The organism is Pseudomonas yamanorum (genome assembly GCF_013386765.1).
Taxonomy (GTDB): domain Bacteria; phylum Pseudomonadota; class Gammaproteobacteria; order Pseudomonadales; family Pseudomonadaceae; genus Aquipseudomonas; species Aquipseudomonas yamanorum_A.
The window spans coordinates 304767-399338 of the sequence record NZ_JACARE010000018.1; the positions used below are offsets into that span (position 1 = coordinate 304767).

96 protein-coding genes, 3 pseudogenes and 1 riboswitch are annotated in these 94572 nt (G+C 57.6%); of the genes and pseudogenes, 52 read left to right on the top strand and 47 right to left on the bottom strand.

Going from position 1 to position 94572, the window contains the following annotated elements; translation table 11 throughout:
- Positions 1-163: 163 nt before the first annotated feature.
- Both dut and coaBC read right to left on the bottom strand, forming a co-directional pair.
- On the bottom strand, positions 164-619 hold the full coding sequence (gene dut, locus HX875_RS14715; RefSeq protein ID WP_003213270.1) for a dUTP diphosphatase: 456 nt from the start codon (positions 617-619) through the stop codon (positions 164-166).
- Positions 620-624: 5 nt separating this feature from the next.
- Positions 625-1833, bottom strand: coding sequence for a bifunctional phosphopantothenoylcysteine decarboxylase/phosphopantothenate--cysteine ligase CoaBC (gene coaBC / locus HX875_RS14720; RefSeq protein ID WP_010168193.1), 1209 nt, complete (start codon positions 1831-1833; stop codon positions 625-627).
- Positions 1834-1963: 130 nt separating this feature from the next.
- Between coaBC and radC the strand changes: the two genes are divergently transcribed.
- Positions 1964-2638: a RadC family protein gene (radC, locus tag HX875_RS14725; RefSeq protein WP_177043718.1), complete on the top strand. Its 675-nt coding sequence runs from the start codon at positions 1964-1966 to the stop codon at positions 2636-2638.
- Positions 2639-2665: 27 nt separating this feature from the next.
- On the opposite strand, the gene HX875_RS14730 is transcribed toward radC, so the two are convergent.
- A complete protein-coding gene (locus HX875_RS14730) occupies positions 2666-4258 on the bottom strand; it encodes an ABC transporter substrate-binding protein (RefSeq protein ID WP_177043719.1) in 1593 nt (530 codons plus the stop codon).
- A gap of 458 nt (positions 4259-4716) precedes the next feature.
- Here HX875_RS14730 and rpmB point away from each other — a divergent pair, with 458 nt between their 5' ends.
- Positions 4717-4950 (top strand): 50S ribosomal protein L28, encoded by a 234-nt coding sequence (rpmB, locus tag HX875_RS14735; RefSeq protein ID WP_003213263.1) that lies wholly within the window; start codon positions 4717-4719, stop codon positions 4948-4950.
- A gap of 11 nt (positions 4951-4961) precedes the next feature.
- Positions 4962-5117, top strand: a complete 156-nt coding sequence (rpmG, locus tag HX875_RS14740) for a 50S ribosomal protein L33 (protein ID WP_003176906.1) — start codon at positions 4962-4964, stop codon at positions 5115-5117.
- A 71-nt stretch (positions 5118-5188) separates the two neighbouring features.
- On the opposite strand, the gene HX875_RS14745 is transcribed toward rpmG, so the two are convergent.
- Complete coding sequence (locus HX875_RS14745; protein WP_177043720.1) at positions 5189-5551, bottom strand: cupin domain-containing protein; 363 nt, start codon at positions 5549-5551, stop codon at positions 5189-5191.
- A gap of 230 nt (positions 5552-5781) precedes the next feature.
- Between HX875_RS14745 and HX875_RS14750 the strand changes: the two genes are divergently transcribed.
- Together HX875_RS14750 and HX875_RS14755 are read left to right on the top strand one after the other, a co-directional pair.
- Positions 5782-7275, top strand: a complete 1494-nt coding sequence (locus tag HX875_RS14750) for an aldehyde dehydrogenase (protein ID WP_177043721.1) — start codon at positions 5782-5784, stop codon at positions 7273-7275.
- Between the two features lie 182 nt (positions 7276-7457).
- The gene (locus HX875_RS14755) at positions 7458-8600 is read left to right on the top strand and encodes an MFS transporter (protein WP_177043722.1); all 1143 of its coding nucleotides are present in this window, start codon (positions 7458-7460) and stop codon (positions 8598-8600) included.
- 124 nt (positions 8601-8724) lie between these two features.
- On the opposite strand, the gene HX875_RS14760 is transcribed toward HX875_RS14755, so the two are convergent.
- Complete coding sequence (locus tag HX875_RS14760) at positions 8725-10287, bottom strand: phospholipase D family protein (protein ID WP_177043723.1); 1563 nt, start codon at positions 10285-10287, stop codon at positions 8725-8727.
- A gap of 62 nt (positions 10288-10349) precedes the next feature.
- A complete protein-coding gene (locus HX875_RS14765) occupies positions 10350-11774 on the bottom strand; it encodes an aminotransferase-like domain-containing protein (RefSeq protein ID WP_177043724.1) in 1425 nt (474 codons plus the stop codon).
- A gap of 165 nt (positions 11775-11939) precedes the next feature.
- On the opposite strand from HX875_RS14765, the gene HX875_RS14770 reads away from it, so the two are divergent.
- Positions 11940-12176 carry a DUF1127 domain-containing protein gene (locus tag HX875_RS14770; protein ID WP_177043725.1) on the top strand — a complete coding sequence of 79 codons (237 nt, stop codon included), beginning with the start codon at positions 11940-11942 and terminating at the stop codon, positions 12174-12176.
- A 1-nt stretch (position 12177) separates the two neighbouring features.
- Here the strand turns inward: HX875_RS14770 and HX875_RS14775 are convergent, their stop codons facing one another.
- Positions 12178-13470 (bottom strand): NAD(P)/FAD-dependent oxidoreductase, encoded by a 1293-nt coding sequence (locus tag HX875_RS14775; RefSeq protein ID WP_177043726.1) that lies wholly within the window; start codon positions 13468-13470, stop codon positions 12178-12180.
- Between the two features lie 115 nt (positions 13471-13585).
- Here HX875_RS14775 and HX875_RS14780 point away from each other — a divergent pair, with 115 nt between their 5' ends.
- A complete protein-coding gene (locus HX875_RS14780) occupies positions 13586-13939 on the top strand; it encodes a YkgJ family cysteine cluster protein (protein ID WP_177043727.1) in 354 nt (117 codons plus the stop codon).
- 3 nt (positions 13940-13942) lie between these two features.
- Here HX875_RS14780 and HX875_RS14785 read toward each other — a convergent pair whose 3' ends face one another.
- Positions 13943-14431: an Lrp/AsnC ligand binding domain-containing protein gene (locus HX875_RS14785; protein ID WP_003206849.1), complete on the bottom strand. Its 489-nt coding sequence runs from the start codon at positions 14429-14431 to the stop codon at positions 13943-13945.
- Between the two features lie 156 nt (positions 14432-14587).
- On the opposite strand from HX875_RS14785, the gene dadA reads away from it, so the two are divergent.
- From dadA to HX875_RS14815, 6 genes are all read left to right on the top strand, one after another.
- On the top strand, positions 14588-15889 hold the full coding sequence (gene dadA, locus HX875_RS14790; RefSeq protein WP_063033857.1) for a D-amino acid dehydrogenase: 1302 nt from the start codon (positions 14588-14590) through the stop codon (positions 15887-15889).
- Positions 15861-16214, top strand: coding sequence for a RidA family protein (locus tag HX875_RS14795; RefSeq protein WP_046034864.1), 354 nt, complete (start codon positions 15861-15863; stop codon positions 16212-16214). The genes dadA and HX875_RS14795 overlap by 29 nt, the downstream gene beginning before the upstream one ends.
- Before the next feature lie 80 nt (positions 16215-16294).
- Positions 16295-17371 carry an alanine racemase gene (gene alr, locus HX875_RS14800; protein ID WP_177043728.1) on the top strand — a complete coding sequence of 359 codons (1077 nt, stop codon included), beginning with the start codon at positions 16295-16297 and terminating at the stop codon, positions 17369-17371.
- 116 nt (positions 17372-17487) lie between these two features.
- Positions 17488-18036 (top strand): cupin domain-containing protein, encoded by a 549-nt coding sequence (locus HX875_RS14805; protein ID WP_003208755.1) that lies wholly within the window; start codon positions 17488-17490, stop codon positions 18034-18036.
- 182 nt (positions 18037-18218) lie between these two features.
- The gene (locus HX875_RS14810) at positions 18219-18635 is read left to right on the top strand and encodes a c-type cytochrome (RefSeq protein WP_003208757.1); all 417 of its coding nucleotides are present in this window, start codon (positions 18219-18221) and stop codon (positions 18633-18635) included.
- Positions 18636-18770: 135 nt separating this feature from the next.
- On the top strand, positions 18771-20693 hold the full coding sequence (locus tag HX875_RS14815; protein WP_177043729.1) for an acetyl-CoA hydrolase/transferase family protein: 1923 nt from the start codon (positions 18771-18773) through the stop codon (positions 20691-20693).
- A gap of 161 nt (positions 20694-20854) precedes the next feature.
- Here the strand turns inward: HX875_RS14815 and HX875_RS14820 are convergent, their stop codons facing one another.
- Together HX875_RS14820 and rep are read right to left on the bottom strand one after the other, a co-directional pair.
- Positions 20855-21427, bottom strand: a complete 573-nt coding sequence (locus HX875_RS14820) for a xanthine phosphoribosyltransferase (protein WP_177043730.1) — start codon at positions 21425-21427, stop codon at positions 20855-20857.
- A gap of 58 nt (positions 21428-21485) precedes the next feature.
- Complete coding sequence (rep, locus tag HX875_RS14825; RefSeq protein WP_008439414.1) at positions 21486-23495, bottom strand: DNA helicase Rep; 2010 nt, start codon at positions 23493-23495, stop codon at positions 21486-21488.
- Between the two features lie 267 nt (positions 23496-23762).
- On the opposite strand from rep, the gene HX875_RS14830 reads away from it, so the two are divergent.
- Positions 23763-25433 (top strand): putative bifunctional diguanylate cyclase/phosphodiesterase, encoded by a 1671-nt coding sequence (locus HX875_RS14830; RefSeq protein ID WP_177043731.1) that lies wholly within the window; start codon positions 23763-23765, stop codon positions 25431-25433.
- Positions 25434-25590: 157 nt separating this feature from the next.
- Here HX875_RS14830 and HX875_RS14835 read toward each other — a convergent pair whose 3' ends face one another.
- Positions 25591-26994 carry a NorM family multidrug efflux MATE transporter gene (locus tag HX875_RS14835; RefSeq protein ID WP_177043732.1) on the bottom strand — a complete coding sequence of 468 codons (1404 nt, stop codon included), beginning with the start codon at positions 26992-26994 and terminating at the stop codon, positions 25591-25593.
- 152 nt (positions 26995-27146) lie between these two features.
- On the opposite strand from HX875_RS14835, the gene HX875_RS14840 reads away from it, so the two are divergent.
- Positions 27147-28067: a LysR substrate-binding domain-containing protein gene (locus HX875_RS14840; protein WP_177043733.1), complete on the top strand. Its 921-nt coding sequence runs from the start codon at positions 27147-27149 to the stop codon at positions 28065-28067.
- A gap of 178 nt (positions 28068-28245) precedes the next feature.
- Positions 28246-30222, top strand: coding sequence for a methyl-accepting chemotaxis protein (locus tag HX875_RS14845; protein WP_177043734.1), 1977 nt, complete (start codon positions 28246-28248; stop codon positions 30220-30222).
- 176 nt (positions 30223-30398) lie between these two features.
- Here the strand turns inward: HX875_RS14845 and HX875_RS14850 are convergent.
- A pseudogene (locus tag HX875_RS14850) lies at positions 30399-30998 on the bottom strand (ATP-binding protein); the annotation flags it as partial.
- Between the two features lie 310 nt (positions 30999-31308).
- Between HX875_RS14850 and HX875_RS14855 the strand changes: the two are divergent.
- The gene (locus tag HX875_RS14855) at positions 31309-32970 is read left to right on the top strand and encodes an ATP-dependent nuclease (protein ID WP_177015413.1); all 1662 of its coding nucleotides are present in this window, start codon (positions 31309-31311) and stop codon (positions 32968-32970) included.
- Complete coding sequence (locus HX875_RS14860; protein ID WP_317451555.1) at positions 32909-34150, top strand: UvrD-helicase domain-containing protein; 1242 nt, start codon at positions 32909-32911, stop codon at positions 34148-34150. The genes HX875_RS14855 and HX875_RS14860 overlap by 62 nt, the downstream gene beginning before the upstream one ends.
- A 43-nt stretch (positions 34151-34193) precedes the next feature.
- Here the strand turns inward: HX875_RS14860 and HX875_RS32765 are convergent, their stop codons facing one another.
- The 4 genes from HX875_RS32765 to arsN2 form a co-directional block, all read right to left on the bottom strand.
- On the bottom strand, positions 34194-34550 hold the full coding sequence (locus HX875_RS32765) for a hypothetical protein (RefSeq protein WP_226298247.1): 357 nt from the start codon (positions 34548-34550) through the stop codon (positions 34194-34196).
- A gap of 75 nt (positions 34551-34625) precedes the next feature.
- A complete protein-coding gene (locus HX875_RS14870) occupies positions 34626-35795 on the bottom strand; it encodes a DUF3800 domain-containing protein (protein WP_177015387.1) in 1170 nt (389 codons plus the stop codon).
- Positions 35796-35856: 61 nt separating this feature from the next.
- Positions 35857-36225, bottom strand: coding sequence for a hypothetical protein (locus tag HX875_RS14875; RefSeq protein WP_177015388.1), 369 nt, complete (start codon positions 36223-36225; stop codon positions 35857-35859).
- Between the two features lie 72 nt (positions 36226-36297).
- Complete coding sequence (gene arsN2 / locus HX875_RS14880; protein ID WP_226298246.1) at positions 36298-36750, bottom strand: arsenic resistance N-acetyltransferase ArsN2; 453 nt, start codon at positions 36748-36750, stop codon at positions 36298-36300.
- 141 nt (positions 36751-36891) lie between these two features.
- Between arsN2 and HX875_RS14885 the strand changes: the two genes are divergently transcribed.
- From HX875_RS14885 to HX875_RS14915, 7 genes and pseudogenes are all read left to right on the top strand, one after another.
- Positions 36892-37314: an arsenate reductase ArsC gene (locus tag HX875_RS14885; protein ID WP_177015390.1), complete on the top strand. Its 423-nt coding sequence runs from the start codon at positions 36892-36894 to the stop codon at positions 37312-37314.
- Entirely contained in the window at positions 37311-37667 is a 357-nt protein-coding gene (locus tag HX875_RS14890; RefSeq protein WP_175385216.1) for a metalloregulator ArsR/SmtB family transcription factor, read from the top strand. Before HX875_RS14885 ends, HX875_RS14890 begins: the two co-directional genes overlap by 4 nt.
- A 24-nt stretch (positions 37668-37691) precedes the next feature.
- The gene (locus tag HX875_RS14895; protein WP_177015391.1) at positions 37692-38975 is read left to right on the top strand and encodes an arsenic transporter; all 1284 of its coding nucleotides are present in this window, start codon (positions 37692-37694) and stop codon (positions 38973-38975) included.
- A gap of 16 nt (positions 38976-38991) precedes the next feature.
- The gene (locus HX875_RS14900; protein WP_177015392.1) at positions 38992-39462 is read left to right on the top strand and encodes an arsenate reductase ArsC; all 471 of its coding nucleotides are present in this window, start codon (positions 38992-38994) and stop codon (positions 39460-39462) included.
- 47 nt (positions 39463-39509) lie between these two features.
- Positions 39510-40223, top strand: coding sequence for an arsenical resistance protein ArsH (arsH, locus tag HX875_RS14905; protein ID WP_038443860.1), 714 nt, complete (start codon positions 39510-39512; stop codon positions 40221-40223).
- Positions 40224-40243: 20 nt separating this feature from the next.
- Positions 40244-40666, top strand: a complete 423-nt coding sequence (gene arsC, locus HX875_RS14910) for an arsenate reductase (glutaredoxin) (protein ID WP_007247287.1) — start codon at positions 40244-40246, stop codon at positions 40664-40666.
- Between the two features lie 37 nt (positions 40667-40703).
- A pseudogene (locus tag HX875_RS14915) lies at positions 40704-41777 on the top strand (ArsO family NAD(P)H-dependent flavin-containing monooxygenase).
- A gap of 33 nt (positions 41778-41810) precedes the next feature.
- Here HX875_RS14915 and HX875_RS14920 read toward each other — a convergent pair.
- The 7 genes from HX875_RS14920 to HX875_RS14950 all read right to left on the bottom strand — a co-directional run bounded on the left by HX875_RS14920 (position 41811) and on the right by HX875_RS14950 (position 47455).
- Positions 41811-42356 carry an arsinothricin resistance N-acetyltransferase ArsN1 family B gene (locus HX875_RS14920; protein ID WP_055135313.1) on the bottom strand — a complete coding sequence of 182 codons (546 nt, stop codon included), beginning with the start codon at positions 42354-42356 and terminating at the stop codon, positions 41811-41813.
- 223 nt (positions 42357-42579) lie between these two features.
- The gene (chrA, locus tag HX875_RS14925; protein ID WP_159936671.1) at positions 42580-43749 is read right to left on the bottom strand and encodes a chromate efflux transporter; all 1170 of its coding nucleotides are present in this window, start codon (positions 43747-43749) and stop codon (positions 42580-42582) included.
- A gap of 241 nt (positions 43750-43990) precedes the next feature.
- Positions 43991-45193, bottom strand: coding sequence for a Na+/H+ antiporter NhaA (gene nhaA, locus HX875_RS14930; RefSeq protein WP_055135311.1), 1203 nt, complete (start codon positions 45191-45193; stop codon positions 43991-43993).
- A gap of 310 nt (positions 45194-45503) precedes the next feature.
- Positions 45504-46034, bottom strand: coding sequence for an inorganic diphosphatase (gene ppa / locus HX875_RS14935; RefSeq protein WP_055135310.1), 531 nt, complete (start codon positions 46032-46034; stop codon positions 45504-45506).
- Between the two features lie 2 nt (positions 46035-46036).
- Entirely contained in the window at positions 46037-46390 is a 354-nt protein-coding gene (locus tag HX875_RS14940) for a DUF190 domain-containing protein (protein WP_008438039.1), read from the bottom strand.
- 10 nt (positions 46391-46400) lie between these two features.
- Entirely contained in the window at positions 46401-46784 is a 384-nt protein-coding gene (gene crcB, locus HX875_RS14945) for a fluoride efflux transporter CrcB (protein ID WP_055135309.1), read from the bottom strand.
- A 138-nt stretch (positions 46785-46922) separates the two neighbouring features.
- Positions 46923-46984: riboswitch (Fluoride riboswitch) on the bottom strand.
- A gap of 135 nt (positions 46985-47119) precedes the next feature.
- Complete coding sequence (locus tag HX875_RS14950; RefSeq protein ID WP_055135308.1) at positions 47120-47455, bottom strand: hypothetical protein; 336 nt, start codon at positions 47453-47455, stop codon at positions 47120-47122.
- Positions 47456-47920: 465 nt separating this feature from the next.
- On the opposite strand from HX875_RS14950, the gene HX875_RS14955 reads away from it, so the two are divergent.
- The 3 genes from HX875_RS14955 (at position 47921) to HX875_RS14965 (ending at position 51003) form a co-directional block, all read left to right on the top strand.
- Complete coding sequence (locus HX875_RS14955; protein WP_177015394.1) at positions 47921-48388, top strand: 3'-5' exoribonuclease; 468 nt, start codon at positions 47921-47923, stop codon at positions 48386-48388.
- 49 nt (positions 48389-48437) lie between these two features.
- Positions 48438-49424, top strand: coding sequence for a hypothetical protein (locus HX875_RS14960; RefSeq protein ID WP_177015395.1), 987 nt, complete (start codon positions 48438-48440; stop codon positions 49422-49424).
- 88 nt (positions 49425-49512) lie between these two features.
- Positions 49513-51003, top strand: a complete 1491-nt coding sequence (locus HX875_RS14965) for a Shedu immune nuclease family protein (protein WP_177015396.1) — start codon at positions 49513-49515, stop codon at positions 51001-51003.
- 55 nt (positions 51004-51058) lie between these two features.
- On the opposite strand, the gene HX875_RS14970 is transcribed toward HX875_RS14965, so the two are convergent.
- Both HX875_RS14970 and HX875_RS14975 read right to left on the bottom strand, forming a co-directional pair.
- Positions 51059-52246, bottom strand: a complete 1188-nt coding sequence (locus HX875_RS14970; protein WP_177015397.1) for a hypothetical protein — start codon at positions 52244-52246, stop codon at positions 51059-51061.
- Positions 52247-52449: 203 nt separating this feature from the next.
- Entirely contained in the window at positions 52450-52941 is a 492-nt protein-coding gene (locus tag HX875_RS14975; RefSeq protein ID WP_169907394.1) for a helix-turn-helix domain-containing protein, read from the bottom strand.
- 253 nt (positions 52942-53194) lie between these two features.
- Between HX875_RS14975 and HX875_RS33150 the strand changes: the two genes are divergently transcribed.
- The 3 genes from HX875_RS33150 (at position 53195) to HX875_RS14985 (ending at position 54523) form a co-directional block, all read left to right on the top strand.
- Positions 53195-53560, top strand: coding sequence for a DUF6957 family protein (locus HX875_RS33150; protein WP_371318517.1), 366 nt, complete (start codon positions 53195-53197; stop codon positions 53558-53560).
- A 42-nt stretch (positions 53561-53602) separates the two neighbouring features.
- On the top strand, positions 53603-54049 hold the full coding sequence (locus tag HX875_RS14980) for a hypothetical protein (protein ID WP_177015398.1): 447 nt from the start codon (positions 53603-53605) through the stop codon (positions 54047-54049).
- Positions 54050-54139: 90 nt separating this feature from the next.
- On the top strand, positions 54140-54523 hold the full coding sequence (locus tag HX875_RS14985; RefSeq protein WP_169907392.1) for a hypothetical protein: 384 nt from the start codon (positions 54140-54142) through the stop codon (positions 54521-54523).
- A 42-nt stretch (positions 54524-54565) separates the two neighbouring features.
- On the opposite strand, the gene HX875_RS14990 is transcribed toward HX875_RS14985, so the two are convergent.
- On the bottom strand, positions 54566-55384 hold the full coding sequence (locus HX875_RS14990; RefSeq protein WP_177015399.1) for an AbiJ-NTD4 domain-containing protein: 819 nt from the start codon (positions 55382-55384) through the stop codon (positions 54566-54568).
- Positions 55385-55722: 338 nt separating this feature from the next.
- Here HX875_RS14990 and HX875_RS14995 point away from each other — a divergent pair, with 338 nt between their 5' ends.
- The gene (locus HX875_RS14995; protein WP_177043736.1) at positions 55723-56493 is read left to right on the top strand and encodes a hypothetical protein; all 771 of its coding nucleotides are present in this window, start codon (positions 55723-55725) and stop codon (positions 56491-56493) included.
- Entirely contained in the window at positions 56490-57263 is a 774-nt protein-coding gene (locus tag HX875_RS15000; RefSeq protein ID WP_177015401.1) for a class I SAM-dependent methyltransferase, read from the top strand. Before HX875_RS14995 ends, HX875_RS15000 begins: the two co-directional genes overlap by 4 nt.
- Positions 57264-57431: 168 nt before the next feature.
- On the opposite strand, the gene HX875_RS15005 is transcribed toward HX875_RS15000, so the two are convergent.
- Positions 57432-57641: a hypothetical protein gene (locus tag HX875_RS15005; protein ID WP_177015402.1), complete on the bottom strand. Its 210-nt coding sequence runs from the start codon at positions 57639-57641 to the stop codon at positions 57432-57434.
- Positions 57642-57832: 191 nt separating this feature from the next.
- Positions 57833-58513, bottom strand: coding sequence for a competence protein CoiA (locus tag HX875_RS15010; RefSeq protein ID WP_177015403.1), 681 nt, complete (start codon positions 58511-58513; stop codon positions 57833-57835).
- 548 nt (positions 58514-59061) lie between these two features.
- Between HX875_RS15010 and HX875_RS15015 the strand changes: the two genes are divergently transcribed.
- Both HX875_RS15015 and HX875_RS33155 read left to right on the top strand, forming a co-directional pair.
- Positions 59062-59469, top strand: a complete 408-nt coding sequence (locus tag HX875_RS15015; RefSeq protein WP_177015404.1) for a hypothetical protein — start codon at positions 59062-59064, stop codon at positions 59467-59469.
- 18 nt (positions 59470-59487) lie between these two features.
- Positions 59488-59694 carry a hypothetical protein gene (locus tag HX875_RS33155; protein WP_226298243.1) on the top strand — a complete coding sequence of 69 codons (207 nt, stop codon included), beginning with the start codon at positions 59488-59490 and terminating at the stop codon, positions 59692-59694.
- Between the two features lie 16 nt (positions 59695-59710).
- Here the strand turns inward: HX875_RS33155 and HX875_RS15020 are convergent, their stop codons facing one another.
- From HX875_RS15020 to HX875_RS15050, 7 genes and pseudogenes are all read right to left on the bottom strand, one after another.
- Complete coding sequence (locus HX875_RS15020; protein ID WP_177015405.1) at positions 59711-60262, bottom strand: hypothetical protein; 552 nt, start codon at positions 60260-60262, stop codon at positions 59711-59713.
- A gap of 79 nt (positions 60263-60341) precedes the next feature.
- Complete coding sequence (locus HX875_RS15025) at positions 60342-61715, bottom strand: tyrosine-type recombinase/integrase (RefSeq protein ID WP_169904816.1); 1374 nt, start codon at positions 61713-61715, stop codon at positions 60342-60344.
- A complete protein-coding gene (locus HX875_RS15030) occupies positions 61705-62238 on the bottom strand; it encodes a hypothetical protein (RefSeq protein WP_152980086.1) in 534 nt (177 codons plus the stop codon). The genes HX875_RS15025 and HX875_RS15030 overlap by 11 nt, the downstream gene beginning before the upstream one ends.
- The gene (locus HX875_RS15035) at positions 62228-64297 is read right to left on the bottom strand and encodes a hypothetical protein (protein WP_177015406.1); all 2070 of its coding nucleotides are present in this window, start codon (positions 64295-64297) and stop codon (positions 62228-62230) included. The genes HX875_RS15030 and HX875_RS15035 overlap by 11 nt, the downstream gene beginning before the upstream one ends.
- On the bottom strand, positions 64290-66617 hold the full coding sequence (locus HX875_RS15040) for a hypothetical protein (RefSeq protein WP_177015407.1): 2328 nt from the start codon (positions 66615-66617) through the stop codon (positions 64290-64292). Before HX875_RS15040 ends, HX875_RS15035 begins: the two co-directional genes overlap by 8 nt.
- 517 nt (positions 66618-67134) lie before the next feature.
- Positions 67135-68040 (bottom strand): annotated as a pseudogene (locus tag HX875_RS15045) (YifB family Mg chelatase-like AAA ATPase); the annotation flags it as partial.
- Positions 68041-68137: 97 nt separating this feature from the next.
- Entirely contained in the window at positions 68138-69046 is a 909-nt protein-coding gene (locus HX875_RS15050) for a LysR family transcriptional regulator (RefSeq protein WP_177043737.1), read from the bottom strand.
- A gap of 234 nt (positions 69047-69280) precedes the next feature.
- On the opposite strand from HX875_RS15050, the gene cfa reads away from it, so the two are divergent.
- Positions 69281-70393 carry a cyclopropane fatty acyl phospholipid synthase gene (gene cfa, locus HX875_RS15055; RefSeq protein ID WP_177043738.1) on the top strand — a complete coding sequence of 371 codons (1113 nt, stop codon included), beginning with the start codon at positions 69281-69283 and terminating at the stop codon, positions 70391-70393.
- Positions 70394-70444: 51 nt separating this feature from the next.
- Here the strand turns inward: cfa and HX875_RS15060 are convergent, their stop codons facing one another.
- Entirely contained in the window at positions 70445-70705 is a 261-nt protein-coding gene (locus tag HX875_RS15060) for an accessory factor UbiK family protein (RefSeq protein ID WP_003208783.1), read from the bottom strand.
- Between the two features lie 422 nt (positions 70706-71127).
- Here HX875_RS15060 and glnK point away from each other — a divergent pair, with 422 nt between their 5' ends.
- The 4 genes from glnK (at position 71128) to sutA (ending at position 73906) form a co-directional block, all read left to right on the top strand.
- Positions 71128-71466 (top strand): P-II family nitrogen regulator, encoded by a 339-nt coding sequence (gene glnK / locus HX875_RS15065; protein WP_002555808.1) that lies wholly within the window; start codon positions 71128-71130, stop codon positions 71464-71466.
- Positions 71467-71500: 34 nt separating this feature from the next.
- Positions 71501-72841, top strand: a complete 1341-nt coding sequence (locus tag HX875_RS15070; RefSeq protein WP_177043739.1) for an ammonium transporter — start codon at positions 71501-71503, stop codon at positions 72839-72841.
- Positions 72842-73050: 209 nt separating this feature from the next.
- A complete protein-coding gene (locus tag HX875_RS15075) occupies positions 73051-73476 on the top strand; it encodes a secondary thiamine-phosphate synthase enzyme YjbQ (protein ID WP_017476675.1) in 426 nt (141 codons plus the stop codon).
- 103 nt (positions 73477-73579) lie between these two features.
- Entirely contained in the window at positions 73580-73906 is a 327-nt protein-coding gene (gene sutA / locus HX875_RS15080; RefSeq protein ID WP_003208791.1) for a transcriptional regulator SutA, read from the top strand.
- A gap of 255 nt (positions 73907-74161) precedes the next feature.
- Here the strand turns inward: sutA and HX875_RS15085 are convergent, their stop codons facing one another.
- Genes HX875_RS15085 through lptM form a run of 6 tightly spaced genes read right to left on the bottom strand, consistent with a single transcriptional unit; the run spans position 74162 to position 78742 of the window.
- On the bottom strand, positions 74162-74860 hold the full coding sequence (locus HX875_RS15085) for an HAD family hydrolase (protein WP_177043740.1): 699 nt from the start codon (positions 74858-74860) through the stop codon (positions 74162-74164).
- Positions 74857-75756: a tyrosine recombinase XerC gene (gene xerC / locus HX875_RS15090; RefSeq protein WP_177043741.1), complete on the bottom strand. Its 900-nt coding sequence runs from the start codon at positions 75754-75756 to the stop codon at positions 74857-74859. Before xerC ends, HX875_RS15085 begins: the two co-directional genes overlap by 4 nt.
- Before the next feature lie 2 nt (positions 75757-75758).
- Positions 75759-76475 (bottom strand): DUF484 family protein, encoded by a 717-nt coding sequence (locus HX875_RS15095; protein WP_177043742.1) that lies wholly within the window; start codon positions 76473-76475, stop codon positions 75759-75761.
- 13 nt (positions 76476-76488) lie between these two features.
- Positions 76489-77319, bottom strand: a complete 831-nt coding sequence (gene dapF, locus HX875_RS15100) for a diaminopimelate epimerase (RefSeq protein WP_177043743.1) — start codon at positions 77317-77319, stop codon at positions 76489-76491.
- A gap of 4 nt (positions 77320-77323) precedes the next feature.
- Positions 77324-78571: a diaminopimelate decarboxylase gene (gene lysA / locus HX875_RS15105; protein WP_177043744.1), complete on the bottom strand. Its 1248-nt coding sequence runs from the start codon at positions 78569-78571 to the stop codon at positions 77324-77326.
- 9 nt (positions 78572-78580) lie between these two features.
- Positions 78581-78742, bottom strand: coding sequence for an LPS translocon maturation chaperone LptM (lptM, locus tag HX875_RS15110; protein WP_003208801.1), 162 nt, complete (start codon positions 78740-78742; stop codon positions 78581-78583).
- 239 nt (positions 78743-78981) lie between these two features.
- Here lptM and cyaY point away from each other — a divergent pair, with 239 nt between their 5' ends.
- The 3 genes from cyaY (at position 78982) to rnk (ending at position 80077) form a co-directional block, all read left to right on the top strand.
- Positions 78982-79314, top strand: a complete 333-nt coding sequence (gene cyaY, locus HX875_RS15115) for an iron donor protein CyaY (protein WP_177043745.1) — start codon at positions 78982-78984, stop codon at positions 79312-79314.
- A 2-nt stretch (positions 79315-79316) separates the two neighbouring features.
- Positions 79317-79535, top strand: coding sequence for a DUF1289 domain-containing protein (locus HX875_RS15120; RefSeq protein WP_177043746.1), 219 nt, complete (start codon positions 79317-79319; stop codon positions 79533-79535).
- A 131-nt stretch (positions 79536-79666) separates the two neighbouring features.
- Positions 79667-80077 (top strand): nucleoside diphosphate kinase regulator, encoded by a 411-nt coding sequence (gene rnk, locus HX875_RS15125; protein ID WP_010168013.1) that lies wholly within the window; start codon positions 79667-79669, stop codon positions 80075-80077.
- Here the strand turns inward: rnk and HX875_RS15130 are convergent.
- From HX875_RS15130 to HX875_RS15140, 3 genes are all read right to left on the bottom strand, one after another.
- A complete protein-coding gene (locus HX875_RS15130; RefSeq protein WP_177043747.1) occupies positions 80074-82914 on the bottom strand; it encodes a class I adenylate cyclase in 2841 nt (946 codons plus the stop codon). The two genes, rnk and HX875_RS15130, sit on opposite strands and share 4 nt — an antisense overlap.
- 168 nt (positions 82915-83082) lie before the next feature.
- Positions 83083-83331 (bottom strand): TIGR02647 family protein, encoded by a 249-nt coding sequence (locus HX875_RS15135; RefSeq protein ID WP_177043748.1) that lies wholly within the window; start codon positions 83329-83331, stop codon positions 83083-83085.
- A 148-nt stretch (positions 83332-83479) separates the two neighbouring features.
- Positions 83480-83764: a hypothetical protein gene (locus tag HX875_RS15140; protein WP_088422102.1), complete on the bottom strand. Its 285-nt coding sequence runs from the start codon at positions 83762-83764 to the stop codon at positions 83480-83482.
- 125 nt (positions 83765-83889) lie between these two features.
- Between HX875_RS15140 and HX875_RS15145 the strand changes: the two genes are divergently transcribed.
- A complete protein-coding gene (locus HX875_RS15145; protein ID WP_177043749.1) occupies positions 83890-84549 on the top strand; it encodes a glutathione S-transferase family protein in 660 nt (219 codons plus the stop codon).
- Positions 84550-84693: 144 nt separating this feature from the next.
- On the opposite strand, the gene argH is transcribed toward HX875_RS15145, so the two are convergent.
- Positions 84694-86088 carry an argininosuccinate lyase gene (argH, locus tag HX875_RS15150; RefSeq protein WP_177043750.1) on the bottom strand — a complete coding sequence of 465 codons (1395 nt, stop codon included), beginning with the start codon at positions 86086-86088 and terminating at the stop codon, positions 84694-84696.
- A 564-nt stretch (positions 86089-86652) separates the two neighbouring features.
- Here argH and HX875_RS15155 point away from each other — a divergent pair.
- From HX875_RS15155 to HX875_RS15185, 7 genes are all read left to right on the top strand, one after another.
- Complete coding sequence (locus HX875_RS15155; RefSeq protein ID WP_177043751.1) at positions 86653-87399, top strand: LytR/AlgR family response regulator transcription factor; 747 nt, start codon at positions 86653-86655, stop codon at positions 87397-87399.
- Between the two features lie 138 nt (positions 87400-87537).
- Entirely contained in the window at positions 87538-88479 is a 942-nt protein-coding gene (hemC, locus tag HX875_RS15160) for a hydroxymethylbilane synthase (RefSeq protein WP_177043752.1), read from the top strand.
- Positions 88476-89243 carry a uroporphyrinogen-III synthase gene (locus HX875_RS15165; RefSeq protein ID WP_177043753.1) on the top strand — a complete coding sequence of 256 codons (768 nt, stop codon included), beginning with the start codon at positions 88476-88478 and terminating at the stop codon, positions 89241-89243. Before hemC ends, HX875_RS15165 begins: the two co-directional genes overlap by 4 nt.
- 18 nt (positions 89244-89261) lie before the next feature.
- A complete protein-coding gene (locus tag HX875_RS15170) occupies positions 89262-90380 on the top strand; it encodes a uroporphyrinogen-III C-methyltransferase (RefSeq protein WP_177043754.1) in 1119 nt (372 codons plus the stop codon).
- A gap of 5 nt (positions 90381-90385) precedes the next feature.
- Entirely contained in the window at positions 90386-91627 is a 1242-nt protein-coding gene (locus HX875_RS15175) for a heme biosynthesis protein HemY (protein WP_177043755.1), read from the top strand.
- Positions 91628-91864: 237 nt separating this feature from the next.
- Complete coding sequence (locus tag HX875_RS15180) at positions 91865-92386, top strand: disulfide bond formation protein B (RefSeq protein ID WP_177043756.1); 522 nt, start codon at positions 91865-91867, stop codon at positions 92384-92386.
- 206 nt (positions 92387-92592) lie between these two features.
- Entirely contained in the window at positions 92593-93051 is a 459-nt protein-coding gene (locus HX875_RS15185; protein WP_008439329.1) for an Rsd/AlgQ family anti-sigma factor, read from the top strand.
- A gap of 52 nt (positions 93052-93103) precedes the next feature.
- Here HX875_RS15185 and HX875_RS15190 read toward each other — a convergent pair whose 3' ends face one another.
- On the bottom strand, positions 93104-93769 hold the full coding sequence (locus tag HX875_RS15190; protein WP_177043757.1) for an FKBP-type peptidyl-prolyl cis-trans isomerase: 666 nt from the start codon (positions 93767-93769) through the stop codon (positions 93104-93106).
- A gap of 192 nt (positions 93770-93961) precedes the next feature.
- Between HX875_RS15190 and HX875_RS33325 the strand changes: the two genes are divergently transcribed.
- A partial coding sequence (locus HX875_RS33325; RefSeq protein ID WP_218171940.1) for an AlgP family protein occupies positions 93962-94572 on the top strand: 611 nt, incomplete at its 3' end.

Genomic DNA, 94572 nt, shown 5'->3' on the forward strand with positions numbered 1-94572 from the left:
GCCATCGGCGCCGGAGCTCCGCCCTTTTGCCCGCCTAATGCCCTGATTTCACTGGGGAAATCTTGCTGATAAGTTCCGCGCATTCTTCATCCTGAAAGGCCATGCGTTGGCGTCAGGCCGGGTGAGGCACCCGGCCAGGTTCGGCTAAGTCAGTTCAGCTTAGTCAGTGGCTGCCGGAATGCCCGAAGCCGCCTGCACCGCGCTGGGTTTCGTCGAATTCTTCGACCAGTTCGAAGTGCGCCTGCACCACCGGCACCAGTACAAGCTGGGCAATGCGCTCGCCGACGGCGATGTTGAACGCGGTCTGGCCGCGGTTCCAGCACGACACCATGAGCTCGCCCTGGTAGTCCGAATCGATCAGGCCCACCAGGTTGCCGAGGACGATCCCGTGTTTGTGACCCAGGCCGGAGCGCGGCAGGATCAGCGCCGCCAGGCCAGGGTCGCCCACGTAGATCGACAGGCCGGTCGGAATCAGAATGGTCTGGCCCGGCTCAAGCACGGTGTCCTGCTTGAGCATGGCGCGCAGGTCGAGGCCGGCGGAGCCCGGAGTGGCGTAGGCCGGCAGCGGGAATTCGTTGCCGATGCGTGGGTCGAGGATCTTGGCTTGCAAAGCGTGCATGGAAATTAAACCTGGTTCAGCCGTAGGGCGATAAAAGAGATCAGTTGGCGGGCAATCTTGCCCTTGCTGGTCTGGGCGAAAACGGTAGCGTGCAACTCGCGGTCGATCACGCTGATGGCATTTTCCTCGCTGTTGAAGCCGATGCTCGGGTTGGCGACATCGTTGGCGACAATCAGGTCGAGGTTTTTGTCTTTCAGTTTGCGTGCAGCGTAGTCCAGCAGATGCTCGGTCTCGGCAGCGAAACCGACGCTGAACGGACGGTCTTCACGGGTGGCGATGGTGGCCAGAATGTCCGGGTTGCGGACCATTTGCAGGAGCAGGCCGTCGCCGCTTGTAGGGTCTTTCTTGAGCTTCTGTGGTGCAACCACTTCCGGGCGGTAGTCCGCCACCGCTGCCGAAGCGATGAACAGGTCGCAGGGAATCGCCGCCTCACAGGCCGCCAGCATGTCGCGGGCGCTGACTACGTCGATTCGGGTGACGCGATCCGGGGTCGGCAGATGCACCGGACCGGTGATCAAGGTCACCCGTGCGCCTGCCTCGACCGCTGCTTCAGCCAGGGCAAAGCCCATTTTTCCTGAGCTATGGTTGGTGATGTAACGCACCGGGTCGATGTTTTCCTGGGTCGGGCCGGCGGTGATCAGCACGTGCTTGCCGGTCAGGGCCAGGTGCTGGAAGCAGTCGGCGGCACATTGGGCGAGGTCGGTGGCTTCGAGCATGCGGCCCATGCCCACGTCGCCACAGGCCTGGCTGCCGGAGGCCGGGCCGAAGACCTTGAGGCCGCGGCTTTGCAGGAGTTGGGTGTTGGCCTGGGTGGCCGGGTCGCGCCACATGGCCTGGTTCATGGCCGGGGCGATGGCCACGGTGGCGTCGGTGGCCAGCACCAGGGTGGTCAGCAGGTCGTCGGCAATGCCTTGGGCCAGGCGGGCGATCAGGTCGGCGGTGGCCGGGGCGATCAGTACCAGGTCGGCCCATTTGGCCAGCTCGATGTGGCCCATGGCAGCTTCGGCCGCAGGGTCCAGCAGGTCGAGGTGAACCGGGTGGCCGGACAAGGCTTGCATGGTCAACGGGGTAATGAATTCACTGCCGCCACGGGTCATGACCACGCGCACTTCGGCGCCTTGGTCCAGGAGCCTGCGAACCAGCTCTGCGCTCTTGTAGGCGGCAATGCCGCCGCCGACGCCGAGAACGATGCGTTTCCGATACAGACGCTGCATTGGCTTGCCTTTCCAGTTCAGTGATGGCGTTGCGATGCCCCCTCCCCAGGTGAAATCGCACGCAAAAAGATGGCCTAAGATACCACAGCGTCCGCCATGCAACAGCGGCGCACATGCACACGGAGGTGGGATGAGTATTCGCGATTGGCCCGCAGCAGAGCGTCCGCGGGAGAAGCTGTTGGAGTTGGGCGCGGAGAACCTTTCCGACGCTGAGTTGCTGGCGATTTTCCTGCGTACCGGGGTGGCCGGTAAAAGTGCCGTGGACCTGGCACGTCACCTTCTGGCGCAGTTTGGCAGCCTGCGCTCGCTGATGGAGGCCAGGCAGGCGGTGTTCAGCCAGCATTTGGGGTTGGGGGCGGCCAAGTTCGCCCAGCTCCAGGCGGTGCTGGAGATGGCCCGCCGTCATTTGGCCGAGCGTCTGCGTAACGATTCGGTGCTGGAAAGCCCGGTGGCCGTGCGCGACTACCTCAAGGCGCTGCTACGCCATGAGCCTCACGAGATATTCGGCTGCCTGTTTCTCGACGCCAAGCATCGGGTGTTGGGCTTTGAGAAGCTGTTTCAAGGGACTATCGACAACGCCACGGTCTACCCGCGGCAAGTGGTCAAGCGCGCCCTGGACCACAACGCTGCGGCACTGATCCTGTGCCACAACCATCCTTCCGGCAACGCCGAGCCAAGCATGGCTGATCGAAAATTGACCAAGGTGCTGCAAAAAGCCCTGGAAATGGTGGACGTGCGGGTACTGGACCACATCATCGTGGGGGAGGGTGACCCGCTGTCGATGGCGGAGTATGGGTGGATGTAGGGGCCGGCATGCCGGCCCCGGGCAGGTTCAGGGTTTGACGCTGACCTTGGAGTAATCCTGGCGACCAAACGGGCTCACCTGATACCCCTCGACATTCTTGCGCGTCAGGGCGAACGCGGTCGGGTGCGCCAGTGGCAGCCATAGCGCCTGTTGCTGGATCTGCGCCTGGGCCTGTTGGTACAGCTTGCTGCGCACGCCTTGTTCGCTGGTGGTCTTGCCGGCGCTGATCAGCTTGTCCAGCGCAGGGTCGCAGTAGCGGGCGAAGTTGGTGCCGGACTTCACCGCTGCGCAGGAGAACTGCGGCGTGAGGAAGTTATCCGGGTCGCCGTTGTCGCCGGCCCAGCCCATGAACAGCAGGTCGTGCTCGCCGGCCTTGGCACGGCGGATCAGTTCGCCCCACTCGATCACGCGGATTTCAGCCTGGATGCCGACCTTGGCCAGGTCTGCTTGCAGCAACTGCGCGCCCAGGCTTGGGTTGGGGTTCAGCAGGCTGCCCGACGGCCGGGTCCAGATGGTGGTCTTGAAGCCATCCTTGAGCCCGGCGCGGTCCAGTAGTTGCTTGGCCTTGGCGATGTCCTGCGGATAGCCCGGCAATTCCTTGGCGTAGCTCCAGGTGTTGGGCGGATACGGGCCGTTGGCGGCTTCGGCGGTGCCTTCAAATACGGCCTTGAGGTAGCTGGCCTTGTCGAAGGCCAGGTTGATCGCCTGGCGAACTTCAGGCTTGTCCAAAGGTGGATGCTGGCTGTTGATGGCGACGAACGCGGTCATGAAGGCTGCGGTTTTCTCGATCTTCAGGTCTGCGTCTTTCTTGGCGGCATCGATGTCCAGCGGCTTGGGCGACAAGGCGATCTGGCATTCGTCGCGACGCAATCTCTGCAGGCGCACGTTGGCGTCCGGGGTGATCGCAAAGATCAGGTTGTCCACCGCAGGCTTGCCGGCGAAATAGTCCGGGTTGGCCTTGTAGCGAATCGTCGCGTCTTTCTGGAAACGCCCGAAAACGAACGGCCCGGTGCCGATAGGCTGGCTGTTGAGCTTCTCGGGTGTGCCGGCCTTGAGCAGCTTGTCGGCGTACTCCGCCGGGTAGATCGAGGCAAAGCCCATGCTCAATGCGGCGAGGAAGGTCGAGTCGGCGTGGTCCAGGGTAAAGCGCACGGTCAGCGGGTCGAGGGCGTCGATCTTTTTGATCAGCGTGGGCAATTGCAGCGACTGGGCGTGGGGGAAGCCGCTCTGGGCGATCTTGTGCCACGGGTTGGCCGGGTCGAGCATGCGCTCGAAGCTGAAGCGCACGTCTTCGGCGGTCAGGGTGCGGCTTGGGGTGAAGTACTCGGTGCGATGGAATTTCACATCCGGGTGCAGCTTGAAGGTGTAGGTCAGGCCATCCGGCGACACTTCCCAACTGTCCGCAAGGCTCGGGACCAACTTGCCGCTGGTGGCGTCGAAGTCCACCAGGCGGTTCATCAATACGTCTGCCGAGGCGTTGGTGGTGGTCAGCGAGTTGTATTGCACCACGTCGAAGCCTTCGGGGCTGGCTTCGGTGCAGACGCTCAAGGTGGTGGCCGCCTGGGCGTGTGCAGCAATAAAAAGAGGGGCTAGCAATAGCGGTAGGGCAGCGAGGCGCATATTCGGTTTCCTTTGCAGATCGAAGGCCCATCTGCGAGTGCAGTCTGGAAAAGTCCTACCGTAGTGGCCTGATTCACAAATGACTAGCCCATTTTTGCCTGTGCTTTTGCCTCAAATACTGTTTTGATGGCGCCTCAGGTCGTTTTGCCGAGCACTTTGCAGTGCGCGCGGGCGCTGTAAATCATTCTGTGCGACGAGCGGTTAGCTTCTATAGCGGCCCACCCTGGCAACGGCTCAGGCGTCCATGGCCTGGATTTACGCGTGTAAAAACACACGGCCTGTTGTTGCACTGGGGTCTTTCTGGTATAAAGCAGCGCTCTTTTCTAGGGGCCCGGTTCCTTCGCTAGTAGGTGTAGCCGGTAAGACCCTAAAGAAACGCGGCGCCTGGCGCCAAATGACTGAGAGATTAAGCGGCCAACCCATGCCGGGTTGGGCATGTGGTTTTAGAGGGCTGAGGCATGTCGAGAGTCTGTCAAGTTACCGGTAAGGGTCCGGTGACTGGGAATAACATTTCCCACGCAAACAACAAAACCCGTCGTCGTTTCCTGCCAAACCTGCAGCATCATCGCTTTTGGGTTGAAGAAGAGAAACGTTTTGTCCGTCTGCGCGTATCTGCCAAAGGCATGCGTGTTATCGACAAGCGTGGCATCACTGTCGTGCTGGCCGAACTGCGCCGCGACGGCAAAATCTAAGGAGCTAAATCATGCGTGAATTGATTCGAATGATCTCTAGCGCCGGTACTGGTCACTTCTACACTACCGACAAGAACAAGCGTACTACCCCGGACAAGCTCGAAAAGAAAATGTTCGACCCGCGCGTTCGCAAGCACGTGATCTACAAAGAAGGCAAAATCAAGTAATTGGTTTTCTTTCTTGTGAAAAAAAGCCCGTATCTCACGATGCGGGCTTTTTTTTGTGCCTGAAGAATTGATCAGGCCTTTTCTTCGAACACCACGTAGATCTTGCGGCAGGGTTCCAGCACTTCCCAGGTGCCGCTGAAGCCGGCCGGAATGACGAAGCGGTCGCCGGCCCGCAAGGTCTTGGCGTTGCCATCGGCGTCACGCAATACAGAGACGCCCTGCACGATCTCGCAGTACTCATGCTCGGTGTAGTTGACCTTCCACTGCCCGACGTCACCCTCCCAGACCCCGGCGCTCATCTGGCCGCACGGGCTGTTGTAGTGGTTGTAGACGGTTTGCTCGGGGTCGCCTTTGAGAATTTTCTCCGCGGCCGGACGGTAGCGGTCAGGTTCGGTCCTGGCCTGGCTGAAGTCGACGATATTCTGGATGTTCATGGGCGTGTCCCGTCTGGCCTGCGGTTGGAGAGCCCAAAGTCTATGTTTATTAAAATGAACATCGCAAGGGCGTTTGCTGGCGTTATGTCAAATATATTGAAACATCCATCGTCGCTGGTTTAGGGTGGCAGCTGCCTTGAGCCGAACAGCTGGCTGGCCGGGCAAGAATTCTTCGAAGGTGCCTGGGTACATCGCCCGGCCCTTGTATTCAATAAGAGGAGGACACTCGCATGACCACCCTGACCCGTGCCGACTGGGAACAACGCGCCAAGGATCTGAAGATCGAAGGCCGCGCCTACATCAATGGCGAATACACCGCCGCCGTTTCCGGCGACACGTTCGAATGCCTCAGCCCGGTCGATGGCCGCCTGCTGACAACCGTTGCCAGCTGTGACGTCGCCGACGCCCAGCGTGCCGTAGAAAACGCCCGCGCCACGTTCAATTCCGGTGCCTGGTCGCGCCTGGCGCCGGCCAAGCGCAAAGCCACCATGATCCGTTTCGCCGGCTTGCTCAAGGCCAACGCCGAAGAGCTGGCCCTGCTTGAAACCCTGGACATGGGCAAGCCAATCAGCGATTCCCTGTACATCGACGTTCCAGGCGCGGCGCAAGCCCTGAGCTGGAGCGGTGAGGCCATCGACAAGATCTACGACGAAGTCGCAGCCACCCCCCACGACCAACTGGGCCTGGTGACTCGTGAGCCAGTCGGTGTTGTCGCGGCCATCGTGCCGTGGAACTTCCCGCTGATGATGGCCTGCTGGAAACTCGGGCCGGCGCTGTCCACCGGTAACTCGGTGATCCTCAAGCCGTCTGAAAAGTCGCCGCTGACCGCCATCCGTATCGCTGCCCTGGCCGTTGAAGCCGGGATCCCGAAAGGCGTGTTTAACGTGCTGCCGGGTTATGGCCACACCGTGGGCAACGCCCTGGCGCTGCACATGGACGTCGACACCCTGGTGTTCACCGGCTCCACCAAGATCGCCAAGCAACTGCTGATTCGCTCCGGCGAGTCGAACATGAAACGTGTCTGGCTGGAAGCCGGCGGCAAGAGCCCGAACATCGTGTTCGCCGATGCCCCGGACCTGCAAGCCGCCGCTGAATCCGCGGCCGGCGCCATTGCCTTCAACCAGGGCGAAGTGTGCACCGCGGGTTCGCGCCTGCTGGTAGAGCGCTCCATCAAGGATAAATTCCTGCCGCTGGTGATCGAGGCCCTCAAGGCCTGGAAGCCGGGCAACCCGCTGGACCCGGCCACCACGGTCGGAGCACTGGTGGACACCCAGCAGATGAACACCGTGCTGTCGTACATCGAGGCCGGGCACGCCGATGGAGCCAAGCTGGTGGCCGGTGGCAAGCGCACGTTGCAGGAAAGCGGCGGTACCTATGTCGAGCCGACGATTTTCGACGGCGTGACCAACGCCATGAAGATCGCCCAGGAAGAAATCTTCGGCCCGGTACTGTCGGTGATTGCCTTCGACAGCGTGGAAGAAGCCATCGCGATCGCCAACGACACCCAATACGGCCTGGCCGCTGCGGTGTGGACGTCGAACATCTCCAAGGCGCACCTCACCGCCAAGGCACTGCGTGCCGGTAGCGTGTGGGTCAACCAGTACGATGGCGGCGACATGACCGCACCGTTTGGTGGCTTCAAGCAGTCGGGTAACGGCCGCGACAAGTCGCTGCACGCATTCGACAAGTACACCGAGCTGAAGGCGACCTGGATCAAGCTGTAAGTAACACTCGCAATCCCCTGTAGGAGCGAGCTTGTGTGGGAGCTGGCTTGCCTGCGATAGCATCACCGTGGTGTGACTGACACACCTCGGTGCCTGCATCGCGGGCAAGCCCGGCTCCCACATGGGTAAGCTCCTACAGTTCGTTTGCGGCCCTGAAAATAACGATCCACAGGAGCGTGGAAATGCGTTGGGCGACCTATTTCGCCGTGCTGGCGTCGGTCTTGAGCGTGGGCCTGGCCCTGGGCGTGAGCATGCCACTGGTGTCCCTGCGTCTGGAAAGCTGGGGCTACGGCAGCTTCGCCATCGGTGTGATGGCCGCGATGCCGGCCTTCGGTGTGCTGCTCGGCGCCAAGGTCTCCAGCGACCTGGCCTCGCGCCTGGGCACGGCGAACCTGATGCGCCTGTGCCTGTGGGGCGGGGCGATTTCCATCGGTTTGCTGGCGGTATTGCCCAGCTACCCGGTGTGGCTGGTGCTGCGGCTGATGATCGGGGTGATCCTGACCATCGTGTTTATCCTCGGCGAAAGCTGGATCAACCAACTGGTGATCGAACGCTGGCGCGGCCGTCTGGTGGCGCTGTATGGCTGCAGCTATGCCTTGAGCCAGCTGTCGGGCCCTTTGCTGCTGGGCGCGCTGGGCACCGATAACGACATTGGCTTCTGGGTGGGCGTCGGCCTGCTGACGTTCTCGCCGATCCTGCTGCTGGGCCGCTCCGGCGCGCCCACCGCCGAGTCCTTCAGCGTGACCTTCGGCGACCTGCTGCGCTTCTGCCAGGGCTTGCCGGCGATTGCCTGGGCGGTGGCGTTATTCGCCGCATTTGAGGCAATGATTCTTACGCTGTTGCCGGTGTATTGCCTGCAGCAGGGCTTCACCGCCGAGATCGCCCTGGCGATGGTCAGCACCGTGGTGGTCGGTGATGCGTTGCTGCAGCTGCCGATTGGCGCATTGGCGGATTACCTGCCTCGACGCACGCTGTTTCTCGGCTGTGCGCTGATGCTGCTGGCGACGAGCCTGGCGATTCCGCTGCTGTTGGAGACGCTGATGATCTGGCCGGTGTGGGTGCTGTTCGGCGCCAGCGCCGGCGGGTTGTTCACCCTGTCGCTGATCCTGATTGGCGAGCGCTACCGCGACGACGCGCTGGTGCGCGCCAATGCGCATATCGCGCAGCTGTGGGGCATTGGCTGCCTGATCGGGCCGTTGGTGGCCGGTGCCGGCAGCCAGTGGATCAGCGGGCATGCGCTGCCGCTGCTGATGGCGGCGGGGGCGCTGGGATTGGTGATTCTGCTGCTTCGCCAAGGAGCATTCGGGGCTGTGCAGCCAGCCTGAACTTGAAATGCGATCACCTGTGGGAGCCGGGCTTGCCCGCGATAGCGGAGTGTCAGCACCGGATACGTAAACTGACACTCCGCCATCGCAGGCAAGCCAGCTCCCACAAGGCTCTGTGCTGTTCTTAAAGCATGCGTTCCAGCCCGACGGATGTGGCGAACCAGGCATTGAACCGGCGCCACCAACTGCCCGGTTCGCGGGTCAGGGTATGCAGTTGGCCGTTGTCTTCGGTCACCCATACCACCTGGCCATCCTGCAGCTTCGCCTCGTAGCTGAGGGCCGGCGCCATACCTTCCAGTGCCAGGTTGCGCACGTGCTCCGCCAGTTCCGGGCTGTCCACCAGCACTCCGACTTCGGTGTTCCACAGCACCGACCGCGGGTCAAAGTTGAATGAGCCGATGAAGGATTTCTCCCGGTCAAAGATGATCGCCTTGCTGTGCAGGCTGGAATCCGAGCCGTGGAAGGTGCCTTTGCGGAACAGATGCGGGCCACTGCCGCCGCCGTCTCCGGGCTGGCGGCGCAACTCGTACAGCTTTACCCCGTGTTCCAGCAGCGCCTTGCGATAGGGCGCATAGCCGCCGTGCACCGCAGGCACGTCGGTGGCTTCCAGGGAGTTGGTCAGCAGGCTCACCGACACCCCGGCATCCGCACGACCCGTCAGGTACACCAGGCCAGGCTGCCCCGGTACGAAATAAGCCGAAATCATCATCAGCTCATGGCTGACACCTTCCAGCTCCGGCGCCAGTTGGGTGGTCAACAGCAGCCGTGGATCCGGGTCGGCCTTGGCCAGGACTTTGCTCGGCGCGTCCCACAGTGCCTGGTTCCAGGCCCAGATCAGCTCGCGGCGCCAGGTGTCCATGCGCGGCTGGGTCTTGTAGGTGCGCAGGCGGTTATACAGCGCATGATTCTGCTGGCGTGACTGCGCAAGGGACTCCTCCAGGCGTACGCGAGCGCTGGCCAGGTCGCCTTTGGAGGCGCTGCTGACGAAGTCGCCGATGGGCTTGCTCAGCGCACTGTTCCAGTACTGATCGAAGCTGTGGCCCAGTTGTTCGGCCACCGGGCCCACGCTGAGCATGTCGATATCGGTGAAGTTGAGGTTGGGCTCGGCGTCGAAATACTCATCCCCCAGGTTGCGCCCGCCGACGATGGCCACACTGTTGTCCGCCAGCCACAGCTTGTTGTGCATGCGCCGGTGTTGCAGCGAGAGGTCGAACAGCCGCGCCATGGCTCGCGTCACGCCGGTGCTGCGGCCCAGGTGCAGCGGGTTGAACAGGCGGATCTGGATCTGCGGGTGGGCGGCGAGGGTGGCGATGATCTGGTCCAGGCCGTCGCTGGTGGTGTCGTCCAGCAGGATGCGCACGCGCACGCCACGGTCGGCGGCCTTGAGCAGCTCATCCACGAGCATGCGGGTGCTGATACCGTCGTGGACGATGTAGTACTGCAGGTCGAGGCTGGTCTGGGCGTTGCGGATCAGTTCGGCACGGGCCATGAAGGCTTCGCTGCTGTTGGGCAGCAGGCGGAACCCGGAGCGGCCTTTGTATGGCGCGGCCTGGGCCTGGATCGAGCGGCCGAATGACGACTCACTGGCTGGCAGCGCCTCGCTGGGTGTGCGCGGCGTATCAATTGTGGCGCAGCCGCCCAGCGCCAGGATGCCCAGCAGGAAAAACGGTAAGAGCCGTTGGGTCATCAATGACATGGGTTCCGTATCAGGGCAGTTGTCGGCATATGACGGCTATTTCCCGAGAAAGGTCAGTCCACTGTTTCGGCCAGCATCCTGATGGCGGTTGCGCCGACCTTGCGCACAGCCTCTTCGATTTGTGGCGTTGGCTTGGCAGCGTAGTTCATGCGCAGGCAGTTCCTGTACTTGCCGGACGCGGAAAAGATGCTTCCCACAGCAATCTGTACACCTTCATCCACCAATACCCGGTTGAGCTTCAAGGTGTCGAAGCCTTCGGGCAACTCCACCCACAGCATGAAGCTGCCCTGGGGACGGCTGGCACGGGTGCCCGCCGGGAAGTAGCGGCTGACCCAATCTAGCATCAAGTCGCGATTACGCTGGTATTGGGTACGCATCCGCCGCAAATGCGGTTCGAAGTGCCCGTTCTTGAGGAATTCGGCAATGGCGATCTGCGGCTGGGTCGCGGTAGAACCGGTGCTGATGTATTTCATGTGTAGCACGCGCTCCAGGTAACGACCGGGTGCAACCCAGCCGATCCGCAGCCCGGGCGCCAGGGTTTTCGAGAAGGAGCTGCACAGTACGACGCGGCCATCTTCGTCGAAGGATTTTATGGTGCGTGGACGCGGGTAGCTGTAGGCCAATTCTCCATACACATCGTCTTCGATGATGGCCACGTCAAAACGCTGGGCCAGGGTCAGCAGAGCGCGTTTACGCGACTCCGGCATGATGTAGCCCAGCGGGTTGTTGCAGTTGGGGGTCAGCTGGATGACCTTGATCGGCCACTGTTCCAGGGCCAGCTCCAGCGCGTCCAGGCTGATGCCGGTGAGCGGGTCGGTGGGGATTTCCAGGGCCTTCATGCCCAGGCCCTTCAGGGTTTGCATGGCGCCGTGGAAGCTTGGCGAGTCGACGGCAACGATGTCGCCGGGCTCGCAAATCGCGTGGATGCTGGCGGACAGCGCCTCGTGGCAGCCGGTGGTGATCACCAGGTCCTGGGGCGTCAGTTGGCAGCCTGAATCGAGCATCTGGCGGGCAATCTGTTCGCGCAGGTCCAGGTTGCCGTGGATGGTGTCGTAATACAGCCCCGGCATGTCCTGGCGTCGACTGATCCGCGCCAGGCTGCGCAGCAAGGGTTTCATGGTTGGCGACAATACATCCGGCATGCCACGGCCCAACTGTATGGTGTCTTTGCGTGGCACTGCGCGGATCAGCTCCAGCACCTGGTCCCACTGGGAAATCTCCACCGGGCGCTGGGCCGGGCGGCCTACGGCGGGCAGGGCCGGCAAGTCGCGACCTACCGGCACGAAGTAGCCGGACTTGGGTTTGGGCATCGCCAGGCCATTGTCTTCCAGCACACGATAGGCCTGCTGCACGGTGCTCAGGCTGACCCCGTGCTCCACACTCAAGGCCCGCACCGACGGCAATCGATCCCCCGGGCGATAGAAGCCCTGCTCGATGCGCGTGCCCAACAGTTCGGCGAGGTTGACGTATAGCGTCATGGCGATACTTCCTGGTGACCAGTACAGATAGCCTGAAAATACAGGATTCAGCCGCAGATAGGCAGGTTCTGTATGGATTTAATACTGGATGGTTGAATCTGTCATGGTTTCGCCCACCGGCTCATCCTACGGACTCATGGCAATGCGTAAATGAGGGGCAGGAAAATGAGTGGTTTGAGCGATGTGCGGTTGGCGTTACACAGTCAGGAACTGGAAGCCGGGCAGGAGCGGCGCATGGTGGCGCGCACCGCGGCCTCCGCATTCAGTTCATGGGCGCTGTTCTGGCACCGCATACACACGCGCAAGACCTTGCTGGAACTGACCCCGGAGCAACTGCGTGACGTGGGCCTGAGCGCCGAACAGGCACGCCGGGAAGGGTTGAAACCCTTCTGGCGCGGTTGATTCAGACCAGCTCTTTCAACCGGTGCCAGAGCATTCCCAAGGCCAACAGCGGCGAGCGCAAGTGCTTGCCGCCCGGGAAGGTGATGTGCGGCACCTTGGCAAACAGATCAAACCGCCCGCTTTGCTGGCCGCTGATAGCTTCTCCCAGCAGCCTGCCTGCCAGGTGTGTGGCATTGAGGCCGTGGCCGGCATAGGCCTGGGCGAAATATACGTTGGGCTGGTCGGCCAGGCGGCCAATCTGCGGCAGGCGGTTGGCACCGATGCCGATCATGCCGCCCCACTGGTAATCAATGTTCACGTTGGCCAGCTGTGGGAACACCTGCAGCATTTTCGGACGCATATAGGCGCCGATGTCCTTCGGATCCCGTCCGGAATAATGGCAGGCACCGCCGAACAGCAAGCGTCGGTCGGCTGACAGCCGGAAGTAGTCCACCGTCACCCGCTGGTCACACACCGCCATGTTTTGCGGCAGCAACTCGGCTGCCTGTGCTTCGCTCAACGGCTCGGTGGCGATGATGTAGCTGCCGGCAGGCAGCACCTTGCCGCTCAAATGCGGGTTGAGGCCGTTCAGATAGGCGTTGCAGCCCAGCACCAGGGTCTTGGCGCGCACATTGCCTTGGGCGGTATGCACGTTGACCTCCGGGCCGTAATCGATGCGCACCGCCGCGGAATGCTCGAACAACTGCACGCCCAACTGCTGTGCCGCAGCCGCCTCGCCGAGGGCCAGGTTCAGCGGGTGCAGGTGGCCGGAACCCATGTCGATCATGCCGCCCACATAGCGGTTGGAGCCAATCACGCTGCGCATCTCGCTGGCTTGCAGCAGGCGCACTTCATGGCGATAGCCGAGGCCTTGCAGCTCTTCGGCGTCGGCGGCCAGGTGTTCAAGGTCGCGGGGCTTGTTGGCCAGGTCGCAGTAGCCCCAGGTCAGGTCGCAGGCGATCTGCGAGCGCTCGACTCGCTGGCGCACGATTTCCACGGCTTCCAGGCCCATAAGTTTCATCTGGCGCACGCCATCGGTGCCGATGACGTTGGTGAATTGATCCAGGCCATGGCCTACGCCGCGAATCAACTGCCCGCCGTTGCGCCCGCTGGCGCCCCAGGCGACTTTGCGGGCCTCCAGCAGGACCACGCTGAAGCCCCGCTCGGCCAGTTCCAGAGCGGTATTCAGCCCCGAAAAGCCGCCGCCGACCACGCACACATCGGCCACGATTTCACCTGTCAGCACCGGATAATCGGGCTGCGGGAAACTGCTGGCTGCGTAGTAGGAATTGGCGTGCCGGGCGCTGGCGGTCATGGGGAGCATCCCTGTTTGGAAAATTTGACGCAGGATACAGCGGTCGGGCGAAGCTGTCTCACCGGGGGCTTTTAGGGCAGAATCCACGCCTATTCGCCGTTCGGTCCCTGTGTCGATGAGTTGCAACAGTCAGAAAGTCAACGCGCTGCGCCGCCAGATTCCCTCGTTCGAGTGCGTCCCGGGTTGCCATGACTGCTGTGGGCCGGTGACCACTTCCACTGAGGAAATGTCGCGCCTGCCGCGCAAGACCGCCGCCGAGCAGGAAGCGGCGATGGATGAACTCAACTGCGTGCACCTGGGCCCCAATGGCTGCACGGTGTACGACGAGCGCCCGCTGATTTGCCGCCTGTTCGGCACCACGCCGACCTTGCCTTGCCCGAATGACCGCCGGCCGGTGGAGTTGATCCATCCAAGAGTGGAAAAGCAGATTCACGAATACATGGCGAGCACGCGGCAAGTGCTGGTCTAGCGCTTAATCCGGGATCGGCAGGTTCAAACTCTCCTTCACCTCTTCCATCACGATATAGCTCTTGGACTCCCGCACATGGGGCAGCTTGAGCAGGATGTCGCCGAGCAATTTGCGGTACGACGCCATCTCTGAAATCCGCGCTTTCACCAGATAGTCGAAGTCCCCGGATACGAGGTGACACTCCAGTACATGGGGCAGCTTCAGCACGGCGCGTCGGAATTCTTCAAAGGTGTCGCCAGACTTGTAGTCGAGGCTGATCTCGACAAACACCAGCAAACTGCCCTTCAAATGCTGCGGATTGAGCCGGGCGTTGTAGCCCATGATGATCCCTTCGCGCTCCAGGCGCCGGACCCGCTCGGTGCACGGCGTGGTCGACAGGCCAACCTTTTCCCCCAGCTCAGTAAACGAAATCCGCCCGTCTGCCTGCAGGATGCGCAGGATGTTGCGGTCGATCTTGTCCAGCTCCCGCTTGGTCTGAGTGTTGGTCCGCATAGGGGATGCTCCTCCGTGAAAAGGGTTTTTGCCGAGAATTGTCGCCAAATATAGGCAGTTATATAGTGAAATGCACTGGCGATTGCTTTTTATACTGCCCACATCTTTGTGCTGAACAACAAACGTCAGCGGTCAAGCCGTGATGAGGGAATAAAAATGCGCGTTCTGGTCTTGGGTAGCGGTGTCATTGGCGTGGCCAGTGCCTACTATTTGGCACGAGCTGGTTTTGAAGTGGTCGTGGTCGACCGTCAACCGGCCGTGGCCATGGAGACCAGTTTTGCCAACGCCGGGCAGATCTCGCCGGGCTACGCCTCGCCATGGGCCGCGCCGGGGGTGCCGCTCAAGGCCATCAAGTGGCTGCTGGAGCGCCACGCGCCTCTGGCGATCAAGGCCACCGCCGACATCGACCAATACCTGTGGATGGCGCAGATGCTGCGCAACTGCACCGCCAGCCGGTATGCGGTGAACAAGGAGCGCATGGTGCGCCTGTCCGAGTACAGCCGTGACTGCATTGACGAACTGCGCGCTGAAACCGGTATCGCCTACGAAGGTCGCACCCTGGGGACTACCCAGCTGTTCCGCACCCAGGCCCAGCTGGATGGTGCTGCCAAAGACATCGCGGTACTGAAAGAGTCTGGCGTGCCCTACGAGCTGCTGGACCGCGCCGGCATTGCCCGCGTCGAACCGGCGCTGGCCAGCGTCACCGATATCCTCGCCGGTGCCCTGCGCCTGCCGAACGACCAGACCGGCGACTGTCAGATGTTTACCACCCGCCTTGCCGACATGTGCAAGCAACTGGGTGTCGAATTCCGCTTCGAGCAAGATATCCAGCGCCTGGACTACGCCGGTGACCGCATCAACGGCGTGTGGATAGACGGCAAGCTGGAAACCGCCGACCGCTACGTGCTGGCCCTCGGCAGCTACTCGCCGAAACTGCTCAAGCCGCTGGGGATCAAGGCGCCGGTGTACCCGCTCAAGGGTTACTCGATGACCGTGCCGATCACCAATGCGGCGATGGCCCCGACCTCGACCATTCTCGATGAGACCTACAAGGTCGCAATCACCCGTTTCGACAACCGCATCCGCGTCGGTGGCATGGCTGAAATAGCCGGTTTTGACCTGTCGCTGAACCCGCGCCGGCGGGAAACCCTGGAGATGATCGTCAACGACCTTTATCCTCAGGGCGGTGATTTGAGCCAGGCCAGTTTCTGGACCGGCCTGCGCCCGACCACCCCGGACGGCACGCCGATCGTGGGGGCCACCCCGTTCAAAAACCTGTTCCTGAACACCGGCCACGGCACCCTCGGCTGGACCATGGCCTGTGGCTCTGGCCGCTTGCTGGCCGACCTGATGGCGAAGAAAACGCCGCAGATCAGTGCCGAAGGCCTCGATATTTCCCGTTACGGCAACCACCAGGAGTCCGCAAAACATGTCAATCCAGCGCCAGCTCACCAATGAGCGCATGAGCCAGATCGTTGTCCACAGCGGTACCGTGTATCTGGCGGGGCAAGTCGGCGACGACATGAGCGCCGGGATTGAACAGCAGACCCGCGAAACCCTGGTCAATATCGAGCGTTTGCTGGACCTGGCCGGTACCGACAAGAGCAAGTTGCTGTCGGTGACCATCTACCTGAAAGACATCGACGCGGACTTCGCCGGGATGAACGCGGTATGGGACAAGTGGCTGCCCAAAGGCGTCGCGCCGGCCCGTGCCACGGTTGAAGCGAAACTCTGCGAACCGGAAATCCTGGTTGAGCTGTCGGTCGTGGCCGCTCTGCCTTAAGCAAAAAATCCTCTCCCGGTGCCTGCGTTGTCAGCGGGTACCGGTTTTTTCTTCCCACTGCCGCCTAGAAGCCCGCCGCCATGCGTCCTGCCCGTGCCCTGATCGACCTCCAAGCCCTGCGCCATAACTACCAACTGGCCCGTGAAGTCACGGCCGGAGCGAAAGCCCTCGCCGTGATCAAGGCAGATGCCTACGGTCATGGTGCCGTGCGTGTTGCCCAGGCGCTGGAAGCCGAGGCGGACGGGTTTGCGGTGGCGTGCATCGAGGAAGCGCTGGAACTGCGGGCCGCCGGGATTCGCGGGCCGGTGCTGTTGCTCGAAGGGTTTTTCGAAGCCGACGAACTGCCGCTGATCATCGAGCATGATTTGTGGTGCGTGGTGCATTCGCTGTGGCAACTGGACGCGATTGAACAGGCGCCCCTCAGCAAACCGCTGACCGTCTGGCTCAAGCTCGATTCCGGCATGCACCGTGTTGGCTTGCATCCCAAGGATTATCACGACGCCTACCAGCGCCTGCTGGCCAGCGGCAAGGTCGCGAAGATCGTGCTGATGAGCCACTTCGCCCGTGCCGACGAGCTGGACAGCACCAGCAGCGACGAACAAGTGGCGGTGTTTGAAGCGGCGCGCCAGGGCTTGTCGGCTCAGGTCAGCCTGCGCAATTCGCCATCCGTGCTGGGCTGGCCGAACGTTTCCAGCGACTGGGTACGCCCGGGCATCATGCTCTACGGCGCCACGCCGTTTGGCGAAGACCAGGCCATCGCCGCGCGTTTGCAGCCGGTGATGACCCTGGAATCGAAAGTCATCTGCGTACGTGAACTGCCGGCCGGCGAGCCGGTGGGTTACGGCGCGAAGTTCATCACCCCGAAGCCAATGCGCATCGGCGTGGTTGCCATGGGTTACGCCGATGGCTACCCGCGTCACGCCCCGACCGGCACGCCAGTGCTGGTGGCCGGCCAGCGCAGCCAGTTGCTGGGCCGGGTGTCGATGGACATGCTGTGTATCGACCTGACGGACGTGCCCCAGGCCGGGCTCGGCTCCACCGTCGAATTGTGGGGCAAAAACATCCTCGCCAGTGACGTCGCCACCGCCGCCGACACCATTCCCTACCAGATCTTCTGCAACCTGCGCCGGGTGCCACGGCTCTATTCCGGCGCTTGAGCGGCACCCACGAATGGCAGATCCCGGGATTTAGGCCAAAGTGTTGTAAATACTGAACGCTGTCGCCATGATAACGCTCAATTACAACAACGCCTGAATCCTAGGAGGCTCCTGCATTGGACGTCGGCGAACGACTGCAATCCATCCGTAAACTGAAAGGTCTTTCCCAGCGTGAGCTTGCCAAGCGCGCGGGCGTCACCAACAGCACCATTTCGATGATCGAAAAAAACAGTGTCAGCCCCTCCATCAGCTCCTTGCGCAAGGTGCTGGGCGGCATCCCCATGTCGATGGTGGAGTTCTTTTCCGAGGAGATCCTCCAGGAAAAACCGACCCAGATCGTCTATAAAGCCAATGAGCTGATCGACATCTCCGACGGCGCCGTCACCATGAAACTGGTGGGCCGCGCGCATCCGAGCCGGGCGATTGCGTTCCTCAACGAGATCTACCCGCCAGGTGCTGATACCGGCGAAGAGATGCTCACCCATGAGGGCGAGGAAACCGGGATCCTGGTGGAAGGTCGCCTGGAGCTGGTAGTGGGCCTTGAAACTTTTGTGCTCGAAGCCGGCGATAGCTACTACTTTGAAAGCACCAAGCCGCATCGTTTTCGCAATCCGTTCGAAGTGCCGGCGCGACTAATCAGCGCAGCCACACCCGCGAACTTTTAAGAAAAGAGGCGTCCTGCCTACGTCGCAGAGACTCCCGTAGCAGCATTCCGCCATGCTGAATCTCCCCTTGGTTAATAGGGTTGTTTCGGCGGGGCGGGCTAACCGTTATACTTTCGCCGCCTGCGAAACCGTGGCCGCAGGCGTGAATAGCCACCATTGAGGGTGAACGCGTGAACCTAATTATGAAAATGCTGGCTGCACCAGCAACCGTACTGGCCCTATGGGCTGTCAGCGCTCAAGCTGCGACCAATGATGAAATTGCCAAACGCCTGGAGCCTGTCGGCCAGGTGTGTGTCCAGGGGCAAGAGTGCAAGGGGATGGAAGTCGCCGTGGCCGCGGGCGGCGGCGGTGGCGCGAAATCGCCGGATGACGTGATCGCCAAACACTGCAACGCTTGCCACGGTACCGGCCTGTTGGGCGCACCGAAAATCGGCGACACTGCCGCCTGGAAAGACCGCGCAGACCACCAGGGCGGTCTCGACGGCCTGCTGGCCAAGGCCATCACCGGCCTGAACGCCATGCCGCCAAAAGGCACCTGTGCCGATTGCTCGGATGCCGAGCTCAAAGGCGCGATCGAGAAGATGTCGGGTCTGAAATAAACCGATCTTCGCCAAAAAAGCCGCTGACCAGCGGCTTTTTTGTGCCTGCGATTTGCCTTTTGAGGCTGTTCTTTGCAGCAAAGACCCGGCAAGCTCGGTCCAACCCCAATTCATGGAATGTTCGGGAGAAGTTGGATGGTGCAGTTGTGTTCAATCGAGCAAGCGGTCGACGACGTACTGGCACGGTTGCCGGCGCATATTCACATGGGCATGCCCCTGGGCCTGGGCAAACCCAACCTGTTCGTCAATGCGCTGTACCGGCGCATCGCCAAGCTGCCGGACCGGGCGCTGACCCTCTATACCGCACTGGCCCTGGGTCGCCCGACCTTGGGCGATGGTTTGCAGAAGCGCTTTCTGGAACCCTTTATCGAACGGGTTTTTGGTGATTATCCCGAGCTGGATTTCCTCGCCGCCCTGCGCAAGGACAACCTGCCGCCCAATATCCGCGTGCAGCAGTTCTTCATGCAGCCCGGCAGTTTGCTCCACAGCCTTTCGGCCCAGCAGGATTACGTCAGCAGCAACTACAGCCACGCCGCCCGTGATATCAACGCTGCCGGCCTGAACCTTGTCGCGCAACTGGTTGCCAGCAGCGCCGAACACCCGGACCGCCTGAGCCTGAGCTGCAACCCCGACATCACCCTCGACCTGTTGCCGATGATCGCCAAGCGCCGCGAGGCCGGTGAGACCATTCTGGTGGTGGGCCAGGTTCACAGTGATTTGCCCTACATGCCCGGCGATGCCGAGTTGGGCATGGACGCATTCGACTTCCTGATCGACGAAAAGGACAGCACCACGCTGTTTTCCACCCCGAACATGCCGGTGGGTTTCCAGGATCACTTTATCGGTTTGCACGCCAGCACCCTGGTGCGCGACGGCGGCACCTTGCAGATCGGCATCGGTTCCATGGGCGACGCACTGACCGCCGCCTTGCTGGCGCGCCAGGCAGACAATGAGGCGTATCGCCTGCTGTTGACCGACCTGGATGTGTACCAATGGGCGCCGCTGATCAGCCATGAAGGCGGCGTCGCGCCCTTTGCCCGTGGCCTGTACGGTTGCAGTGAAATGTTCGTCAACGGCCTACTGGTGCTGGCCGATGCCGGGATTGTGCGGCGCAAGGTGTACCCGGACGTGGCGACCCAGGAGCGGGCCAACGCCGGCACTCTGGACGAAGCGGCGCAGACCGACGGGATCTCGGTGCACGGCGGCTTCTTCCTCGGGCCGCGCAGTTTCTACGAGCGCCTGCGGGACTTGCCCCAGAGCAAGCGCCTGGAATTCAACATGACCCGCATCAGCTACATCAACGAGCTGTACGGGCAGGAAGAACTCAAGCGTTTGCAGCGCCTGGATGCGCGGTTTATCAACAGTGCGTTTACCGTGACCCTGATGGGCGCGGGCGTGGCCGACCAGTTGGAAGACGGTCGCGTGCTCAGCGGCGTGGGCGGCCAATACAACTTTGTTGCCCAGGGCCATGCGCTGGAAGGCGCGCGTTCGATCCTGATCCTGCGCAGCTGGCGCGAATCAGGCGGCGAGGTCAGCTCCAATATCGTCTGGGAGTACGGCCACTGCACCATTCCCCGGCACCTGCGAGACATCGTCATCACCGAATACGGGATCGCGGATTTGCGTGGGCAGACCGATGCCAAGGTGATTGAAAGGCTGCTGAACATCACCGACTCGCGCTTCCAGGACGACTTGATCGAACAGGCGCAAAAAGCCGGAAAGTTGCCGAAGGATTTCCAGCTGGATCCGCGTTTTGCCGACAACACGCCGGAGCGTTTGCAGGGGATTCAGGCGCGGCATCCACGGTTGTTCCCGGAGTATCCGCTGGGTAGTGATTTCACCGAGGAAGAGCGGGATTTGTTGCGGGCGTTGAACTGGCTCAAGAGCAAATTCAAGCTGACGGAGATTCTGGAGCTGGGCAAGGCGGCGCTGGATGCACCGGAGCCGGAGGCGTTTCCCGAGCACTTGGTGCGGATGCGGTTGGATAAGCCGGAGGGGTTGAAAGAGGACCTGTACCAGCGGCTGCTGCTCGCCGGCCTACAGGCCACCGCGCACTAACAAACACCACAAATCAAATGTGGGAGCTGGCTTTTGTGGGAGCTGGCTTGCCTGCGATAGCATCAACTCGGTATGAATGAAGTACCGAGGTGCCTGCATCGCAGGCAAGCCAGCTCCCACATTTTGAACTGTGCTCACCCCAGCATTTGAGGCGTTATCGATTACTCGATGAAGGTCACGACCCCACCCGCCAACGACTGCACCCGCGCCAGCGACTCAACCCGGTAACCCTGCGCATCCAGCTCCGCACGGCCGCCCTGGAACGACTTCTCGATCACAATCCCCAAACCCGCCACGGTCGCGCCGGCCTGCTTGATGATCGAGATCAGCGCCTGGGACGCCTTACCATTGGCCAGGAAGTCATCGATGATCAGCACGCGGTCGCTGCTGGTCAGGTGGCGCGGGGAAATCGCCACGGTGCTTTCGGTTTTCTTGGTGAAGGAATACACCGTGGCCGACAGCAGGTTTTCAGTCAGGGTCAGGGACTGCTGCTTGCGGGCGAAAATCACCGGCACGCCCAGGTTCAGGCCGGTCATGATCGCTGGCGCAATGCCCGAGGCTTCGATGGTGACGATCTTGGTGATCCCCGAATCCTTGAACAACGCAGCGAATTCGTCGCCGATCAGTTTCATCAGCGCCGGGTCGATCTGGTGGTTCAGAAAGGCATCGACCTTGAGTACCTGATCGGAAAGCACGATGCCCTGTTCGCGAATTTTTTTGTGCAGTGCTTCCACGGAAAGCTTCCTCTGTTGGCGCAACACGCGCCGAAAGTAGATTAAAAAGTAGTCGATTCTAGCGCTTTAACATCGCGCGTATATCCGCCAAGGCGGTGTTGCCGCGAACGGCTTTGACTTCGGTGGGTGTGTCGTCGTTGCCTTCCCACGCCAGGTCGTCCGGCGGCAGTTCGTCGAGGAACCGGCTGGGGGCACAATCGATGATTTCGCCGTATTGCTTGCGCTTGGCGGCAAAGGTGAAGGCCAATGTCTGACGCGCGCGGGTAATGCCCACGTAGGCCAGGCGCCGTTCTTCCTCGATGGTGTCGGCTTCGATGCTGGAGCGGTGCGGGAGGATTTCCTCTTCCATGCCCATGATGAACACGTAGGGGAATTCCAGGCCCTTGGACGCATGCAAGGTCATCATCTGCACGCCTTCGGCGCCGTCTTCCTCTTCCTGCTGGCGTTCAAGCATGTCGCGCAACACCAGCTTGCCGATGGCGTCCTCGACGGTCATCTCGCCTTCTTCGTCCTTCTCCAGGGTGTTTTTCAACGCCTCGATCAGGAACCACACGTTGCCCATGCGGTAATCGGCGGCCTTGTCGCTGGAGCTGTTGGTGCGCAGCCAGTTCTCGTAGTCGATGTCCATGACCATGCTGCGCAGGGCGCTGATGGGATCTTCGCCGGCGCACTGCTCGCGCACCTTGTCCATGAAACGCTTGAAGCGCGCCAGGCGATCGGTGAAGCGGGTGTCCAGGTGTTCGCCCAGGCCGATTTCGTCGGTGGCTGCGTACATCGAGATCTTGCGTTCGGTGGCGTAGTTGCCGAGCTTTTCCAGGGTAGTCGAACCGATTTCCCGGCGTGGGACGTTGATCACCCGCAGGAAGGCGTTGTCGTCGTCCGGGTTCACGATCAGCCGGAAGTAGGCCATCAGGTCCTTCACTTCCTGGCGTCCGAAAAAGCTGTTGCCGCCTGACAGACGATAAGGGATCTGGTGGTGCTGCAGCTTCAACTCGATCAGCTTGGCCTGGTAGTTGCCGCGGTACAGGATCGCGAAATCGCTGTAGGGCCGGTCGGTGCGCAGGTGCAGCGTGAGCAGTTCGACGGCCACGCGCTCGGCTTCGGCGTCTTCGTTGCGGCAGCGGATCACACGGATCTCGTCGCCATGGCCCATCTCGCTCCACAGCTGTTTTTCAAACTCGTGGGGGTTGTTGGAGATCAGCACGTTGGCGCAACGCAGGATGCGGCTGGTGGAGCGGTAGTTCTGCTCCAGCATCACCACTTTCAGGGACGGGTAATCGTCCTTGAGCAGCATCAGGTTTTCCGGGCGGGCGCCGCGCCAGGCGTAGATCGACTGGTCGTCGTCGCCCACCACGGTGAACTGGTTGCGCTTGCCGATCAGCAACTTCACCAGCAGGTATTGGCTGGCGTTGGTGTCCTGGTATTCGTCCACCAGCAGGTAGCGGACTTTGTTCTGCCACTTTTCGAGGATGTCGGCGTGTTCCTGGAACAGCTTTACCGGCAGCAGGATCAGGTCGTCGAAGTCCACCGCGTTGAACGCCTTGAGCGTGCGCTGGTAGTGGGTGTAGACGATGGCGGCGGTCTGTTCCTTGGGGTTGCGCGCGGCTTCCAGGGCTTCGGCGGGCAGGATCAGGTCGTTTTTCCACGAGCCGATCATGTTCTTGATCTCGTCGACGCCGTCGTCGCCCGCGTATTCCTTCTGCATGATGTCGGTCATCAGCGCCTTGACGTCAGTCTCGTCAAAGATCGAGAAGCCCGGCTTGTAGCCCAGCCGCACGTGCTCCTTGCGGATGATGTTCAGCCCCAGGTTGTGGAAGGTACACACGGTGAGGCCACGGCCTTCGCCACCCTTGAGCAGGGTGCCGACGCGCTCTTTCATTTCCCGCGCCGCCTTGTTGGTAAAGGTCATGGCGACGATGTACTGGGCACGGATGCCGCAGCTCTGGATCAGGTGCGCGATCTTGCGGGTGATCACGCTGGTCTTGCCGGAACCGGCACCGGCGAGCACCAATAGAGGGCCGCCGACGTAGTTCACGGCTTCTTGCTGCCGGGGATTGAGTCGGGACATACGAAATTCAGGAAGTCATTGATCAAAAGGGCGGGCATTTTAACAGGCTGGCAAGATTCTGCTGCCTCTGAACGACAGTGTGACGTACCACTCGATCTAAATTTGCCGGTTTTGTTACTTTGCCGCAGGATGTGCAGGGTATTTCGGACTATTGTTCGGTCTAGAGCTGCGCAGTGCGTATTTGATAAGCCCTATCATTGGTCATTATCGGGTCGCACGTCATAATGCCCGCCGCCAACGAAATTTTGCAGAGTCTAGGGAGCTAGCTTGTCTACGCCTGTCGAACCCTTGCGTTTGCTGCTACTGGCCGATGAGCCAGCGTGGGCAGCGTTATTGCGCGAGTGCCTGGCGCCGATGGGCATCGGTGCCGTGTTGATCAGCGCACCCAACTGGGAGTCTGTGAGCAATCTGTTCGACGACGATCACAGTGCGGTGTTGCTGACCACGGCCAACCTTCAGCCCGGCCCCGGTCGTTGCAGCTTGCCAACGGTATTGCTGTTGGAAGAGGAACCTTTGGTTTCGCCCCTCGGCGTCAGCGACTGGCTGGTGCTGAATGCATTGGATGTGGATACATTGCGCCGTTGCCTGCGGCATGTGCGCGAGCGCGGTGTATTGGAAAACACCCTGCAACGCTTGGCCGAGCAAGACCCACTGACCGGTATCGCCAACCGCCAGGGTTTCCAGACCCTGTTGACCGCCCGGTTGGCGGAAAACGACGGCCGTGGCGTCGCCCTCGGTCACCTCGACCTGGACAACTTCCGCCACGCCAACGACGCCCTCGGCCACCAGGCCGGCGACCGGCTGATCCTGCAAGTGGTCTCGCGGCTCAAGAGCCAGCTGGAGGCCGGCGACCAACTGGCGCGCCTGGGCAGCGATGAGTTCGCCCTGCTGATCGACACCCGCCGTGCGCCCCAGCGCGCCGAATGGATGGCCGAGCGCATCGTCGAAGCCATGGCCGAACCGTATTGGGTCGATGGCGAAAGCCTGCTGATCGGCTGCAGCCTCGGCGTGGCCCATGCCCGCGCCAAGGCCGGCGCCGACCCGCTGATGTGGCACGCCCACATTGCCATGCAGCAAGCCAAGAGCACCCAGGGCTGCACCTTTCATATCTTCAACGAACGCATCAACCGCAATGCCCGCAGCCTCGCCGACCTTGAAAGCGAACTGCGCCGCGCGTTGCGCCGTGACGAACTGGAGCTGCATTACCAACCCCGGCTGGACCTCGACGACGGGCATATCGTCGGCCTCGAGGCGCTGGTGCGTTGGCGCCACGGTGAGCGCGGCCTGTTGCCGCCGAGCGAGTTCGTACCGCTGGCCGAGCAAAGCGGCTTGATCGTGCCGCTGGGCTACTGGGTGATTTCCCGGGCCCTGCGCGACATGCAAGACCTGCGCGAACGCGGGATTGCGCCGCTGCACATGGCGGTCAACCTGTCGTTCCGCCAGTTCCAGGACAGCCAATTGCTCAGCACCCTCAGCCGGCTGATTGCCGAGCGTGGCGTGGAAGCCCAGTGGCTGGAGTTTGAACTGACGGAAACCGCCGTGATGCGCCGCAGCGACCTGGTCAAGCAGACCATGGACGCCCTCGGCCGGCTGGGCGTGCGCTTTTCCCTGGATGACTTCGGCACCGGCTTTTCGTCGTTCGTGCACCTCAACAGCCTGCCGATTGCCTTGCTCAAGATCGACAAGAGCTTTGTCGGCGGCATGGAAGAACGCGAAGAGAACCGCAAGCTGGTCCACGCCATGATCAACCTGGCCCACAACCTGAACCTGGAAGTGGTGGCCGAGGGTGTGGAAACCGCGGAACAACTGGCGTTGCTGCGGTTGTTCGGCTGTGATCAGGCCCAGGGTTACCTGATCAGCAAGCCGCTGCCGTTGGCGGAACTGGTGGACTACCTGACCTTTGGTGACAGCCAGCAGTTGGTAGGCGGCGTGATCTGACCGTGTAAACCCGATCAAACTGTGGGAGCCCGCTTTTGTGGGAGCTGGCTTGCCTGCGATAGCATCACCGCGATGTGTCTGGCCGACCGAGGTGCCTGCATCGCGGGCAATCCCGGCTCCCACATAAGCCAACTCCTGCACTGACCGAGTACAGTCGTTACTCAGGCTGTGCGGCTTGAAAGCCGCGGAGGGTTTCGGGTTCCTGGCGAATCATCCGCTTCATCTTCCGTTCAAACGCCCAGGTCAGGCTGACTGCCGCGCACGCCAGGCCCAGGGCCAGGCCCCACCACACGCCCGTCGGCCCCCAGCCGAGGTTAAACGCCATCAGCCACGCGGCCGGTGCGCCGATCAGCCAGTAGCAACCCAGCCCGACCAGGAACGTGGTCTTGGCGTCCTTGAGCCCGCGAATGCAGCCCATGGCGATAGTCTGCACACCGTCGAACAGCTCAAACCACGCGGCCACTGCCAGCAGGCTGACGGCGAGGTTGATCACGTCGCGAAAGGCCGGGTCGTTCTGGTCGAGGAACAAGCTGATCAATTGGTGCGAAAACAGCCACAGCACCGCTGCAAAGCCCAGCATCACCAGCGCGCCAAAGCCGATACCGACCCGCCCGGCGAGCCGTGCTTCCAGCAGGTTCCCGGCGCCGTAATGCTGGCCGATGCGCATGGTGATCGCGTAGGACATGCCTGCAGGCACCATGAACGCCACCGACACAATCTGCAGGGCAATCTGGTGCGCAGCCAGTTGCGTGCTGCCCATAGTGCCCATGCACAGCGCCGCGAAGGCAAACAGCCCGACTTCCACCGCATAGGTGCCGCCAATCGGCAGGCCCAGGCGCCACAGTTCCCGCAGGTAGTGCAGGTTGGGCCGCAGCAGGCCCTTGCGCAGCGGATAGGCGTCGTAGGCGCGGTTGTATTTGATGTACCAGATCAGCGCCAGGGCCATGCAGTTGGCGACGATGGCCGTGACCAGGCCGATGCCCACCAGCCCGAGTTTCGGCAGGCCGAACATGCCTTCGATCAGCGCATGGTTGAGCAGGTAGTTGATCACCGTGCCGCCCAGGCTGATGACCATCACTGGCGTGGCCTTGCCGATGGCGCTGGTGAAGCCGCGCAGGGCCATGAACGTCAGGTAGCCGGGCAGGGCGAACGGCAGGATGGTCAGGAACTGGCCGGCTGAGGCGACGTTGGTTTCGGTCTGGCCGAACATCAGCAGCACCGGCTTGAGGTTCCACAGCAGCAAACCGGCCACCAGCGCCATCAACCAGGCCAGCCAAAGCCCGGCCTGGGTCAGCCGGGTGGCGCCTTCGATGTCGCCCGCGCCCTGGCGGATCGCGACCAGGGTGCCCACGGCTGCGATCACGCCGATGCAGAAAATCGACACGAACGAATAGCTCGCCGCCCCCAGGCCGCCGCCGGCCAGGGCCTCGGGGCTCAGGCGGGCCATCATCAGGGTGTCGGTCAGCACCATCAGCATGTGGGCCAACTGTGAGGCAATCAGCGGCCCTGACAGCCGCAGAATGGCCCAGAGTTCGGTACGTGCCGGATGCTGCATGATCATCACGCTCAAAAAGTCAGGGAAGGGTGGAAGGGTTGATTCTCGGTGCTCACAGCGCTTTGCACAAAGGGATAAATCCGATGGTTAGCATGATTAAAACTCATGCCTGAATAATTCTGGTAGGGTTTCGATATTGCGCCGTCGGAGCTTTCGCCATGTCTCGTCGTCTTCCTCCTCTTTACGCCTTGCGCGCCTTTGAAGCCGCGTCCCGCTACAACTCGTTCACCCGCGCGGCAGAAGAGTTGTCGATCACCCAAAGTGCGGTGAGCCGGCACATTCGTACCCTGGAGGAGCATTTCGCCTGCCGCCTGTTCCAGCGCAGCGGCCGCACCTTGCAGCTCACCGAGGCGGCGCGCCTGCTGCTGCCGGGCGTGCGCGAAGGCTTTGCGGCCTTGGAGCGCGCCTGCCATACGTTGAATGCGGAAGACGACATCCTGCGCATGAAGGCCCCGTCCACCCTGACCATGCGCTGGTTGCTGGCGCGCCTCAGTCGCTTCCGGCACTTGCAGCCGGGCAATGAAGTGCAACTGACCAGCGCCTGGATGAGCATCGATGAAGTGGACTTCAACCAGGAGCCGTTTGATTGCGCGGTGTTGCTGAGCAATGGCCATTTTCCGCCGGACTGGGAGGCGAGCTACCTGTTCCCCGAGTTGCTGATTCCGGTGGGCGCGCCGAACCTGTTGAGCGACGGCCCCTGGGATGTCACGCGGCTGGCCACTGCCGAATTACTGCACCCGACGCCCGACCGTCGCGACTGGCGCTACTGGCTCGAGCGCATGGGGCTGTCATCCCAGGTTTCGCTCAAGGGCGGGCAGGTGTTCGACACCTTGGAGTTGGGCATGATCGCCGCCGCCCGAGGGTACGGCGTATCCATGGGCGACTTGCTGATGGTGGCCGAAGACGTCGCCCAGGGCCGCTTGAGCCTGCCATGGCCCACCGCCGTGGCCAGTGGGGAAAATTACTACTTGGTGTGGCCGAAAACCCGGCCCGGAGGCGAGCGTTTGCGACGCTTGGCGGACTTTCTCCAGGGCGAGGTGCAGGCGATGGAATTGCCCCGGGTGGAGCGCCTCGATTGAGGTGTTTGCGCGCCTCGGAGCAATCGTTTGCGTGATACCCCTGCGAATTGCTCAAGTATTGAGCTTGCCCGCCGAAGTAGGGTTGTTGGAACTAGCGTTCTACAACGTTTCCCCTATTAGAATTTTGCCGAGCAGCGCTATGAGATCAGGATGATCCTGGCCTCGGCCAGGAGCCTTCATGTCTCAACCTCGCGCCCGGATCGCCTCCCAACTGGGGCTTGCCCTCGCCGTGATACTGGCGGTCGTCATCAGCGGCAGCACGGTGTTCGCCTTGCGTTCGCTGGACTCCGCCAACCTCGACACCCGCGAGGAACACCTGGCCAGCGAGGCCCGGTTGCTGGCCGACCAACTCAATACCTTCCACAGCACCCTGCGCGAAAGTACCCAGCGTTTGAGCGGGCTGTTTGAAAAGCGCTTCAGCGCCGGCTTGAGCATGCGCCCCGACCAACCGGTGACGGTGGCGGGCGTGCAGACCCCGGGCCTGTACCTGGGCGAGGAAGTGCTGAACAACAACTTCGCTGAAGTCGACGAGTTCAAGCAGATGTCCGGCGGCGTGGCGACCTTGTTCGTACGCAGTGGCGAGGACTTTATCCGCGTCAGCACCTCCCTGACCAAACAGGACGGCAGCCGCGCCATCGGTACGGCGCTGGATCACCAACACCCGGCCTATCAGCGTTTGCTCGGTGGGCAGGGCTACGTCGGCCGCGCGGTGTTGTTTGATCGCTCCTACATGACCCAATACAGCCCGGTGCGTGACGCCAGCGGCAAAGTGATTGCGGTGCTGTTTGTCGGCTTCGACTACACCGATGCGCAGAACGCCCAGTTCGACAACCTCAAGCGCTTCCGCATCGGCCAGACCGGCTCCCTGGCGCTGCTGGATGAACAGAAACACTGGCTGGTGCCGCCGGCGGGTGTGCAGGCGCTCGACCAGGCGATCCCGGTGATGCTCGACCTGGCCGCCAAACCCGGCAAAGGCCGCTTCTGGAGCGACAAGAACGAAGACTTCTACAGCGTCGCGGTGCCGTTTGAAGGCGGCCCGTGGTCGGTGGTGGCGAGCATGCCGAAAGCCGAAATTCGTGCGGTGACCTGGTCGGTGGGCATTCGCCTGGTGATCGGCAGCTTGCTCGCGATGTTGCTGGCGGTGGGCGCTGCGGTCTGGCTGCTGCGCAGCAAGTTGCAGCCGTTGGGCGACCTGGTGCGTCAGGCCGAAGCCCTGGGCGCTGGTGATTTGAGTGCGCGCCTGAACGTTTCCAGTCATGACGAAATCGGCCAGTTGGCCCGCAGTTTCAACCAGATGGGCGAAGCGCTGTCGACCATGGTGTCGCACATCCGCAAGGCCGCTGAAGACGTGAACAGCCGCGCCCAGGCGCTGTCGGGTTTGTCTGGCGGTGCGTATGAAGGCATGGAGCAACAGTCCGGCGAAATCACCAGCATGGCCGGCGCGGTGGAAGAGTTCAGCGCCACCTCGCTGAACATCGCCGACAACATGGGCAATACCGAACGCCTGGCCCAAGACAACGCCCAACAAACCAAGATCGGCCGCACCTCGATGCAAGAGGCGTCGTCGTCCCTGGAACACATCGCCACTGCACTGAACAGCACGGCCACGGTGATCAACACCCTGGGCCAGCGCTCCCAGGAGATCGGCGGGATCGTCGGTGTGATCACCGCGATTGCCGAACAGACCAACCTGCTGGCGCTCAACGCCGCCATCGAAGCTGCACGGGCTGGTGAGCAAGGGCGCGGGTTTGCGGTGGTGGCGGATGAAGTGCGCAACCTCGCGTCGCGCACCCGTCAGGCCACGGACGAGATCTCCGGGATGATCCAGAGCATCCAGCAGGAAACCGGCAACGCCATCAGCACCATGGAGCAAGGCAACGTGCTGATGCAGGAAGGCCTGGCCCGCAACGCTGACGTGGCATCGGCCCTGGCGCGGATCGACGAGCAAAGTCGCTCGGCCGGCCAGCAGTTTGCGGCGATTACCACTGCCACCCAGGAGCAGAGCAGCACGGCGACCTTGCTGAGCAGCAACCTGCAGAGCATTGCCCTGGCCAACAGCGAGCAGCGTGAAGTGGTGTCGAACCTGGCGATCACCGCCAAGGAACTGGAAACCCTGGCGGCGGGCTTGCGGCATGAGGTTGACCGGTTTCGTTGATTGACTGTTCGGGCCCCATCGCGGGCAAGCCCGCTCCCACAGTTGACCGTGTTGTTCTGAAGTACGCGGTCCACTGTGGGAGCCGGGCTTGCCCGCGATGACGGCCGATCCGACGCCTCAAGCCTCGGTCCGACAGCCCAGCACCTGGTTGCGCCGCGCGGTGCTCCTGGGGTTGCCTAGGAAGCGCTGGCAGGCCGGTACTGCAAGGCTTCCGCCAGATGATGGCGGGCGATGGCATCCACCTGTTCCAGGTCGGCCAGGGTGCGGGCGACCTTGAGCAGGCGATGCGCCGCCCGCAACGACAGCGTCAGCCGTTCGCAGGCGCTCTCCAGCCAGCCTTCATCGGCCTTCACCAATTTGCAGTGCTGGCGTAGCCCCGGCAGGTCGAGAAAGGCATTGGCGCAGCCCTGGCGCCGTTGCTGACGCTCCCGTGCCTCGGCGACGAGCACGGACGCGCTGGCGGTGTCATCGCCGGACTGTTTGCCCGGGTTCAGCGCCGTGCTTTCCCGGGCGACAGTCACGTGCAGGTCAATCCGGTCCAGCAGCGGCCCGGAGAGTTTGTTGCGATAGCGCTGGATTTGCTCCGGCGTGCAGCGGCAACGGCCGCTCGGCTCGCCCACATAGCCGCAAGGGCAGGGATTCATCGCCGCCACCAACTGGAAACGCGCCGGGAAACTCACTCGGTCGCGGGCGCGGGAAATCACGATATGCCCGGATTCCAGCGGCTCACGCAGCACCTCCAGGACTTTGCGATCAAACTCCGGCATTTTGCTTAATTCCCGCCAAGTCGTTCATTTGAAGTGTTAGGTGATCCCCCGCCAAATCTCACCGAGTGGACATAGCCTTTGCCGGCTGGCTTTTTTTCACCTTTAGAAAGACAAGGCTCTATCCGATAGGGAGTGCGCCTGGACAAATCCATCTGTGCCACCTCTGTCTCTGACATATCCCTTTATTCGATGCCCCTAAGCTCCTGTCTCGCCATCTTTTGCCTTCAAATACTTGATATGGACAGTATCAACCTCGCGATGTACCGTCTGCTTGCTTGGGCGAAGCGCCATTATGGATAGTTATCTTGAGGGATTTAGGGTGCATGTTAAGTCGATCAAACTCATCAATTTCAAAAAATTCCGGGACGATCATCTCGAATTCAACGATGACGTGAATATTTTTGTTGGCGACAACAATGCCGGCAAAAGTACGATTCTCGAAGCGCTTGAGATCGTGCTTAACTTTAGTCACCGTGGTCGCCCCTTCAGTGGCGAGTTTTCTCCTGATCTATTTAACCAAGAAGCAGTCACGCAGTTTTTGGATACCGATCTAAGCGCCCAGCATCTGCCCAAGCTAATCATTGAGGCCTACATTGAGGGGGTGCCAGAGTACCGAGGTTCGAATAACAGCCACCAAGCCGATGCTCAGGGTGTTTTGGTGCAGGCTTGTTTCGATCCTGCACTTGCCGAAGTCTATGAACTTCGCCGACAAGCCAAGCCGTCTTTCACAAGCATTCCCGTTGAATTTTACAAGGTCGAATGGCTAGATTTTGGATGGAATCCCATAAAGCCAATTGCTAAAAAATTCAAGGCGCTTTACATCGACCCGACTCGAATTCACCCCACGTTAGGCAAGAATCAGTACATTTCCAATATCCTCAATACAGCTCTAGAAAAGGAGGAGCTTGTTAAGCTGACGCTCAATTATCGCGAGAACCTTCAAGTATTCAACACCTCAGGCGAGGTGATGGCGGTTAATGCAAATCTTGATGCAGGCCATCTGATAACTGATAGCAAGCTGTCTATAGCTGCCAGTACCTTACCCGTGGGATCCATCCAAACCGGCCTGCAGCTTGAGGTAAATGATGTTCCCTTTCACTTTATTGGAAAGGGTGAGCAGAGCAATGTGCAGATCAAACTCGCTATCCAGAACAAAGCCCATGACATTGATTTGGTGATGATGGAGGAACCGGAAAATCATCTGTCACATACCAACCTGAACAAACTTGTGCACTATATTGAAACTCAGCGTCGTTCCAAGCAGCTGTTCCTCACTACGCACAGCTCCTACGTGCTGAATAAGTTAAGTATCGACAAAATCTGCCTTGTGCAGTCTGGCTACAAGAGGCTACATACTCTAGATCCTGATGTTGTAAAGACGCTGAAGCGTCTACCTGGATACGACACGCTGCGGGTAGCACTGTCTAGAAAAGTCATCTTGGTTGAGGGGCCTTCTGACGAGCTTGTGCTGAAAAAAATCTACCTGCGTAAATATCACCATCTTCCGGAGAAAGATGGGATCGACATTATTGTTGTAAGAGGTGTGGGCTTCAAAACCTTTATCGAGGTTGGAAAGGAGATTGGTACTCGCATTCACGTACTTAGAGACAACGACAAGGACTACTTCCAGAACGTCGTGCCTGCTCAGGCGGAGTACAAGGACTATGCAAACGTAAAAATCTTCTCGTCAAAAAACGACCTGGAGTTCTCACTAGAACCGGCGATGATATATGCAAATTCAGTTGATCAGGCGTCTCTAGCTGCTTTCGCGAAGGAAATTCTATCGGCTCAGACATATAAACTTTATGGGGCCGAGGCTTCCTTGGATGACCGAAGAGAGTTTTTGATCGAGTGGTTCAGAAGTGTGAAGGGCAATGGAAAGGGAACACGCAAGGTAGACTCAGCTATCCGATTGTTTGATGGCGACCTTGATTTCAAATATCCAGTATTTTTGGATGAGGTGCTCGATTTTGGCGAATGAGCTATGGATAGCGGGGGCAGGTTCGGGTAAGACGCATAAGATTATCAGCGATGCCGTGGACATCGTTAAGGCTGGTGGGCGGGTTCTCGTCGTCACCTACACCACCAATAATCAAGCAGAATTACGAGCGCGTTTTGTTGAACTCAACGACGGGAAAAACAGTGAGGATTTCGTCGTAAAAGGGCTGTTTTCATTCTACTTGGAAGACATGATCCGGCCTTACCAGAGCGTGGTTTTCCCAAGTCGAATTGCTGCCCATTTCTTCACTGAAAATAACCCCCATCACCTCCCAGGTGTTTTCGTAAAGGGGAGGCCTGTATACATCAAAGGGAGAGCCGAAAAACTCACTGGAGGGGCGGTCAACCCCCTGCATTATTTGACTCCTTGTAAGACTATGGCTTATTCAGGCTACCTCGCTAAACTGGTCGCTCTCGTAGGAAAACGATCCAAAAATGCACCCGCCACTCGGCTATCTAGTATTTATCAAAAGGTTTATTTCGATGAGGTGCAGGATCTGGTCGGCTGGGACTATGAGGTTATCAAGTCGCTCAATAAGATAATGCCTGATGGGATCTGGTGTGTAGGCGATTTCCGGCAGACGATCTACAGCACGACATTTGGGCACAAGGCACCGTTGACGTCTCAAGAAAAGATCGATTATTTCGTTGGTCAGCTGGGTTTCGTGGAAAAGACCATGCCCACCAATCAGCGATGTATCCAAGAAATTTGCGATCTATCCGATACGATCAATCCTGGGGTTTACGAGAAAACAATCTCTGCAGTGAAAGACGTTCCAGCCGAGATGTCTGATCACCTCGGCAGCTTCGTTGTCAGGCAATCTCAAGTTGATGACTACATATCCGCATTTCACCCGAGCGTGCTTCGGTGGAACGCCCGAACGGGTGCCGGTTACCTGCCGCCAAACCTCGTTTGTTATAATTTCGGTTCTTGCAAAGGACTAGGGTTTGACCGTGTGCTTGTGATCCCTGCGGAAAACCATCTTAAGTTTTTGGCGGGAGACGGCAAGGCGTTTGATAAGGATAAGACCGGAGAGTCCCGGAACAAGCTCTACGTTGCAATCACCCGTGCTCGCTACAGCTTGGCATTTTTGGTTGAGGACAAGAAAGTGAATGAGCTGCCGTTTCCCGTGTGGCCGGGTGTAGCCCGAGCAGTCATATGATAATAAAGCCTTATCTCAGATAGTGATGCGCGGGCCATAGTCATCATGTCGAAGCTTCGGCGTGTCTAGACTGGCTTAATTGAGCAGGGGTCAGAATCAAGTCGAACCTCATGGTTCTGGTCGGGGCCATTCCCTGCCTTTCAGCATCGGCAAAGAGATCGTCTGCCGTGGTGAGATCAATTGCGCCCATACGGCCCGTAATCTTTAGCGGGTTCAGGATACAGCGGCCCTTGATCTGGATTCTCGCGATGCCATCTTCCAGCGTCTCTGTAGCGTCGTAACCTGCCTGCCTTGCAGGATGTAGTAACATGCCGAGTCTAGTAGCAGCTTCGTACTCTGCGACCTCGCCTGTCACGCCCAGCGGCTTGCCGGTCAGGCGATAGAATCTACGCGCGAGCACCTTGGCTTCTTTCAGATCTCTAGGATTTCATCCTGGATCAGTGCAGCCTGCTGAGGTTCGTTGCCATGACTGAGTTCAGTCATCTGCAAAAGCCTCGAGCGCAGCGAGCAGCTTGGCTAGCTCAGCAAGGTTGGCAGTGACGATGTCATATTCTCCTCGACTGCTCAGCCGATACACATCGCGCGCTTTTTTAACGCGGTCGAGAAGAGGGACGACGATGCCGGATGCCCGCTCTAGGAAGTCGTTGATGTCCGCACGTGTCTGGGGGATTTTGTAACCCTTCGCCGCACTTGTGATGATGACGTCCGCATCGCGGAGTTTGGCAATGCCACTGGAGCGGACTCTCTGGCCGTTGACCTCTCCCAGTCCGCTATCTTTTAGATGGGCCATGATCTCCGTAGTCAGCACGTAATCCTTGGTGACGAATTCGCTCTGGAATCTCAAGAACCTCAAGATGCTTAGCTGCAGTCGCTCATCTTCATCGGGGTGCTTACCAACGCGCTCGCTAAAGCGGTCGGCCTGGCGGAGAGCTTCTTGGTGTACCTGGTAGTCTGCATACCCAGATTCATCCGTCGGCGGCGGCAGAAGAGACTGGTACTTGGATGGCCACTCAAGCATTCCAAGAGTCAGGCTGCGGAGGATTTTCTTGTAGGCAAGAACAGCTTCTTCCGAAGCTTTCTCTTCGTAGATCTGAGCGACTGAGCCAGCGAAGAAATCTGCAACCTGAACCAAAACGTTGTCCTTACTGGCCATCGTCTGGAAGGCATCCTTATCGCCAAATAGGTCGTCCACGAATCGTTCTGCAACGTAGCTTTTGAGGCTCTCCTGAAATTCCTGGCCACCATGCTCGTCAACGATCATCTGGAGGTCAGGGTATGCGCGGAACAAGCGTTCATAGAGCAACCCGTTCACGTATTTTATGAACGAGGTCTTGATACGGAGGCCGCCGTCTTTGTGAATTCGGGACTTATCAACGACGGTGAAATAGAGCTTGAATGGCAGCTCGGCTAGCTCGTTTAGGATCCGGGCGCGGCGATCTGAATCCTTGGGCTTCAGATTGCTAGATTTGATCTCGCCTGTTTGAAAATGCCGCTTGCGGAGCGCTTCAGCTTGGGCATAAGCAGCCTCCAGGTCTTTCTCTGCCACTAGAATGGAGCACACGATGAAGAAGTCCGAGCTTCCAGCTTTCGACGTATCTAGGTCGGAATTCCCGGACTCATCCACGAAGGCATATGTTCTGTCCATGAGCTTGCTCCATCAACAACGTACTGAGCGCGGTGGGGCGCCCAATGGCAAGGTGGCGAACTTAGTTCGTCGCAGTGGTACTGCCTGGAGCGGGGCCTTCGCTGAACGTGTAGTTGATGACCACGTCATTTCGGATCAAGACGTCGAGCGTTTTCTGAGTGCCCGTAGTCGTCACCTTCATAGTGACCACGTAGCTTTGAGCATGGGCTGAGCCGTTGGTGTAGGTGTAGATCCACTTCTCGTCAGTCTCGCTGACGGCGCTCTTGGCGTAGGGCTCGCCAAATAGCGACTTCAGTTCTGAAGTGGTGGTTTTGCCTTTGGTGATGCTCGCTACACTGGCTGACGGAAAGTCTCGTCCTGCGGTGTAGTGGGACGTAGCGCAACCGCCTAGTGCGACACAGATCCCCATTACTGCGATGAGCTTTTTCATATCCTTCCTTGATCGTAGAAAGCTCCAAATCTAGCTGGCATCGAGGCTAAAAGCCATCATCAAGGTGATCAGCTACTTTCGTGCATTCGCAGATAAGGCCTTGCACATGTAGCAAGCCGATCCAGGGCAAAGCCCCCTGAACTGCTCCGTCTGAGAAATCAGAGGCGGCGCAGAATCTCGTTGATTTACTGCATAGCCCTGTTGTTCAAAAAAGCCTGAAGCAGTTGTTGTCAGCAAATGAAATCGAGCGATTCCCTGCTCGGCGGCTTTCGCTTCAATGATCTTAAGCACCGTGACACCGACCCCTTTCGATCTGTATGTCGAGACTACGACCAGGGAACGCAGCAACCCGTCCGTACCATGCGTTTCGAAACCTCCCCATGCGACCGTCTCACTATCCTGTGTGAACTCAAAAAAGGTTCGGCCTGGAAGATCAATATCGTCTGCTGGAAGGTCAGCAAATTTCAGCGCATCGCGAAAGCGCTGCGACTGCCCTCCGGCTATTTCCGTTGCCTGGATCATCATATCCACCTCCATCCTCTCATCTCCGTTATGCCGACACGCATGGAACGTTAGGGCACATGCCGAAACAGCAGCCATCATATTCGCTTTACCGGATATTCGCCAAAGCGTATATTCGATTTTCCGTATGCATCGAGTTCCACCATGAGCCCTGCTATCAAAGTGCTTTTCGTGTGCGTTGCCAACTCAGCCCGCTCCCTGCTTGCAGAGGCTTTGCTGCGGCACACCGACCCGCGCTTCGAGGCCTTCAGTGCAGGATCTGAACCGTCTGAGGTTGATCCGCGCACCACTCAGGCATTGGAGGCAGTTGGAGTCGATGCAACGGGCCTGCGCAGCAAGTCCCTCAGCGAGTTTCAAGCTGATCGATTCGATTACGTAATCACTCTTTGTGATAAATCCGCAAGCGAGTGCCTACCAATGCCCAGTGCAGGTGAAGTCATTGCCTGGGATTTTCCTGACCCAGTAACTAGCGATGATCCTGGCGCATTTCGCCATACGCTCCACGACATCCACGAGCGCATCAAGCTCTTCGTTTTGGTCAAGACCAAACACCTGGAGGATCTATGACAGAACCCATGAACCCCACCACCTTATTCAAGTGCCTGGCGGATGACACCCGAGCAAAAATTTCGCTGCTTGTCGTGAGTGAAGGTGAGCTGTGTGTATGCGAGCTAACGGCAGCACTCGACCTGAGTCAGCCTAAGATTTCTCGTCATCTGGCCCTGCTGCGCTCTGCCGGTTTGCTTTTGGATCGTCGCCAAGGCCAGTGGGTGTATTACCGCCTGAATCCTGATTTACCCGCGTGGGTGACTGCAGTTTTGAAGGAAGTGGTAGACGCCAATCAGCAATGGCTGGAAACCGAGGCTAAGCGCCTCTGCGGCATGAACGACCGTCCGATCAACCAAACCGTGTGTAGCTGAGTCACGCCTAACCGGATTAATGAAATGCTGATTGCCGTATTGATCTTTATCGCCACCATCGTCCTTGTCATCTGGCAACCCAAGGGGCTTGGGGTTGGCTGGAGTGCGATGTTCGGTGCCATCGTGGCGTTGCTGGCAGGTGTCGTTACCCTTGCCGACATACCAGAGGTTTGGCGCATTGTCTGGAATGCCACTGGGACTTTCATCGCGGTCATCATCATTAGTCTGCTGCTTGATGAGGCAGGTTTTTTCAAGTGGGCTGCGCTGCATGTGGCCCGATGGGGAGGCGGGAGCACGCGCAAGCTGTTCGCATTTATCGTCCTGTTGGGCGCAGCGGTGTCGGCCCTGTTCGCCAATGACGGAGCAGCATTGATCCTCACACCCATTGTGATCGCGATGTTGCTGGCGTTGCGTTTTTCTCCTGCGGCTACGTTGGCATTCGTCATGGCAGCCGGTTTTATCGCTGATACGGCGAGCTTACCGCTGGTGGTTTCCAACCTGGTAAACATCGTTTCTGCCGACTACTTCGATATCGGCTTCAACGAATATGCTTCGATCATGGTGCCGGTAAACATCGTCAGCGTGGCGGCGACATTAGCCATGCTGCTGTGGTTTTTCCGCAAAGATCTACCAAAGACCTATGACCTCAACCAACTGGACAATCCGGACGAGGCGATCCACGACCGGGCCACTTTTGTAGCCGGTTGGTGGGTGCTGGCACTACTGCTGATCGGCTTCTTTGTCATTGAGCCATTAGGGGTGCCAATCAGCGCCATTGCAGCGGTCTGTGCATTCATTCTTTACGTCATCGCGGCTCGTGGCCACGCCATCAACACAGGCAAGGTGCTCAAAGAGGCGCCATGGCAGGTGGTGATTTTTTCTTTGGGTATGTACCTGGTTGTTTATGGCCTGAAGAACGCCGGCCTGACCGACCACATCGCGCAGTTCCTGAACGTGTTCGCCGGTTATGGCGTTTGGGGCGCGTCCCTTGGTACAGGGCTGCTAACAGCGTTGCTGTCTTCGATCATGAACAACATGCCCACCGTTCTGGTAGGCGCCTTATCCATTCATGCCGCTGAAGTCGATGGTGTAGTCCAGCAAGCGATGGTTTACGCCAACATCATCGGCTGCGATTTGGGCCCGAAGATCACCCCAATTGGGAGCTTGGCAACTCTGTTGTGGCTGCACGTGCTCGCCCGGAAAAACATAACGATCAGTTGGGGTTATTACTTCAAGACCGGGATCGTGCTGACCGTGCCCATCCTCGTCGCCACATTGTCCGCCCTGGCACTGCGCCTCAGTTTCTGAATCAAGGAATCTTCTGATGAAAGTCTTGTTCATGTGCACCCACAACAGCTGCCGCAGCATTCTGTCCGAGGCGCTTTTCAACCACTTGGCGCCCGAGGGTGTAGAAGCCGTCAGCTCAGGAAGCTTTCCCAGTGGCCGGGTGAATCAACGGGCATTGCAAACGCTGGAGGCGGCGAGTATCTCCACGGCGGGCTTGAGCAGCAAGGCTTCGGATGCTTTTGAAGGCTCGCCTCCAGACATCGTGATCACTGTCTGTGACCGGGCTGCGGGTGAGGCATGCCCAATCTTCTTCGGGCCCGCTTTGAAAGCGCATTGGGGGCTGGCCGACCCGTCTGAGGCTAGCGGGTCGGAAGCCGAGATCACCGCAGCGTTTGAAGCCACACTGGCCAAAATTCACGAGCGCGTGAGCGCATTTCTTGCGCTGCCACTGAAGATCATCAGCGCTGAACAGTTGAAAGCTGAACTGGATCGCATCGGTTCGCTTTAAAGATCAACCGAGGCGGTGTCCAACCTGGCGCCGCCGTAGGAGTTTTTATGCAAGACACATTGCCGAACGTACACGCCGACCTGATCGACATTCCGTCGCTGGAGCAACTGTCGCCTCGCACGCCTTCGCTCCATAAACCTCGCATTCTTCTGCTGTATGGATCAACGCGAGAGCGCTCATTCAGCCGGTTAGTCACGCAAGAGGCGGCACGCCTGCTGAATGAGTTTGGCGCTGAAACCAAGATCTTTGACCCATCGGGTCTGCCGCTTCCGGATGACGCCGCCGATACACATCCCAAGGTCGCTGAGCTGCGCGAGCTGATGCAATGGTCTGAGGGGCAGGTGTGGTGCTCCCCTGAGCGTCACGGCTCCATGAGTGCAGTATTCAAAGCCCAAATTGACTGGGTTCCGCTGGCGATAGGTGCTGTACGACCTACGCAAGGAAAGACCCTTGCAGTGATGCAGGTCTGCGGTGGCTCGCAATCTTTCAACGTGGTTAATCAGCTGCGCGTACTGGGCCGATGGATGCGGATGTTCACCATCCCAAACCAATCTTCGGTTGCCAAGGCATTTACCGAGTTCGACGAGGCAGGTCGTATGAAGCCGTCCTCGTACTACGACCGTCTCGTGGACGTGATGGAAGAGCTGATGAAGTTCACCCTGCTGTTGCGGGATCGCCAGGATTATTTGGTTGATCGGTACTCCGAGCGTAAAGAGTCCGCCGAAGAGCTTTCCAAACGCGTCAACCAGCGCTCCATCTAACGTCAGTACGAGGAAGCGATATGAGCCAGATCACGATCTACCACAACCCCGAATGCGGCACCTCTCGCAACACCTTGGAGTTGATCCGTAACAGCGGGGAAGAACCGACGGTTATCGAGTACCTGAAGAACCCGCCTGATCGCACCACACTTGTCAGACTCATAGAGGATATGGGTATCGGAGTGCGGGCTCTTTTGCGTATCAAAGGCACTCCGTACGAAGAGCTGGGATTGGGCGATGCATCGCTGACGAACGAACAGCTCATCGATGCCATGATGGCTCACCCTATCCTCATCAATCGCCCCATCGTCGTGACGCCCTTGGGTACACGCTTGTGTCGTCCGTCAGAGGCAGTCCTCGACCTTCTACCGCAGGAGCAGCGCGGCAGCTTCGTCAAAGAAGACGGACAAGTCGTCATTGATGAGCACGGTCGCAGAGTCTGATACGACAACGGTGAGGTGCCGCGATTGAGCCTGGAGGATGCTGGTGAGTCAGAATTCGAAACTTGATGTTGTGGTCATTGGCGGTGGTCAATCAGCGCTGACAGTCGCCTATTTTTTGAAGCGGTCAGGCTTGTCTTACGTGCTGCTCGATGCGGAGTCGGCACCAGGAGGAGCCTGGCGGCATGGCTGGGACTCGCTGCGACTCTTCTCTCCATCGGCATGGAGCTCGATTGCGGGCTGGCCGATGCCTGCCGTATCAGAAGAAACGCCTCACCGTGATGATGTTATCGACTATCTGACTCTGTACGAGCGTCGATATGACTTCCCCATCATCCGATCCACCAGGGTGACCCGTGTCGAAAAAATCGAAGAAGGATTACGGGTTGTCTCCGGGGATAGAAACTGGGATGCCAAGGCGGTTATCAGTGCAACAGGCACCTGGAGCCGCCCATTTACCCCTAGCTATGCCGGACAGGAGTTGTTCGTACGGCAGCAGCTTCATTCCGCTCATTACGTTGGGCCGAATGAGTTTGAGGGGAAAACCGTCCTTGTCGTGGGTGGTGGCAACTCGGGAGCCCAGATTTACGCCGAGGTTTCTAAAGTGGCTCAGGCAATCTGGGTAACTCAAAAGGCTCCAAAGTTTCTACCTGATGAGGTTGATGGGCGCGTCCTGTTCGAACGAGCTACTGCTCGATTGAAGGCGCAACAGGAAGGTGTGGAGCCTGAACAACCCGCTGGGGGGCTGGGCGACATCGTAATGGTGCCATCGGTGAAGGACGCTCGTGAACGCGGTGTATTGAGCGCAGTACGGCCATTCACGCACTTCACTTCAACAGGCGTTGTTTGGTCATAAGGAGACGAAACAGCGGTGGATGTCGTCATCTGGTGCACTGGGTTTTCTCCAGCGCTCGACCACCTGGGCAACCTGGGTATCGTTGACGATGACGGTAAAGTCGCCGTGAATGAAAACCGGAGTGTTGCTTCACCTAATCTGTGGCTGGTGGGCTACGGCGATTGGACGGGGCTAGCCTCCGCTACATTGATCGGAGTGACCCGCTCCGCTCGAGATGTAGTCAACCAAGTCCAAAGCTATCTCACAAGCGAAGCCTGATGGCTCGCGAAGCAAATCGAGTGCGCCTACTGTTTATACGACTTCAAGATCGGGGAAGAGAATAGGCTCCAGTGGCGGAGTTGCCTGGCACAGTCCGAGCCGCCAGTAGCCGACGTCGTGCCATTTCCCAAGCTTGAAGCCAACCTCCGGATATGTACCGATGTGGACGAATCCCAGCGACTCGTGCAGACCCACACTGCCTTCATTGGGCTGAGCAATTCCGGCGTAAGCTGCACGAAAGCACTGTTTTTCAAGGATCGGAAGCAAAGTCTCATAGAGCTCACGGCCAACGCCCTGACGGCGAGCCGATTCAGCTACGTACACCGTCACGTCCACCGCCCACCGGTAGGCTGGACGTGCGCGGTGCTGGCTGGCATAGGCGTAGCCCTCGATCTCCCCACCTTCTTCGGCCACTAGGTAGGGATACGTCTGAAGTGTCGTCGCTATCCGCTGAGCAATCTCCTCACCGCTTGGCGGGGTCTCTTCGAATGAGATCGCCGTGTTCGAAACTATGGGAGCATAAATGCGCTGGATTGCCTGTGCATCTGTAACCACTGCAGCTCGAATTCTGACAGGCATGTGAGTCGTCCCTGAATAAAAGTTTGAAAATTACCTTTCCCGGATCAGTTTCGCCATTAGCCCATTTGAAAAAAACGAGCTGTGTGAAATCTAAAATTCAGGTCGCAATGCATGTTCTCAGTTCTGCACCTTCGGCTCATCAAATTCATCGGCTGCATCAACAACGCAGAACACTGTAAGCGTGCGCTAAGCGACCCGTCCTGACGGCATCGCTTAGCCGACCTCAAAATAAAATGCTGAGTAACCATCCGATAAGACCTCCCGCCAGGACGACCAACCATGTAGGAACCTTCCAGAACATCAAAGCCACAAGCGCTATCAGCGCCAAGCCAAAATCTGTAGGAATCAATATGGCGCTCGTCCAGACTGGGTTATACAAGGCTGCCAGGAGAAGGCCTACAACTGCTGCGTTTACGCCTGAAAGTGCGGCTTGGGTGCGTAAGCTTTTCCGCAGTTGCTCCCAAAATGGCAACACGCCGATTACGAGCAAGAACGAAGGAGCAAAAATTGCAACGACGCACGCGGTAGCCCCGAGCCAACCAGAAGGTTGGGCATTCATGGACGCGCCAAGAAATGCTGCGAAGGTAAAAAGTGGGCCTGGTACGGCCTGTGCTAAGCCATATCCGGCAAGAAACGTGTCATTGGCTACCCATCCGTTCGGCACGGTCGCCGACTGAAGCAACGGCAGCACAACATGCCCACCTCCGAAAACTAATGACCCGGCGCGGAAAAAGGCGTTTACCACAGCTAACGCTTGTGAGGGCCACAACTGAACCAGCAATGGCAGGCCAGCTAACAGGCCGAAGAACAGCAGCAACGACACCACACCGACTTTCCTGCTCACCGGTATCGGCAAAGACTCAGTAGTCTGGCTTTGATCGGTTTTGAAGAGCATTAGTCCTATGACGGCACCGAAGAAAATCACGCCGATCTGCCCCCAAGCATGTGGCCAAAGCATTGCAGCATAAGCCGCAAACACGGCGACGGTTATTCGAGGGGCATCAGTGCAAAGACTACGGCCCATTCCCCAGACGGCTTGAGCAACGACAGCCACCGCGACAATTTTAAGACCGTGCAAAAGACCGCTCGGAAACGCGCCTCCCCACGCGGACATACCCTGAGCGAATAAAACCAAGATTATTGCCGAAGGCAATGTGAAACCTGCCCACGCAGCGACTGCTCCTGGAAATCCGGCACGAGAAAGTCCTATACCTATGCCAACCTGGCTACTGGCGGGCCCCGGCAAGAATTGGCACAGGGCAATCAAATCCCCATAACTGCGCTCGCTCAGCCATTGGCGTCGGGCAACGAATTCTTCGCGAAAGTAAGCTAGATGTGCAATCGGGCCTCCGAAAGAAGTGAGACCTAGGCGCAGGAATACCAGAAATACCATCCATGGGGACTCAGTCGTAACACCCTTTGAACGTCCCTCGGCTGACAAGATTCGTTACTCCCCACATGACTGCTATAGAACACCAAATACGACGGCCTCCCTCACCGGCATATCTCGGCTTCGATATGCCGTCGCACACTGTATCGTGATCCTAACGACAAAATGATGGCACTTCGTTAGACGGTGCTCCTACAGCAGAAATTCTGATGGAGAGAAATTCTGCTGTCAGCTCATTTTCTAATCACCTCGATAGAGTGGCTGTGGCAACGGCAGGCGCAGCGCTGCGACGCAAAATCAGGACTCCACCGATTGCAGCCAAGGTCGAACCGATCAACACGCCGACTTTTACCTCGTCAATCAGGTGAGCTGATCCAGCAAACGCCAAGTTGCCAATGAACAGGCTCATGGTGAAGCCGATGCCACACAGGAGCGCAACGCCGTAAAGCTGTGCCCAATTGCTGCCTTCTGGTAGTTTGGCCAGGCCCATACGAATGGCAAGAGCAGCCAATAGGAAGATGCCAATCTGCTTGCCCACCAACAAGCCCAGCGCAACACCCAGAGGAACCGGATCGACTAGGTTCTCCATGGAAATACCTGCCAGTGAAACGCCCGCATTGGCGAAGCCGAAAATCGGCACCACAGCGAACGCAACCCACATGTGCAGCTTTTCCTCCAGGAATAGCAGTGGAGACCGGGCTTCCTCTTCAGGCTTGCCCATTGGGACGCACAGAGCTACAGCGACACCCGCAAGGGTGGCATGCACTCCCGACTGCAGCACGAAGAACCACAGCACACCGCCGACCAGCAAATAAGGGAATAATCGTCTGACGCCCAATCGATTCATTGCGATCAGAATGACCAGGGTTACGAGCGATGCCAGCAACATCGGCATGGAAAGACCGGTGGTGTAGAAAAAGGCGATGATGACTACAGCACCCAGGTCGTCAATGATCGCCAAGGCGGCGAGGAAGACCTTCAGCGACGTAGGGACTCGCTTACCTAGGAGCGACAAGACGCCCAGGGCGAACGCGATGTCGGTAGCGGCAGGGATAGCCCACCCCTTCAAGGTCTCAGAATTCCCCCAGTTGATTGCGATGTAGATCAGCGCAGGCACCACCATGCCGCCTATAGCACCAAATCCCGGCAAGGCACGCTGGCCCCAAGTGGATAGCCCGCCTGCCAGAACCTCCCTTTTGATCTCAAGGCCGACCATCAGGAAGAAGATAGCCATCAGGCCATCATTGACCCAATGCTCCACAGACATGCCCAGCCAGACACTGTGCAAGGCGGCAAAATAACCTTGCGAGAGAGGCGAGTTAGCCACAATTAAGGCCGCGAGTGCTGCGCCCATCAGTACGAGACCGCCAGCGGATTCCGACGATAGGAAGCGAGCCAGGATCGCGGCTGCTCTAGGGGTTTCTGCGGGAGTTCTGCTGTGAGTCATCAGTGTCCTTACGCTTTGATCCAAAGCGATTATTTTAACATCCGAGGTTTACCAACGCGGCAGGGCACATAGCCTGTAACGATTTACACCAAGCCCTAATCAGCCTCCAGCCTGTTCCCCGGCAGAGGCTCGCTCACGAAACTCAGGAGCACGCTCCAAGCGCATATCCTCAATAGGCGAGCGAACATTGATCATTCCTTACAGGCGTGTGGTTCCCCGGATATTTGATGATTGAAGCAACTGAAACCCACCATAAATGCCCGCACCTCAGCGCGATCCTCCGACTGTGGCATTTCAATCTGGAGTAAGCCTATTTGGGGATATACGCTGCTACCGACTTGCGAATTTCTTCCCGCGCTTCATCCGCGCTCCCCCAACGCCCCATCTTCACCCACTTACCCGGCTCCAGTGCCTTGTAGTTTTCGAAAAAATGCTGGATCTGTGCGAGGAGTAACGCAGGGAGGTCTGAGCACTCCTTTACATCGCTGTACATTGAGCTGAGTTTTTCATGAGGCACTGCGATCACCTTGGCATCCGCACCAGCTTCGTCCGTCATGTACATCACACCCACCGGGCGACTGCGGATGACAACGCCAGGTGAGACGGGATAAGGGCAAACCACCAGGACGTCCAGCGGATCACCATCGTCGCTCAGCGTGTTCGGGATAAACCCGTAGTTGGCCGGATAGAACATCGGTGTGCTGAGGAAGCGGTCAACGAAGATCTGCCCACTTGGCTTGTCCACTTCGTACTTGATCGGAGTGTGGTTTGCAGGAATCTCGATAACGGTGAAAAAGTCATCGGGGATGGCTTTGCCAGCTGGGATGTCCGCGTAGCTCATGTTCATAGCTCCGAAGTTGTGGAGGGGGCTGCGCTGGAAGGCGTTTTTCCAAGGGTGCCCATCTCGATTGGCGTCTTAGTGAAAAACACCGATATCTCCTCGGAGTCCAGTCGTGTGAACAACCGTTCTGCCTCATCTTCCGTGATTGCCAAGCGAATCTCCGTGGGTTGATCCGCCAGCTCAAAAAAGTGCGATGAATGCAGTTTTCCGGTGTGCCCAAACCCTTCGATTCCAGTGCAGAGCGTGGCGCCTCGCAAACCCATTTCTTTAGCCACGTCGACGATCCATTCGCCTAGCATCTTTCCCTGATAGCGACGGTTTTGTTGAGTAAAGAAAACGACCATAAAGCCTTTCATTTCGATCTCCTCAGCGAGTACCAATCATTTGGTAGGACAGAAGCCCGGCAGCAGTCATCGCTAACGAACCTACGACGTGCAACGAAATTGAGCCGAGCGCCCAGAGCAGTCTGCCTTCCTGAATCAAGGCAACCGTTTCGGCTGAAAATGTGGAAAAGGTGGTAAGCCCACCACAGAAGCCCGTGATGATCAGGAGACGCCACTCTGGGCTTAGGGTCGGAGATGCGGCCAAGAAGGCGATGGCCAAGCCGATGATGTAACCCCCAACCATGTTCGCGACCACAGTACCTGGAGGAATCGTTGGGAACAGAGCATTCAGCTTCATCCCCAAGAGCCAACGCAACCAAGCTCCAAGTGAAGCGCCAACAGCGATGACGATTAATGACTTCAGCATGGCGAGCCCACCTCATCAGACCTGAATGGAATAACAGGCGGAGGGCAGGTGCAGAGAAGAAATCGAGACTCGAAGGGTAAGATCATATCCTGTCCTAAATTGGAGGACAGGGAGGCACACCTACGCACCCTGTCCAGGGTTCACGTAGGCATCATCAGCACGAAGGCGGTTAAAGGAGGAATGCCATCTCCTGTTCTGATCCTATAGCATCAGCGCCAATGGCATCAAGAGCAGTTACACGCGAGCGATCTGAAGGCCCCTTCGGCCAGGCAAGATGGTTGATCAATGATCCAGGCAGGGGTCGACCCTTCGCCCAACCAGATTAGTTGGCGCGTCTACATCGATTTAACCGATACCACTTCCACATACTTGTACTTTTTCCTAGCAGCCTTCACAGCCTCCTGCTCAGCAAGCAACGAGCTCAACGTGTCGGCCTCGTGGATAAACTCATGCATCTTCCCCTCGAATTCGTTTCCAACCCGAAGCGTGACCTTCAGCCTAGGCGTAAATGCTTTTGCCACTTTCTTCTTCGCTGCTGGAGCGACCAGCGGTTTGGCGAGCACAACTTCTTCCACGGGCTCCGGCACTAGCGACGTAGAAACTTGCTCCTCTGGCTGAGGTGTGCCGAAAAGGGCATGACGCATTTCTTCTTCAGTTAAATCAGAGCTCATAGAACATCTCAAAGGGACGCATTTCGCTGGGCAAGTTCTAATAGGATTGTTGCTGACCGGTGTTCGGGGAGCCTGCGGAGACGTCAAATCCCCAATTCGATTTCAATACAAGAGCCTCGCAAGGCTCGCGAAAGCTGCGCCTTTGGCAGCAGTGTAATGAGCCCATCAACTAAGTTGCTAGCGTGACGAGCGTACAGCGTGACTGTGCCTGCATCAGGCGTTCGACCTGGCACGATGGCACCTACCCGCTGCTGGGCAATTTTCAGTATGCTCAAGACGTCCTGACTCACCTCATTGTTGGACAGGTGTTCAACCAATGGTCTGGGTGGAGGGGCGGCGCGGCTCCACATTTCTATGACCGCTTGGAGGAGTCCGTCTGAGCCAAGATGCTCGAGGGCCATTTCCCATAGCTGACCTTCCTGCGCCATATCCAGGCGAGCCCTAGTCATTACGGAGTTCTAACAAGTGAGGCTCTTTCTTGATTGCGAGTTTTCCCAGCTCTCGGCGGCTGCGAAGCTGATATCACTCGCATTGGTGGCTGAGGATGGGCGCGAATTCTACGTGGAATTGCTCGATGCTTGGCAAGAAGAAGACTGCAGTGATTTCGTTAAGGAAATCGTGCTTCCGCAGCTGTGGGGTGGGAGCTACGCATTGCCCATTGTTGAAGCCAGGATGTCGCTGCTCAGGTTTCTGACGTCGTTCAAAAAGGAGGTCGAGATCGTCACTGATGCTCCCCAGTACGACTGGGAGCTTTTTTGCGATCTAGTCTATGACGGCGGGCGATGGCCCAGAATCGTTCGTAACTTTCCTACTGACGCAACGACACTTACTCCGACTAGCGAGGGTAAGGAACTGCCTCACCACGCCTTGCTCGACGCCAGGATTATTGCCGGCATGTTTGCGCCAATGTACCGAGGGAACGGGTTATCCTGATCAGAGCACGGATCAACCATTTGGATTGGGCTGAAGAGTGGGGCGAAGCATGAAATGGAAAGCGCGCACGACAGAGCAAGTCGCGGAGCTAATCTGCGGGGACAACACAGAAGGCTATTTCCGCTACCTCACCGGCCCCAACTTGACTCGGTTCTTCAGGGACGCCGACACAGATTTCGTCCATGACGGCTCAACGCGCCGATTCTGGGTTGCGGATGTCCTTCAAAAAATCCTGGATTTTCCAAGCTCAAATCCGTTGATGCCACCAGATGCAATGCTCCGTGTGATTCGCCTTCTCATGGATAATGAAGATGCCTTCAACGAGAAGCCGCCCCGCTTGAACGCGCTCATGGCAATAAACGGAGCGATCAAGCGCGAGGGCTTTGAGGCATTCTTTGCAGATGACGACCAGTGCTATCTGCGTCACTGCCGCACCGGCGCAATAGGAAATGAATCCGCGAGCCCCCACCGTCCTCTTTCTGCCGCAGAAATTGAGAAGAAAAATCAGCTGATCTTGTACCTTGATCAGTGCTCAGAGGACGATCTGATTGAGCATGTCCTGCTTCCTCTGTTCAGGCAGTTAGGATTCGCTCGGATCACATCTGCAGGGCACAAAGACAAAGCCTTGGAGTATGGGAAAGACATCTGGATGAAGTTCACGCTTCCCACCCAGCACGTCATCTACTTTGGCATCCAAGTGAAGAAGGGAAAACTAGATTCCTCCGGAGTGACGAAGGGAGGACAAGCCAACGTCGCCGAGATCCATAACCAGGTGCTGATGATGTTGGGCCACGAAATCTTTGATTCAGAGCTCAGCAAACGCGTCTTGGTCGATCACGCTTTCATCGTCGCGGGTGGAGAAATCACCAAGGCTGCTAGAAACTGGATCGGTGGCAAGCTCGATCAATCCAAGCGGAGTCAGATCCTCTTCATGGATAGAGAGGACATCGTCAATCTCTTCGTGGTGTCGCCCTTGATCGTTCCGCAAGTGCCGAGAAAAGCATCTGTACTATTCGACGACCCAATCCCCTTTTAGATGGGTATGGCTAGTCGCCTATCGTGGAATTACATCCCTAGTTCCAAATCGATCTATAAAGATGCCCTACGACCAAGGATGATCGCCAATGCCTTCTATGCGCCCCTCTCAATACGCCATGCAGCAGCGCACCGACGGAGGGCCTTTCCTTCGTATTGATCTTAGTGACGCAGTGGTGCTGACCGAGGAGGAGCTTAAGGCCGTCGAATTAGGAGAGGAGTATGAGTCGATTAGCGACGAGATCTATGGGACGTCTCGTGTCTACTACAGCGATGTCGCTCTGTTAGATGATGCGCCTGGTTGGCATCTGATTTTGGAGGTGGCTCCGGAGTATCTGACTCTTTATCCCATCAATGCTCGGTCTGAACATCCTGAATACGCTCAGCCCAAGTACGAAGCCATCACTTCGATCATCATTACCAGACCCGTTTACCAACCTTATACACATCCGACCGATGAGTACGAAGTCGATGAGCTGCTTAGCGGTATACCAGCTGGGTTATCAAAGGATTGGCGATACGGCCTAGGTTTTCATTACGAATACCGATACCTAGTAAACGCGCTGAGTCCGTTGGAGGGAGTGGACACGCTCATCCTGCACGGCGGTACTGGTAGCAACGCTGCAAAGGTTAAGGGCAACGAGTTCTACATTGGAGTTGATCTTCTTGACCGTCTGAAGAAGAGCTTGGATCGATTGACGCAGCGACATCAGCGAGAGACTGCAGCGGACAAAAAACTCGTCTGTTACACCAGCTTGCTGTATCAGGCAGCGCCGGAGCTGTACCCAGCCAAGGCACGAAAGCTACCTCCGGATCTGCTTGCTAGCTTAGTTTCATTGGGGTCGGCGACGCCTACTCTTTCATCTAATGATCAGCAGCAGGCAGTCAAGCTGGCGCAACAGAGCGTCCCTACCCTGGCGAAATCCGCACCACACACTCTCTACAACCTGAAGGCGGAGATTGAACTGGTCACCCTTGGCCAGCTCATTGACGTCTATAAAAAAATGATGGAAAGCAACGTTGCGGAGCCGAAATGGCAGAGCTTCCTCAGCGGAAACCCATTTATTCTCGACATGGCCTTTGGATACCCCGTTAAGAAAGTTGCCGACCAACCCTACGTAGGCGGTAAGAATTTTAGTGGTCGGGGTGGGCAGTATTCCGACTTCCTAATGGCAGCCAAGGCTACCGGCAACCTTGCGTTGATCGAGATCAAACATCCCCAGCATGATCTATTGGGGAGACAGTACCGGCAAACCTATATCCCGTCCTTCGAACTGAGTGGATCGGTCGCCCAGATCGTCAGTCAGCGAAGCAACGTACAGCGCGAGATAGATAGCCTAGCGCGTGGCTTCAAAGAGCGTGTTCACGCACATGCAGTTGCGGCCATCATCATAATTGGCCGCACTCCGGAAGAAGAGGATAAGCAGGAAGCTTTTGAGCAATATCGAAATGGGCTCAAGGATGTGCTTGTGGTCACCTTTGATGAGTTACAGATTCGCCTTGAAAGTATCTATCAAGCGCTGACACCACAAACTCCAGAGGAGCCTGAAGGGATACGAGATGAAGACCTGCCCTTTTAGAGACCGACGCAGCCATTGGGAGTCTGATAGTAACGAGTGTCTGTCCCTCCAGGCGCTAGTAGTCCATGTTGGTGTGAAGCTCCCACAGATGACTCCAGTGGTCGATAAACCTCTCCAACGCTTCCTCCCCGCCCGAGGTTGCCTCCTTGTAAGACTGCAACGATTCTTCGTCGAACGAAGGGTCAATGCCAGCCTCCATCAGCCGGTAGGCGCCGGCGAGATGCCCCATGGATAGCAACTTGTCTACATCATCGAAGATGGCGCAATTTAACTCGTGATCATTGGCCCCTATAGGGATCAAAGAGAACCGGGCACTTTTGCCAAATTTTGTCATATTCCCAGGAACGGTTCCGATGCTCGGTATATGCACATGCAACGCCCCTTTATCATTTTCGTAACCACCGTGGGCGAATGGATTACGAATACGTTCCTTGATATCTCGCATTCCCTGAAGCGTTTTCCGTGCTTTAGGCGATGGATTTGCTCCTAAAAGCTCGTCGAGCTTCTCATTCCAAGTCTTAGACATGAAGGCTTTGAAACCATCCTCAGGCAAAGGAACGCCGGTAAAGGCACGGAGCAAATTCAATCTATGCTCTAAGGCGCTGAAATATGCATCAACCATGGCAACCGAGTGATAAAAGCCTTCCTGCTGCGCCTTTATGCTCCGGTTGTAGCTATTCATAAGCGTAGAAATGAAGCCTTGAGGAAATTCGTGCCCTTCCTTGAGCTTTTCCTTAGCTTTACGCTTGGCACGTCGAAACGCTTTTTCTGCTTGGCCTCGGAAAAACTCATAACGTGACACGAATTCATTGAGGTGATTGCCGATAGTCACATTGCCTGAAGAAACCTGCCGTTCGAGCACCGGTTTGAGGAATTTCTCGACAATGTTTACAGCGCTTTTGAGCTGCCCCTCGATACGCTTTCTACTCTTATTCAGGGCTAGCGAGCTGAGCAAGTTAAGGCCGAATTTGCCGAGCTCAATGGCGATTGGCTCTCCACTGAATGTGCCATAGACTGTCCAGCGAACCTTCTCGCGAGGCCCATACCATTTCCAACCCAGAAAATTTCGCAGCATAAGCAAGAGCATTTCCGGCACTGGAAAATCCTCACGATGCAATCGCGAGCTGCTCAGTTCGTAGATATCAATGGTAGGAGCGTCGCTAGAAAATCCTACTAATCTTTTGGCCAGATCATTACGTAACAGCTCAAGCCGCCCCTTTTCCAATTCGCCGCTTTCTCGCATTACCGACCTCCTTTGTCGAATCGTCTATCCGCTAAAGGCTCAGCATGAACGGAATAGATACTGTTTTACTAACGGTCAACCGGACATCCGCCCATGTCGCGCCTATAACCTGATGAAGATCCGTTGGGCCAAGGTGTTCCTATGCAATTCTCCAAAGCAGTCCTTCCTGTGACATTTCTAGCCGGGAGCTTGTCGTTGAAAAATCATTCGGAATCAGTTTGCTCGGATGTGGTTGTTTTAAGATATCTGCGAACAGTGGTCTTCGACAGTCCCAGCGCTTCCGCGATCTCAGCGACCGGAACGCCCTCACTATTCAGGCGATTAGCCTCCGCCGCCTTTTGCGCCGCATCGGATCGGACAGGTCGACCAGGCGGCAGCTTTCCTGCTTGTGCTAATGACTCCATCTCCTGATCAATCCTGTCCTTCGAAATCCTATTTAGCTGCTTATTCAGACGCTTTAGCCCCTCCCTAAACGGCTCATCGGACTGTAGACACGTCGCCATGAGAATCAGCGAGGCCGGCTCCACCTCCAGCAGCGCTGCAAGACGAATGAGCACATCAATCGTGATGTTCACCTCTCCACGCTCTATCCGGCCCCAGTAGGAACGGTCAATCGTGATCAGGTTTTCCTGCGTAAAACCCTTTCTTCTTCGCAATGCTCGTACTACTACAGCCAGGGCTTCTGCGGCCTCCATTACATTTCCCCAAGTAAATCGAGGATAAGGCCATATTGCGGAGAACCATAACACGGACTATCATCCGTATTATGGTGCGATCAGCGCTTTCAGGCTGGCTTCCCGCGATTCGATTGACGCCTCCAAGCCAACGCAGCTGCCGTGCGGAGAGACTCTTTGCGAGGGGCGAGCGCCAACAAGCGGGGTTGAATTGTCAATTTCCGGGTTATTAATTGAGGTAAATCCTATGGCTAGCGTCCAAGAGCCCGACTTTATGAAAGGGCCGAGAACGCCCCTTGAGGGCTTGTTAGGTACTTCCGAGGCACGAGCTTTATCAGTCGAACAATTTCCTAGAAAGCCCTACTGCCTAGTCAGAGACTGGACAATATTTCGAATCGAAGTAACTCCCGACGAACTCGCCAAACTGCATGCAGTGGGCCAGCTCCCAATGATCGTTTTTGCTCACAACGTGGTCGAGGATAGCCAAGGTCGTTTCGAGAGGGGGGATTGGGTTCGTTCAAGCATGTGCACCGGTTTCCACGACGGGGTCGTGTTCGAAACGAGGAACACTGTCTATGTCTTGATCGGCCCTGGCCATGAACAGCCTGCCAGCCTGAAGGAAGTATTTTCCTTCTTCTAACATGCGCTTCGTAACGGAGCCCTTTGAGGCTCAGGAAATACAATGTTTAGAACACACGACGCCGATATGCTTGGCATGCCGGGGATGTTTGGTGAAGGCCAGTACCAATGGCATCAGGTATCCAAAGTTCTTCGAAATCACTGGTATCACGTCACCGTCCAGGCTCAGCACAAGGGCCAAACCACAGAAGTGGTTCTAATGATCGACAGTGAACCTCGACTACAGCAGGTGCTGATTGCACAAGACGAGGAGACGATCATCACCGACGTTCAGGTGGTCACGCCGGCATATATGAATGGCTCCGCAGGATGGCGCATGGAAGCACTGACCAAGGTGACGCTTGGCGAAGACCAAAACGAGTGTGTTGTGTGCCTTCTAGATGTGGAGAACGGCTCCAAGTATCACAGTTCTCACCAACCTGGCTTCAACACTGATGCACTGAGCAACCTTCGTCCGATCTATCACGCGAACATGATTCGTACAGCCTGAGATTTACCAAGAATCCCACACGATATCAGCGCAGATGTTTCCGTGTGGATTTCCTAGTAACGCCATACGGGCTGCGAAAGGAGCGCAATTATGTTGAACACTCTGGATGTGAATTTTCATGGAAAACGACATACGGATTTCGATCTCGAACGAATCCTAAAAGCACAAGCGCAAGGCTTCGACAAACCGATAACAGCCTATCTCTGCAGAGTATCCATAAAGGCTCGTGCCGGATTAGGCGTCGTGTTTGGTCACAACCGTAAAGACCAATATGGGCGGTTTGGTGATGGTCATCTGATCCGGACTTCTGACGTGATTAAGGCGGAGCGCGAGGGTCGATTTTGGGTACTTACCACAGAGAACTCACGCTACGTGATCGCGACGTTTCAGCACGGTAATGGGCGTGCGAGCCTGCGAGATTTTCTACGTATTTCACAGGGGCAGCACCATTTCACTCCACCATTGTTGCAGTGATGGTCGCGCCCATTAGCAGGGATGGAAATCACCATCCTGTGCTCAATTTGGCTCGTCCGCCTGCGTACTTTTAATAAGGTAATTACCGAGAGAGGCACATAGGCCAACTATCAACTCAGCCTCATTGAATGAAGGTTCTCGCCCTTCGCGTATGTGCCGACCATTTTCAGATGCGTAGCCCCAAGCTTTTGCTACAGCCTGATCCAGTGGGGGAGGAATGATGGTGTTGTGTCGTTTGAGAATGTCACCCAGATTCGCTTTGACATCACCAGTGATTTCTCGGGCAACACACTCTAATGATGCCATAGCATGTTGGATGGCACCTGTTGGATCAGGAGAGGGGCGACGGGAGAGATCTCCAATTGCTTCGTGCAACTCCTTCCCAGCTGTCACGTGGCCGAATGCGCGCTCGGTCTCCCGAGCATTCTTTACGATGACTTCAAATGATTCCGGGCCGCGAATTTCGACAAGGCCATCTACAAGCTTCCAACCAATGCCATTTTCTACGAAATAGTCATTTAACTCAGTGTGAAAATGTTCGTAAGTATCAGGGTTGTAGTTGTACTGACCCAAATCGGCTTGGATGCGCTCGATCACGTCATAAACTTTGTACCACTTACATTCCTGGAGAAGATTGTTCACCTCCCAGTCAACGTTGGGAAATTCGCTCCAGTTGTTCGAATCAGGCTGTTTTTTTAGGGCTTTACAAAGAATAGCCCGCAGACCTGAGGGCTTGAATCCGCACTCGTAGGCCAGTTGAACCAAATACCCACGCAGCTCCTCAGGCGCATCCTCCCTGATGGTGATTTCACGCTCTTGGGTGCGATGAAATCCGTTGCGCTTGGAAAAAGAGTCATTCATCCCGTTTTCGCTCCATTGATCCCTTGTTTCAGCAAGCTAAGGTTTTTCAGTTTGCATGTCTATTGCCTAGATGGCCGTAGCATCTGAGAAACCAGCGAGCCTGCGTGATGGCGTCATTCTAGCGCTGAGCGTCGGTCGGATTGCCTGATTCGATTTCTTAATTTCTGGTTTGGTCATGCATTTTATGCAGAATCAGAAAATCTGATCCCTTTTAGGGGCGACCAGCTTCTTACCTTGAAGAATAGGCCTCCGCTCTCATCCCCAGTGACGCACTACGCAGCATCGCAGGTGCAGAAAAAAGCGGTAAACTCGCTGCGACCAACACAGGGCAGGATGTTATGAAAATCAATGCTGTAAAATCAGCGCACTGCCCAAAATGGCTACGTACGAAGAATTTTCTCCAGCGGATTTGCTTTGAGGTGACAAGGATGTTTAGAAAAAAAGCGCAATGGCCTCGCCCGAAACACTCCCGCAACGTACTAGCGTTAACTGTTAAGTTGGTTCTTATTTTTCTGAGCATGGTTGCGTTACTTGCAACTGTCTACCCCCTTGTGGATGTGGAAAAATTAACCCCGGCCTCAGCGTCGGTCATATCGATAGTCGGGGTGGTTTTGGTTTTTCTGTACATATTTTTAGTGTCTTATGAGATATATGTAGCAGAAGGAAAAAGAGTATTTAAACAATCCGACCCTGATTCTATTCGCAACTACATGCTTCATTGGATAGCCTATGGAGGACGAGTAGCAATTTGGACTCGTGACATGAGTTGGGCAAAAGGTGATAAGTCACAGAACTTGCTGCGTGAAAAAGCGGAAAACGGTGAGCTGATAATTTGTCTCCCAAACCATACTGATTTTTCGAGAGAGCTGGAAACGAAAGGGGCTCAGATTTATGTGTATGGCCGGGAGTTACTCAGTGACCCAAGCGCCCGCTTTACTATCGCATTCTATGGTAGGGACGGCAGTAAAGTTGCCATTGGAAGAGCGCAAGCAGATAAGCAGGTAGTTGAGGAGTTCAGCTCTGGCGCACACCCCTCATTTCAACTGGCCTACGAGCTTGTGCAAATAGCTAAAAATATTTCTCAAAAAAAAGGTGAAAACCAATTATGAGCTCACGGTTTTCGTACGTTGACAGCATATCCTCCCAAGAATTGGCCAATGAGTGGGACTGCCTTGCCTCAGAACGGCATCAGCAAATCTTCAACGGATTAGATATCACATTTACTCATGTCATGGCTCCATTGGTTGAGTCACTTGTTGGTCAGGATGATGAGGCAACCTTGGTCGACATCGGTTCTGGGACTGGTGAGCTTACGGGCCGCTTAGCCGCAAGGTTTAAAAAAGTCGTGTGTGTCGAACCATCGTTGCAGAGCATTAACATTGCGAAATCTATACTGTCATTTTTTTCAAACATTGAATTCATCAACTCTGACTTTGAAGACTGCGAAACTCATCTAAAGTCACGAACCGAGAAAAATGTTTTTCTAGCAGCCATGATGTTATCGGCAGATCCGCAGCTCGACAAATTTGCTCAAACCCTCTCAAGGGTGGCACAAAAAGGCGATGAATTTGTAGCTACCATTCCTCATCCGTGCTTTTGGCCAAGATATTGGGGGTATGAAAAAGAGTCGTGGTTTTCTTATAGCAAAGAGCTGATGATTAAGGCTCCCTTCAAGATATCTTTATCTGATTCCGAGTTTAAAACCACGCACATCCATCGGCCAATTGAGCGATATATAGTGACGTTCGCCAAATATGGATTTCAATTGGCTAGCATGTCCGAACCGATCCCTAATAACAAGGTTCAGTCTTTATACCCAAAGAAATGGGAATTTCCACGATTCTTGGCATTTAAATGGATCAAGAGCTCACCTAAATAACCCGATCATATTTGGGTAGTTCGGCATTTAAGTAGAACAAGTATTCACTTGGTTTGGCTGCTTCATAGATCGTAGGTGACCCCAGCTGGCCCAAAAGAGGCCATTGGGCGTACCCGTGACGTCCTGATCACCTGACTCGCTTGAGATCAAAATCGACCAGTGGCTGCCTCATGGAAGCTTTCTGAGACGGGCCAGCCCCTGCTTTATGTGGCCAGCGTTCTCCCCAATTGTGTAAAGCGCACCACGGACGTTGTCGCCTACTTCCGCATGCCCCTGGGCTTCCACCTGGAGCGTCAGCTCCATGAGCGCAGCTTCGAGAGCGAGCTGATTCTGGTACATCCTTTCCAGAACGTCTGACAGTGAGTATTCACTGGGCATTTACATGGACTCCTTTTTTACGACCCAGCATAGCTCAGTGATGAATCAGCAAGTGTCTTGCGGGTATAGGCATACCCTGAGAGCACCTTATGAGCGTCCCGCCCCTAAGTAGTCTCAAGGTGTTTGATCTGCGAGCTAGAACAGCAAGGAGCCCGAAGGACAGAGATGCCGGCTAGACACTTGGTCGGTTTTTATTGATCCGTCGTACCGGATGTATCAGAGGCCGGGCCTCCGTTGAAGCTAAAATCGGTGGTGCCGTTGGTGATCCATTCGACCAGCTTTTCCTTGGGTGTGTAAGCCACCACTCCACGTTTTTGAGTCGGATCGAATCTTAAGACGCGCCATATACCAAATTCGGGGCCGAAGTCGATGAACACGGGTTTGGAAACCCACCAGCGAGCAAAAAGCTTGCTGCGGGAATGCCAGCTAAATGAAGCCAGTCCATTCTCCGACACTTTTGACAAACCCATTCTGAAGTTGTACCTGTCGAACTCAGTTCGCGTGCCATCGATCACCCAGATCATATTTTGATAGTAGTTTTGCCTCGCGATGACCTCTTCAGGATGTATCGTCGATCTCTGAAACTCAATGACCATCCCTGAAGGCGTTCGGACATCTGCTATATGTCGCTCCCCTGAGGACGCTTGCAACACAACTTCCTGCCACTCGGTTGGGAACATATTCTTCCAATCGCGATGCCATGCCGTTTCCGTTTCCCACCACGGATCGCAATTGTCCAGACGTTTATGAGCCCAATGCCAGACGACATGGTTCCCGCATTTAGCGACGGTCTGGGAACCACAAAAACTGCAAACACCACGTGCTTTTGGAGTGGCCTCTACACGAGCGCCTTCAAGCAATGAGTATTTCATTTTCTTCCTTGATGATCAAAATGAGGGGCGGTAGCTCTTAACTTCCTGGTTGTCAGTACCTTGTGACCCACAGGACGAAAGACAAATATCTGAACACGAAAGTCGTCGTGCCGCTCTGGCTTCTTTCAGCCTTCGCTCAGCGTACTTAGCCGGATCATCATCTGGCAGCGGGTTGCCTGCAGCAGATAGAGCTTCGGCGCGCTCTTCAATGAGCAGACGCTCAGGATCGCGAACCGTTTGGTAGGCTCTGCCTGGTACGCGTCGAGTTGTGTCCATTCCCGGCTTCCCAGAAGGCTGATGAATAAGAGCGACTAGATTACTTTTAGAACGATAACAGAACGCTTCGAATAGCGATGCCGAGCTCCGAATCATGAGGGTAGGATGCGTTGCGATCTATGCTTCCCAGAGCCTCAGACACCAAGCAAGCGGAGCGCGCAGGCGTGAGGGATGCGAGCCCGCAGGGGCGAGACACGCCTTGTCGGGGCTCGATTCACGGCAGCCTGACGCCGCAGGCGGCATGCCATCAACGCCAACAAGAGGTAACTCACATGCCCGACGATGAACTCCGCGAGCTGGAAGCCAAGAGACGAAAGGCTTTGTGGATGCTTGCGAACATATCTCCAGGCGATTCGAAGGCGTTCGATGCCTTATCCATCCTTGCTGACCTTGAACTTCTAGAGAGAAAAGACTCCCCTCATTCTGACAAGGCGCTTGAGCTCAACCAGGTTCGGGATTGTGTCCCGGTGCAGCATCACCCCTCCGGCATCGACATCATCTTGGAGCAGACTATCCCGCAGCCCTGGCGAGAACGTTTTCTGCAAGCGAGCATCGGATCAACCAGAGTTCCTGACGGGCCCTACGCCACGAACTGGGATAAATTTCTGGCTTGCTGGGAAAGAGAGATGCAACACCTTGAGGCACACAGAGCTGCCTGCAGTAAGCCCAAGCTGGATTGATGCAGACGGAGAAGAGACGTGGAACGAGACGGCGATGACACCGTGTATTGCGATATCCAAATGCCGGTGGCTCAAGGGCGGGAGCTATTGGAGCTAGTGAACGCCCTGCGAGAGTCGAAAGCTCATCCACGTCTCGACAGAGTCTTCGAACACATGCAGTACGAGCTCAGTACGTCCATCGATATCGCGTATAACCCGCCAACTTGGGGGCCTTGGTGTCAGTGAAATCTCGGTGAAGCCATCAGAGCTCTGCGTCCCATGCATCCATAGCCTCGCCCACAATCGCGTACCACTGGAACTCACCGAATTGTAGGGCATTCGCAATTTGCCTGTTGGTACTGCCGTCAACCCAACCTGGGAGGCTCTCCTGACCACCGGAGAAGAGACTAGCCGTCGCCACAGCGTAACAACCGGTACGCGTAGACTGGAGGCACACATAGCGCACAACAGCGCCGGTCTGAAACCGACGCCACGCCACCACCTCGATACAGTCCATGGCACTCATTGCATCCTCAACGGCGGGACTCGTTTCCTGTTCTACCTGGACGTCCTCCGCCATTTTGAAAGACGTGTTAGGCGCTACTGGTTTGTGGACAAGATGTTTAAGCTGCTCACGGGAGGAAATGATCTGCTCTCGAAGCTCTTCGGGATCGATAGACATGCCGCCCCGGTCGGTCATCTTAAGAGTCTTGAGACTATTCACTGCTAAGATAAAGTCCTGCTCTTGCGCTTTTTCCCGTGCGGTTCTTTTGTCTCGAAAAAGCAACAACAATAGTTTTCTGAGAAAACTCACAAATACCTCCAGCTGAACGCTGAAACTAGATAACTTGGGTAAGGGAACTGGCGCGAATATCTCCTAAATCCCAGGTCGATTAATCATCGCTCGGCGTCAGAATTGCTAAAGTTTCATCAAGCAGCTTTTTAAGTCTCATAGCGTCATTTTTTATTGCGCTCCCCTTATTCGCGATGTCGCGTATGGTTTCCAGATTTGCGCGGAGTGCGGACGTCGCCCTAGAATCTAGTCCACCTATGCTCGTCTTGAGATTAATGAGTTTTTCAAAATGGTTATAGGGCACTTGTGAATGGATGGAAGAATGACCATGTTTTTCCATCGAACGGAGTGCAAATTCAGGCACACCTTTCAGCCCAATTATGCGAGCTATGGCTTTTTCGTTAGGATGCTCTTCGAAGTAGTCAATCCTGTCCTGAGTAACCGATCCATGGCGGAGCATGTGCGGGCTGACAGCTCCCTCAAGGCCAGTAAGTTTTTTAAATCGTGAAAACTCAGCGGTAATGGTGTTTGGCTGGATTGCTTTTCCAGTTTTGGCGCTGGCAAAAAGGGGGGTGCTACCGATGACCTTCATGTTCTTCGAATCTAGAAAAGGCATAAGGTCAAATTTTATATAATCCTCTAGTAATGTGAGAAGAGCAGGGCTTATTTCAACAAGGCGCGTAGATATTCCTCCTCTCTTTGAAGTTCTGAGCAGAATACTCGGAGATAACATATTTTTTGCTTCCCAAACGGCACTCACTAGAATTGGGGCCGCCTCTTCACGCCTTGCGCCTGTCTCTTCAAGAACCAAAAACACCGTTCGTTGACGGCTGCGTATATATTCCCCGGAATTGCTCGTTCGTATCGCATGCTTGATAGTTTTAACCTGGTTACTACTAAGCAGTTTGTTCTTGCTAGATACCGTGCTTTTAACAATAGGTACCTCACTGTGGAACCATGTCTCAACAAATCGTCTGCCGGATGGGGTTTGTATTTGGACTATTTTCTTTACTGCTTGGATCCTCCCCTGCGGGGCTACTAAGTCCAATATATTATAAAGTTTCCCTATGAATTCGAGGAAGTCTAAGGTTTTTCTACCTATAACTCCATTCTGTTTAGGTGAACGTGAACGGTCGCTCGCCGCTCGACTTTCTTGTTTGAGTTCTTTCATAAATTTAACGAAATGATATTCGTTGAAATTATGCAATGACAGGAGGTTGTCATGCGCATATCTTAGAACCCACGTAATCTGGTAACCATACTGAACACTGGTCACGGGATCCAGACCCTCAGCTCTTAACTCGTCAATCCAGCAGTTAGCTTCGAAGCACGCAGAATAGTCCGGCCATGAAATCAAGGCTAGGCCACCACATTTTCTGAACACCGGATTACATCCTGCTTCGGCTGCAATCGGGACTCCGAAGTCATCCCCAGCTCTAACCAACAAGCCGAGGGAGAGTGGATTATCTTTCATCAATATTCGACCCCTTAAACCCGAGTCTATATAGTTCTTGGGCTCTTGCTTTCATGAAGTAATCAGTGCCTGTAGATGACTCAAGTTGCTTTGCACAGGTTGCTAGAAGATGAGCGAGTCTAAAAATCACGGCGTCCCTTACAAAAAGATTTTGCCGCAGGATCAATACCTCAAGTTTTCGATCCCGGTTGTCTATTCTGCGGCCTTCTTTGCTGTTTTTTCCAACATTACTGGATTGAAGAGATCGTCTCAAATCGGCATACGCACGCTTTCTCTGCTTGTCGAGCTCAGCAAAGCCTCCTTCCAGATGCTTGTCTGAAACCCGCTTTAGAGTGCTCATTGAGCTTAAATAAATTGAGCGTTCGGGTATATTGAGCTTTCCCAAGTTAATTTGAGTATTCAATGTTTCAAGAAGTCGATTGTCTGAGTTGTATTCAGAAGGAGCAGCCTGGATGTCTATTAGTAGCCTTAACAGATTTCTAGCCGAAGCAATATTTCTATCGAGATTTCTATCATTTGCCATGCTGGCTCTCACTTACGGTTATTGATATCAGCATCTCATCGCGATCTTCAATTGAGAGAAAAGTGGTATCAATTTTTATTTTTTCATTTCGTATCAGCGATTTATAGTAGCTCTCCAGGCGCTGTCGCTCGATGACCTTGAGTACAGTAGTGGGGGGGAACACGCCGAGTTTATTCAAGAGGTCTTGGACGGCTGCGCCTTGGGTAATAGTTTCTTCGGCTAGATACGCAGATTTGATGTCAATCATTTCTTTATTACCTACTACCGTCGTCAGATACCGATAAATTTGTTTGAAATCCATGTGTCCAAAGTAGTAGCTAAGCACGGAAAGGTTGCCGCGCGTATTCAAGTAAAAGAAACTTACTGCAAACGCTCTTCTCAATTGATGTTGCCTTACGTAGTAACGTCTTTCATTGTAGGTGTCAGTCTGAAAATAATCACAAAGAATATCCAGGTGGCAATTGTATTTTTTGGGATCTGGCTTGTTGATTCCCGGTTTACGCTTTAAAGAGAATCTTCCAAAGCAATTGGAGTTCTTAATTTGTTCAGGAGATAAACCGCATTCTTGATGAAAACGCTCTAGCCTGGAAAGCATGCGTGTAACTAGGGGTATGACAGGGATGTCATGAGTGAGCCTGGCTTCACCAATGCCTGTTTTCATTACTAGAGTCGTAATGCAATTATCTTGACCATTTAAATTCTTAAACTTGATGTTTAATAGCTCGGACTGCCGGCGAGCGGTAAAAAACCCTACTGCATACTGAATGCAGCCTAACAATAAATAGTATGTCTGCAAAGCGCCTTCGAGATTACGCATACGCTCTAATGATTGCGCTGCGGCGCCAGGGGTGAAAGTTTTTTTTGCTGAAGCGCATAAGTCCCAGGCTGTAAAAGAAATTGGCGCATTGATATTGGCGGCTGTTTCTTTTAAGAAATATGCATTGGGAGTGAGACCCTCCGTAGCAGCACCTGAAATCAACATGGAAAAGTAATTTAATATGGAGTCGGAATGCGCTTCATAAAATAAGATGCTTTTCCGTAATAGATCAATGGTCATCGTGTGTGGTAGAGTGACATAACTTCCTACTTGGGCAAGAAGTGTTGTATGGTCGTTATTTGCGAGGGTGTCTAAACTTAGGTTGGGGATCTTGAGCTTGCTCTCAGAAAGAAACCGCTGAGACATAAAACCTCTCCGGACTTCATTATATCTTAATGCAGTCGCGCTAGAGTTATCCTGACGAACAGGTATATACGGCAGCTCACGACGATGTCCGTATACCGATTGTATTTCCAACTCATAAGGAAGTGGGCGCATGTGGCCGGCCATAATGCAGTGTGGATAAAGCTCTTTCACTAAGGCTGCGGTCTTGATGTGCCCTGGCCAACTCTCTCCTTCTTTGATTTGATAAAAATTGTTATGGTAGAGCCACACCCGGGCACGAAAAATCTCTTGGTCATCTAATGGAAAGTAACGCATTTGTGCGCCTGGAATGGGCTCTAGAAATATCGGATTTTTTTGGACGAAATTTTCAAAGTCATAGAGTTGTTCTTCCTTGATTTTATCGAGCATAAATACGCTCAGGGTTTGAGACCAAGAGTAAATAGACTCGTGTGAGCTATTACATTTGAGGAACTCATTCATGTAGCTATTGATAGTCCCCGGAGTTACGAGTCCGAACCCGTATTCATATAAACGAAGAGTTTTTGCGTTCAAAAATAGCTTGTCAATCAACCGAAGTACGCTCCAAAGCCGTTTTTTCGCATTGGTCAACTTCATTTTTCTTATTCGAATGGAGCGCGGGAAGTGTTGTTCATGTATCCATTGTTTAACTAGCTCAAGCAACTCATGGTTGGATTTTTCAGTTAGAAGTGTGCCGTTGCCAACAGGGATGTTCAAATCAATATCGAAAATCTTTTTTCCAAATTTGAAATACAAGACGCCTTCATGCTCACAAGAAAACCAAGGAGAAACAAATCCGTCAACATGTACATTTGTCTTGACGCGTAAATGTTCTGGTAAAGGAGCAAGCACGATTGTCCTTGGAACAACATTACGCATATACAGCATCCTTCACCAATGCCATATCACGATCTTTTAAACCTTCTGCGTATACTTCTTGAAGATATGGATCGGGGTTTTCAGATGAATAAATCCATCGACGTATAGCTCCAGAAAAGGCGGCCCAATATATGCCTTCTGGGTTTGCGCGTGTCGGTTCTAGCTCTATTGCTTGTTCGATGCTCGTGAGAATCGCAATTATACAAGCGTCTATGCCGATGATAACTTCGATGCCGCCAGTTGGGCCGATATCCTTCGTCGGTCGTTTAGGGTATGGCAAATGCAAGGCTTCGCGGAGGTAGTGATCAAGCTCCGAGCGTGTAGCAAAACCTGCTAAATTAGCTGTAGACGGATGGCCATCTAACGCTTGGATGAGCACCCTTGTATTCCACTGTATTATTTCCTGGCGCATAAGCCACAACAACACCAGGTTGGGCACGTAACGCTCCAGAAGTCGCAGGTCGAAGAAAGCGTGGTCTAGATCGGTCGACGCGATTGATAGATCCATATGATCTATCACTTTCAGCACTATGCTGGTGTCTCGGGCTGAGTTAACACTGAGATTGTCAGAAAGATATTTCGCATCCGCTTTGGTGAGACCCAACATTACAACCATGGATTCTGCGTTGAGAAATTTGGTTCGGCTAGTGCCAGTCATATCTGTCGTTCTAACGCCTGTAGGATGGCCGAATCCTTTACCTGTCATAATGAAAAGTCGGCGATGGAGTTTAGGGCTCACCTGCGTTTGTTTGAGATATGTACGAACTGGATGCGTGAGTCGTATTAACACCCGCACGGCCCAAGCTGTCTCGGAATTAAGTACAACCTTTTGTTCTGGCTTTTTTGCGCGGGGCTTGGCGCCAATGAGGAAATCTTCTTCTACTTGAATTTGACCATCTGCAATAAACGTGTACTTAGGAACCGTGCATTTGTCCAAAAAGGAGTTGGTGATCTCCTCGTGCTTCGCTGCGAGATATATCGTGAATGGCGTGAGCATATGCTGCTTTGGTATGCAGAGCCACTCCGACAATTCTCGGCTGAGAAGTTTAGAAGATCTAGGTTCGAGTTTGGTAAAGTGACGATGGCTAGGATAAAAACCATCTGTCATATATATGCGTGTCGTATTTATCCGTTCACGAATTAGCGATGCATCTGATAAGTCTGACCGTGACGTCTTGGGGAGCGGGGCAGATCCAAACTTCGTGATTCGGAGAAGCTCATCCAACCGCGCCTCAATTGACTGGATGAAATGTTCCGCCCATTTCACAGAAATGGATAGATCCTGACGCATCTGTCGAAATATAGCTTCAATCGCTTCGTCGTTGGTAACGTGCATAGGAATGGGTGTAATTGTCTTGCACTTACAAATAATTCCTCCCTCAATTTTCTTGACGTTAGCTGCCAGTCGTTTTGCTTGCTTGCTGATGTCGCCCGGAATAAGAGGGATGTCGTCGGTTGTTATCCTTCCAGAATGTGGTGCAGCAATAACTTTGTGTGGTATCAGATACCCTACCATGAAAGTTCTAAAATGCGCATTCCAGTCATTGATTAGAACATGTTGAGAGCAAGGCCTAGCCCCTGATTCTTTTTTTCCTAGGTTGTATTGAATATGGAAATTGGCAAGCTGCTCGACCAATTTTGAAAACGTTCGGGTATCTAATAATTCTGCTTGGGTATATATGCAATGTTCGCTACCAAGAAAGCAAATAAGCGAATCCAAGCATGGAATGGTGGAAGTCGTCCTCTCCGAAAAATATTGCGAGCATGCCTCATACAGCCTCTCAGTATAATACCTGCCGTATTTTAGGTAGATGGGAAGTAGTTTCAAGTGCATGCTGTGGCTGTCATTAGATACTGTCCATCCTTGCCACAACCAAACTTTGCCCGGGTTTAGTTGCAAACTTTCTGAAAGTGCTGTGCAAGCCTCTCTTAAGTCTGAATTTTTCTTCCCCATAATTGTGCCCAGCGAAATAGTTGGCGTGTATTCGTTCAAGCTGCAAACTTTGTCGTGGAGATTGCCTAAATGTCGGGCGTAATCTTCATTTCGCGCCTTAGTGCCGTCTAGTATTTTTCCGCTCAGAATAAGTCCAATGCATTTTTGGAAAACATTAGTGAGAAACTGCGTGCGTATTTGAGTTGCTGTCAAATGTATCCCGGTAACTTGAAGGATACACTCTATGACGCACATTATTCTCGCCGACCTGCTTGCTTGCGTTTTTTTCAACGCCTGATTTGCTGCTAATAACTGTGTGGCCGCATCAATGTCTAAGTTCTCTTGTGGGTGTTCAGACACAGCGATAAGGCTTTTGATAATGGTCATAGCATAAACCGTTTGGATTTCGCCGAACCTTAGCAGGCGAGGTTTAGTTTCTCAACACGCTCCTTCGAGCTCAGAGCGGTAATGCGTATGCTCTTGGTTGTTGCTTGGAGCGAATGGCAGATATGAATATTATAAATTGACAGGTTGAATATACTTTAACTTTACCCTTAACTTGTTTTTTAAAAGGTATTAGCTCCAGGTTTATCTAGCGATGACCAAGTCAAAGCGCTAAAAGAGCCTTACAGTATGTTTTAAGTATATCCATTGTTATAACTAAGAAGGGATGGTTCAGTCTTCGAAAATCGAGGTGACGAACGGTCGGGAATCGACTCTGGTCGTTCTCAAATGCAGTTCGTGTGTCAGCAGCGACGCATTGGGAGTTACCAAATCCTAGGGCGCAATGCTAGGGCGCGCTTTGAAGTGAATCATCGTTCACATCAGCTCTTTGCCTTGTCAGTCCTACGATACTTAGGCTTAGCGCAAATGAACGACTCCGGGGATAAAGCAATGCACTGAACTCGTCGAGAAACAACACACCGTGATGGGCCAGGGTGATTTCCCCCGGCTGCGGTTTCGAACCACCGCCCACCAGCGCCGGGCCGGATGCCGAATGGTGCGGCTGGCGAAACGGCCGGTGCGGCCAGTGGCTCAGCGGCGCCAGGCTGACCACCGACTGAATCGCCGCCACCTCCAGCGCTTCCTGCTCACTCAAGGGCGGCAACAATCCCGGCAGCCGGCTGGCGAGCAAGGTCTTGCCGGTGCCCGGCGGCCCGCTGAGCAACAGGTTGTGGGCGCCCGCCGCAGCGATCAACAGGGCGCGCTTGGCGGCCAGTTGGCCCTGCACTTCACTGAGGTCCGGGTAGGGCTTGTTCAGGTACATCAGGCCACTGGAAACGAAGGGTTCGATCGGCACGTGACCGTTCAGGTGCGCCACCACTTGCAGCAGATGATCCACCGCAATCACCTTCAACCCCGAGGCAAGGCACGCTTCCTCGGCATTGGCCCGAGGCACGATCAAGGTGCGCCCGGCCTTGCGCGCCGCCAGGGCTGCCGGCAACACACCTTTCACCGCCCGCACCTCGCCGGACAGCGCCAACTCGCCCAGGCATTCCACGTTATCGAGGGTCAGCGTCGGCACCTGCACGCTGGCGGCGAGAATCCCCAGGGCAATCGCCAAGTCAAAACGCCCGCCGTCCTTGGGCAGGTCGGCGGGCGCGAGGTTGAGGGTGATGCGGCGGGACGGGTATTGCAGCGCGGAATTGAGAATGGCGCTGCGCACGCGGTCTTTGCTTTCCTTGACGGCGGTCTCCGGCAGGCCCACCAGCGTCAGCGACGGCAAGCCGTTGGCCATGTGCACCTCGACGGTGACGGCGGGGGCTTCGACGCCAATCTGGGCGCGGCTGTGGACGATGGCGAGGGACATGCTCGATCCTTGAAATGAGTGGCCGCTTCATGCGGTTTTTCAAGGGTAGTTGAGCGCTGGCGGAGTGCGGCGGCGAGGTTTTACAGAACGTATCGCGCTAGCGGTCCGGCGGCGGCACACACAGAAACTCCTTCGCCAACGTCAACCACGCCTGCGCCGCAAACGACAGCTTGCACTGGCGCCGCCACGCCAGCATCAGCCGCCAGTTCAGGGCCGGCGACTGAATTTCCGCAATGCTGAATTGGCTGGCGTCGAGGGTGTCGCAGAACGCCCGGGGCAGCAGGGTGATGCCCACGCCCAGCCGCACCAGGGAGGCGATAAAGTCCCATTGGCTGCTGCGGCCGCTGATGCGCGGCTCAAAACCGGCTTGGGCGCAGGCATCGAGTACAAACTGGTTCAGGGTGAAGGTGTCATCGTAAAAGATGAATTCGCAGGCGTGCAGTTCGCTCAGTTGCACCGAGCTGCGTCCCTGCCAGGGCGAGTCGTGGGGCGCGAGCAGGCACAGCGGCGATTCGAACAAGGGCATTGATTCGAATTCGGACCAGATATCCGCCACGCGCGGTGAGTCCAAAATGGTGCCGAACTCCAGGGTGCCCTGGCGCAGGTCCTGAAGGGTGACGTTGCCGCCGCTTTCAAAGAGTTTCAGTTCGATCTTCGGGTAGCGGGCGTGATATTCGGCAAAGATCGGCGCCAACGCGAGGTGCGTGGAGGGCGAAAGCCCCATGCGCAGGGCGCCGCGCCCGACCTGCTGCAGGTCTTGCAGCTCTACGGTCATCTCGTCGTGCAGCGCGATCATTTCCTTGGCGCGCTTGAGCACGATCTCCCCGGCGTCCGTCAGGGTGAAGCGTTTTCCCATGCGGTCCAGCAGCCTCAGGCCAAGGCTCGATTCCAGTTGCTGCACCATCTTGCTGACCGTGGGTTGGGTCAGGTGCAGTTTGGTGGCGGCTTTGGTGAAGCTCTGCTGGTCCACGACTTCTACGAAATAACGGAGCGCCCGGATGTCCATCTTGCATTCCAATTTTGCATGGTTTTCATAATATTAATTCATTATATCTTTAAAAATTGGCTGGATAAGATTTGTTACATCTGTTCCCAGCCAGCGTTCCCGGTCATGCCGCAAGGGCCTTTCCAGACGCTTCCATGGCCAGATTTCTCGCAGTGTATGAATCAAAGGCAACGCTATTTCTGGAGAGCAATTGTGCTTAACAAAACGCGTCATTCTTTTTCCGGTTCTGATGAGATGTCTCAGGGAGCGCGCTTCGTTAAGGAGTTGCTGGCGCAGGCGCAGATCGAGGTCAACGGACCGTCGGCTGCAGATATGCAACTGCACCACAGTGCCACGTTCGACCTGGCCCTGGCCAAGGGAAACCTGGGGCTTGGCGAAGATTATATGGACGGCGGCTGGGACGCCGAGGCGCTGGATGAGTTTTTCTACCGGCTCATGCGCTCCGGCGTGATCGACCAGGCCAACCCGGCCACCTTGTTGTTTCACGCGTTCAGTTCCCGATGGCTGAACCTGCAAAACAAGAAGCGCGCCTGGCAAGTCGGCGAAGCGCACTACGACCTCGGTAATGACTTTTACGCAAGCATGCTCGACTCGCGCATGACCTACACCTGCGGCTACTGGAAAGACGCCACCACCCTGGAACAGGCGCAGTTCGCCAAGCTGGACCTGATCTGTAAAAAGCTGGGGCTCAAGCCGGGCATGCGCGTGCTGGATATCGGCTGTGGCTGGGGGAGCTTCATGAGCCATGCCGCCGAGCACTACGGCGTCGAGTGTGTCGGTGTGACCATCTCCAAGGAGCAGGCGGAGTGGGGCCGCGCCAAGTACGCCCATCTGCCGATCGAGTTTAGGCTGCAGGACTATCGGGATATCGACGAGCAATTCGATCATATCGCCAGCGTCGGCATGTTCGAGCACGTGGGCCGCAAGAATCATCGGGCGTATATGGAGGTCGCCAACCGCTGCCTGAAGGACGAAGGGCTGTTCCTGCTGCACACCATCGGCAAGAACCAGCGCAACAGCACGCCGGACCCGTGGATCGATAAATACATCTTTCCAAACGGCGATTTGCCCTCGATCGGGCAGGTTGGCGATGCCATGGACGGATTATTTGTTGCCGAGGATTTGCACAACTTTGGCGCCGATTACGACAAGACGCTGATGGCCTGGTGCGAAAACTTCGAGTTGGCGTGGCCCGAGTTTGCAGAAACCTTTGGCCAGCGTTTCTACCGGATGTGGCGCTATTACCTGCTGTCGTGTGCAGGGGCGTTTCGCGCGCGGGATATCCAGCTGTGGCAGTGGGTGTTGTCGAAGAAGGGCGTTGTCGGCGGGTATCAGCGGGTAAGCTGACGGTAGCAACGGTTTAACGGGGACAGGCAAGACCTGCCCCGGTTGGCCGGTTTATTCGGCGGCAGGCGTCAATCGCGCTTCCAACTCCGCCACCTTGGCCTCAAGGCTTTCCAGCCGCGCCCGAGTGCGCGCCAACACCACCATCTGGCTATCAAACTCTTCCCGGCTGACCAGGTCCAGCTTGCTGAAGCCGCTCTGCAGCAGCGCCTTGAACTGGCTTTCAATTTCATTGCGTGGCAGCGGTGTGTCGCTGCTGAACAGGCGGGAGGCGTGGCCGCTCAGGGCGTCGAGGAGGTCTTTGGGCGCGAGCATGGGAAATAGTCCGGAAAATCTGTTGGCCGGCAGTGTATCACGCAGCGTCTATAGTCTTTTTTACCGTCGCCGGCGCACGCTTTTCGCGCATGGGGCCGGGCGGTCGCGCACTGTTTTCGTGCGTATCTTCGCGGCAACAGCGCCCGGCAGGTGGGCACAAGCGAACAAAGGACTGATTTCAGTGATTTTTACGGAGCTGGCAAGCTTTCTGCTTAGACGATCATGACCCATGCACTGATGCAGTCGCTGTGACGATGCAGTGCGCCGACGGACCAGCGGTACATGTTTCGTCACCAGTGGTTAGCGAGCGTCGCAATGGCAAATGCCAGGGCGACGAAGCGTTACAAAGCCAGGCACTGCGCTTAGACTTGAGACGGGTTTGTTTTCCTGGGGCAAGTCCACCAATTCGGGAGAGAGTTTTCATGAAGCTAGTCACTGCCATCATCAAGCCGTTCAAGTTGGACGATGTACGCGAGTCACTGTCCGAGATCGGCGTGCAGGGCATTACCGTTACTGAGGTCAAAGGCTTCGGTCGGCAGAAGGGTCACACCGAGCTGTATCGCGGCGCGGAATACGTGGTCGATTTCCTGCCAAAGGTGAAGATTGATGTCGCCATTGACGACAAGGATCTTGACCGGGTTATCGAGGCGATAACCAAGGCCGCCAACACCGGCAAGATCGGTGACGGCAAGATCTTCGTGGTCAATCTGGAACAGGCTATTCGCATCCGTACCGGCGAAACCGATACCGACGCAATCTAAGCCGCCAAACCCCAACGCCCCAGGAGAAAACAATATGACTCTGCGTAAATTCGCAGGGCTAGGAGCCCTGTTGTCCCTCGTAATGCCGGCCCTGGCCATGGCGGCGGACCCAGCACCTGCTCCAGTCCTCAATTCCGGCGACACCGCGTGGATGCTCACGTCCACCGCGCTGGTGCTGTTCATGACCATTCCAGGCCTCGCGCTGTTCTACGGCGGCATGGTTCGTTCCAAAAACATTCTTTCCGTGATGATGCAATGCTTCGCCATCACCGGCCTGATCACCATCCTGTGGTTCGTCTACGGCTACAGCATGGCGTTCGACACCACCGGTATGGAAGCAGGCGTCGTCAACCTCAACTCGTTTGTGGGTGGCTTGTCCAAACTGTTCCTCTCGGGTGTGACCCCGGCCAGCATCACCGGCCCGGCGGCGTTGTTCCCTGAGGCGGTGTTCGTGACCTTCCAGATGACCTTCGCGATCATCACCCCGGCGCTGATCGTCGGTGCGTTCGCCGAGCGCATGAAGTTCTCCGCGATGCTGATCTTCATGGGCGTCTGGTTCACCCTGGTCTACGCACCGATTGCCCACATGGTATGGGGCGGTCCGGGTTCGTTGCTGGGCGACTGGGGCGTGCTGGACTTCGCCGGCGGCACCGTGGTGCACATCAACGCCGGTGTGGCTGGCCTGGTAGCGTGCCTGGTACTCGGCAAGCGTAAAGGCTTCCCAACCACCCCGATGGCACCGCACAACCTGGGTTACACCCTGGTGGGCGCGGCCATGCTGTGGGTCGGCTGGTTCGGCTTCAACGCCGGCTCCGCGGCTGCGGCCAACGGCACTGCCGGCATGGCGATGCTGGTCACCCAGATCGCTACCGCTGCTGCGGCGCTGGGCTGGATGTTCGCCGAGTGGGTCACCCACGGTAAGCCAAGCGCCCTGGGCATCGCCTCGGGTGTGGTTGCGGGCCTGGTGGCAATCACTCCAGCCGCTGGCACCGTGGGCCCGATGGGCGCCCTGGTGATCGGCCTGGCTGCCGGTGTGGTGTGCTTCTTCTGCGCCACTACCCTGAAACGCAAACTGGGCTACGACGACTCCCTGGACGCCTTCGGCGTGCACGGTATCGGCGGTATCCTCGGCGCGATCCTGACCGGCGTATTTGCTGCACCGGCGATGGGCGGCTTCAACGCCACCACCACCGACATCGCGGCACAAGTCTGGATCCAGTGCAAAGGCGTCGGCTTCACCGTCATCTACACCGCTATCGTGACGTACATCATCCTCAAGGTGCTGGACGTGGTGATGGGCCTGCGGGTGACCGAAGAGGAAGAGGCAGTTGGCCTCGATCTGGCGCAACACAACGAACGCGGCTACAACTTGTAAGTACGCGAAAAAAAGATGCCCGGCTTGCCGGGCATTTTTTTGCCTGGGGTTTGTCTGTGGCTAAAGGTGTATGGGTTTTTTCACGACTTTGTGATGCTATCCACACCGCACTTTTCACTGTGCGAATGTCTTACAGGCATGTAGGCGTATTCGGCACTTTGTTTTTTCCCTGAGCGCGCTAGAATGCGCGCCGATGGGCGGAGAACTGTATGTGGCAACAGACCCTGATAACCCTGCGGGCCAAGCCCCGGGGCTTTCATCTGGTAACGGACGAGTTGCTCGCCGGCCTGCCTGAATTGAAGGCCTGTCGGGTGGGCCTGTTGCATTTGTGGCTGCAGCACACCTCGGCCTCGTTGACGGTCAACGAGAATGCCGACCCGGCGGTTCGCCGTGACTTCGAGCGTTTTTTCAATGCGCTGGTGCCGCAAGGCATGGCGGGATATGAACACAACGACGAAGGTCCGGATGATCTGCCGGCGCACTTCAAGGCCAGTCTCCTGGGCTGCCAGCTGAGTTTGCCGGTAAGGGCCGGCCGCTTGGCGATGGGGACCTGGCAAGGTGTTTATCTGGGCGAGCACCGTGATCATGGCGGTGCTCGTAAAGTCCTCGCCACCTTGCACGGTGATGGGGCATAAGCCACTGGTTAACCGGTGGATGTTGATTTTTTTCCGGCCGCCGTCGACAGGTGGCGAAGCTGGGCTATAACTAATCTGCTTTTCGCAAGTCATGAGGTAGAACATGAGCGACGATGATCTGGAAAACGACGACCTCGAAGTAGGCGACGACGACGAAACCGAAGAAGGTCTTGAGGCGGCTGCCGAAGACGTGGCTGACGACGACGGTGGCGACGACGCACCGGTCCCGGCAGCCAAGGGCAAGGCCAAGGCTGCGGTGTCGGTTGACGAACTGCCGAGCGTAGAAGCCAAGAACAAAGAGCGCGATGCGCTGGCCCGTGCGATGGAAGAATTCCTCGCTAAAGGCGGCAAAGTGCAGGAAGTCGAGGCTAACGTGGTGGCTGATCCGCCGAAGAAGCCGGATAACAAGTACGGCAGCCGGCCTATCTAAGGCCCGCTGTCCGCTTGCTGAAAAAGCCCGCCGTCGCTGCGGGCTTTTTCATGGGCGAATCAAAAGGGTCAGGCCCAACACCCATCTAAGAATGAAGCGTTTGTGGTGGCGAGGGAGCTTGCTCCCGTTGGGGCGCGAAGCGGCCCCTGGTTGGGTCGACGCGGTCTTTCAGAAAGGCCGTCGTGGCTGGTTCAGGGGCCGCTTCGCAGCCCAACGGGAGCAAGCGCCCTCGCCACAAAAGCGCTTCATCGTCAGTTATACGTTCCAACGGGCGAGGACTTCTGGCAACTCGGTCAGGCTGCGAATCTCGGCATCCGGGCGCTTTTGCGCTTCCCAGGCCTTGCCCGCCGGGTTAAACCACACCGCCCGCAGTCCCGCCTGCTGCGCCCCGGCAATGTCATCCCCCGGATGATCCCCGACATGCACCGCCGCGCCCGGCTCTACGCCACCGCGCTGCAAGGCCTCCTGGAACAACCGCGCATCCGGCTTGGCGATACCAATGTCTTCAGCCCGCAGGGCAAAGTGAAAGTAATCCGCCAGCCCCACACGCTGTACATCGGCATTGCCGTTGGTGATCACCCCAAGCAAATAGTGCTGGCGCAGCGCCTGGAGCATCGGCTCGGCCTCGGGAAACACCGTGAGCTGGTGGCGCGCGTGGATAAACGCTTCAAAGCACACATCCGCCATCTGCGCCGCTTCCGGCAGTGGGTATCCGGCTTCCTCGAAGGCATGTTGCAGCACTTTGTGGCGCAACACGCTGATGCGGTATTTGAGCTCGGGATGCCGCTCCAGCACCTGCTGGCGAAGGCGGGCGAACTTCTCCAGGGGCAAGTCGCCCACCTTGGTGGCATGGGTCGCCAGCCATTCGCGCATCGATGCCTCGGCACTGATGATGACCGGCACGTTATCCCAGAGTGTGTCGTCCAGGTCGAAGGTGATCAGCTTGATGCTCATGAGTCACTGCCCTTAATGCGTTTGGCCCGTGGATGGGCGCTGTCGTACACCGTTGCCAGGTGCTGGAAGTCCAGGTGGGTGTAGATCTGGGTGGTCTTGATGTCGGAGTGGCCCAGCAACTCCTGCACCGCGCGCAGGTCCTGGGACGACTCCAGCAAGTGGCTGGCAAAGGAGTGCCGCAGCATGTGCGGGTGCAGGTTCTGCCCCAGCTCGCGCTCGCCGGCGGCCTTGACCCGCACCTGAATGGCCCGCGGCCCGAGGCGGCGGCCTTGCTGGCTGATGAACACGGCATCATCCGCCGGGCTGGCCAGGGCGCGCAGCGGCAGCCATAGCAGCAAGGCTTCGCGGGCCTTTTTGCCCACCGGCAATACGCGGGTCTTGCTGCCTTTGCCGAGCACCTGCACCAGGCCGTCCGCCAGGTCCAGTTGATCGAGGTTAAGCCCGGTCAGTTCCGACAGGCGCAGGCCCGAGGAATAGAACAGTTCGAGGATCGCCTGGTCGCGATGGGCCAGGAAATCGTCCTCCACGGCGCCATCAAGCAATTGCAGGGCGCGATCCGTGTCGAGGGTCTTGGGCAGGCGGCGTTCGCCCTTGGGCGGCGCCAGGCCGTTGGCCGGGTCGTGGTTGCACAGGCCTTCGCGGTTCAGGTAGTGATAGAGGCCGCGCACCGCCGACAGCAGGCGTGCCAGGCTGCGGGAGGATTGGCCTTGCTGGTGCAGGCGGGCGATCAGGCTGCGCAAGCCCTGGATGTCCAGGGCCTTCCAGCTGCTGATGTGGTGTTTCTCACAGAACGCCAGGACCTTGTTCAAGTCCCGCCGGTAGGCTTCCAGGGTATGCGGCGACACCTGGCGCTCGCTGCGCAGGTGAGCGCAGTAGGCGTCCAGTTGTCGTTCCATGGCTAGCGCACCGCGCGCAGGGCGGTGGTGAAGCGTGGCAGGACGCGGCCCAGCACTTCGGCGATATAGCTCAGGAACAGTGTGCCCACCGAGCTTTTGTAATGCTGTGGATCACGGCTGGCGATGGCCAGCACGCCATGCAAACCTTGATGACTGAGGGCGACCACGGCGGTGGAGCCGATCTGCTGGCGCTGCTCGGCGCCAAACAGGAAGTCCAGCTCATGCTCACGCAGGGTGCCGCTGATGGTTTTGCCTTCGGACAGCAGGCCGCCAATCGCGGTCTGGGCATCGCTGCCACTGACCCAGCGGCCCACCGGCATCGGGTTGTCGCTGAACAGGATCAGGCTGACAAAGGGCACCTGGAAGTCCTGGCGAAGGCTGTCTTCGACGGCAATCACCGCTTCTTCCAGGCTGGCGGCGTCCATCAGGGTCAGGACCAGGCGGCGGGTCTTGTCGAACAGGCGGTCGTTGTCGCGGGCCACGTCCATCAGTTGCGAGAGCTTGTGGCGCATCTCGATATTGCGCTCGCGCAGGATCTTCATCTGCCGCTCCACCAGCGACACGGTGTCGCCGCGCTGGTGGGGAATACGCAGGGCCGGCAACAGCTCTTCGTGTTCGACGAAGAAGTCCGGATTAGCCTCCAGATACGCCGCAACGGCTGCGGCCTCCAGACTTTCGCTTGGGGATGCTTGCGCGGGTACTTGAGGCTTATCAGTCATTAGATTTGCTCACTCATAGACGGACCTGTCCTTCGTAGACGCGTGTGGCCGGGCCGGTCATTTTCACCGGTTGGCCGGGGCCTGCCCATTCGATGGACAAACGTCCGCCGGGCAGGTCGATCAGCAGCGGCGAATCCATCCACCCCTGGCTGATGGCGGCGACGGCAGCGGCGCAAGCACCGGTGCCGCAGGCCTGGGTTTCGCCGGCACCGCGTTCCCAGACGCGCAACTGCGCACGGGAACGGTCGATGACCTGCAGGAAACCCACGTTAACCCGCGCCGGAAAGCGCGGGTGGTTTTCGATCTTCGGCCCCAGTTCATGAACCGGTGCACTGTTGATGTCATCCACTCGCAGCACGGCGTGGGGGTTGCCCATGGACACGGCGGCCAGGTTGACGGTCTTGCCGTCCACGTCCACCGGGTAACTCAGCGCTTGCTCGGTAGCCTGGAACGGAATGTCCGCCGGCACCAGCCGTGGTGCGCCCATGTTGACGCCGATCTGGCCGTCGCTGCGAATATCCAGCTCGATGATGCCGCTTTTGGTCTCGACGCGAATCTGCCGTTTGGCGGTCAGGCGCTTGTCCAGCACAAAGCGGGCGAAACAGCGGGCACCGTTGCCGCACTGTTCCACTTCGGAGCCGTCGGAGTTGAAGATCCGGTAACGGAAATCCACTTCCGGGTTGCTCGGTGCTTCCACCAGCAGCAACTGGTCGAAGCCGACACCGGTGTGCCGGTCGCCCCACAGCTTGGCGTGTTTGGGCAGGATGTGCGCGTGCTGGCTGACCAGGTCGAGGACCATGAAGTCGTTGCCCAGCCCGTGCATCTTGGTAAAACGCAGCAACATGACCTTACTCCGGCAGCAGGCTTTCGCCAGCAAACAACTCGGCTACCGTCTCGCGGCGACGCACTTCAAACGCTTGATCACCGTCCACCAGCACCTCGGCGGTACGCCCGCGGGTGTTGTAGTTGGAGCTCATGACAAACCCATAGGCACCGGCCGAATGCACGGCCAGCAGGTCGCCTTCTTCCAGGGCCAACTGACGTTCCTTGGCCAGGAAGTCGCCGGTCTCGCAGATCGGGCCGACGACGTCGTACGCGCGGCCAACGCCTGCACGTGGCTTGACGGCCGTCACGTCCATCCAGGCCTGGTACAGGGCCGGGCGGATCAGGTCGTTCATCGCCGCGTCGACGATGGCGAAATCCTTGTGCTCGGTGTGCTTGAGGTACTCGACCTGAGTCAGCAGCACGCCGGCGTTGGCGACGATGTAGCGGCCCGGCTCGAACATCAGCGTCAGGTCGCGGCCTTCGGTGCGCTCGCGCACGGCCTTGATGTAGTCGCTGACCAGCGGCGGCTCTTCATCGCGATAACGCACGCCCACGCCGCCACCGAGGTCGATGTGGTGCAGGTAGATGCCGCACTCGCCGAGGCGGTCGATCAGCGCCAGCAGGCGGTCGAGGGCATCGAGGAACGGTGGCAGGCTGGTCAGTTGCGAGCCGATATGGCAGTCGACGCCCAATACTTCCAGGTTCGGCAACTGGGCGGCGCGGATGTACACGTCCTCGGCGTCTGCAATGGCGATGCCGAACTTGTTCTCTTTGAGTCCGGTGGAAATGTATGGGTGAGTGCCGGCGTCGACGTCTGGGTTGACCCGCAGGGAGATCGGCGCGCGAACGCCCATCTCGGCGGCCACCACTTGCAGGCGCTCCAGCTCGTCGGTGGATTCGACGTTGAAGCAGTGCACGCCCACTTCCAGGGCGCGGCGCATGTCTTCGCGGCTCTTGCCGACACCGGAGAACACTATTTTGTCAGCCTTGCCGCCGGCGGCCAGTACACGCTCAAGCTCGCCACGGGACACGATGTCAAAACCAGCGCCCAGGCGCGCCAGGACATTCAGTACACCCAGGTTGGAGTTGGCTTTTACGGCGAAGCACACCAGGCTCGGCGTGCCTTCCAGTGCGTCGGCAAACGAGCGGTATTGGGCTTCGATGTGGGCACGGGAATACACGTACGTCGGGGTGCCAAAGCGCTCGGCAATGGCGGACAGCGCGACACCTTCCGCGAACAGCTCGCCGTCCCGGTAGTTAAAAGCGTCCATGATGTTCCCTTAGTAGGTGTCGTGCTTGTGCGCTTTGGTTTGCGACGACTGCGCCTGTTCATTCGGGTCTTTGCTGTCATCGGGCAGATACAGCGGGCCTTTTTGACCACAGGCACTAACGAGGCAAGCGACCGCGACGAGCGCAGCAAGGGAAGAGATCAGGCGCTTCATGGCGAAATCCTTGAATATGCATTAATTGCGCCCGAGTATACCGACCACCTGCCGGATTGCCTATGCGCCGAAATACCCGTCCGGCGGGGCTTTGCCGAGTTTGTCGCGATTGCGCTTACATCAGTTGAGGATAATTCACACGGCTTCGGGTAATGAAATCGGTATCCTTTGCAATCATGATGGCGCGTCCGTATTGTGCGGCGCTTGAGCGAGACCAGACACTTTTCGAGGTTCCCACAATGAGTTTGACCGAAGCGCGTTTTCACGACCTGGTGGATTCGACCCAGCAAGCGCTGGAGGATATTTTCGACGACAGCGGCCTGGATGTGGACCTGGAGAACTCGGCCGGTGTACTGACCGTCAAGTTTGAAAATGGCACCCAGCTGATTTTCAGTCGCCAGGAGCCTCTGCGTCAGCTATGGCTGGCGGCGCGTACCGGTGGTTTCCACTTCGATTACGATGAAGAAGAAAACCGCTGGACCCACGACACCACCGATGAGCTGCTGAGCGAAATGCTCGCGCGCCTCACCCAGGAACAAGCCGGCGTCGAGCTGGACTTCGACGAGATCTGATCGTGACGCAGCCCGCACCTGTACGCCCGCCCAAGCCGCTGTTCAGCAATGTCAGCCCGGCGGTGCCGTCACCTTGTATCAGTTTATGTCGGCTGGATGAGCAGAAAGTCTGCCTCGGCTGCTTCCGCCACGTGGAAGACATCCGTGAATGGCGCTCTGCCGATGATGCGCGGCGCCGCGTGATCGTCGCCCAGGCCGAGCAGCGCAAGGCCTCCACCTGAGGCCGTCTTGTTTATTTATTGTGCTGTGGTAGTGTCCGGGTACACCTCAACTCATCGAGGTCCGTGAGAACCCCGCCTTTTCCTGGCGGGGTTTTGCTTTTTTGTGCAGAAAAAAGGAGTCTGCCTGAATCATGACCGCACCTTCCATCATCCTCACCCGTCTTGACGTGCAGCGTCTTGAGCAACTGATCGACCGTGTAGGCGAGGCGTCGCCGGGGGTTGAAGCCCTGCAACACGAACTCGACCGCGCCGAAGAAGTGGTTGGCCACGATGAAGTGCCTGCAACTGTCGTGACCATGAACTCCAGCGTGCATTGCCGTGAACAAGGCAGTGGCAAGGACTATCACCTGACCCTGGTCTACCCCAAGGACGCGAACGCCGACGAAGGCAAGATATCGATCCTGGCGCCGGTGGGCAGCGCGTTGCTGGGTCTGCAAGTCGGCCAGCACATCGACTGGCCAGCGCCGGGCGGCAAGACCCTCAAGCTTGAATTGCTCAGTGTCGAAGGCCAGCCAAAAGACGGCGGCGCGTTCTCGCTTTAAACCTGGTTCAGCGCTTCATTGAGCGCCAGTTCCAGATCAGCCTTGTAGCGCAGGTACAGATTGCTCGGGCTTTGAACATCACCGAGCAGGCCGGACAGGTCCAGATCGGTGATGTAGCAGCGGTAGCGCTCGGCCTCCTGGCGTTGCCCGACGATTTGCTGGGCGACCACCGCAAACAGCTGGTCGCCAAATTCCAGCTCGGAAAACTCCCGTTGATTGCAGTACAAGGTGATGCCCACCTGGCCCGGTGCTGCCTTGCCGATAATCGCCTGCACGTCGTAGAACGGTTTGTTGGCCGGGGTTTGCGGCGCCGGGCGTGGTTCAGCCCGGCGTGCGCGACTGCTGCCGGACGGCAACAGCTGGTAATACAGGATTTGCACCGCGCCCAGCGGCTGTTGCGGGTCCAGCGGCAGCAGTGCGTCGCGGCGATAAATGATCGACTGCAGGAAACGCTGTAACGGCACCAACAGGCTTTGCTCGTCGTGAAACGGCAGGCGCTGCTGCCAGAGTGCGTTGAATTCATCCAGCACGTACAGCTCGGCGACCCCCTCGTTGATTCGGTAGAACACCTGTACGCAGTCGGGCAGGCCCATGGGCAGCAGCAGTGCCAGGTCGTGGTCTTCCAGGGCCATGGTATCGAGGTGCAGCGGGCTGTAGCTGGCCTGTTCTTCGCTGAGGTAGGCGATCAACGCGTCCTGGGTCGCCAGTGACACATGGTTGGCCTGGCCGGGCGTCAGTTCCATCACGTGGTAGTGCTGTTGCACCTGCACCAGGTAGCGATGGTTTTCCTGGCCCAGCAGCAGGTTTTGCGCGGTGTCGAAGATTTCTTCCACGCGCTGGGCGATGAATTGTGCGCGGTTGTGACAGAAGCAGCGTACCCGCAACCGTGGCAAATGATCGGCGGGTAGCTGATTCAAGTAGTCCCGCAGGCAGTCGAGCAGTGCGTGGGGGCCGTCGTAGCGACTGACCATCACCTCGTTCCAGCTGTTGACGGTGACCTGGTCCAGGGTCAGCACCAGGTTTTCCCGTACGCCCGCATAACTCAGGGAGTCGGTGCGCTCGGTGGTCATCAGGATGTTCAGGTCGCGGTGATGCTTGAGCGGGTCGACACCGACGTTGATCAGCAGCAGCACTTCCTCGGGCACTGCCGAGCGCAGCAGGCGTTCCTCATCCACGCTGGCCAAAGGCAGCACGACAGTCTGTTGCAGGCTGCCCAGCAGGTTGAACAGCTCGAACTCGGTCATGTCACTGCTACCGGGATGCAGCGCCAGGCGGGTACTGCTGTCGATCACGCCGTTGCGGTGGCACCAGGTGAGCATTTCCAGCAGGTCGCGGCTGCGCTTGATCGGCGCAAAATGCTCCCATTCCAGAGCGGTCAGGCTGCCGTTGTACAGGCCCCAGTGATACTGGCCCGGCTCTTTGCGGTTGGGCGACTGCACCAGCGTCAGGGTGTCTTCGGCCAGGTCCGGGGCGATGCCGGGGTTGATGAACTCGACCTTGCCGGCCTTGCGCTCGAACGCGGCGTAGAGGCGTCGGCCCAGCACATTGAGGTCGCGCTTGTTGATCAGGCTGACGGTCTGTTCGGTGCGGGCAAACTGAGTCAGGAAGCGGTAGCTGTAGTTCAGCTCGTTGACCAGCGCCCGGCGCTCGGAGGCCACCTGGCGGACTTTCCATTGGCTGCGGCTGTCCAGCAGGGCCAGTTGGCGCTGGTCCCAACCCCACTCATGGGCCAGGCGCTCCAGCAGCAAGCGCTGCCAGCCGGATGCGCGCTGGCCGGCCGTGAGTTTGCGGTTGACCTTCAGGTACAGGCTGCGCCGTACCAGTTCCAGGCGTTCCGGCTCGTTGCGGGCCTTGAGGTATTCCTCGATCCGGCGGTAGACCACGATGTACGGGTCCAGCTCGTCCAGGTCCATCTGGTTGGCAAACACCGCCCGCTTGAAGCGCAGGCTCAGGCACTGCACCTTCGGGTGCTCGCTGGCGTAGACCTCGGTCAGCAGGAGTTTGAGCACCGACTTGTAGGGCGATTCGATGCCCTTGAACAATTGCCACAGGCCGGCGCCGATAAATTCACCCGGCGGGATGTGGGCCAGGTGGCCCAGGTCGAGGGTTTCGTCGGCGCGGATAAAGCGCTTGGAGATCAGCGCATGGGTGAATTCGGCGTAGCGGGTTTCTTCGTACACCGGCACCAGCCACCAGATCGGCGTGCGCCCGGCCAGCCAGATGGCGGTGCGGTAGAACTCGTCCAGCAGCAGGTAATGCTGGCTGGTGCCGCAGTCTTCGGAGCTCAGTTGGGTGTCACGCTCGCCCTGGATAAAGCGCGTCGGCTCGATCAGGAAGAAGTGCGCCTCGGCGCCCATGCTCAGGGCCCAGGTTTCCAGCAGCTGGCATTTTTTGCGCAGCTCGGCCAGTTCGTTTTCCCCAAGATCGGCGGCGTGGCAGACCCACACGTCCATATCACTTTGATCGGCCTGGGCCAGTGTGCCCAGGCTGCCCATCAGGAACAGGCCGTGAATCGGTCGCGGCGGGTTGCCGTGCCGGGGCTTGTAGGAAAACGTGCGGGTCAGGCGCTGGGCCTCGGCCAAGGCTTGTGCGTCGGGTTCAAAATTCGACAGGCCGGCCGGCGTACTGCCCGACACATAGCCCGGCAGCAGTGGGTGATTGACGTGGAAAAACAGTGGCAGCAGCGTCAATACGCTTTGCTGGCGCGGCGTCAGCCCTTCAACGGCCCGGGCCATGCGGCCCTCGTTCAGGGCCAGAAACCGCGCGCGCAACTGGGCCAGCACCTTGCGGTCGATGCCTTCGTCCAGGTCGGGGCGGATTTCGTGGGTGCGGGTCATGTCGAACTCGGTGGCTCGCAGGGCCCGACGTGGGCGGCCGTTGGGGAGTTTACAGCCAGTAGCGTAGGAGGTTTAGCGGGAATTTGTTTTTGGCGCCGGAATTTTATCCCGGGCGCAGGAATGCCCGCGGAATCCGTGAAAAGAGGATCCCGTGGGCGATACGAAATGTCAGGCGGCTTCTTTGGCGGTGTTCAGAATAGTCAGCAGGCTTTGTGCGTGTTCGGCAGCATCCCGGCCGAGGCTGGTGAGGTAACCACCGTCTGGCTGGTCGATCAGGTCTTTATCAAACAGGCGCCGGGCAGCGGCAATGGCAGTGGGAGCGGCAGTCTGATGAACTTTCAGACCTTCCTGGGAGCTGCCCAGGTTGAAGAGTGCAAGGATTTCCAGTTCGGCAACCAACTCAGGGGTATACGACATAAGGACTCCAGACTTTCTAGGAATTTTTAGACGTTAGCAGCCATAAGGTGAACGCACTTTGGCGGCCTGTCCAGTCGGAACTCATGCGGCGTTGATGTAGGGCAGGATTGTGGCCAGCAAGAGTTTGCTGGCCAGCGCGGGGTGGCGCTTATTGCTTCTCGGGCGGCAGCTCTGGCAGTGCGCGCAAGGTAGTTTCATACCATTCGGTATTGAAGGCGCGGTCTTCTTCGAGCAGGGCGTCGATTTCGATGGCCAGGACGTGGGCCATCATTTGCAGGATGTCTTCGCGCTCGTAGCCCACCAGGGTCAGCTTGTTGAACGTGGCCTTGGCGGCGGGCGGGTTGTCGCTTTCGATCTGGTTTTCGATCGCTTCAATCAAGGTGGTCTCGGCGAACTCTTCTTCGTCGTTGTCGATATCGGTTGGCTCGCTCATGGCAGGCTCCTGAAGGAAAGGGCGCCAGTCTACCCCCATTCACTCGGGTGATGCTGCTGGCCAGGCGTGGCATCCCGATCTATAACCACTGCTGCCAACCCCGTACACGGCCTGGAGGCTTTGTGATGCTCAAGCTTTATGGATTTTCGGTCAGCAACTACTACAACATGGTCAAGCTGGCGCTGCTGGAGAAAGGTCTGCCCTTCGAAGAGGTGCCGTTCTACGCAGGCCAGACCCCTGAAGCCTTGGCCGTGAGCCCGCGGGGCAAGGTGCCGGTGCTGGGTGTCGAGCAAGGGTTCATCAATGAAACCAGCGTGATCCTCGAATACCTCGAACAGACCCAGGGCGGGCGTTCGCTGCTGCCGAGCGATGGGTTCCAGCGGGCCCAGGTGCTGGCGTTGTGCAGGGAGATCGAGCTGTATATCGAGTTGCCGGCCCGGGCGTGTTTCGCCGAGGCGTTTTTCGGGATGCCGGTGCCGGAGGCGATCAAGGACAAATCCAGGGCTGAGCTATTGCTTGGGGTTGCGTCACTGGGGCGGCATGGGAAGTTCGCGCCGTATGTGGCGGGGGACAGTTTCACGATTGCGGATTTGTATTTCGTGTACAGCGTGGACCTGGCGTGTGCCGTGGCCGGGAAGCTGTTCGGGCTGGATCTGTTGGCTGAGATGCCGAAGGCCAAGGATTTGCTGGCGCGCTTGCAGGCGCTGCCGAATGCCCAGCGGGTGGCGGCGGACAAGGAGGCGGCGATGCCGGCGTTTATGGCGATGGTTGCGGCGAAGAAATAAAGACTGCTTTTGTGGCGAGGGAGCTTGCTCCCGCTGGGCGGCGAAGCGGCCCCAAAAATGGGACTGCTGCGCAGTCCAGCGGGAGCAAGCTCCCTCGCCACAGGTTCAGTGTTCGCCCTTATTTGCCGGGTACTTACCTTTGGGTTAGCGGCTGGCGAGCAACGCCTGGCCGCGAACCACGGCAGCCTTCACCTGCGCCGGTGCAGTCCCGCCGATATGGTCACGGGCATTCACCGACCCTTCCAGGGTCAGTACCGCAAAGACGTCCTGCTCGATCTGGTCGCTGAACCGGCGCAGTTCTTCCAGGCTCATTTCCGCCAGGTCCTTGCCAGTGTCCACGCCGTACTTCACCGCATGCCCGACGATTTCGTGGCAGTCGCGGAACGGCAGGCCACGGCGTACCAGGTAGTCCGCCAGGTCGGTGGCAGTGGAGAAACCGCGCAGGGCCGCTTCACGCATGATGGCGTGCTTGGGCTTGATCGCCGGGATCATGTCGGCAAACGCCCGCAGCGAGTCGCGCAGGGTATCGGCGGCGTCGAACAGCGGTTCCTTGTCTTCCTGGTTGTCCTTGTTGTAGGCCAGCGGCTGGCCTTTCATCAGGGTCAACAGGCCCATCAGCGCGCCGAATACCCGGCCGCTTTTGCCGCGTACCAGTTCCGGCACGTCTGGGTTTTTCTTTTGCGGCATGATCGAGCTGCCGGTGCAGAAGCGGTCCGGCAGGTCGATGAACTGGAATTGCGCACTGGTCCACAGCACCAGCTCTTCGGAGAAACGCGACAAGTGCATCATCGCAATGCTGGCCGCGGCGCAGAATTCGATGGCGAAGTCACGGTCCGACACGCCGTCCAGGGAGTTACCGCCCACGGCGTCGAAACCCAGCAGTTGCGCGGTGTATTCGCGGTCGATCGGGTAGGTGGTGCCGGCCAGTGCGGCGCTGCCCAGCGGCATGCGGTTGGCGCGCTTGCGGCAGTCCACCAGGCGCTCGTAGTCGCGGCTGAGCATTTCGAACCAGGCCAGCAGGTGGTGGCCGAAGGTCACAGGCTGCGCGGTTTGCAGGTGGGTGAAGCCGGGCATGATGGTGCCGGACTCACGCTCTGCCTGTTCCAGCAGGCCTTTTTGCAGGCGGGTGATTTCCGCCAGGATCAGGTCGATCTCGTCCCGCAGCCACAGGCGGATATCGGTGGCCACCTGGTCGTTACGGCTGCGACCGGTGTGCAACTTCTTGCCGGTCACACCGATGCGGTCGGTGAGGCGGGCCTCGATGTTCATGTGCACGTCTTCCAGGTCGACGCGCCAGTCAAAGGTGCCGGCTTCGATCTCGCCACGGATGGTGGTCAGGCCGTCGATGATGCTGTCGCGCTCGGCGTCGGTCAGCACGCCGACCTTGGCCAGCATCGTGGCGTGGGCGATCGAGCCCATGATGTCGTGGCGGTAGAGGCGCTGGTCGAAGGTGACGGAGGCGGTGAAGCGCGCGACGAAGGCGTCGACGGGTTCACTGAAGCGGCCGCCCCAGGACTGGTTGGTCTTGTCGGTGCTCATGGATTCGCTCGTGATCTGCTGGAAAGAGGGCATGAAAGTGTGGCGCCGATAATAACAGGGTTGCCCCCGGAGGCGATGATGCCGGGGCGCGGCATTTTTATTTGTTTCCAAGATGGCTAAGTGCCTTGCTCCCGGCCTCGCGCAGGACGAGACTGGAGCCAGGACCGAACGGGGGTTTAAAACTTGCGGTCCTGGGCCTGGCAAAGCGTGTTTATTGAAACGATATTTGACGATTGAGCAATATCGTCTTCGCGAGCGTCTACAGTTGCACTGATAGAGCATCGCGCTGACAGAAGGTGCATTGCACCAATGCCGGGCGATGAGGTCGAACTCCAGGCTATCCATTAGAGAGGGGGTGTTCGTATTGTGTATCAGCAAACCCTACGACGATGCCCGAAGGCAGCAGGCTTTGGGCGCGATTGAACAGGTCCGGGTAAATATTGGTGCCACTCTCGGGGCACTTTTTGCCGCTCGCGCTAGTCTTAGCGTGGATCGCCGTGACGGAAGTCACCGCACCTGTCTACGCTATCCTTGTGCGAGACTCACGCAGGAATCCAGCGCAATATGAATGTCCTGATCGTTGATGACGAACCCCAAGCCCGCGAGCGACTGAGCCGTTTGGTCAGTGAACTCGAGGGTTACAGTGTCCTTGAGCCGAGCGCCACCAGTGGCGAGGAAGCCTTGGCCCTTATTGACAGCCTCAAGCCGGATGTCGTTTTGCTCGACATCCGCATGCCGGGCCTTGATGGCTTGCAGGTAGCTGCCCGCCTGAGCGAGCGAGAGTCGCCGCCTTCGGTGGTGCTGTGCGCCTCCCAGGATGAGTTCTCTTCCGAGGCCCTGGATGCCAGCGGCGTCAGCTTCCTGGTCAAGCCGATCAATGCCGATGCACTGCTTCGTGCCTTGAAGAAGGCCGAGCGTCCCAACCGTGTCCAGCTCGCCGCCTTGACCCAACCCGCAGCCCAGGGCGGCAACGGGCCGCGCAGTCATATCAGCGCCCGCACCCGTAAGGGCATCGAGCTGATTCCTTTGGACCAGGTGGTCTATTTCATCGCCGATCACAAGTACGTGACCTTGCGTCACGAGGCCGGTGAAGTGCTGCTCGATGAGCCGCTCAAGGCCCTGGAAGACGAATTCGGCGACCGCTTTGTGCGCATCCACCGCAACGCGCTGGTGGCCCGCGAGCGTATCGAGCGCTTGCAGCGCACGCCGCTTGGGCACTTTCAGCTGTTCCTGAAAGGCCTCAATGGCGACGCCCTGATCGTCAGCCGGCGCCATGTCGCCGGTGTGCGCAAGATGATGCAGCAACTTTAGCCCGAGGGCTGAGGCGAGCTTCACCGCCCATATCCCGGTGCGACGCGGCCAGGGAGGCCCCGCACTTGCTGATTCAAATCAAAGCGCCTTTGCCTGAGCTGTTATTATCTGCCGTATCTATTCAGTACGGATTGATCCATGTCCTCTCGCGAAATCCGCATCGCCACCCGTAAAAGCGCCCTGGCCTTATGGCAGGCCGAGTACGTCAAAGCACGCCTTGAGCAGGCCCATCCCGGCCTCAAGGTGTCCCTGGTGCCCATGGTCAGTCGCGGCGACAAGCTGCTTGATTCGCCATTGTCGAAAATCGGCGGCAAGGGTCTGTTCGTCAAGGAGCTGGAAACCGCGCTGCTGGAGAACGAAGCCGACATCGCCGTGCATTCGATGAAAGACGTGCCCATGGACTTCCCTGAAGGCCTGGGCCTTTTTTGCATCTGCGAGCGCGAAGACCCGCGTGACGCCTTCGTTTCCAATACCTACGCCTCCCTTGATGAATTGCCCCTGGGCAGCGTCGTCGGCACCTCCAGCCTGCGTCGCCAGGCACAGTTGCTGACCCGTCGCCCGGACCTGCAGATCCGCTTCCTGCGGGGCAACGTCAATACCCGCCTGGCCAAGCTCGACGCCGGCGAATATGACGCGATCATCCTCGCGGCAGCCGGTCTGATTCGCCTGGGCTTCGAAGACCGCATCACCTCGGCCATCAGTGTCGAAGACAGCTTGCCAGCTGGCGGGCAGGGTGCCGTAGGTATCGAATGTCGCACCGCCGACAGCGAAATCCATGCGCTGCTCAAACCCCTGGATCACCACGACACTGAAGTTCGCGTCACCGCCGAACGTGCCCTTAACAAGCACCTCAACGGTGGCTGCCAGGTGCCGATCGCCTGCTACGCGGTGCTTGAGGGCGAGAACCTCTGGCTACGTGGCCTGGTGGGTGACCCGAGTGGCGGGCTGCTGCTCACCGCAGAGATTCGCGGGCCGCAAAGCGAGGCGACCAGCCTCGGTATCAAAGTCGCCGAAGAACTGCTGGAAAAAGGCGCCGGTGCCATCCTGCAAGCCGTGTACGGCGAGGCCGGTCCGCAGTGACGCAATGGCGTGTGCTGCTGACGCGGCCTGGCGATGAGTCGGCCGCCTTGGCGGCGACGTTATCCGAAGCAGGCATCTTCAGCAGCAGCCTGCCATTGCTGGAGATTGAAGCGCTGCCCGTCACGCCTGAACAGCAGGCGGTTTTTCGCGAGCTGGACCGTTATTGCGCGGTGATCGTGGTGAGCAAGCCGGCGGCGCGCCTCGGCGTGCAGTTGCTGGCTCAACACTGGCCGCAGCCACCGGCCGTACCGTGGTTCAGCGTCGGCGCTGCCACGGCGCAGGTCCTGGCGGATCACGGCCTTGATGTCAGCTATCCCCAGGACGGCGATGACAGCGAAGCCTTGCTTGAACTAGCCGCCTTGCGCGAGGCTATCGCACGGCCCGCTGCCCGGGTGCTGATCCTGCGGGGCGAGGGCGGGCGCGAGCTGCTGGCTGAGCGTTTACGCGAGCAAGGTGCTAGTGTCGACTATCTGGAGTTGTATCGCCGTTTCCTGCCGGATTACGACAGTGCAACCCTGACCCGGCGCATAAACGTGGAACGCTTGAACGGCGTGGTGGTCAGCAGTGGGCAGGGTTTTTTACACCTGCAGGCCCTGGCTGGCACAGAGTGGCCCCAGGTGGCCCGGCTGCCGTTGTTCGTGCCCAGCCCGCGAGTCGCCGAAATGGCGCGTGCCGCTGGCGCGCAAGAAGTTGTGGATTGTCGTGGCGCGAGTGCCGCGGCTTTGTTAGTGGCGTTACGGAGCGTTTCCGTTCCCACTCTCTAATACGCAAAGGATGGATACGTGAGCGAAACAGCCTTGCCTAAAGATGAAGCTCAGCCCGTGCTTGAAGCGCCTGTTGAGACACCGGTCACCACCGCTCCGCGCCGTGGCAACGGCCTGGCCATCGTGGCCTTGTTGCTCGGTGCTGCTGGCGTTGCCGCCGGTGGCTGGGGGATCTGGCAGGTCCGCGCACTGCAGGCGAGCAGCCAGCAACAGCTGGGCCAAGTGCAAACCCTGGATGACCAATCCCAGAGCCTCAAGCAGAGCCAGCAGCAGTTGTCGGCACGCTTGGGGCAACTGCCAGGCGCTGATGAACTGGAAGAGCGCCGCCGGCTGGTGGCGCAATTGCAGGGCGATCAACAGCGCTTGAGCCAGCGCCTGGAAACCGTGCTGGGTGCCAGCCGCCAGGACTGGCGCCTGGCCGAGGCCGAGCACCTGATTCGCCTGGCCAGCCTGCGTCTGTCTGCCTTGCAGGACATCAACAGTGCGCAGGCGCTGGTCCAGGGCGCCGACGAGATCCTTCGCGAACAAAGCGACCCGGGCTCCTACGCCGCGCGTGAGCAGTTGGCCAAGAGCCTCGCTGCCTTGCGCAGCCTTGAGCAGCCGGACCGCACCGGGCTGTATCTGCAACTGGCGGCATTGCGCGATCAGGTGGTGCAACTGGCGGCCATCGCCCCGGAATATCAACTCCCGGAAGCCGCCAATGAGGGTCGCCCGACCACCGATACGGACAGCCGCTGGAGCCAGTGGTGGGAGCAGATCTCGCGGTATTTCCGCATCGACTTCAACCCGGATGACAACATTCGCCCTCTGTTGGCAGGTCAAGGCCTGAACCAGGTGCGCCTGGCCCTGAGCCTGGCGCTGGAGCAGGCGCAGTGGGCGGCACTCAACGGCGAGCCGGCGGTGTACAGCCGATCCCTGGGCGAGGCCCGCAGCGTGTTGCAGGACAACTTCAATCAGGACAACCCGCAAAGCAAAGCCATGCTGGCCCGTATTGCCGAGCTCGAGCCCAAGGCCGTCTCGGTGGTGACGCCGGACCTGGCCGCGAGCCTGGCCGCCGTGCAGGCTTACCTTGACCGTCGCCACCTGTCTGCCGAAGAAGCCAAGGCTTCCGCTGGCAAACCGGCGACCCAGGAGTAAAGCCGATGAAGCGTTTCTATGTGATCCTGGTGCTGGCGATTGCGATCGCCCTGGCACTGGCTGTGGGCATTTCGAAACACACCGGCTACGTGTTGATTACCTATCCCCATGTGCTGCATTACGAGTCCGGGCTGTGGTCGACGCTGGTGGCGCTGTTTGCCATCGGCCTGGTGATCTATTTGGTCCGGGTGCTGCTGGGCCTTGTGCTGACCTCCGGTGGCGTGGTCAATCCGTGGTCGCGACGCAACCGCAGCCGCCGGGTCCAGGTCGCCATTGAGCAGGGCCAGATGGACCTCGCCGAAGGGCGTTGGGCCAGTGCCGAGCGTCACTTGCACCGTGCTGCCGAAGCCGAACGCCAGCCATTGCTGTATTACCTCGGCGCTGCCCGCGCAGCCAACGAGCAAGGGCGTTATGAGGAGGCGGACGGCTTGCTGGAGCGTGCCCTTGAACGTCAGCCCCAGGCCGAACTGGCGGTGGCTTTGAGTCATGCGCAGTTGCAGATGGACCGTGGCGACACTGACGGTGCCCTGGTCACCTTGCAGGCCATGCATGAGCGTCATCCCCATAACGTCCAGGTATTGCGTCAGCTGCAGCGCCTGTATCAACAGCGCGGTGATTGGTCTTCGGTAATCCGGCTGTTGCCGGAACTGCGCAAGGACAAGGTGCTGCCACCTGCCGAACTGGCCGACCTCGAGCGTCGCGCCTGGGGCGAGAACCTGACCCTGGCTGCCCAGCGCGAAGAGCTGGGCGAGGCGGGCCAGCAGTCTCTGGAGCGAGCGTGGCAACAACTGACTTCAGCCCAGCGCCAGGAGCCACAACTGGTGCTGGCTTACGCCGAACAACTGCGCCAATTGGGCGCAGACGCCAAGGCCGAAGAAGTGTTGCGCGGTGCGCTCAAGCGCGAATACGACAGCCATCTGATCAGGCTCTACGGTTTGCTGCGTGGCAGCGACTCGGCGAAGCAGTTGAAGTTTGCCGAAGGCTGGCTAAAGGATCATCCAGGCGATGCCAGCCTGTTGCTGACCCTCGGGCGCCTGTGCCTGCAAAACAGCTTGTGGGGCAAGGCGCGGGACTACCTGGAAAGCAGCCTGCAGGTGCAGCGCAACCCTGAAGCTTGCGCCGAACTGGCGCGCCTGTTGGCGCAGTTGGGCGATACCGAGCGCAGCAACCAATTGTTCCAGGAAGGTCTGGGCTTGCTGGACAAGCGTTTGCTGGCATCCCCGCTGCCGGTACCGGCCCGGGTTTGACGTAGGAAACAGCGTTAGGGTTGGCTCAGAAATGTCTGGCGGCCAACCCTTCGATGCCACCCACTAGCTGTAGTCAATACGGCTTGTAGTAAACTCCTACACAGACGCGCGTTTAATCACTCTGCTTTTGGCGGGATATCCCTACGCTCTCGCGGAATCGTCTGCTCTGGCGCGTATTGAAAGGGGTAAGGCCTTTCCTCTACCGTAACTACCTATCTCTTGCGTTGCGGATAAACAATGTCTTTGGCCCCCTCACGCTCCCTCTTCCTCCTGGCTTTTTTGGCTGGTGCGCTGACGCTGGGCGCGTCCTTTTACCTGGAATATGCCGCGCTTTTGCGTCCTTGTTTCCTTTGCCAGGTGCAACGAGTTCTTGTGGCAGCCTTCACACTGATCAACCTGGTGGCGGCAATTCACGGGCCCAGGCGGTTCGGGATCTACCTGTATTGGCTGGCGAGCATGGGCTGTGCCGTATTGGGCGCCATCACTGCCGTACGCCAGGTGCTGTTGCAAAATACGCCGCCGGAACAGCTACCGACCTGTTGGCCCAGCCTCCAATACATGATCGAAAACCTGTCGCTGCGGGAGGCGTTGGCGCTCGTGTTCAAGGGCACCGTCGACTGTGTGGAAATCAACTGGACGCTGTTCGACTTGAGTATTCCCGAGTGGAGCCTGCTGTTCTTCGTGGCCATGCTGATCCTTGGCGTGACGCAGTTCTCGCGGTTGCTGCTGAGCCAGCGTTTTGGCCTTGCGCGGCACTGACCGGTGCCCGCGGGTTGTAGGAAGGGATTAAACACTTGTATGAACTTTCTCTCCTGCGTACCTTGATGCCATAGTCGTGCGGGCATAATCTGGCCCGCACGCGTTATTGAAACAGACTGTTCGATGCACCTTTGCCCGGTGGCCGCTTTAACCTTGAAGTGTTGCGCGGGCAGCGGGCGGCGCCCCTATAGGGAAGAGAGATCATCATGCTGGAAAGTTGTCAGAATGCTCAGGAACGCTGGGGTGGGGTGCACAAACTGATCGATGGTTGGTTGAAAGCGCGTCACGAACTGGTTCGGGCCTTTGATGCTCTCGGTGCCAAGCCCGAAGCGCTAAGCGAGAACCGCAAGCCATTGCAGGAATTCTGCGGCGTCTTGGTGGATTACGTCTCGGCGGGGCACTTCGGTGTCTACGAGCAGTTGACCAAAGAGGCCGAGGCCTTCGACGATCAACGTGGCCTGGACTTGGCCGAGACGATTTACCCGCGCATCGACGTCATCACCGAGAAGCTGCTGGCGTTCAACGACCTGTGTGATGCCGGCAAGTGTGTTGCAGAAAAATTCAAAGAGCTGGGCGGTTTGCTTCACGAGCGTTTCGAGCTGGAAGACTGCCTGATCGAAGTGCTGCACAACGCTCACAAGGAAGAGTTGACGGCCAAGGCCTGACTCGTCGCTACACAAAAAACGGTGCGCATTGCGCACCGTTTTTCGTTTGGGCTCAGGCGCCCGCGGCGAGCAACTCGATCTCGAATACCAGTGGCGTATAAGGCGGGATCAACTCGCCGGCACCATCAGCGCCATAGGCCTGGTTGGATGGAATCACCAGGCGCCATTTCGCGCCCACCGGCATCTGTTGCAACGCACTGCGCCAGCCGCTGATCACACTGTCCAGACGAAACCACTGCGGCTGCGTGCTCTTGTCGAAGACGGTCCCGTCGGGTAGTCGCCCCACGTAATTCACTTGCACGCGATCATCGGCCGCCGGTTTTTTTCCGCTGCCGGGGGTCAGTTCGGTCAGCAGGATGCCGTCTGCCAATTCGCGCACACCAGTTTTGGATTTCTCGCTCGCCAAAAATTGTTGCTCTGCCGCGAGTGCCTGTTCACTTTGTGGCGCCCGATTGTCTGGCGCGTTTTGCGCTTCGTGCTGGGCGAGGATCTGTTCGATGCGGGTGTCGTCCAGGGCCAGTGGCTTGCCTTGGTAGGCCTGTTTGAGTCCGTCGATCAGCGCCTCCATCTGCAGGCCCGGCATCTCCTGGCGCAGGCGTTCACCCAGGCTTGCGCCCAGGCTGTAGGCCAGGTCGTGGTCATCTTTGGACGGGGATTTCTCGCTCGCGTTGGCCGCTGAAAGCGCCACGCTCAACACTAAAAAAAGGTAACGCGACATGGGCGTTCTCCAGCCGAAAGTGCGATGGATTATGCCAGTGTGAATGCTTAAAAAGTGGCGTGGATTTTCGTTATATCGATAAGAATTTTCGTGCGGTGCAACGCAAGCCATTCGATACTGTCAACATGCCCTAGCGGCGGTAAGAGCAGAGGGCTAGTATGAGCCGCACCCACGTCAGCCAGGAGGTAAACCATGTCGGCCAAACAGAAGCCTGTAAATACCCCGTTGCATTTGCTCCAACAACTTTCGGGCAGCCTGCTCGAGCATTTGGAAAGCGCCTGTTCACAAGCCTTGGCTGATGCTGAGAAGTTGCTCGCCAAGCTTGAAAAACAACGCGGCAAAGCTCAGGAAAAACTGCACAAATCCCGTACCAAACTGCAAGGCGCAGCAACCGCTGGCAAAGCCAAGGCACAAGCCAAAGCCAAGGACGCCGTCAAAGAACTTGAGGACCTGCTCGACGCCCTCAAGGATCGTCAATCCGAAACCCGCACCTACATTTCCCAACTCAAGCGTGATGCTTCCGAGAGCCTGAAACTGGCTCAGGGCATTGGTCGTGTGAAGGAAGCTGTCGGCAAAGTGCTGAGCACCCGTGCTCCGGCCAAAGCCGTTGCAGCCAGCGCGGCGAAAAAGCCTGCCAGCAAAGCAGTCGCCGCCAAGGCACCTGCAAAAGCTGCGACCAAGCCTGCGGTAAAAGCACCGGCTAAACCGGCTGCTAAAACTGCTGCTGCGAAACCAGCTGCCAAGCCAGCCGCTAAAACTGCTGCTGCCAAACCGGCCGCCAAGCCAGCTGCTAAAACCGCTGC

What these genes read in the sequence shown, in the direction of transcription:
- HX875_RS15175 (WP_177043755.1), top strand. Translation starts at nt 90,386, where the DNA reads ATGAAGCGTTTCTATGTGATCCTGGTGCTGGCGATTGCGATCGCCCTG.
- argH (WP_177043750.1), bottom strand. Translation starts at nt 86,088, where the DNA reads ATGAGCACCGACAAGACCAACCAGTCCTGGGGCGGCCGCTTCAGTGAA.
- coaBC (WP_010168193.1), bottom strand. Translation starts at nt 1,833, where the DNA reads ATGCAGCGTCTGTATCGGAAACGCATCGTTCTCGGCGTCGGCGGCGGC.
- HX875_RS15040 (WP_177015407.1), bottom strand. Translation starts at nt 66,617, where the DNA reads ATGACCATTATCAAAAGCCTTATCGCTGTGTCTGAACACCCACAAGAG.
- HX875_RS14845 (WP_177043734.1), top strand. Translation starts at nt 28,246, where the DNA reads ATGTCTCAACCTCGCGCCCGGATCGCCTCCCAACTGGGGCTTGCCCTC.
- HX875_RS14870 (WP_177015387.1), bottom strand. Translation starts at nt 35,795, where the DNA reads ATGGACAGAACATATGCCTTCGTGGATGAGTCCGGGAATTCCGACCTA.
- sutA (WP_003208791.1), top strand. Translation starts at nt 73,580, where the DNA reads ATGAGCGACGATGATCTGGAAAACGACGACCTCGAAGTAGGCGACGAC.
- HX875_RS14920 (WP_055135313.1), bottom strand. Translation starts at nt 42,356, where the DNA reads ATGCCTGTCAGAATTCGAGCTGCAGTGGTTACAGATGCACAGGCAATC.
- hemC (WP_177043752.1), top strand. Translation starts at nt 87,538, where the DNA reads ATGTCCTCTCGCGAAATCCGCATCGCCACCCGTAAAAGCGCCCTGGCC.
- HX875_RS14750 (WP_177043721.1), top strand. Translation starts at nt 5,782, where the DNA reads ATGACCACCCTGACCCGTGCCGACTGGGAACAACGCGCCAAGGATCTG.
- HX875_RS14940 (WP_008438039.1), bottom strand. Translation starts at nt 46,390, where the DNA reads ATGAAAGGCTTTATGGTCGTTTTCTTTACTCAACAAAACCGTCGCTAT.
- HX875_RS14770 (WP_177043725.1), top strand. Translation starts at nt 11,940, where the DNA reads ATGAGTGGTTTGAGCGATGTGCGGTTGGCGTTACACAGTCAGGAACTG.
- HX875_RS15130 (WP_177043747.1), bottom strand. Translation starts at nt 82,914, where the DNA reads ATGACCCGCACCCACGAAATCCGCCCCGACCTGGACGAAGGCATCGAC.
- HX875_RS14895 (WP_177015391.1), top strand. Translation starts at nt 37,692, where the DNA reads ATGCTGATTGCCGTATTGATCTTTATCGCCACCATCGTCCTTGTCATC.
- HX875_RS14950 (WP_055135308.1), bottom strand. Translation starts at nt 47,455, where the DNA reads ATGAGCTCTGATTTAACTGAAGAAGAAATGCGTCATGCCCTTTTCGGC.
- HX875_RS14990 (WP_177015399.1), bottom strand. Translation starts at nt 55,384, where the DNA reads ATGAATGACTCTTTTTCCAAGCGCAACGGATTTCATCGCACCCAAGAG.
- HX875_RS15030 (WP_152980086.1), bottom strand. Translation starts at nt 62,238, where the DNA reads ATGGCAAATGATAGAAATCTCGATAGAAATATTGCTTCGGCTAGAAAT.
- rpmG (WP_003176906.1), top strand. Translation starts at nt 4,962, where the DNA reads ATGCGTGAATTGATTCGAATGATCTCTAGCGCCGGTACTGGTCACTTC.
- crcB (WP_055135309.1), bottom strand. Translation starts at nt 46,784, where the DNA reads ATGCTGAAGTCATTAATCGTCATCGCTGTTGGCGCTTCACTTGGAGCT.
- HX875_RS15060 (WP_003208783.1), bottom strand. Translation starts at nt 70,705, where the DNA reads ATGCTCGCGCCCAAAGACCTCCTCGACGCCCTGAGCGGCCACGCCTCC.
- dut (WP_003213270.1), bottom strand. Translation starts at nt 619, where the DNA reads ATGCACGCTTTGCAAGCCAAGATCCTCGACCCACGCATCGGCAACGAA.
- HX875_RS14815 (WP_177043729.1), top strand. Translation starts at nt 18,771, where the DNA reads ATGGTGCAGTTGTGTTCAATCGAGCAAGCGGTCGACGACGTACTGGCA.
- HX875_RS15025 (WP_169904816.1), bottom strand. Translation starts at nt 61,715, where the DNA reads ATGAAAGATAATCCACTCTCCCTCGGCTTGTTGGTTAGAGCTGGGGAT.
- arsH (WP_038443860.1), top strand. Translation starts at nt 39,510, where the DNA reads ATGCAAGACACATTGCCGAACGTACACGCCGACCTGATCGACATTCCG.
- HX875_RS14835 (WP_177043732.1), bottom strand. Translation starts at nt 26,994, where the DNA reads ATGATCATGCAGCATCCGGCACGTACCGAACTCTGGGCCATTCTGCGG.
- HX875_RS14760 (WP_177043723.1), bottom strand. Translation starts at nt 10,287, where the DNA reads ATGACCCAACGGCTCTTACCGTTTTTCCTGCTGGGCATCCTGGCGCTG.
- HX875_RS15140 (WP_088422102.1), bottom strand. Translation starts at nt 83,764, where the DNA reads ATGAGCGAGCCAACCGATATCGACAACGACGAAGAAGAGTTCGCCGAG.
- xerC (WP_177043741.1), bottom strand. Translation starts at nt 75,756, where the DNA reads ATGGAACGACAACTGGACGCCTACTGCGCTCACCTGCGCAGCGAGCGC.
- HX875_RS15070 (WP_177043739.1), top strand. Translation starts at nt 71,501, where the DNA reads ATGACTCTGCGTAAATTCGCAGGGCTAGGAGCCCTGTTGTCCCTCGTA.
- HX875_RS15180 (WP_177043756.1), top strand. Translation starts at nt 91,865, where the DNA reads ATGTCTTTGGCCCCCTCACGCTCCCTCTTCCTCCTGGCTTTTTTGGCT.
- HX875_RS15010 (WP_177015403.1), bottom strand. Translation starts at nt 58,513, where the DNA reads ATGAAATACTCATTGCTTGAAGGCGCTCGTGTAGAGGCCACTCCAAAA.
- dapF (WP_177043743.1), bottom strand. Translation starts at nt 77,319, where the DNA reads ATGTTGCTGCGTTTTACCAAGATGCACGGGCTGGGCAACGACTTCATG.
- HX875_RS14980 (WP_177015398.1), top strand. Translation starts at nt 53,603, where the DNA reads ATGTTTAGAACACACGACGCCGATATGCTTGGCATGCCGGGGATGTTT.
- chrA (WP_159936671.1), bottom strand. Translation starts at nt 43,749, where the DNA reads ATGGTATTTCTGGTATTCCTGCGCCTAGGTCTCACTTCTTTCGGAGGC.
- HX875_RS14890 (WP_175385216.1), top strand. Translation starts at nt 37,311, where the DNA reads ATGACAGAACCCATGAACCCCACCACCTTATTCAAGTGCCTGGCGGAT.
- rpmB (WP_003213263.1), top strand. Translation starts at nt 4,717, where the DNA reads ATGTCGAGAGTCTGTCAAGTTACCGGTAAGGGTCCGGTGACTGGGAAT.
- HX875_RS15005 (WP_177015402.1), bottom strand. Translation starts at nt 57,641, where the DNA reads ATGCCCAGTGAATACTCACTGTCAGACGTTCTGGAAAGGATGTACCAG.
- HX875_RS14785 (WP_003206849.1), bottom strand. Translation starts at nt 14,431, where the DNA reads ATGCGGACCAACACTCAGACCAAGCGGGAGCTGGACAAGATCGACCGC.
- arsN2 (WP_226298246.1), bottom strand. Translation starts at nt 36,750, where the DNA reads ATGATGATCCAGGCAACGGAAATAGCCGGAGGGCAGTCGCAGCGCTTT.
- HX875_RS15075 (WP_017476675.1), top strand. Translation starts at nt 73,051, where the DNA reads ATGTGGCAACAGACCCTGATAACCCTGCGGGCCAAGCCCCGGGGCTTT.
- HX875_RS14960 (WP_177015395.1), top strand. Translation starts at nt 48,438, where the DNA reads ATGAAATGGAAAGCGCGCACGACAGAGCAAGTCGCGGAGCTAATCTGC.
- cfa (WP_177043738.1), top strand. Translation starts at nt 69,281, where the DNA reads ATGTCTCAGGGAGCGCGCTTCGTTAAGGAGTTGCTGGCGCAGGCGCAG.
- HX875_RS33150 (WP_371318517.1), top strand. Translation starts at nt 53,195, where the DNA reads ATGAAAGGGCCGAGAACGCCCCTTGAGGGCTTGTTAGGTACTTCCGAG.
- glnK (WP_002555808.1), top strand. Translation starts at nt 71,128, where the DNA reads ATGAAGCTAGTCACTGCCATCATCAAGCCGTTCAAGTTGGACGATGTA.
- HX875_RS14730 (WP_177043719.1), bottom strand. Translation starts at nt 4,258, where the DNA reads ATGCGCCTCGCTGCCCTACCGCTATTGCTAGCCCCTCTTTTTATTGCT.
- HX875_RS14985 (WP_169907392.1), top strand. Translation starts at nt 54,140, where the DNA reads ATGTTGAACACTCTGGATGTGAATTTTCATGGAAAACGACATACGGAT.
- HX875_RS15155 (WP_177043751.1), top strand. Translation starts at nt 86,653, where the DNA reads ATGAATGTCCTGATCGTTGATGACGAACCCCAAGCCCGCGAGCGACTG.
- HX875_RS14860 (WP_317451555.1), top strand. Translation starts at nt 32,909, where the DNA reads ATGGCGACCTTGATTTCAAATATCCAGTATTTTTGGATGAGGTGCTCG.
- HX875_RS14775 (WP_177043726.1), bottom strand. Translation starts at nt 13,470, where the DNA reads ATGACCGCCAGCGCCCGGCACGCCAATTCCTACTACGCAGCCAGCAGT.
- radC (WP_177043718.1), top strand. Translation starts at nt 1,964, where the DNA reads ATGAGTATTCGCGATTGGCCCGCAGCAGAGCGTCCGCGGGAGAAGCTG.
- HX875_RS14885 (WP_177015390.1), top strand. Translation starts at nt 36,892, where the DNA reads ATGAGCCCTGCTATCAAAGTGCTTTTCGTGTGCGTTGCCAACTCAGCC.
- HX875_RS14810 (WP_003208757.1), top strand. Translation starts at nt 18,219, where the DNA reads ATGAAAATGCTGGCTGCACCAGCAACCGTACTGGCCCTATGGGCTGTC.
- HX875_RS15000 (WP_177015401.1), top strand. Translation starts at nt 56,490, where the DNA reads ATGAGCTCACGGTTTTCGTACGTTGACAGCATATCCTCCCAAGAATTG.
- HX875_RS15190 (WP_177043757.1), bottom strand. Translation starts at nt 93,769, where the DNA reads ATGTCGCGTTACCTTTTTTTAGTGTTGAGCGTGGCGCTTTCAGCGGCC.
- HX875_RS14975 (WP_169907394.1), bottom strand. Translation starts at nt 52,941, where the DNA reads ATGGAGGCCGCAGAAGCCCTGGCTGTAGTAGTACGAGCATTGCGAAGA.
- HX875_RS14995 (WP_177043736.1), top strand. Translation starts at nt 55,723, where the DNA reads ATGAAAATCAATGCTGTAAAATCAGCGCACTGCCCAAAATGGCTACGT.
- ppa (WP_055135310.1), bottom strand. Translation starts at nt 46,034, where the DNA reads ATGAGCTACGCGGACATCCCAGCTGGCAAAGCCATCCCCGATGACTTT.
- HX875_RS15035 (WP_177015406.1), bottom strand. Translation starts at nt 64,297, where the DNA reads ATGCGTAATGTTGTTCCAAGGACAATCGTGCTTGCTCCTTTACCAGAA.
- HX875_RS15135 (WP_177043748.1), bottom strand. Translation starts at nt 83,331, where the DNA reads ATGTCGTATACCCCTGAGTTGGTTGCCGAACTGGAAATCCTTGCACTC.
- HX875_RS14745 (WP_177043720.1), bottom strand. Translation starts at nt 5,551, where the DNA reads ATGAACATCCAGAATATCGTCGACTTCAGCCAGGCCAGGACCGAACCT.
- HX875_RS14755 (WP_177043722.1), top strand. Translation starts at nt 7,458, where the DNA reads ATGCGTTGGGCGACCTATTTCGCCGTGCTGGCGTCGGTCTTGAGCGTG.
- cyaY (WP_177043745.1), top strand. Translation starts at nt 78,982, where the DNA reads ATGAGTTTGACCGAAGCGCGTTTTCACGACCTGGTGGATTCGACCCAG.
- HX875_RS14795 (WP_046034864.1), top strand. Translation starts at nt 15,861, where the DNA reads ATGTCAATCCAGCGCCAGCTCACCAATGAGCGCATGAGCCAGATCGTT.
- lptM (WP_003208801.1), bottom strand. Translation starts at nt 78,742, where the DNA reads ATGAAGCGCCTGATCTCTTCCCTTGCTGCGCTCGTCGCGGTCGCTTGC.
- HX875_RS15185 (WP_008439329.1), top strand. Translation starts at nt 92,593, where the DNA reads ATGCTGGAAAGTTGTCAGAATGCTCAGGAACGCTGGGGTGGGGTGCAC.
- HX875_RS15145 (WP_177043749.1), top strand. Translation starts at nt 83,890, where the DNA reads ATGCTCAAGCTTTATGGATTTTCGGTCAGCAACTACTACAACATGGTC.
- HX875_RS14900 (WP_177015392.1), top strand. Translation starts at nt 38,992, where the DNA reads ATGAAAGTCTTGTTCATGTGCACCCACAACAGCTGCCGCAGCATTCTG.
- alr (WP_177043728.1), top strand. Translation starts at nt 16,295, where the DNA reads ATGCGTCCTGCCCGTGCCCTGATCGACCTCCAAGCCCTGCGCCATAAC.
- arsC (WP_007247287.1), top strand. Translation starts at nt 40,244, where the DNA reads ATGAGCCAGATCACGATCTACCACAACCCCGAATGCGGCACCTCTCGC.
- HX875_RS14970 (WP_177015397.1), bottom strand. Translation starts at nt 52,246, where the DNA reads ATGCGAGAAAGCGGCGAATTGGAAAAGGGGCGGCTTGAGCTGTTACGT.
- HX875_RS14780 (WP_177043727.1), top strand. Translation starts at nt 13,586, where the DNA reads ATGAGTTGCAACAGTCAGAAAGTCAACGCGCTGCGCCGCCAGATTCCC.
- HX875_RS14840 (WP_177043733.1), top strand. Translation starts at nt 27,147, where the DNA reads ATGTCTCGTCGTCTTCCTCCTCTTTACGCCTTGCGCGCCTTTGAAGCC.
- HX875_RS15050 (WP_177043737.1), bottom strand. Translation starts at nt 69,046, where the DNA reads ATGGACATCCGGGCGCTCCGTTATTTCGTAGAAGTCGTGGACCAGCAG.
- rnk (WP_010168013.1), top strand. Translation starts at nt 79,667, where the DNA reads ATGACCGCACCTTCCATCATCCTCACCCGTCTTGACGTGCAGCGTCTT.
- HX875_RS14965 (WP_177015396.1), top strand. Translation starts at nt 49,513, where the DNA reads ATGCCTTCTATGCGCCCCTCTCAATACGCCATGCAGCAGCGCACCGAC.
- HX875_RS14875 (WP_177015388.1), bottom strand. Translation starts at nt 36,225, where the DNA reads ATGAAAAAGCTCATCGCAGTAATGGGGATCTGTGTCGCACTAGGCGGT.
- HX875_RS15085 (WP_177043740.1), bottom strand. Translation starts at nt 74,860, where the DNA reads ATGAGCATCAAGCTGATCACCTTCGACCTGGACGACACACTCTGGGAT.
- lysA (WP_177043744.1), bottom strand. Translation starts at nt 78,571, where the DNA reads ATGGACGCTTTTAACTACCGGGACGGCGAGCTGTTCGCGGAAGGTGTC.
- nhaA (WP_055135311.1), bottom strand. Translation starts at nt 45,193, where the DNA reads ATGACTCACAGCAGAACTCCCGCAGAAACCCCTAGAGCAGCCGCGATC.
- rep (WP_008439414.1), bottom strand. Translation starts at nt 23,495, where the DNA reads ATGTCCCGACTCAATCCCCGGCAGCAAGAAGCCGTGAACTACGTCGGC.
- dadA (WP_063033857.1), top strand. Translation starts at nt 14,588, where the DNA reads ATGCGCGTTCTGGTCTTGGGTAGCGGTGTCATTGGCGTGGCCAGTGCC.
- HX875_RS15095 (WP_177043742.1), bottom strand. Translation starts at nt 76,475, where the DNA reads ATGACTGATAAGCCTCAAGTACCCGCGCAAGCATCCCCAAGCGAAAGT.
- HX875_RS15015 (WP_177015404.1), top strand. Translation starts at nt 59,062, where the DNA reads ATGCCCGACGATGAACTCCGCGAGCTGGAAGCCAAGAGACGAAAGGCT.
- HX875_RS14765 (WP_177043724.1), bottom strand. Translation starts at nt 11,774, where the DNA reads ATGACGCTATACGTCAACCTCGCCGAACTGTTGGGCACGCGCATCGAG.